Below are 111529 nucleotides of genomic sequence, written 5' to 3' on the forward strand. Positions count from 1 at the left end.
TCAAGTCAGATATCAAACACTTAGCGCCCCAAGGGGCGCTTTCTGCGTTCAGGGCCACTGCACAACTCAAAGCACTCTGGAAGCAACAGGGACGCAATTCACCCTGTGATGAATGCGCAACAGAGGCTGAACGAGCACCTGGGGCGGCACGAAAACAGGACACGTCCATTCCGACAGACAGGATATGTTGTTCCCCCAAGCATGCTTTGGAAACGCTTGATCCATCGCAAAGTCCCCAATCCTGCCAGGCACTAGACTGACCGTCGCATTCAACGATCTGGCAAAAGCTATGAAGAAGAGTTCGCCCATCTTTTTTGCTCTGGTAGTCATCGTGGTTGCTGGCGCGGTTGTTTACTCCGTCATCTCCCAAGACGGCGATCAATTGCCGAGTGGCTTCGTACAGGGTAATGGAAGGATTGAGGCAGAGCAGGTTGAAATTGCGCCAACGATCGCCGGGCGTGTTGCCAAAGTTCTGGCACCTGAAGGCGGCATGGTCGCCGCCGGTGATGTACTTGCCAGGATGGATATAGACGAATTGTCTGCAGCGCTGGACCGGGCAAAAGCCGAGGTCGCCTTGGCGCGCCAGACAAAAGCAGAAGCTGAAGCCTTGGTTCTGCAACGCCAAAGTGAGCAACGTCGGGCGGCGCAGGAACTTGAACGTGCTACAGCGCTACTGACCGGGAACAATATCTCTAAGACAGTTTTTGAGGAACGTGAAACCATCCACCAAGTTGCGTCTGCTGTGTTGGGTGCCGCCAAAGCCCGAGTTGCAACCGCAGAAAGCCGGATTGCCGCTGCAGAAGCCGAGGTGCGCAGGATTGAGGCGCAAATCGAAGACAGTTCCTTGCTGGCACCAATGCCGGGTCGCGTTCTTTATCGATTGGCCGAGCCGGGCGAGGTCGTCGGAGCGGGTGAACCGATCCTGACCCTTCTCAGTCTCGAGAACGTGTATATGGAAGTTTTCCTTCCTGCGCGGGAAGCCGGGCTGTTGCCGATTGGAGCCGAAGCTCGCATCGTGCTTGATGCTTTACCCGAATACGCCACACCTGCATATGTCAGCTTTGTTTCTCCCGAGGCGCAATTCACGCCCAAACAAGTCGAGACTCTGGATGAACGCGAGCAACTGGTCTTTCGTGTCCGCGTTCGTATCCCCCAGGACCTGGTTGAAAGCCGGATTGAACACGTAAAAACGGGCCTGCGCGGCATTGCCGTGATACGGATCGATCCCACCAGCGCATGGCCCGAGGCGCTTGAACAGCCCATCCCGCAAGAGCTGTTCGAATGAATGCCACAGTCGCCTCGTCAGAGTTTCGAATTGCCGGTGTTACACACAGGTATCGAAAACACATCGCGTTGAACTCTGTAACCTTGGACCTTCCAACCGGACAGCTTGTCGGCTTCATTGGCCCAGACGGGGTGGGCAAGTCCACATTGCTTGGGTTGATCACCGGTGCAAAAAAGCTTCAATCCGGATCAATCGACGTTCTGGGCGGAGCGATTGATGAGCCCACTCATCGTAGACGAATATGCCCTGCGATCGCATTCATGCCGCAAGGTTTGGGTCGGAATCTCTATTCAGAACTGTCGGTACGCGAAAATTTGGAGTTCTTCTCGGGCCTTTTCGGACAGGGACACGACGAGCGTGACGCCCGGATCACCGCATTGCTGACAGCGACCGCGCTTGCACCATTTGAGGATCGCCTGATGGGCAGGCTTTCTGGTGGAATGAAACAGAAGCTTGGCCTGTGCTGTGCGTTGATTCATGACCCCAAACTCCTGGTTCTGGATGAGCCAACAACCGGGGTTGATCCGTTGTCGCGTCGACAGTTTTGGGCATTGATCGACGCTATCCGAACGGAAAACCCCAAGCTCTCTGTCCTTGTGTCTACAGCCTATATGGAGGAGGCCGAAGGCTTTGACTGGATCGTCGCGATGGACGCAGGTCGCGTCATCTTTCAGGGTAAACCCGCCGAATTGAAGCGTGCCGATAAGGACTTCGAAACTGCGTACCGACGCTTGCGGGCAGACGAGGCATCTGGTTCAGCGCCGGGTCAATCAATCGTTCGACAGATCAAATCGGATCCCGTGATTACTGCACGCGGGCTGACACGGCGCTTTGGCGATTTCATCGCCGTGAATAACGTTGATTTCTCGATCAATCGCGGAGAGATTTTCGGGTTTCTGGGATCAAACGGATGCGGAAAATCCACGACGATGAAAATGCTGACCGGTTTGCTGCCTGCAAGCTCAGGCGAGGCATTGTTATTCGGCAAACCCGTTGACGCCAGGGATCGAAAGGTGCGCCGCGAGATTGGGTACATGAGTCAGGCGTTTTCATTGTACGGTGAATTGTCAGTGTATCAGAACCTTCAGTTGCACGCCCGGATTTTCGCAATCCCTGACCGCGACGCGCGCATTTCGGAACTGACGGAACGATTCGGACTCGGCACGCATCGTGATACCCTTGCGGCCGCCCTGCCCCTTGGGATCAAACAGCGCCTGTCGCTGGCGGTTGCGATCATCCATCGCCCGCGTGTGCTGATATTGGATGAGCCGACATCCGGAGTGGACCCAGAGGCGCGAGATACGTTTTGGGCCTTGCTCGTCGAGTTGTCCCGACAAGACGCGGTAACGATCTTTGTCTCCACCCATTTCATGGCAGAAGCAGAACGATGTGACCGTGTTTCGTTTATGCACGCAGGCCAGGTCTTGGCAGAAGGCACACCAGCCGAATTGATCGCCGCTGAAAGCGCCGACAGCCTTGAGGCTGCGTTCATCTCAATTCTGGAGGCGGCAGAAAGACCGGCGCCGGTTGAAGCACCGAGAGTTGATTTGGCCACCAATTCCAAACACGTCGGTGGCAGTGTCGGGCGCGCACTGGCCTATACGCGACGCGAGGCCGTCGAGGTGGCGCGCGATCCTGTGCGCCTTGCCTTTGCGTTTCTTGGGTCAGCCATTTTGATGTTGGTTTTCTGCTTTGGCATCACGCTTGACATTGATGAACTGGACTTTGCCGTTCTAGACCTTTCTCAGGGTCCTGAGAGCCGTGCCTATGCAACTGAGTTCGCGGGGTCGTCCTATTTCAAACCCACGCCGCCATTGGAAAGCGCTATGGAAGGCCACAACCGGCTCCAGGCAGGAGACGTTTCACTGGTCTTAGAGTTGCCACCGAACTTCGGTCGTAAGCTGCGCACAGGCGAGCCAACACAGGTCCTCGCGACAGTCGATGGTGCCATTCCGTTCAAAGGCGAGACCGTTGAAGGATATGTCGCGGGACTGCATCAGTCCTTTCTGGACGAACACGCCCGAAAGACGGGGCAACGGGACTTCGAGATTGCCCGGATAGAACCGCGATTTCGCTACAATCAGAGTTTTGAAAGCATTGCAGCAATGGCCCCGGCCATGCCGGCGATTTTGCTTATCATGTTGCCGGCCGTCTTGACGGCGGTCAGTGTCGCGCGTGAGCGTGAGCTGGGATCTGTGGTGAATTTCTACGTAACACCGACAACCCGGCTCGAATTCCTGATTGGTAAGCAAATTCCCTATATTGCAATTGCTTTTGCAAACTTTCTGTTGCTGGCAGCGATGACCATTCTCGTCTTCGGTGTGCCGCTCAAAGGCGATCCCATTCCGCTAGCGGTTGGTGCGTTTTTGTATATCTGGGCAACGACGTCCTATGGATTGCTGATTGCCACAATGACATCCAGCCAGGTGGCAGCGACATTTGCGACAGCCATCGCCTCGGTTGTGCCGACCATCCAGTTCTCGGGCCTGTTGCAGCCCGTTTCCACTTTGGAAGGGGGGGCTCAGTTCATCGGCTCGCTCTGGCCATCTTCCTATTTTCTGCACCTGAACGTCGGCGCGTTCACCAAGGGCTTGGGGTGGGAATCACTTGCCCCGGACATTCTTGCGCTTGCCTGTTTCGGTCCAGTGCTGACACTCGCCGCTGCCCTTTGCCTGCGCGCGCAGGAGAAGTGAATGCAGCGCCTTTTTTGCATATTCTGGCTGGGGTTGAAGGAAATGATGAGCCTGCGCCGCGATTGGGTGATGATGGCCTTGCTGGTCTGGTCATTCACGCTGGCTCCGATCATGGAAGCAACAGGCGTTGCAAGCTCGGTGAATAACGCCTCAATCGCATTTGCAGATGAGGATAACTCTCCATTATCCCGCACCCTTGCCACTGCGTTTTTCCCACCGGAGTTTCAACCGGTCGTGCAAATTGAACCGGGGACCGGCCCAGCGCACATGGATGCCGGGCGGTTTATCTTCATCGTTGCCATTCCTCCAGGTTTTGAAAAAGACCTGCGTGCCAGAAGCACACCAGAGATACAGGTTCTGATAGACGCCACGGCTATGGAGCAGGCAGGTATCGGCGCCAATTACATCACCAATATATTGAGCGCTGAAATCCATCGCTTTGCAGTTGGTGTCGACCTCGTAGATCCTCCCGCAATCAATGTCATTCTGAGAAGTGCCTTCAACCCAAACAGAGATACGGTGCGTTTTGCGGGCATCGTTGCGCTGATCGGTCAGATCATGTGGCTCACGACCATCCTGACCGGCGCTGCCATGATCCGGGAGAGAGAGCATGGAACAATTGAGCATCTGCTCGCCATGCCGCTAACTCCGCTCGACATTGCGATGGCCAAAATCTGGGCCAATGCGGCCGTTGTTCTGATCGCCGCGGGGTTATCGCTGACTTTTGTCATGCAGGGTTCGTTGGACATTCGTATTGCCGGATCAAAGACACTGTTCCTATTTGGAACCGCACTTTTTCTGTTTACAGCCACGGCGCTTGGGGTATTTCTGGCGACGATTGCGCGCTCAATGGCGCAATTTGCACTTCTGGTCATGCTGATTGTCCTGCCAATGCTGATGCTGTCCGGAGGGGAAACACCCGTCGAAGGGCAACCAGGCTGGTTGCAAGCCGGAACGCTGTTTCTGCCATCGCGCCACTATATGTCAGCCAGCCAAGCAATTGTTTTCAAAGGTGCTGGAATCGAAACGGTCTGGCCGGAATTCGTTTGGATGGCTGTGTTGGGTCTGGCCCTGTTGATGACAAGTCTGGTTATGTTCAGACGGTCAGTCGCCCAGATGAGTTGATATCAACCGACCGTGTATGTTGTGGACGGGCGTATTGTGAAACGACGGCGCGAATTACCCAGTGAATTTGATCTCGGTTAATGTGAGTGCACCTCTGGGTGTGGTAAAATAAATCACCGTCTTCTTTTCCAGGGAGAGTTCAAATGCCCACAAAATCAGCCGAAATCGAGACACAGGAAGCCCTTACCGACGTGTTGAAATCCATGCAGGGCATGATGTCCATGAACTCCGCGGTGACGCCGCAGATCGAGCAGTTTTGGAAAGCGCAGGACCACCTGCTGAGCGAGGCGGAGGAATACTCCCGCCTCTGGTTCAAGCGCCGCCATGAGGCTGCACGCACCGCGCTGCAAACTGCCCGGGAAGCTAAGTTTGGCGACAACCCAGATCCAAGCAAAACGATGCAAGCCGTCGCCGAATGGCAACGCCATTCCATGGAACGAATGGTGGAAGACGCACGTGAATGGTTCGAAATGGTGTCGCGCTGTGCAAAATACGTAAGCGAAACAGAAGCAGACATCATCGGCGAAAACATGGAAGCTGCCTCCAAGGTCGCAGGCAAAGCCAAAAGCTGAGACCGACTAAACCCGTTTGACGCAGCCTTTCTTCGACGGGCGCGGTGCGCTGTGACCCTCCACGTGTCGCTGGCCAAACCGAGTGGCCACGATTGCGGAAGCGCTCTGACAGTTTTTCGTGTGTGTCCAAACATGACTGAACATGCAAAGTTGGGACCAAGCGTTCGAGTTTGACGAAAATAAGTGCCCGGTGTTTCGGGCAATCTTTCGCCCCCCTTTCAGTTCCCACCTATCCCGCGCTGGGGTCTGGGAAAATTTGGGTCAACGGGACAAACAAGCGATAATCTGGTCCGTTTCCGGTCTCCTGCGGGTTCGTTGTGGCATTTGGATAACCAGAGATCGGTCGGTGCGGAACAATTTGGTGTGCGCAGCTGTCAGCTCGCCTGTGGCCAAGGCGTCTTCGATCAGGCACAGGTGTCCCATCAGTATTCCTGCGCCCGCCTTCGCCTCCTCTACGGCCAGACTGTAGAGGGAGAATTGAGCACCGCCCTTGGCACTATGCAGGTCATAGCCAGAGTGTTGGGCCCATTTGGTCCAATCTTCGTTCCACACCAGATCGTGCAGCAACGGTACGCCCAGAAAACCGTTTGCGCGGCAAACTTGGTCCTTAAGCGCCGGGGCGCAAACCGGCACGATCTCGTCCGGGCAAACGACCACCTGATTGGCCGTGTCGTCCGGTGGAGCGAAGAAGATTGACAGGTCGAACAGTTCGCGCCCCAGGCTCGGCGGCGCTTCCAGCGCAGTGACTGAAAAACTGATGTCAGGAAATTGAGATCGGATCTGGCGCAGCCTTTTGGGAAGCCAGAGCTGAGCAATGGCCGGTAAAGCAGCGATATGAAAATCTGCATTGGGTTTAAGGTTGCGCAGCGCACGGGCCGCGTCGGCCAATTGGTCAAAACCCCTGGTAAATTCAGCGACAAGCGACTGCCCCTCGGGCGTGAGTTCTACGCCTTGCGCGTTGCGCCGGAAAAGTGCTGCACCGGCCCAGCCTTCCAGCGTTTTGACGTGTTGCGAGATTGCACCCGGTGTGACGTTCAACTCTTCTGCCGCTGCGACAAAGCTGATGTGGCGCGCCGCCGCCTCGAAAGCGCGCATTGCGTTCAGTGGGGGCCCTTTGGGGCGCTTTGGGGAAACGCTCATCACCATAGCCTTAGTTTTTCTACGCCAAGAAATAACAAATCTGCTTTGCGAAGTCACGCAGCAGCAGTCACAGTGGAAGAAACAGGAGGATGTCAGATGACACTTGCACATAGAGACTGGGTGCCCGCCGCAAGCGAAACGCTGGTTCAGAATATCGCAACAAAGACAGCATCGGCCTCGTCTGGCGACTTATTGGGCCTGATCGCGCATCTGGCAGAGGAAAACCGCCGCATTCACGAGAAAGAATGTTTCAACCTCAACCCCGCGACTAATGTCATGAACCCCAAGGCCGAGGCGCTTTTGTCGTCGGGCATCGGGTCGCGGCCTTCGCTGGGCTATCCCGGTGACAAATATGAAATGGGGCTGGAAGCAATCGAAGAAATCGAAGTTATCGCGGCCGAGCTTTGTGCAGAGGTCTTTGATGCCCGATTTGCAGAGGTTCGCGTGCCGTCGGGCGCAATTGCAAATCTTTATGGCTTCATGGCGACCTGTAAGCCGGGGGATACAATCATTGCTCCGCCCGCAACGATCGGCGGCCACGTGACCCATCATACCGCGGGCTGTGCGGGACTGTTCGGCCTGCGCACGATCGAAGCCCCGGTTAACACAAATGGTTACACAGTCGATCTGGACCAGCTGCGCGATCTGGCGCGGGCTGAGCGCCCCAAGCTGATCACGATCGGTGGAAGTCTGAACCTTTTTGAACACCCTGTTGCCGAGGTGCGGGCCATTGCGGACGAAGTTGGTGCGAAAGTCATGTTCGATGCCGCGCATCAGTGCGGGATAATCGCGGGGCGTGCCTGGTCGAACCCGTTGAACGAGGGCGCGCATTTCATGACCATGAGCACCTATAAAAGCCTTGGTGGACCAGCAGGTGGATTGATCGTGTCGAATGATGTCGACATTGCCAAATCATTGGATGCTATTGCTTTTCCCGGGATGACAGCCAATTTCGATGCCGCCAAAACGGCCGCTCTTGCGGTTACCATGCTGGATTGGAAAGACTTTGGTCAGGCGTACGCGAACGAGATGATCGCACTGTCAAAAGCACTGGCCGCAGCGTTGGATGCGCAGGGTGTTCGCGTCTTTGAGGGTGCGGAAGGCTTCACCAATTCGCATCAGTTCGCGGTTCTGGCAGAGCCCTATGGCGGAGGGCAGGCGGCATCGAAGAAGCTTCGCGAAAGCGGGTTTCTTGCATGCGGCATCGGATTGCCTGTCAAGCCGGTTGAAGGGGACTTGAATGGGTTGCGGATTGGCACTCCTGAATTGGTTCGCTGGGGCATGACCTCTCGAGATGCTGATCGCCTCGCCGATTTGATCACGCGAGGACTGGACGACGCGCCTGTCGCTTCGGAAGTCTCTGCCTGGCGCAGTGAATTCGACACGCTGCATTTCGTGAACTAGGCGCAAGCGGCCACCACATCCGCCCGGTCTGGTGGCTGCTCTTAACTGTTTTCCTGAATTATCGCGTCAATCCTGGCCAATGTAGCAGTGTTGACGGCGACACCTTTTTGACCTGCGGCAAGGCGACATGCACGGCGCCCATCTCCGGGCAGGTGCGCGCCGTCCTGATCTCTGATCGACACGACCAGATCCGATATTGCGGTTGAAAACAGTCCATTTGACGAAACCGCAGGGTCAATAGCGATGAAGAACTGCCCGGTTTTCGGTGGACCCCCGACCGTTCCCGAGAACGGAGAGGCATGCAGCCCAAGAGTAGATCCTGTCAAAGCGGCCGCCATGATTTCAGTCAGCAAAGCGATACCCACACCTTTGTACCCGCCGGATGGGGCCATGCTTCCTTTCAGACCGACATTCGGGTCTGTTGTCGGGTTTCCGTCCGGGTCCAGTGCCCAGCCGACCGGGATGGCCTTGCCTTCTCTGGCGTGTTTCATCACTTCGCTTTTGGCGATGGTGCTGGCGCTCTGGTCAATCAGCAACGCGGGTTGCCCGTCTGGACCCGGTACCGCAACAGAGAACGGGTTGGTGCCGACAACGGGCTTCGATCCACCCGAAGGTGCAATGGATGCTGGTGCATTGGTGAATCCAAGACCAACCAGACCCGCCTGCGCCAGTCGATACGTGTGATAACCCAACACACCGCAATTGTAGCTGTTGGTGATCGCAAGGGCCGCGATGCCCTGTTCACGAGCCGCCGGGATCAATGCATCAAAGCCCATTTCAATGGCTGCATGTGCGAACCCGGTCGCAGCGTCTACGCGGATAAGGCCGGGGCGCGGCGTTTCCAGCGTCGGTACTGCCTGACCGTCAACCTTCCCGCATTGTACGTGTTCACAGTAGATCGGGATATAAGCCAGACCATGACTGGCCACCCCATCCGCTTCGGTTGCCGCAGTGGCCACGGCCAGAGGGCGCGCGCTTTCTTCACTTGTGCCAGCGGCAACCAACGCGGTGAAGGACAGCTTTTCGATTTCGGCAAGCGACAGGGTTTGGGTCTCGGTCATCTGATGATCCTTCAGTCATTGTCCGACAGGCCGGAACCAGCGCCAAGCAGTCGGGATTCTTCAGTTGCAGGGGCATATGTACGGTGCGCCATGGAGTTGAGGATCTGCCACGCCTCTGCATTTGGGGCGGCACGGCTTAGCAGGGGGCGACCGTATTGAATGTGGTCGCCCTCGGTTATCTCAACATGATCAGCGCGGTCCAAATTGCTGTCTGCACAGCTTAGATGAACACCATCAGTTGTCGCAAAATACCCGTCGAAGGTGACTTTTACTGTCTTTCCCAGCTTTTTGGCCCCCGCAGCGACAAAGGGCAGCAACAGCAGCGGTGCTGCGAGATTTGAAATCGCAATGGTGCCTTGGGACAGGACGGTCGGGGAATCCGATATCACAGCTCCGGTCATCAGGGGGCACAGGTCTTGTTCGCCAACCCATACTCCGTTCGGAAGCACAGGAATGTGGCGTTCCAGACAGGGCGCATATTCACGTTTGAGCAGTTGGGCCAGAATAGCGGGCCCGTCGAACCCTTGGGCGCTTAGCCAACGGGTGGCCTTCGCAGCCTCTTCCGCCACGCCCCAGGCATATCCGGCCCCGCGGGTTGCGCGTTTGGCGGTTGCTTCGACTTCGTTCAATGAAAAAGTCATTGTGCAACCTCCGGATAAACCCACAAATCTGCGTTGGCGGTATTTAGCTCATCAGGGTAGGGGGCGCCGGCATACATGCAGATGCGGACCCAGCGATCTGAACGAGGGTCGAAATGCGTCGCGCCAAAGAAGGACAGTTTTGCGCGCAACATATCGATGGGCATCACGTTCGCGCTGATTGTGTTGTCATGGATCTCACCATATGGCGCGACACGGCTGATTTGGGCGCGGCGCACGGTGTGGCGATGCTCGGGGTGGCGCAAAAGAAACTCTGCTATCGGCGCATCATCCGGCCACTCTTGCAGAGCCTTGAAAGCCATCGCCGCATCACGCGCGGGCGCGAGCGGTTGTTCATAGTCTGCAATTGGTTCTTCAAACCGTTCACCCAGTCGGGGCTCCAGCTTTTCTTCGGATACATACCACGCCCGCGCGCAGTTTTCTGGATCATTCCAATCAAGATCCAGCGCCCAGTCAAAACTGTTCCGGATCAAGGCACGCACGCCTGATACCGGCATTGTTCCATCAATAACCTGTGCAGCCGTGTTGGTGTCCGCCATGCAGTTGGACAGCCCATCCACGACATCTCCGTAAGGCTCAAGGATCAGAGAGGCCAGCAACTCCTGGCCTTCTTCGCTGAGCGCAGTTTCCGACCATCGGATTATGCGATCCCACGGATGGTCTTGTGTCAGGTCGTCCGTAGCCAGAAATGCGCCGATCGAATTCAGGTCGTCCTTTAGCGCAGCGAGTTTTTCAACCTGTATCGGATGTTCAGATTGCCACCACGCGATTGACTGTCTGCTGCGCGCGAAAACGTCGCGAAAGACACGCGCGTCTTTTTCGGTTGCTGTCTCAATTGACCGCACGCGCGAGATGGCCTCTTCCCGCGCCATGATCCAGTTGTTGAACAGAACGGGATGGTTCACGATGAACGGCGCCATTCCCAGTCCTGTGGAATTACCGATGCCCAGCCAGCGTGCGATTTCAGGATCAAGCGCGGAGGTCTGATCCCCGCCTTTCACCTGCGCCATATATTGCACCAGATCGCGTACAAAAACCCGGGTCAGATAGACTGACAGCATTTCGATCTGGAAGGGACCACTGACCTCATCCCGGTCCGCCGTTTTCTCACGATCCGCAGCGCCGAATTTGCCCGACCCATAAACGGCCGTGGTCCTCATCAGATAGCCGACCTGATAAATCTGTTCCAGGTCCGGTTGCTGGCCCGCAGCCAGACGATCCACCACATGAGTCCAGAGTCGCACGGACCGGTTGGCGCGTGACAGTGACAATTCGGTTTCGCTGACACGCCCTGCCTCTTGCAGCGGCACGTTCTGCGACAGGCGATCAATGTCTTCTGGCGTGGGGATGCCATCGAACAGTGCAAAGGTGGCGTCCCACGCTTCGGCGATAACCCGGTCTGACCGTTGATCGGCAGGCAGGTCATGGGCAAAGGCGACCAGCGAGTAGGCGCGATCGGGGCCTTGCGCGGTATAGACCGCATGGCCGACACCTTTGTCGTCAATTTCAAATGCAGGGCGCGAAAAGCTCCAGTTTTCATCGGCCATGCGGCGTGTCAGTTGCCGCATAAAGCTGAGCCGGCATTGATGCAGTGATCCCAGCCGTGACAACCGCATTACCGTTGCGGGGTCACGTCTGGCGATCTCTGTCTGCGCGTGTGGTTCCATTTGGTTACCTTTGTGGGACGAAGTTCTCGGCAAAGAACCGATACCAGTTCCTGCCCATGATCCCGGCCACTTCGTCATCGTTCAGGCCGGTCGCGCGTAACCCTTGTTCGATGTTTCCAAAGTCTCGGTTGTCCTGAAACCAGCCCGGCATTGGTGGAAACCCCGGGGCAGAGGCCGAGCCTTCGCCATAGTCGATTTCTTTTGTCCACCGCCCCACACGCATCCATTCAACGATGCTGTCAGGCTGATCCTGGCACAGGTCAGTGCCGATCCCCAGATGATCGGCCCCATATTTGTCCGCAGAGCGGGCGATCATCTCGCAAAAGCTTTCCAGCGTGCAATCTGACTTGTCCTTCAAGTGATGAGGGTAGACCGAAAAACCCAGCATCCCACCGTTTTCCGTCACGGCGCGGATAACATCATCTCGTTTGTTGCGCAGGGCCGGGGACCATTCGTGCGGATTGGCATGTGTGATTGCGATGGGCCGGTCTGAAATCTCAGCCGCCTCGATTGTGGACCGGTCAGCCGAATGGCTCATGTCCACCACAAGGCCGACGCGGTTCATCTCTTTGATCACCTGCTTGCCCATTCGGGTGATGCCGGTGTCTTCGGCCTCATAACAACCGGTCGCCAGCAGGGATTGGTTGTTGTAGGTCAGTTGCATGAACCGCGCGCCCAAATCGTGCAGGATTTCAACCAGCCCGATATCGTCTTCGATGGGCGAGGGGTTCTGGAACCCGAAGAACACGGCCGTCCGCCCGGTTTCGCGCGCGGTATCGATGTCGTTGGCCCACCGGCCCTTCATGATCAGATCAGGATATTGCTCGAACCAACGGTTCCATTTCTCGAAATTCAGAACCGTTTCGCGGAAATTCTCATGATAGGAGATGGTGACATGGATCGCGTCCACGCCCCCTTCGCGCAATTGGCGGAAGATCTTTTCCGACCAGTTGGCATATTGCAGGCCGTCGATCCGCATCAGACCGGGCCTGCGCTGATATAGGCGGTTTTGACCGTCGTATAGAATTCAGCCGCTGCCTTACCCTGTTCGCGTGGACCATACGAGCTGTCGCCCCGGCCACCGAATGGTACGTGGTAATCGGTGCCAGCGGTGGGCAGGTTGACCGTCACAACGCCGGTGCGCGCGTTGCGGCGGAAATGGGTGGCGCGGGCCAGCGATTTGGTCACGATGCCCGAGGTCAGGCCGAAATTGGTGTCGTTCACAACGCTCAGCGCCTCGTCATAGCTGCCGACCTTGATGACGGATGTCAGAGGCGCGAACATTTCTTCACGGTTGATGCGCATGTCGTTGGTGGTGTTCAGGAACACGCCCGGCGACATGTAGAAACCGTCATGAGGCATCTCCAGGCGCTGACCGCCACAGGCCAGTTCCGCCCCTTCGGATTTGCCCAGGTCGACATAGGCGAGGTTTTCACTCAACTGCTGCTGGCTGACGACGGGGCCCATCTGCACGCCTGCTTCCAGCGCGTGACCCACTTTCATTGCCTGCGCACCGGCAACCAGTTTCTCGACAAAGGCATCGTGGATGCCCGCGTGAACCACCAGACGCGACGAGGCGGTGCATTTTTGACCGGTGCCGCCAAAGGCCCCGCCCAGTGCCAGCGTCACTGCCAGATCCAGATCGGCGTCGTCCATCACCGCCAGCGCGTTTTTGGATCCCATTTCCATCTGAACCTTGGTCAGGTTCTGGATTGCTGCGGCGGCGATGCCTTTGCCCACGGGCACCGACCCGGTGAAGGAAATCGCATTGACCTTGGGGCTTTCCACCAGACGTTGCCCGACCGAACGGCCCGAGCCCATCACAAGGCTGAACAGACCTTTCGGAATATCCTGCCGTTCGATGATTTCAGTCAGGGCCACAGCCGAGGCGGGGGTGATGTTGGCGGGTTTCCACACAACCGCGTTGCCATAACACAGCGCCGGGGCAATCTTCCACGAGGCGGTTGCAGTGGGGAAGTTCCACGGGCTGATGATTGCGACAACGCCAACAGCTTCGCGGCGCACATCCACTTCGATATCGGGGCGCACGGAATCGGCGTTCTCACCGATCTGGCGCAGGCACTCGGCGGCGTAATATGTGAAGAACTGACCGGCCCGGTAAACCTCACCCTTGCCTTCGGCCAGCGGCTTGCCTTCTTCGCGGCTCAGCAATGTACCCAGCTCTTCGGCGCGGGCCATCAACTCGTTGCCGATGGCGTTCAGGGCGGCCTGTTTCCGCTCCAGCCCGTAGGCAGCCCATTCGGCCTGCGCGACGCGCGCCTGATCCAGCGTCGCCTCAAGCTGATCGGCGCTGGCCTGTGTGAACATGCCAACCAGATCGCTTAGATCCGAAGGATTGCGGTTTTCAATTTCGCTTTCGCCCGCCAGCCATTCGCCGGCAATCAGGTTCAGTTTGGTCACGTCAGGCCCCAAATTCGCAAATTTCGATTTGGGTCAGGATGGAACTTTCGGCTAACATCAGTCAAACTCAAATAACTTTAGGAAACTTCAGAAAGTTTGAAGTATGGCGATGAAAGTCGAGATGCTGCGGTGTTTTTGTACCGTGGCCCAAACCGGAAACCTTGCCGAGGCTGCCAGCCGTCTGGGTCGGACACAATCCGCCGTCTCAATGATGCTGAAGCAGTTTGAAGATCATCTGGGCAAGAAACTGTTTGAAGGTGAACGGAAAAATCACCTGTCGCCGCTGGGTCAGCAGGTTCTGGACCTTGCTCTCAAACAGGTGCGCGATTTTGATCAAACTGTTCAGAACATAGAAATGGCGGCGCAGGCGGAACATGGGTTGATCCGTATCGTATCCGTGCCGTCGGTGGGGGCCTTGGTCTTTCCCGCCTTGCTGGGACATATGACATCACGCTTTCCGGGGTTGAAGATCGAGTTGCGAGACGGGGATTCGCAACAGGTTCTGGACGCCGTCGCCGGGGACAAGGCGGATATCGGCATTGCATCTGGCCATCATCCCCTGAATGGGGTCAGTGCCGAGCCGCTTTTTCAGGATCGTTTTGGACTGGTTGCAGCATCCGATCATCCGCTTATGACACGGGCCAAACCGCCCGAAATCTGTGACCTGATGGCGGCACCCTTCGTGCGAAACGCCTTGTGCGACATTATTGAATCCTCCTCGTTCAAAAAGATTCTGGACCGGGCCGAGGTCACCATTCACAACACGCACTCGCTGATCACAACGGTCAGGGCAGGCGAGTGGATCACGGTCCTGCCGCAGACCGTCGCGCAATTCATCCCGGATGCGGTCGCCTTTCGCCCGATTTCAGATTTGCCAGACAAGCGAGAGGTATATCTTTACCGTCGGGAAAGAGCCCGCTTCCGCGAGATCACCCAGACGTGCTGTTCGTATATCCTGACGAGCGGTTTTGGAGATGCTGGCTTGGTGCAAGAACGAGTACCGGATTAACCCTGCTCAAAATCACAAATTAATTTGGTTTTAGCAGACTCGAAGCGGTGCACATGCTAGGTTCCAGGATGAAGCGGGGGACTTCAGAGGGGCAACATGTCTCAGGACCTGAGGGGCTGGCTGAGCGCAATTGGATTAAACGAGTACGCGCAGGCCTTCGCAGACAACAAAATCGATTTCTCCATCCTGCCTGATTTGACGGCCGAGGATTTGATCGAAATCGGGGTGTCGGCCGTCGGTGATCGGCGGCGGCTACTGCGCGCCATTGAACAGATTGATGCCAGCCAAACATCAGTAGAGCCTGAACCTGCCGCGCAGCTCGAGCCCGCGCGCCGACAGGTTACAGTGATGTTTGCCGATCTGACCGCATTCACGAAACTATCCAGCGAATTGGATGCAGAAGATCTGCATGCGCTGCTGAATCAATTCTTCAGCAAAGTGGACAATGTCGTCGAAAAGTATGGTGGTCGTATAGACAAGCATATCGGTGATGCGGTCATGGCCGTTTTCGGAGCGCCGATTTCACATACCAATGACACCGAAAGGGCGGCGCGTGCTGCTGCCGAGATACATGCAGTTCTACCGACCTTGTCGCCGCCGCTTTCCTGCCACATCGGTATTGCGTCAGGTCAGGTCATTGCCAGTACGACCGGAAGTCAGTCGCATACGGAATACACCGTTACAGGGGATGGGGTGAATCTGGCGTCCCGCCTTACGGATATTTCCGCTGGGGGTGAGACACTGGTTTCACATGACATTCAGCGCTCATTGGGGCCGCTTTTCGTGGGCGAATCCATTGGTGTGAAGGCCATCAAAGGGCTGAATGATCCCGTCGAAGTTTGGCGTCTGGATCGATTGGCCCGGAACATTCGCACACGGCGTCACAAATTCATCGGGCGCGAGCGGGAGCTGTCGGTGTTCTCGGCCACATTCGACCGATGCAAACGCCACGGCAAGGGTGAAGTCCATGTGATTCTGGGTGAGCCCGGGATCGGGAAAACCCATTTGTCCGAGCAGGTTGCTGAACTGGCATCCGGCGAGTCCTACACGATCCACAACGGCGTCGTGATGGATTTCGGCGCGCGCGAAGGGCATTCGGCCATTCAGATGGTCGCCCGCAGCATTCTGGGTCTTGGCCCGTCAGACGGCGCGGAAACGGGTGCCGCAGCGGCCAGGGAGACAATCGCCAGGGGCTGGGTCAGCCCTCCGAACGCCGCGCACCTCAATGCGCTGCTTGAACTGGAGCAGGATTCGGGACTGGCCGAGGTGTTTGCGGTGATGGACAACAAGACCCGCCTGCGCGGACGGCGGCAGGTCATTGAAGAGTTGCTGTCGGCCTGCAGCCAGGAAGCCCCCCTGCTGATCCAGATCGAGGACATCCACTGGGCTTCGCCCGAGACCCTGATGACCTGCTCTCATATTGCAGCGGCAACGCGGGATATCCCTTGCGTGTTGATGATGACCAGCCGGGCCGAAGGCGACCCGATTGACCGGGATTGGCAAATGGCAACCGATGGCGCGCTGGTATCCAAGATGGAACTGGCGCCGATGGGGGAAGAACAGGCCAGACTGTTGGTCGAAGAATTCACGGCCATCGACCCCGAGTTGCTAGACACCTGCGTCAAACGCGCCGGGGGCAATCCGCTGTTTCTTGAGCAGTTGTTGCGCAATACGGATGTGCTTACACAGCAAAGCGTGCCTGGCAGTATTCAGGGGATCGTTCAGTCCCGACTGGATGCACTGGATCGAACCAGCCGCTCCGCCATTCAGGCAGCATCGGTACTGGGGCAACGGTTCTCTGCAGAAGTGCTGAACTTTATTTTGGGTGAAGGGCATCTGGATACGACCAGCCTGATCCGATCCGCGCTGGTCCGAGAGGCGGGGCCTGACCTCATGTTTGCCCACGCGCTGATCAGGGATGGATCCTATGCAACGTTGGTCAAATCCGAGCGTGCGCGCCTGCATAGGCAGGCCGCCAAGTGGTTCGAGGATCGCGATGCGACCTTGTGCGCACAACATTTGGATCGGGCCGGGGCGAATAACGCTGCACAGGCGTATCTGGAAGCGGCGGACAAACTGATCCAGGCCTTCAGGTTCGACGATGCCAGCCCATTGATCGAACGTGCCCTGGAACTGCCGTCCCCTGCAGGTGTCCGGTTCGATCTGCTTTGCGCACGGGCTGAAACGCACAGGCTTCAGGGTCTGTCCGGCGACGCACTGCGTGAATTTCGGGAAGCTGCCCGTGTTGCCGAAACTGATGAGCAAATCAGCCGTGCGCATATCGGGCTGGCGCAGGCTGCGCGGCAAGCCAGCCTGTATCAGGACGCGCTGGAGGCGCTCGATCTGGCTGAATCCGCCGCCGAGCGTTGCGGGTCAGAGCGGGATGTCGCTCAGATCAACTACGTGCGCGGAAATGTCTATTTCCCTCTGGGCCGGGACAAGGAAGCGCAGAGCGCCAATGAACGCGCCCTGACGCTTGCCCGCAAACTTGGCTCTGCCCGCCTTGAGGTAGGGGCGCTAAGCGGATTTGGTGATGCAAACTTCATGAAAGCCACCATGAAGACAGCGACAGGCTTTTATACGCAGGCTGTTGAGCGGGCGCGCGAAAAAGGGCTGGTCCGCGATCTGGCTGCCAATCTGCACAATCTCAGCGTCGCGCGCAGTTACACCGGGGACGTCGCACAGGGCAAGGCGGACGCCATTGAGGCTATTGAAGTCTCGCAAAAGTACTTTGCCTTTGTTCCGGAATGCGTTGCACAGACGTGCTTGGGCGTGGCCGAGACCTTTCTGGGCGACCTTGATCAGGCGCTGGACGCGTTCAGTGTTTCAGCCGAAATTGCGGAACGCGTCGGGGCAAAACGTCTTGAGGCGCAGGCCCTTGAACACCTGGCGCGAACGCAGGTTTATGCCGGACAGTCAGACCGCGCGCGTACGACCGGGCGTCGCGCGGTTGAAATCGCGCTTGAACATGGGCGGAACTTTGTAGGGCCCAAAGCTCTGTCGGCTCTGGCAATGGCCGAGACCAACCCTGATGAGCAAACGCGCTTGTTGAACCTGGGGTCTGAAATCATTGCCGAGGGATGTGTGGGGCACAGTCACCTGCACTTTTACTCGGATGCCAGCGCCGTCATGCTGGCGCGCGGCGATTGGGACGCAGCAATTGAATATGCAGATGGGCTTGCAGCCTTCACCACCACCGAGCCTTTGCCGATGGTCGATCTGTCCATTCGCCAAACACAACTGCTGGCTGAAAGCGGACAGCAGAACACTCTGCCCAAACAGCACGCGGAATATGCTGACCTGAAAACGCAATTTGCAACGATGGGCATCACGCAATCCCTTCTGGGTTCAGTGGGGTTTCTGGCTGATTAGGTGACACGGCAGGAGGCTGAATGAGCGTTGAAAGAAAGGTGTGGCTGATTTCTGGCTTGTTGACCCTTGGGCTTGGGGGTCTCTTGCTCAAACTTTGGATCGAACTGAATCATTTTGAGGGTGATCCCACTCAACTTCCGGATCAGGCATCAGTGGACGCATATCTGGAAAAACTGGATGCCGTGCCGGATTACCGCGTTAAAACGGGGATCTTCTTAAAATCATTCAGCTTTCTTGGTGCCAGCGACGTGCAGGTCACCGGTTACGTCTGGCAGCGCTACATCACAGGTGTTCATGATGAGATCCGTCCGGCCGAGGGTGAGATCGGTTTTCTTCTGCCGGAAGCGGTCGATACAGCAAACGGCCTGATCGAAGAGGCCTATCGGCTACCGCAAAAGGATGGCCTGCTGATCGGGTGGTATTTTGAACAAACCCTTCGGCAGAGTTTTGACTACACCCGCTACCCCTTTGATCACAAAACGGTCTGGGTGCGCTTCTGGCCCGCATCTTTTGCCATCAATGTTGCGCTGGTTCCTGACTTTGAGGCTTATTCCGCGACCGGCCCGGATGATATTTTCGGCATCGACAGTCAGATCGTGATGGGCACGTGGGAACGCGAGAACACCTATTTCGACTATAAGTTGTCAAGCCTGGATACGACGTTGGGCATCGCTCAGAACGCCTATCAAACCAACATGCCCGAGCTGCATTATAACTTTGTCATCAAACGCAATTTCGCAAACGCGTTCATCGTGCACATGGTCCCGCTGCTTGTCGTGACAATGCTGCTGTTTGGGGCGCTGATGACCGTCACGCGCCGCGAGGGGCTGGCCGATCGGCATGACTTCAGCACGTCCAGTGTAATCGGAACCTGCTCGGTTCTGTTTTTCGTGATCCTGTTGGCCCATGTGCAGCTGCGTGAAGGGTTCGCAGGTTCTCCTGTGATCTATATGGAGTCGTTCTTTTTCCTGATGTACTTCATGCTGCTGGCAGTTTCGGTCAATACATACCTGTTTGCGTCCGACGTTGAGACGTCGTTGCGGATCATCCACTATCGGGACAACCTTATTCCCAAGGCCGGGTTCTGGCCGTTCGTGCTGCTTTGTATGGTGGTGATCACGGCCTATAATCTCAGTTCCAAGGAAAGCCCGAAACCTCCACCAGTCAGCACAGCGGAAAACTAGATAGCCGGCTCGAATCCGGGCTTGGGTTCACCCTGCGCCATATCCAGTGTGTAGTCGCTGATGACATCTGATTTTCCGTCACGCCAGTTTTGCATGTACTTTTCAGGATCGGCGATCACATAGGCGTAGGCGGGTTTCATCACCCCATCCAAGATCACGTTGATCTTCTTGCGGATATAGACGTTCTTGGACGAGCCCGGACCATGATAACCTTCCAGCTTGTCCAGCTCGTGCAGGCCCGATTCCGTCACCCGGTAAACCTCTCCGCTTACTTGTTTGCCCATGCCCTGCTGATCGACAAGGGTCGCCATTCGGTGCAGGAAGCCACAGTTCGGATTGTCGCAGTACGGTTCATTTGGAACGATCAGGGGCATTGGTTGCCGCGTGCGGGCAGGCCCGACGAAGTCATTCAAGACCCGGCTGTGTGCCTCATGGTTCGGGAACCCCTGTTTCAGGGAGCCGTATGTGAAATACAGATAGGTGGGTTCCTGGATGGCAACAAAGGTTTCGTCACGGCCCTGTTCCGCGTCTTTAATCTTAAGGTTGTGGTCCTGCGCCCAAGCATCCAGCATGCTTCGGATCTCGGGCGGGATATCCATGCCCTGAACAAATTCAATGCACGAGGTTGCATCCATGCCTTTGGCGCGCAACAGGATGTCGACCATCCTTGGGGCTTTGTTCATCACAGCCACATGCAATGCGGTGAAACCGTGATCGTTGACGATATTGACGTCGATATCGCGGTCGATCAAATCCTGCGCCGCTTCATAGTCGGGCTTGCCCAGATCGTGACCACCTTCGTTCAATTCGCCTTCGCCACCGGCCGCATAATGCAGCAATGAATCGCCGTGGGCTTCGTCCACGATATTGATGCCCACGACACCTTCATCGATGGCGCGGAACACACGTTTCCATTCATTGATATCGTCAGCGGCGGCAGCCTCTCGGGCCCATTTGCACACGCGGTATTTTTGGTCGTCCAGTTCTTCGAATGCCTCGCCCAGTGCCTCCATGATCTGGTCGGGAGTGGCCATCATTCCAATCCCCATCCGACCGTTTGACAGCCGGCCTTCCCGGGGACCTATGAAATCAATGCCCAGCGTCTTCAGTCTTGCGACATTGTTCTGGGTGGTGATGTTGTTCCACATATTCGTGTTACAGGCCGGGCAAAGGATCACGGGCTTCTTCTGGTACTGCCACGCCACAAAGACTGAGGTCAGAAGGTTATCGGCGATCCCGTTTGCCACTTTGCCCATGGTGTTGCAGGTGATAGGAGCGACGATCACGCAATCGGCCCAGTCGCATAGCGCCAGATGAGACGCTCGCACCGGCATGTCGAATTCCATGTAACGGAAGTTCCATTCATCATCGTCGCGGTAGTAGTCGTTATGGGTGATCTTGGCGTCGATCCGTTCAGCGCCGAAGTCCCGAAAGAACTTTTCGGCCGAAGTGGAAGGGATCAGTTTGACATTGTGTCCGGCGTCGACGATGCGCTCAACCAGTTCGGGGATCTTGTCTGCCGCTGATGATCCGCAGGCACAAAGCAGCACGTTGCGTTTGCCGCTGCTTACCTGGTTCATCACACCTTTGGGATAGCCGAACATGTTCTTGTTCAGGCTGGGCGTCTCTTCAAGCTTGGAAACGGGAAGACCCGCTTCGATCATGCGGTCCTGAAGGTGACCCGCCTTGATCATGTCCACAATGTCTTCCAGCTTTTCGCCTTTGCTGATGCATTGGCCTTGGAAAAACAGGTAGGGAACTTTGGGTTTTTCACCTAAAGATATCAGCTGACGTCGCATCTTTATCGCGTTGGGGTCGCGACCGCCCACATCTACCTGCTTTACGCTGGTCGCACCGATGTTCGAAAGAACACTTCTGAGCATGTAGGACCATGGGTCTTCATCTTCATAAAACAGAACCATGGGGTTGTTCCGGATAATGCTGGTGACATCTCCGGGGTCTTCGGGCGGCTCAACCGTTTCGATCACCAGCAACGCCGGGTTTTCCAGATCGCGCAGCCCGCGGAAGATGTTGCCGCGAGGGGCTTGCCAGACCTGTGACGTTGCGGGGCTCATGTCGACGATCGTCACAAGGTCGGTTGCTTCATCATATGCGATACACAGGCACCAGAATTCTTCGAGCAACGCGGTTTCCCGGTAAACGTTTACCGGTGGGCGGATGGCTTCGATCCCGGTTACCCGATTAAAGTCGATATTGATCATCAGGTGACGGTCCGTAATGGCGTCCAGGCCCTGAAGTTGCATCTTGAACCAGTCTTCGGGTGTATCGATCGATGTATCCTCGCGCGTTCCGAAACTGCGAAGTGAACTGCTCAGGTGCACGTTTTCGGACCCGTTCAGGTATTTCTGGGCCATGTCGTGCATGTCCGCGGCCGTGGCCACCCGTGAGACAACATCCGTGAAAGAGGCTTCGGTGGCCCGCAGCAGCTCGTCTTCGTCCACCTTGTCGTCGCCGTGAATGGCGAGGCTTTCCACCAAAACACCCAAGGAGTTCATGTTCGGAGTGGCGCGGCGGAACAGGTTGCGCCGTTTCTTGGGGTCTTTCGCCAGATAGAGTGTGCTGTCGACATAGTTGCATCGTTGCTTGAATGTCTTCAGATGCGTTTTGACTGCGGCACGCGCCGAGAAGCGTAAAATACCACGCGACCGCATCGAGGTTCCATCACGGTCCGACATCGCCTTCCAAAGCCGGTCTGCGGTTGTAACCCAAAGCTTGCCGTATTTCTCAGGATGTACGTCCATCATGTGCACCAGCCCAGTGCTTGGGTTGCACTTGGCGATGACGGCAAAATGCCCGCCCGGCATATTCGCTTTGCCATGGGCGACGCCGACCTGAAAATTCGCAACCAGAATATCGTTGTCACCACCCAGCCGGTTGGATTCGTCAATCGCATCCAGCAACAGCTGCACGTTTGTCGTGTCCTCGTCCATGAAATAGGCCTGAACCTGAACACTGTCCCGCAAGCCCTGCGAATGAATGTAGGTACAGGCGACGTCAAACAGCTCACCCAGTGAGATACCGTCATTGACGACGAAAGACGAAGGCAGCGCGCATTCACGGAAAATGTCGTTCACTTCGCAACTGAAGCCCAACGCGGACATGCTGAGGGCGGCAGCCGTTACGCTGCAACAATTGATCGGCTGCTGGAAGTTCTGCAATTGAACACTGACCAGATCGCCGAACATCGTGGCGAAGCAGGGTTGCCGGATTTCCTCTGGTATCTGACGCCAGTTCTCGCTGGACAGAAAAGCCAGCCGCGATCCGTCCAGCGCAAGCGCTTCGAGGCTGACGGGAATGTCTGATATCTGAAGGTGCTCTTCATAGAAATAGTCACCGACATCCGCGCTGGCCAAAGGGTTTCCATTCTGCCGCAGCTGAACCACACCGCGCAGAACTACATACATGCCGCTTGCCGGCAGAACCGTGTTGTCGGTCACCTCGATACATTCGAAATGAGGGTTAATGACAGATGGGTCGGCAATCTTGGCCTCGCCCGGCAGAACCTTGTATATCAGGTTCCAGTCTGCGTCGTTTGGGATATATGATCTGGACGTTTCAATTTGATCTATTAGCACAACTGTTCCCCCCGAAGTTGCGTTTCAAATGTCTAAGTGCGGCCAGCCGGGGCTTTCGGGTTTTGCGATGTGCAGATACCCGTCATTCTGAATAAAGGGCGGGTCTGTTTTTGCCTGTCACTGGCCAGGGCCGGCCTGCCAAAGAAAAAGTATAAGCAAATTGGCCCAATTGGCTGCACAGTATCCGATTTTTGAATAAAAATCACGATGGCAGTGATGTTGGGTTTAGGCCGTCCGCTCCGGCAGGCAAATATGCGGTGCACCCTATGCACCGAAGGGGGCCGGAAAGCTGTCGGATTTCTGGCTGATCTTCCGTTTAATCGGCGAACAGGTAGTCCAGCCGCATCACCGCGCTGGCCTTTTCTTCGTCCACCCCTAGAAATTCGGATATGACAGCTACGTTTTCGGCGCGCTGGGCGGTTTCCCGCAGTCGCAGGTAATTGTCCAAACCGGCGGCGCGGATTTGTTGGGACTCGTAACTCAGATCGTTGCGAAGTGTCGGCAGCAGATGGGAAACAGTCTCGACCGGGCTGTTGTCCCCCGCCAAGCCGACGCGGCGCGCATGTCCGATCAGGTATTCGTCCGAATATTCGCATTCGATCTCAAGCACATGGGTTTTGGCCTGATCACCGCTGAAATCCTGAACTACGTCCAGATTGGCCGGGTCGAGGCACAGAACCAACTGGTTTGATCCGAAACTTTCGAAAAGCATTCGTACAACGGCCCGCCGATGGCGCGAGCGCTTGGTCAGCGTCGTTTCAATACCGCCCAGATCAGGCAGTTGAGTTTCCTCTTCGTTAAACAGGTATTCGACGCAGGGGATATCTGTTTCAGACGCGATCTGATCGACCAGCCTTTTGGCGACATGCCACTTCTTGCACACGATCACAAACAGCTCTCGGTCGGGGCCCAGAACACTTCCGGCCTCCCAGAAACGTTGCCCGAACCGGCGCCCGATGCGCCCCCGGCCGGCCAGAAACGCATACAGACTGCGCCCCTCGTTCGAGATGGAAAAATCGATGCCCTCACTCGCGTAAAGTGAGCCGAGACGCTCTTTCAGCTCATGCGCCTCTGGGCTGATCTTGCGGGCAAACAAATAGTCCTGACCCAGAAGCATGTCATAGTGATCGTTGTAGAACGTGACGGGCATTCCATAATCCGAAAACATCAGAAATGTCGGTGTACGGTTTTCGATTTCGCCCTTCGGGATCAGGTGGCGTACCAGCGTTTGAAAGAAGGTTTCATCGGGTATCCAGGTGGTCGCAAAAAACCGGATCACGTCCCTGCGCTGTCGCAGGAAGTCCAGAATCATCTCGACCGTTCGGCGGCGCAGACACCACCACTGGCTGCCGATCATAACCTGAAGGTCTTCGGGAATTTGCCGCGTCAGCCCGAAACGCTTCTGCGTTTCATAGGCGGCGTAGAACAGTTTCGGCTGGGTGCGTTCATTGAAATAATGGCGATAGATCAACCGGTCTTCTTTCATGCCGGTCTTGATCCAGTCGCTTTCGAAAAAGTCGTGGCTTTCGATGAAATCCTTGTCGTGATCATCCAGAAACCGATGGGTGTATTCTGCCGTTTTGATCGCCATGCAATCACCGGACAGCATGTAAAAATGCGTGGCGCGGGGGAAGGTTTCGACGGCGGCCTGCAAGGCGTTCAGCGTGGCCTGCACCAGCGACCATTCTCCCCAGCCGCATTTGATACGCCTTTTGGCAAAGGTCACGTTCGAATTTTGACCCAGCGCGGAACGAATGCGCCCGTAGGCTTCGGCGCTGGCACGGGCGTCAAAGTGGATAGCCATGCAATCGCCCGCAGCGGTCAGCTGTTCAGCCTGTGCAATGATTGCATCAGGGTCCTTATGGCACAACAATATATAGGCAATCTTCGCCATCGAGGTTAGGTAATTTCCGTTTCTGCCCGGTTTCAACCGTGATACTGAGGATGAGCGATTGAATAAACAGAATAATTTTGGTTCCTTGTTATCAAAAGCTGGCATATCGGTTTGAGACCAGACCAGCGTAGGAGGCACAGCAGATGGGTTTTCCCGGTACCTGGATGACCGAGAGCGAAAGCATGGTGTACCGCGTCGTGCCCAAATGCGCCTGCTCGACCATTGGGCAGATCATGTATTATTCGGATCACGGCCAGTTCTTTGACGGTGACATCCATGACGCCAAGGATGGTATGCACAAATGGGCCTTTGATCAGAGCCAGGATCTGATTTCCAAAAATGTGCGCGATCATGCCTCGTATTCCTTTACCTGTGTGCGCAACCCATACACGCGTATTCTGAGCTCGTTTTTCGACAAGATCTGCGGGATTCAGCGCAACGGCAAACGGTATCGTGGCAATCTGGTGCCGACGCTGATCTACAATTACGGGATCGAGGTGGGCGGTGACGATGGCAAGGGAGAGTTTGACCAGATCGCCAGCTTTCGCCGGTTCCTGCTGTTTGCGCGGGATACCATCCGCTGGCGACGGCCGATGGACCCGGATATTCACTGGTCAGCCATGTCTGGTCACGTGTCGACCTTCATCGTGAATGGTGGTCGTTATGATCGGATCTTCTGGACCGAAGCGTTCAACGACGGGATGCAGGGGGTTCTGGATAATACCAAGCTGAAGCATTCAGTTTCGCTGTCCGAAATACCCCGGTTCAACGAATCCGAAGGCCATGGCCCCAAGCGCGCACATCCGGTTGAGGACTATTTCGACGACCTGTCGATGCATCTGGTCTATGAGATCTACAAGCAGGATTTCGAGTTGTTCAAATACGATTTCGAAAACCCGGCCAACAAGATGCCGATCGGCGAAATCGATCTGGACGAAATTCACGCCAAGCTGGGCGATTGATCTTAAGGCTGGATGCCTCGTCCTCTGTCAACGTTTCTTGCGAAACATCTGCTCTGGTTGGCCCGAGAGCGCCTGTGCATGATCGGCTTACCGGTCGGCCGCGTCAGCAGACCGGTAATGTGTCAGTTTAGACTTGGCGTACGGCACCTTTTGCCGCGCTGGTGGTCAGCTTGGCATAGGCCTTCAGCGCAGTAGACACCTTGCGTTTGCGCGGCGCAGCAGGCACCCAGCCTTTTACGTCCTGTGCTTCGCGCCGGGCGGCGAGCTCTTCATCTGAGACGGCCAGATGGATCGAGCGGTTGGGGATGTCGATTTCAATTGTGTCGCCATTCTGGACCAAACCAATCTCACCGCCTTCGGCCGCCTCGGGCGAGACATGGCCGATCGACAGGCCGGACGTGCCACCCGAAAACCGCCCGTCGGTCAGCAGGGCGCAGGCTTTGCCAAGCCCCTTCGATTTCAGGTAGGATGTCGGGTACAGCATTTCCTGCATCCCCGGACCGCCACGCGGGCCTTCATAGCGGATCACCACAACATCACCCTCTTTCACTTTGCCGGTCAGGATGTCGCTGACCGCCTGATCCTGGCTTTCGCATACATAGGCCGAGCCGGTGAATTGCAGGATATTGGCATCCACACCAGCGGTTTTCACGATACAGCCGTCGCGGGCGATGTTGCCGAACAGAACCGCCAGACCACCGTCCTGACTGAACGCGTGTTCCTTGGACCGGATCACGCCGCCCTTGCGATCGGTGTCGAGTTCCTTGAACCGGTTCGACTGGCTGAACGCCTGTGTGGTGCGCACACCGCCGGGGGCGGCCTTGAACAGCTCCTGTGCCTTGGGGTTGTTGGCAATGGTGATGTCCCAGTTGGCAATCGCCTCACCCATCGTGGCCGAATGCACCGTGCTGCATTCGTTGTGCAGCAGGCCCGCGCGGCTGAGCTCACCCAGGATCGAGAAGATACCACCGGCACGGTGGACGTCTTCCATATGCACATTCTCGGTGTTCGGTGCGACTTTGCAGAGGCAGGGAACGCGACGGCTGAGGCGGTCCATATCGGCCATGGTGAAGTCAACCTCGCCCTCATGTGCGATGGCCAGCAGGTGCAGCACCGTGTTGGTTGATCCACCCATGGCGATATCGAGGCTCATGGCATTTTCGAACGCATCAAAGGTGGCAATCTCACGGGGCAGAAAGCCTTTTTCGTCCAGATCGTAATGGCGCTTGGTAATCTCGACGATCCTGCGGCCGGCTTCAAGGAACAGTTCTTTGCGGTCTGCGTGCGTCGCCAGAGTCGAGCCGTTACCCGGCAGGGCCAGACCCAGCGCCTCGGCCAGACAATTCATCGAATTCGCGGTGAACATGCCCGAACATGAACCACATGTGGGGCAGGCGTTTTCTTCGATGTGCTGAACCTGTTCGTCGGTGAACTTGTCGTTCGCAGCGGCCACCATAGCGTCCACAAGGTCAATCTTCTTGGCTTCCAGATCGGCGATGTCGATCTTGCCCGCTTCCATCGGACCGCCTGAGACGAAAATGGCCGGGATGTTCAGACGCATGGCGGCCATCAGCATGCCGGGAGTGATCTTGTCGCAGTTCGAAATGCAGACCATAGCGTCCGCACAATGGGCGTTGACCATATATTCGACCGAATCCGCGATCACTTCGCGTGAGGGCAGCGAATACAGCATCCCGTCATGGCCCATGGCGATACCGTCATCCACGGCGATCGTGTTGAACTCTTTCGCCACGCCACCTGCGGCTTCGACCTCGCGCGCGACCATCTGGCCCAGGTCCTTCAGATGCACGTGACCCGGCACAAACTGGGTGAATGAGTTGACGATGGCGATGATCGGTTTGCCGAAATCGTCGTCACCCATACCTGTGGCCCGCCAAAGGCCACGTGCGCCAGCCATGTTGCGGCCATGGGTAGAGGTTCTGGATCGGTACATTGGCATGATGCTGTTTTCCCTGTTGCCTCGGGTTGCATAATTCGGGGTTCGTACGTTATAGCGCACGTAGCACATGTGCGTTATAACGTACAAGGTAAATCGCAGGGCGCGGGTATGGCTATGGACGACATTACGCTGAAATTACGGGATGTGCGGACAGCTTCGGGGTTGAGCCTGTCCAAAGTCGCCGAGATGACCGGGGTCAGCAAAGCCATGCTTGGCCAGATTGAGCGCGGCGAATCGAGCCCAACGATCGCCACGCTTTGGAAAATCGCCAAAGGCTTTCAGATACCGCTCAGCGGGTTGATCGACACAACGCTGGGCGATCCATCGGTCTTTCAGACTGTAACCTTTCCCGGCAGTATCGAGGTCAAGATCGTCTTTCCCTTCGATCCCGCACTGGGAGCCGAGACTTTTCACGTGAACCTTGCCGCGAACCAAAGCCACGAATCCCCGGCTCATGCCGCCGGGGTGACCGAGGAAGTATTTGTCCTCAGCGGTACTTTGGAAATTCTGCGTGGCGAGGAATGGGTGCCCTTACAGGCCGGGCAGGGGTTGCGCTTTGCTGCGGACCTGCCGCACGGGTATCGCGCCGGTTCGCAAGGAGCCGCGTTTCTAAACATGCATCACTATGCGCAACACACTGAATCTCCTGAAAATGGCACGGCCCAGATATGACGGCTATCTTTGACACACTTACCATCGTGGATGCCATCGGCTCATTCGGGGCGCTGATCGTGGTGGCGGCGTATTTCGCGACGCAGATGCGGATGATGAATTCCGATGACCTGGCCTTTCCGGTGATCAACCTGCTGGGGTCTGTCCTGATCGTCTTTTCGCTGCTTGAGAATTTCAATCTGGCCTCGATGCTGATCGAAGGGTTTTGGATTGTGATCAGTGTCATCGGCATCATCCAGCATTTCCGCCTGCGCAAGGCGCGATAATTCCTGAGGTCAACAAGCGCTAGCGCTATCCAGCCTTGAACGCCCATGCCACGGGGTATAGGGAAACCCCAAGCTCGCTTAGGGGAGGCTTTGATGCAGGACGATCCAAAAACCCTCGTATCCACCGAATGGCTGGCCGCGCATATGAAAGACCCGGATCTGCGGATTCTGGACGGGTCGTGGTATTTGCCCGCGCAAAACCGTGATGCCAAGGCCGAATATGATGCCGGGCATATCCCCGGAGCACGGTTCTTCGATATTGATGAGATATCAGATCACCGTTCCGACTTGCCTCATATGGCGCCACCGGTCGAAAAATTCATGTCACGCCTGCGGGCCATGGGTGTCGGTGATGGTCATCAGGTTGTGGTTTATGATGGTGCCGGGCTGATGTCCGCAGCGCGCGTTTGGTGGCTGTTCCGTCTTATGGGGCAGGAAAACATCGCGGTTCTGGATGGGGGTTTGCCAAAATGGCAGGCCGAGGGGCGCGAGATCGAGGATCTGCCTCCGGTCATTCGCGACCGCCACATGACCGTTCGCGTGCAAAACCAGCTTGTCCGGGACGTCACGCAAGTTTCCGCCGCCGCCAAGCTGGCGGATCACGAAATCATCGATGCCCGCTCGGCCGACCGATTTGCCGGAACCGCACCCGAGCCGCGCGAAGGGCTGCGTTCGGGCCATATTCCGGGCTCGCGCAATGTGCCCTTTGGGCAGTTGTTGAACGCCAACGGAACAATGAAGTCGCCCGAGGACTGCCGCGCCATATTCGAGGCTGCAGGCGTCGATCTGTCTAAGCCGGCGATCACCTCTTGCGGTTCGGGTGTCACGGCCGCCATTCTCAGCCTTGCGTTGGAACGCATGGGCAAGAAAGACCACTCGCTTTATGACGGCTCCTGGGCTGAATGGGGTGCCTTCCCGACCCTGCCCGTCGCAACCGGAGAGAACTGATGTTCGAGAACCTGAAACCGCAGCCCGCCGACAAGATTCTGGCGCTGATGCAGATGTACCGCGAAGACCCGCGTGATCAGAAGATCGATCTGGGTGTTGGTGTTTACAAGAATGCCGAAGGCGTGACGCCGGTGATGCGCGCGGTGAAAGCCGCCGAACAGCGCATCTGGGAAGAACAGGAAACCAAGGCCTATACCGGTCTGGCCGGTGATCCGGCCTATGCGGATGCGATGATCGGATTGATTTTGGGTACTTCGGTGCCGCGTGGCAACATCGCCGCAGTGGCGACACCCGGAGGCACCGGCGCCTGCCGTCAGGCGTTCGAGTTGATCCGGATGGCGAACCCTTCGGCACGTGTGTTTGTGTCGAACCCGACCTGGCCCAACCATCTGTCGATCCTGAATTACCTGGGGATGGAAACCGTTCAGTATCGTTACTTCGATGAAGAGACCCGGGGCGTCGATTTCGATGGGATGATCGCAGACCTGAAATCCGCCAAAGCGGGTGACGTGGTTTTGCTGCATGGCTGCTGCCACAATCCGACCGGTGCCAATCTGAACATGGTGCAATGGCAGGAGGTTGTGAACCTGATCAATGCGCTGGGCCTCGTTGCGATGATCGACATTGCCTATCAGGGTTTCGGTGACGGTCTGGAAGAGGATGCGCAAGGCGTGCGGCTGGTGGCCTCATCGGTAAAGGAATGTCTGATTGCGGCGTCATGTTCCAAAAACTTCGGCGTTTATCGCGAGCGCACCGGGTTGCTGATGGCCGTCAGTGACAACGCGGCTGAAACGGCGTTGAATCAGGCCACGCTGGCGTTTTTGAATCGCCAGAACTATTCCTTCCCGCCTGACCACGGCGCGCGCGTGGTGACGACCATTCTTATGGATGAGGCGTTGCGGGCAGACTGGGCAACTGAACTGGAAGAGGTTCGGCTGTCCATGCTGGGCCTGCGCCAGCAATTGGCTGACGAGTTGCAGCGTCTGGCCGGATCCGACCGGTTTGGGTTCATCGCCCAGCACCGCGGAATGTTCTCGCGTCTTGGGGCGGCACCGGAACTGGTCGAGAAACTGCGCGTTGAACACGGTATCTACATGGTCGGCGACAGTCGCCTGAACATTGCCGGGCTGAACGCAGCGACTGTGCCGATTTTGGCCAAAGCAATAGTGGATGTCGGGGTGTAGACGCAGACGCGACATTTGAAACGAAAACCCGGGCGCGAACGCCCGGGTTTTTTGTCAGGTGAAGGCAAGGCTTAGCCTTTCGAGAATTCGGGGTATGCTTCCATTCCCAGTTCAGCCATGTCGAGGCCGTTGATCTCATCCTCTTCGCTGACACGGATGCCGACGGTGGATTTCAGGATCGCCCACAGGATCAGTGCGCCGACAAAGGTGAAAACGCCGTATGCGACGATGCCCAGTAGCTGCGCGCCCAGGCTTGCGTCACCGTAGAAGACGACGGCGATGGTGCCCCAGATGCCACAGAACAGGTGGACCGGGATGGCACCGACAACATCATCGATCTTGAACTTGTCCAGCATCGGGACCGCGAAGACCACGATAATACCACCCACGGCACCGATCCACAGGGCACCGAACAGGGTTGGGGCCAGCGGTTCGGCCGTGATCGAGACCAGACCCGCCAGCGCGCCGTTCAGCACCATCGTCAGGTCGGGCTTCCTGTACAGAACCTGAGTCAGGATCAGCGCTGCAACCGAGCCCGAAGCAGCCGCCATGTTGGTGTTGGCAAAGATGCGTGACACGTCCGATACATCACCCACTGTTCCCATCGCCAGCTGCGAGCCGCCGTTGAATCCGAACCAACCCAGCCACAGGATGAACGTTCCCAGGGTCGCCAGCGCCAGGTTAGAGCCGGGCATCGGGTGAACTTTGCCATCTTTGTACTTGCCGATCCGCGGACCTAGGATAAGGGCCCCTGCCAGCGCAGCCCAGCCACCGACCGAGTGTACGATGGTCGAACCGGCAAAGTCCGAGAAGCCCTTGGCATCCAGCCAGCCGCCGCCCCATTTCCATGAACCGGAAATCGGGTACATGATGCCTGTCAGCACGATGACGAAGATCAGGAAGGGCCAAAGCTTGATCCGTTCCGCCACGGCGCCGGAAACGATGGATGCGGTCGCGGCCACGAACACAAGCTGGAAGAAGAAGTCTGAACCGACCGAAGCATAGTCCAGTGCCGCATCCGCCGGCGCAACACCAACCGCATCAAGCGTTGTGGTCGAGAAGAACGGGCCAAGCCAGCCCGTGATGGACCAGCCGTCGCCGGGATACATCAGGTTGAACCCGATCAGCCAGTACATGATTGCGGCAAATGAAAACAATGCCACGTTCTTGATCATCTGCATGGCAACGTTCTTGGATCGTACCAGACCGCCTTCCAGCATGGCGAAACCTGCGGCCATGAAGAAAACAAGAAAGCCCGCCATCAGAAACAGCAGCGTGGTAAAGATATACTGGGTGTGCAGTGCCGCTTCGCCGGTTGCGGCGGCCTCTTGCGCAAGACCCATCTGCGGCAGCGCAACAATGGCGGCGGCAGGGATGAGAGATTTCATCAGGTTCATTGTCAGTCCTCGAATGATTGTGAGTGGGCGCACTTACAGCGCGTCCTCGTTGGTTTCCCCGGTACGCACACGCATCGCCTGTTCGACATCGAGGACAAAAATCTTGCCGTCACCGATCTTGCCGGTTTTGGCGGTTTTGGTGATGGTCTCGACGATCTGGTCGGCCATTGTCGCAGGCACCACGATCTCAAGCTTGATCTTGGGCACGAAGTTCACCGCATATTCGGCACCACGATAGATTTCGGTGTGACCGGACTGTGAGCCGAAGCCCTTGATCTCGGTTACCATCATGCCGCGCACGCCAGCCTCGGTCAGTGCTTCGCGCACCTCCTCCAGCTTGAACGGCTTGATTGTCGCAATGATCAGTTTCACGTCTTTCCCCTCTGATTGTCCGGTGGGACCGGCTTGTTTGCACCTGCAGAAAAAAAGCGCGCCGCGGCGCAGTAAGAAACGCTTTCGGGGCCAAAACCTGTCGGAAAATAATGCGAAGTTGCACAATTTTTGCACAACACAGCCGTTGCGACTAATAATTGAGCACTATAGAGAGGGGAAATTCCGGAAATTCGGACCTCTACATACTGCGGTTGTCGAGGTATGGTGACCAAAAAGTATAACCGGGCAGAGTTTGAGCATGACTGAGTCCAAGCGCCGCAAGCCGACATTGGTCGCGGATAGACGGTACCCTTCAAAGGGCCGAAAACCGGCGGCGACCAAAAGCGCGGCGGGCAAGAAATCGACGGCGCGAAAAACGGCCACGCGCAAAACCACACGCAGGAAAACCCGCAAGTCATCAGGGGGCAAAGGCGGTGGTATCTTTCGCCGTTTGTTCCGGTGGATCTGGCGGCTGATCTGGGGCCTGACCTGGCGTGTCGGTGCGATTTCGGCCATGCTGCTCGCGCTGGCGGTGGGTATCGTCTACGCCACGTTGCCGGATGTGGATGCCTTGCTGGATGGGCGTGCGCGGGGGTCCGTGACCTTGCTGGATCGTGACGGCAAGGTCTTTGCCTGGCGTGGTGATCAGTTTGGTGGCGTGATCACGGCCGATACCGTGTCTCCGCATCTGAAAAACGCGGTTGTCGCAACCGAAGACAAACGATTTTACCGGCATTTCGGGGTCAGCCCGCGTGGTGTCGCCAGCGCGGTCAGCATCAACCTGAAAGAAGGCCGCGGGCCTTTGTCCGGGCATGGCGGATCGACGATCACGCAACAGACCGCGAAACTGCTGTGTCTGGGTGTTCCCTATGATCCCAGCGATTGGGATTCCGAGGCCGCGTATGAGGCCGACTGCCGTCAGGGTTCCTTGTGGCGCAAGGCCAAGGAGGCTGTCTATGCGCTGGCAATGGAGGTGAAATACTCCAAGGACGAGGTCCTGACGATCTACCTGAACCGCGCCTTTCTTGGCGCAGGCGCGCGTGGGTTCGAAGCCGCAAGCCAGCGCTACTTTGGAAAATCTGCCGCCGAGGTTTCGCCCGCAGAGGCCGCGATGCTGGCTGGTCTGCTGGTTGCGCCTACACGCTATGCGCCGACCAACAACCTGCAACGGTCTCAGGATCGGGCGCGGCTGGTTATCGGTCTGATGGAGGATCAGGGATATCTGACCGCCGCACAAGCCAGCGAAGCGCGTACGCGCCCGGCGCAACTGTCTGAAGCGGCTGCAGCCCGAGCGGGCGGCTATTTCGCAGATTGGGTTGTTTCGGAACTTCCCAGTTATTTTGGTGATAACACAACCGAAGATGTTGTGATCCAGACGACTTTGGATCAGCGGATTCAGCGATCGGCGGAAGAGGCTTTGCAATTCATCTTTCAGGAAAAGGTGCGCGAAGGCTCCAAGGCGCAGGCGGCCATCGTGGTCATGTCCGCGGACGGGGCGGTGAGAGCCATGGTCGGCGGCCGAGAAACACGGGTTGCCGGGGTGTTTAACCGGGCCACCATCGCCAAGCGCCAAACTGGTTCGTCCTTCAAACCTTTTGTCTACGCTACCGCGCTGGAACTCGGCTATTCGCCGCTGGATACGGTAATGGATGAACCTTACTGCGTGGACATTCCCGGGTCCGGTCAATGGTGCCCCAAGAACTATACCAACAAGTATTACGGGCGCGTGTCACTGGCGGATGCGCTGAAGAACTCGCTGAATATTCCGGCGGTGAAAGTTGCCGAGATTTCAGGCTTGGATAACGTCCGCACCGTGGCCAGTGGTTTTGGCATTGCCAGCGATCTGGCGCAAGGTCCGGCCTTGGCGCTGGGTGCGTCGGAAAGCACGCTGATTGAGATGACGGGGGCTTATGCAGGTATTCTGAACGGCGGCTCTGCCGTTGAACCTTATGGCCTGACCGAGCTGAAGCTGCTGGGGGATGAAGCACCTGTCATGGTTACGACAACCGGTATTGGTGAGAGGGTCGTTAATGAGACGGCAGCCAAACAGTTGACCTGGATGATGGAACGTGTGGTGTCCGAAGGCACAGGTGGACGGGCCAAGTTGCCCGGCTGGCAGGTGGCGGGCAAAACGGGCACAACCCAGGCGGCGCGGGATGCATGGTTCATCGGGTTTACTGCGGATTACGTAACCGGCGTTTGGATGGGCTACGACGACAACACGCCCCTATCTGGTGTGACCGGTGGAGGTTTGCCCGCGGAAATCTGGAGAGAAACCATGCTGCGAGTCACCGAAGGGATGACACCGACACCCTTGCCGATGATGGCACCAGCGCCGCCGGTTCAGGTCGCACAGCCACAACCGCGCCGAAAGCGCGGAGGCTTTGCCGATGATATCAACAATCTTCTGAAGAATATTTTCGGTGGAAACTAGAGCCTTCTCTGAGGGAAAAAACGAAAAAAGGCGGTGCATCGGGCACCGCCTTTTGTCATTTCGCTGTTTCGTGTTTCAGACGCTGGCATCCAAGGCCGCAAGGATCGCGTCGCCCATTTCAGTGGTTGATACGGGCTGAACGCCCTCATCTGCAAGCAGGTCGCCGGTGCGTACACCATCGGCCAGTACTTTCTCGATCGCGGCCTCCAGACGATCCGCTTCTTCGCCCTGATCAAAGCTGTAGCGCAGGGCCATAGCAAAGCTGAGGATACAGGCGATCGGGTTGGCTTTGCCCTGACCGGCGATATCCGGGGCCGAGCCATGGACGGGTTCATACATTGCCTTGGGCCGACCATTAGCCATCGGCGCGCCCAGAGAGGCCGAAGGCAACATGCCCAGCGACCCGGTCAGCATCGCGGCGCAGTCGGACAGGATGTCACCGAACAGGTTGTCGGTCAGGATCACATCAAACTGTTTCGGTGCGCGCACAAGCTGCATCGCGCCGTTGTCAGCGTACATATGGCTCAGCTCAACTTCGGGGTAGTCCGCTGCGACGCGGGTGACGACTTCGCGCCACAGGATGCCCGATTCCATGACGTTGGCTTTTTCCATCGAGCACAGCTTTTTGTTGCGGCGCATTGCCAGTTCAAAAGCCGAGCGCGCGGCGCGTTCGATCTCGGATTCGGTGTAACGCTGGGTGTTGATGCCGACGCGTTCGTTGCCTTCCTCGAAGATGCCTCGCGGCTCACCGAAATAGACGCCCGACGTCAGTTCGCGCACGATCATGATGTCGAGACCGGCAACGATGTCTTTCTTCAGCGAAGAGAAATCGGCAAGCGCGTCAAAACACTGCGCGGGGCGCAGGTTCGAATACAGGTCCATTTCCTTGCGCAGGCGCAGCAGGCCACGCTCGGGTTTCAGGCTGAAATCCAGATCGTCGTATTTCGGACCGCCGACGGCGCCCAGCAGAACCGCGTCAACCTCTTGCGCCTTTGCCATGGTCTCATCGGAAAGAGGCTTGCCGTGGGCGTCATAAGCGGCACCGCCCACCAGGTCCTCGCTCACGTCAAATTGAAGACCACGATTGGCACCGAACCAATCGATGATTCTGCGCACTTCGGCCATAACTTCTGGGCCAATTCCGTCTCCGGGCAGGATGAGGAGCGAGGGGTTGGGCATGAAGGGTCTCCTTGCGTTTTGTTGCACAGGCCCTAGCGTCTGCGCAGCATCGGGTCAATGAGACAGACCTGTCAAAACACAAGGAAAACACATGCTGACACCCGGAAATCTGGTTCCTGCGCTGAAAATTGAAACTGTCGCCCATGGCAGTTTCGACCTCGAGACCAACAAGGGCGAAAACGGAACGCTGGTGATTCAATATCGCGGATTGCATTGCCCGATCTGCATCAGGCAGATGACCGAGGCCGAGGCGGCGCTGGACGATTTCGCGGCGCTGGGTGTCGAGGTTATCATGATCACCACCGATACCGCCGAACGTGCCGCTGAAACCGCAGCAAAAGCCAATGTTTCCCGCCTGCGTGTAGGCCACAGCCTGCCCCTGTCTGAGGCACGGGAGGGTTGGGGGCTGAACATCTCGACCAGGCGCGAAGGCAGTGCCGAACCAGACCTGTTCGCAGAGCCCGGACATTTTTACATCGCACCTGACCGGACGCTTTATTTTGGGTGGCAGCAGACCACGCCTTTTGGACGTCCGTCGATGTCGGATATCGCAGGTGGTCTGAAGTTCACTTTGGGCAATAACTACCCGGCGCGCGGAACGTATACGGGCCCTCTTTGATCCTCAGAGGCTGGCCTTGAGCCCTTCTGCCAGCAAATCCCAGACCCTGCGGATACGTGGGGTCTGGCGCATGGCCTGCGGCGCAGCCAACCACACGGGCAGAACCGGGATTTCAACATCCAGCGGCAAGATTTCGACATCCGGGTCGGCTTCGGCCATCTGGACCTGACTGAAGCCAATGCCGCATCCCGCGCGGATCAGTTCCCAATAGGCGCTTTGCAGATCGCAGCGGGTCGCAAAACTGTTGCGGCTTGCGGGCCATCCTTTTTCGCGCATGGCCTTGATGATTTCCTGATTGGCGTCAAACCCCACAAGGTCGTGGGAAAAAAGTTCCTCGGGTGTCTTGGGGCGTCCCTTACGGTCGAGATAGGACCTGGCCGCGCAAAAGCATAACGGCACCTCACCCAGATAACGCGAAATGATATCCATTTGCGCGGGGCGATACATGCGAACGGCAATATCTGCCTCGCGGTACAACAGGTTTTCCGTGGTGTCGGTGGCGACCAGCTCAAGTTGAATGGCGGGTTCCTGCCTTCGGATATTCGCCAGAATCGGAGGCAGCAGATGATGCGAAGCGAAGACCGAAGCGGTGATGCGGACCGAGCCTTCAAGCTGCTGCGACTGCCCTGCGGCGGCAAGGCTGAAGGCAGTCATGGCGCTGTGCATTTGCTGCGCCATCGGCAAGAGCTGGGAACCTGCCACGCTTAGTTTCAGGCCGCGCGCGTGGCGGTCGAACAAGGATACGCCCAGTTCGGTCTCAAGGCTTTGTACTTGCCGCCCCAATGTGGGTTGGCTGCGATCAAGGTGCCGTGCAGCGGCAGACAGGGATCCTGTTTCGGCCACGGCCAGAAAGCTTTGGATCAGAGACCAATCCGCATGTGTCAGTGCTTTATCCATTCATAATTGAATACACATTCTACATTTCCCGGCAATTCCATACGTGCATTGAATGGGTAGATTGGTCTGAAACAGGAGGCATCAATGACACAAACTGCTCTGATACTCGGCGCGTCGGGCCGGTTTGGGCGTAATGCTGCAAAGGCGTTTCGGAATGCGGGTTGGACCGTGCAGACATTCCGTCGCGGGTCCGATTCTCTTTCCCAGGCGGCAAAAGGGGTGGATGTCATCGTAAACGGGTGGAACCCGCTCTATCCTGATTGGTCGCGTGAAATGCCCGACCTGACCAGACGTGTGATAGACGCCGCGTCCGAGACCGGAGCCACCGTACTGGTTCCCGGAAACGTCTATGTGTTTGGAGCGGACACGCAAGGCCCATGGTCCGGCCTTACACCGCACTTGGCCACCAATCCGCTTGGCCGTATCCGGATTGAAATGGAGGAGGCGTATCGCGCTTCAACCGTCAGAACGATCCTTCTGCGAGCAGGCGATTTCATTGACACTGAGGCATCTGGAAACTGGTTCGATCAGGTCATGATCAAGCATCTGTCGCGCAATCAATTCGTGTATCCCGGAGATCCGGAGGCCCCGCACGCCTGGGCCTATCTGCCTGATCTGGCCCAAGCTGCCGTCGCGCTATGTGAAATCCGAAAGGATCTGCCGCGGTTCTGCGATGTTCCTTTTGCTGGCTACACCCTGACCGGAGCTGAGATCGCGCAGTCTCTGAGGAGAGTGACCGGACGGGACATATCCGTGAAGCCTATGCAATGGTGGCCATTGCAGCTGGCGCGACCATTCTGGCGCATGTCTTCACACCTGATTGAAATGCGGTATCTGTGGCAGGTGCCACACCAGTTGGACGGATCGTACCTGACCGAGTTACTGGGTTCTGAGCATCAGACCGATCTGGATGATGCATTGCGTTCTGCAATCTCACCTAACCTGGTGACTTTGTCCTATGCGACCCCAGAGTCGATCATGCCTTAAGGCAGGGTGACGTCAACCCAGACCAATCGGTGCCTGCTGGCACGTAGGGCAGATTCGTAAAGCTTGTTGCCTTTTTCCGGCCACGTCACACCGGCATCCGAAATGCGCAGGTCGGCCGACGGCAACACATAATCCACGCGCATTTCACCCGTGGCCTTCCACGCGACCGTTGAGGTCGAACCTGACGGGTCTTTCGGCAGCGGGTCTTGCAAACGCGGATGGGCCAGAAGGGACTGAATGGCCTGTTTACGGCCCTCTCCACGCGTTGGGTCAAGGTTGGCATCGCCGGCGATTACGAAGGGACCTTCGGGAACTGGCCCCAGTTCACCGTTCAGTAAAACGGACCAGAGCCGGATCTCATCCTGGTTGCGCAATCCGTTTCGATCCTCGGGCCCATCGAAAACGGGTGGCGCCGCATGAAAGGTCATGAGATTGAGCCGCCCATAAGGGGTTTCGATCGGTACAACCCAATGTGCGGTCGAAGACAGGCGTTGTATCTGATGTGCCGCGTCAGACGGGAAGGGGTGCCCGTTTACGCCGGGCAGGGTGGCGCCCGGTAAACTCCGCCACAACAGCTCGGAATAATCCTGAACCTCAGCGGTGATGATTTCGTATCGCGACAACACCGCCAGCCCACCTTGACCTGTGAACTGCCCCCAGCCTTGGGCGTCGCCGGGGCCTTGGGTCTTGCCATCACCGTCCAGATCAAGCGAGGTTTCCAGCCCGGCATTGGGTTGTGCGGCAAGGTAATATCCGTAATCAAGCCCCGCGTTGCGCAGTTTCCTGGTCAGGGCGATTACAGCAGTATTGTTTAGGTCCCAGTCGATACCCTGAAGGGCGATTATGTCAGGGCGTGCCGATGCAATAACGTCAACAACGGCCAGAACCTGCGCGTCATCGCGTTGAATGTCGCGAAGCAGTAGGCCAGGACCTTTTTCGCTGAGCCCGGTATTATAGGTGGCGATACGCACGACCTCTGCCTGTGCCGCAAAGGGCAGCAATAGCAGACATAGGGTGCGGATCATGCGGCCTGTGTTGACTCGCTGGTCGAATAAGCGCGGCGTTTTTCCATGATCAAGCCCGCGATCCTAAGGGTCGCCATGCCGCGCATGATCATGCTGGCGGGCAGGAAGGCCCATGCGCTCATGGTCCAGATCAAGGTCTGTGGGTTCCCGAGAGAGATCGGGGCGATCACACTGCTCATCAACTTGATTATCGCCGGAATGAGGAATGGCAGCAGAATGCCGATACAGATGTTCAGGCGGCCATCCCGTTGAAGGCGCGTAACGACATCGCCCCCTTTGGTCGGGTCAAACAGCGGCAGGTTTGTCCAAACATTGAAGGCGCCATTTCCGGTTGGCCAACCCCGAACCCTGACCGCATAGGCAAAGCTGACAATCGTGACCAATGCCGCGACATAAGCTACGCTGGCCGTGATGCGGACAAGTTCAATCAAGGCGTGGCTGGCATCCGGGGGCAACATCAACACGATGAGGCGCACCGGAGAATAGGGGAAGTCCACCACATTTGCGACAGCCAAACCAACCGAATAAGAGAATGTGGTCAACTGCGTTGGTTCAAAGGCGTTTTTGCAGATCAGCGTCAGAAAGGTGACCATCGACATCAGGCCGACAAACCGAAGGCGATTGACCGGGGGCGCGTCGCGGAATTCGATAAAGCTGGGAAAGGCAGAATTGTATTCGGCAAAGGTCAGGATAAACGCGAGGATCGCGAGAAAGACCAGTATCTCGGTCCCGTTCGTAGATGAGACAGGCAGGTACAACGCAGGTGTCAGCACCATAAGTGCAACAAGTATACCGCGTATCGCCGCCCCTGTTGTGCGCGCAATCACTATCCGAACCCTTTTTCAAACCGGATCAGCCGATCTTTGTCGACTTGTTTCCAACTTGTGCCCGTCGCTTCGTCTGACGTTGACGGATGCCTCTTCAGCGTCAACATGAACGATAAGCGGCATTTTGCTCAAGCCGAGGTGCAGAAAACACGGGATTTCGGGCAAAAAGATGGCGCAACTGGTGCGGTATTGCATCATTTTCGACGCAAATCCGACGTGTATCTCAAATTGATATCCACATGTTGTGGTTTTCGAAAAATCAACCCCAAGAATGCGAGCGGGGCCGCCTTGGCGACCCCGTCAGGTTGAGTATCCACAGATTCGTCCCCAGAATCACACCCAGGGGCGGGCCTGACTGGCGTGATCCTCGAACTTGTCGATGTGATGATCTTTTTCCATCGTCAGCCCGATATCATCCAGACCATTCAGCAGGCAGTGCTTGCGGTGAGGATCGATTTCGAAATCGATCACGACGCCGTCCGATGTGGTGATCTGCTGGTCTTCCAGATGTACGGTCATGCGGGCGTTTTCGCCTTTATGCGCATCATCCATCAGGATCGCGTGGTGTTCTGCCCCGACAACAATCGGCAGAATGCCGTTCTTGAAACAGTTGTTGAAGAAGATGTCGGCAAAACTGGTCGAGATCACGACCTTGATGCCGAAATCCTTGATCGCCCAGGGCGCGTGTTCGCGTGAGGACCCACAGCCGAAGTTGTCGCCAGCAACCAGAATCTCGGCCTCGCGATAGGCGGGCTTGTTCAGGACGAATTCTTCATTCTCCTGACCGTCATCGTGATAACGCATCTCGTCGAACAGAACGACACCCAGGCCCGACCGTTTGATGGTTTTCAGGTGCACTTTAGGGATGATCATATCGGTGTCGATATTGATCAGCGGCATTGGGGCGGCCACCCCGTGGACTTTTTCAAACTTATCCATGTTCACACTCCTGCGGGAGAGGGCCGCGCCCAGACCCCGCGTTAAGCTTGTTTCGTTTCTTTTGGTGCGTCCTTGACGAAGAACGCCATGAAGACAAGGCCGAGCCCGTTAAAGATCATCTCGATCCCCAGCAGGATGCCCAGCAATTGCAGCAGCACTGAAGGGTCCATTGCAGCAAAGCGCCAGATCAGGATTGCAAGAACAATCGACATGATGCCCGAGACCAGCGTCGCCCAGAAATACTGTGTTCCACGCATCTGGAACGACAGGATCACGCGGGCAATGCCGCCAGCCATGAACAGGATCAGGCAGACGGTTGCCAGTGTCAGCGTTCCTTGCAGTGGGTGATCCAGAAAGGACCAGCCCAGAAACAGCATCACGACACCCATGATAAGTGACAGTATCTTGTTGCCGGTCCCTTCGACTGTGAAGCCGCCAACAACCTGCAATGCGCCCGAAATCAACAGCAATACACCTGTGAACACCGTCACGGTAATTGATGCCACGACCGGTGCGCCCAGCACAAAGATGCCGAACACGATGGACAGAAGTCCAAGCAATAGCCATTTTGTCCAGTCACTCATGTCTTCAATCCCTCAAATATCCAGTTATGAGGGTAGCTTACATCATTTCACGAACGTCTGTCAGCCGTCCTGTGATTGCCGCTGCGGCGGCCATTGCCGGGCTCAGCAGGTGGGTACGCCCGCCCCGGCCCTGACGGCCTTCGAAGTTGCGGTTTGAAGTCGCGGCGCAGCGTTCACCCGGTTGCAACTGGTCGGGATTCATCGCCAGACACATCGAACATCCTGCCAGACGCCACTCGAAACCGGCTTCTTTGAAGATATCCGCCAGACCTTCTTCTTCGGCCTGCGCGCGGACGAGGCCCGAGCCCGGAACGACCATGGCGCGCATGCCGTCCTTGATCTTTTTGCCTTTCAGAATCTCGGCGGCGGCTCGCAGGTCCTCGATCCTGCCGTTGGTGCACGAGCCGATAAAGACGGTGTCGATCTCAACTTCGCTCAGCTTCTGGCCGACTTTCAGTCCCATATACTCTATGGAGCGGCGGGCTGCATCGACTTTGCCGCCTTCGAAATCCTCGGGGTTCGGGACGGTTGCGGTGATCGGCAGAACGTCCTCGGGGCTGGTGCCCCAGGTCACGACCGGCGCGATGTCTTCGCCGCGCAGAGTGATGACCTTGTCGAAATGCGCGTCTTCGTCGGTGTAAAGCGTTTTCCACCATGTCAGAGCCGCTTCCCACTGCGCCCCTTTCGGCGCGTGCGGGCGGCCTTTGACATAGTCGAACGTTGTTTCATCCGGCGCGATCAGGCCGGCACGAGCCCCGCCTTCAATCGCCATGTTGCAGACGGTCATGCGACCTTCCATCGACAGATCACGGATCGCATCGCCGCAATACTCGATGACATAGCCGGTACCGCCAGCAGTGCCGGTCTCACCGATCACAGCCAGAGTGATGTCCTTGGCGGTCACGCCCGGTTGCAACTTGCCGGTGATTTCCACCTTCATGTTCTTGGACTTCTTCTGGATCAGCGTTTGCGTGGCCAGAACATGCTCAACCTCGGACGTACCGATGCCGTGGGCCAGCGCGCCGAATGCACCGTGGGTCGCTGTGTGGCTGTCGCCGCAGACAACGGTCATACCCGGCAGGGTCCAACCCTGTTCCGGGCCAACGATGTGGACAATGCCCTGGCGCACGTCATTCACCGGGTAGTAGTGAATGCCGAAATCCTTGGCGTTCTTGTCCAGCGCCTCGACCTGAATGCGTGATTCCGGGTTTTCGATCCCATTCACGCGGTCCGGTGTGGTCGGCACGTTGTGGTCCGGTACAGCGATGGTTTTTTCCGGCGCGCGCACTTTACGGCCTGCCATGCGCAGCCCTTCAAATGCCTGCGGGCTGGTGACTTCGTGCACCAAATGGCGGTCGATATAAAGCAGGCAGGTTCCATCATCGGCTTCGTGCGCGACATGGGCATCCCAGATCTTGTCATAGAGTGTCTTGGGGGACATCGGTCCTCTCCCGTATGTAATGAGAAATAGCTGGCGAGTTGGCTCAGGCGACGGATAGGCGCGCCAGAACCGTGCGGGCAGCGCCAAAGAACCGTTCACGCAAGCGCGCGCGATCTTCCAGATTCTGAAGTTGGGCCACATTGAGTCTCATGCGGTTCAGATATACCGCGCCCTTCCGGCAATCAAGGTTCAAAACCAGTGTCAGGCTTGCATCGCCCTGCATTGCTGTCCAAGCTGGCCCCGCAGGAGACGTGCATGAACCAAGACCTGATCCCAAGTACGCTGACCGACCTCTATAACAACATGGTTGCGGCTTTTTCCGCGCAATTCGAGAGGCTGCTTGATCTGATCGTCACGCCGGGCTGGCGACAATATCAATTGCTCATCATCCTGTTGCTGTGGGCGCTGGCTTTGCTGCTGAAATTCCTGACCCAGTCTAGATGGGATGCCTGGGCTCGTTCGCGCACGGGATGGCCGAAATGGCGGCTGCGGGTTCTGGTACAGCTGATGCGGCGGTTGGCGCTGGTCTACTTCATCCTGCTTTCGTGGGCATTGTATCTGACCATGCAGCAGCTCACCTGGCCATCGCGCAGCTATATTATCGGGGTGATAGCTACGTTGGCGGCGGCGTGGCTGGCGATAGCACTGGTCGCGAGACTGGTCCAAAACCGCACGCTTCGCCGGATTTTCAAGTGGGCAATGTGGATCTACGCAACGCTTGTCGCGCTGAATCTGACGGATGATGTCGCGGGTTTTCTTGACGGTGTCGCGATTTCCATTGGGGACCTGCATATTTCGGCTCTTGGGATTCTCAAGGCAACTTTGCTGATTGGCATCCTGCTGACACTGGCCCGTATCGGCACGCGCGCAGCCGAACGCGCATTGCAAAGCAATGACGACATAACCCCGTCCATGCAGGTGCTGCTGTCAAAAGGCATACAGGTTCTGCTTTACGGGGCAGTCTTTATAGCTGCGATCCGAACGTTGGGGTTCGATCTGACCGGCATCGCGCTTTTGTCTGGCGCCATCGGCGTGGGTATCGGGTTCGGTTTGCAAAAAGTGGTGTCGAACCTGATATCGGGGATCATCATCCTGATGGACCGCTCGATCAAGCCGGGCGATGTGATCTCGTTGGGGGATACGTTCGGTTGGATCAATGCGCTTGGCGCGCGATACGTGTCTGTCGTAACGCGGGACGGGCGCGAGTACCTGATACCAAACGAAGATCTGATTACCAACCAGGTGGTGAACTGGTCGCATTCCGACCGGTTCGTGAGATTGGATCTGGATTTTGGTACCAGCTATGACGACGATCCGCATAAAGTGCGCGCAACCGCAATCAGGGCGGTGAAGGCGGTTTCCCGGGTCCTGAGCGGCGGCAAACATGAACCGGTTTGCCACATCACCGGGTTTGGTGACAGCAGCGTGGACTATGTGCTGAGGTTCTGGATCAGCGACCCGACAAAGGGGCTGACCAATATCCGGGGCAATGTCTATCTGGCGCTTTGGGACGCATTCAAGGAAGATGGTATCTCGATCCCCTTCCCACAGCGCGAAATCCGGTTGCTGCCGGACGGCGCAACTGCGCAACAGATCATCACAGAGTAAGCGCCTGTGTGCGCCCTGCAGCGTGCATTCATTGAAATGTTGCATTCCCCTTGCTACCTTATTAGTACCCCGGCGCCGGGGTTTCGCGGCGCGCAGCAAAGGAGGACTATGTCCTGTCTCTACATACACAGGCGGGTTTGCCTGCCGATGATGGGGTCAACATAATGGCCCACTCTCAGTCAATCAGCGACAAGCTGCTTGAGCGTATCCTTTCCTCACTTTCCGATGACAAGGCCGAAGACGTCGTGCAGATCAACCTGCAGGGCAAATCATCGGTTGCGGATCACATGGTGATTGCCTCGGGTCGGTCGACCCGTCAGGTTTCCGCCATGGCGGAAAAGCTGACGGATCGCATCAAGCAGGAATTCGGTTTCACCTCGAAGGTCGAAGGCAAGGACACCGGCGACTGGGTGCTGATCGATACGGGCGACGTGATCGTCCATATCTTCCGCCCCGAAGTGCGTGAATTCTATCAGCTGGAAAAGATGTGGCTGCCTCAGGGCGGCAGCGCCTCAGCGAACTGAGGCGCCATCCCGGCCTGCATTAACAGGCCGGAGGCGAGAGAGATATGCGTATCAGCATAGTTGCGGTCGGGCGATTGCGCGCCGGACCCGAGAAGACACTGCTTGACGATTACCTGACCCGATTTGACCGGACCGGCCGTGCGCTGGGCCTTGGGCCTGCGCAGGTGATCGAGGTTGAAGACAAAAAAAACGCAGGGATGGCAGCTGAGGCCACGGTGCTGCGTAAGGCCCTGCCCAAAGGGGCAGTGTTGTGCACGCTGGATGAACGGGGGCGGGTCATGTCCTCGCCCAATTTCGCGAAGAAGCTGGGTGATTGGCGCGATGCCGGTCGGCAGGACCTGGCGTTTGTGATCGGTGGTGCGGACGGAATTGACCCAGTTCTGCGGACCGAGGCGGATTTTTCCATTTCATTCGGGTCGATGGTCTGGCCCCATATGCTGGTCCGTGTGATGCTGGCCGAGCAACTTTACCGGGCCGCGACAATTCTGTCAGGTGGCCCCTACCACCGGGTCTGACATGGCGCAGCTTCTGATCGTTTACCACTCGCGCACAGGCGGTGCCCGGCAGATGGCCGAAGCGGCGGCCGAAGCGGCGCGAGGTGAGGCTGACACAAAGCTTATGCCTGCCGATCAAGCCGGGCCGGAAGATCTGTTGGCTGCCGATGGCTACATCTTTTGCGCGCCTGAAAATCTGGCGGCAATTTCGGGTCTGATGAAGGAATTCTTCGACCGCTGCTACTACCCGGTGCTGGGAAAAATAGAAGGCCGACCCTATGCGCAGATGATTTGCGCAGGATCGGATGGCGAGAATGCCGCCCGTCAGATCGCACGAATAGCCACTGGTTGGCGATTGAAAGCTGTTCAGCCTCCGCTGATCATCTGTACTCATGCGCAAACGCCCGAGGCCATTTTGGCCGAAAAGACAATCCCGCAAGACCAGCTGGATCAATGCCGCGAGACAGGAGCCGCTTTGAGTGCCGGTCTGGCCATGGGAATTTTCTGAGGGTCAATCCAGTTTGACCACTGTGGTGCCTTCATTCCATCCATCGACGATGCACCGTGCCTGAATTTGCACCTGTGTCATGCCATCAGGAATGACCACCCCGCCCAGAGAGCGGGTAAAGGGTTGTTCGGTTTCGTGAGGATGGAGCAGGATGCGCATTCCCAACTCGTTTCCATCCATATCCAGAACACGCCAGCCGTCGGCGTAATGGTCCCAACCCGTATCGGGATGCCGGATCGTCACATCGAACCGCCATGTATCACCGTTTGCACTGGTGCGGACCTGTTCGATTGTTGGCGGGTCGGCAAGGGCGGGGCTCGCCAACATGGCGCAGAGAATCAAGTATCGCATCGCACCAGTGTAACCAGTGGGATAGCGCATCGGTATCACGTATCCGTGCTGGCGGCTCGGGCCATGAGTATTTCCCGGGAGTGTGAGGCGAACTCGCGCCGATACAAGACGCCAAACGTGACCGCTGTACCCAAAATGAGCGCGACAGGTCCAAGAAACCATGCCAACGACGCCAGTGCAAAATAAGTGGCGCGCAGACCACGGTTGAAGCTGCGCGCGGCGGTGACACAGATCTCAGCCGCCTGACCGGCGCGGGGATAGGTTTGCGGGTCTTCGGGGTCATTGGGAACTGCAGCCATCAACACGGCGCAATACCCGAAAAGGCGGTGCGCCCAGACATATTTCAGAAATGCGTTGGCCAGCAGCAATACGACGAAAAGGATTTTGATCTCCCAGACCATTGCCGGAGCACTGCCGATGGCGAGGTCGATTGCGACGCCTGCCAGTCTTTCGGTGTTGCCCAGCAGGGCCAGCCCACCCCCGATGGCAATCATCGTGGTCGACGCAAAAAATGTACTGCCCTGCCGCATGGCCGCCACGACCTGTGCGTCAAACATGCGCGGTTGGCGGGTCACCATCTCGCGCATCCAGTCGCGCCGATAATCGTCCATCATAAGGGCTACGGATTGCCTCTGCGGTGACGGATGTTCAATTTTCCTCCCGATCCACAGCCAAGCAACCAGCAGCAGAAGCAGCGATGCATAGTCCAGAGGGGCAAAAAGAGCGGCACGTTCGATCCAGGTCATGACCGCGACAGTAAGGCCGGGCATGGGAACTTGCCAGCGCGATAAATTGGTAATATTATTTTACCAAAAGGAGGAGCGCCATGGAGATGCCAAAGCCAAGTCCGGATGTTCTGAGCCGGAAATCTGCGCTTGTTGCGCGGCTGTCGCGGGTTCTGCCCGAAGAGGCGATCATCCACGACCCCGCCGAAACCCGCGCTTACGAGTGTGACGCCTTGACGGCTTATAGATGCCCGCCAATGCTGGCCGTGCTGCCGTCAAGCACACAGCAGGTTTCGGATGTTCTGCGCATTTGTCATGACGAAAACGTGCCTGTGGTGCCGCGCGGGGCGGGTACTTCGCTGGCCGGTGGAGCCTTGCCGACGGCCGATTGCGTCATTCTGGGCGTCGCACGTATGAATGAAGTGCTGGAAATCGATTATGACAACCGCTTCATCAGAGTACAGACGGGTCGCACCAATCTAAGCGTTACCGGCGCGGTCGAAGAAGAGGATTTCTTCTACGCCCCCGATCCGTCTTCGCAGCTGGCTTGTGCCATCGCGGGCAATATCGCGATGAATTCGGGCGGTGCGCATTGCCTTAAATATGGGGTGACAACAAACAACCTGTTGGGCGTGACCATGGTCATGATGGATGGCAGCGTTGTCGAAATTGGTGGTGCGCATCTGGATGCACCAGGTCTGGACCTGTTGGGTGTCATCTGTGGGTCTGAAGGCCAGCTGGGTGTGGTGACCGAGGCCACGTTGCGTATTCTTCGCAAGCCCGAGGGCGCGCGACCGGTCCTGATGGGTTTCAATGACAATGAGGTTGCAGGGCAGTGTGTCTCGGACATCATCAAATCGGGCATATTGCCGGTTGCGATCGAGTTCATGGATACATTGTGCATCAGGGCCTGCGAAAACTTTGCCCATGCCGGGTATCCCGATTGCAACGCGCTGCTGATCGTCGAAGTGGAGGGGGCTGACGCTGAAATAGATTTTCAGCTTTCGAAAATCATCGAGATAGCAAAACGCCATGACCCGGTTGAATTGCGCGAAAGCCAGTCGGCTGAGGAAAGCGCCAAGATCTGGTTGGGTCGGAAATCTGCATTCGGTGCCATGGGACAATTGAACGATTATATGTGTCTGGATGGCACGATCCCGGTGTCAGCCCTACCAACCGTTCTGCGTCGTATCGGAGAATTGAGCGAGGAGTTTGGGTTGCCGGTCGGAAATGTGTTCCACGCGGGCGACGGAAATATGCATCCGCTGATCTTGTTCGATGCCAACAAACCCGGCGATCTGGAAAAATGCGAAGCTTTTGGGGCAGAGATTCTGAAGCTGTGTGTTGACGAGGGCGGCTGTCTGACTGGGGAACATGGTGTGGGGATCGAAAAGCGGGATCTGATGTCTCATCAATATTCACCTGCCGACCTTGAGGCGCAGATGGCGGTTAAGGACGTTTTCGATCCCAAATGGCTGCTGAACGCGGCCAAAGTGTTTCCGCTCGACGTGTCGGAGCCGCGGCGTATGGCTGCAGAATAAGGGGGCGCTGCCCCCTTGCCCCCGGAGTATTTTGGAAAAGATGAAGCCAATGAGACCTGAGACTGAGGACGATCTGGCAAAGCTGGTGGCCGGGTTAGAAAAACCTGTACGCATTGTCGGAGGCGGGACGCGTGGAATTGCCAGCCCGTATGCGGAAATCGAAACCGGAGCTTTGCGCGGTATTACGCTATACGAACCCGGGGCGCTGACCCTTGTTGCACGGGCGGGGACGCCCTTGGCCGAGATCACGGCGACGCTGGAAGCAGAGGGCCAGCACCTCGCGTTTGAGCCGATGGATCATCGCGGATTGCTGGGGACACAAGGTGAACCGACCATTGGCGGCGTCGTCGCGGCCAATATTTCGGGCCCGCGACGGATTCAGGCCGGGGCCTGCCGGGATTTTCTGCTGGGGGTACGCTATGTCGATGGGCGCGGGCAGGTGATCAAGAACGGTGGCCGCGTCATGAAGAACGTCACCGGGTACGATCTGGTCAAATTGATGGGCGGGTCCTGGGGTACTTTAGGAGTTTTGACCGAAGTTTCGCTGAAGGTGCTTCCAAAACCGGAACGGGTGGCAACATTATCTGTTGGGGTCCGGGAAGCTGGAACTGCGGTTCGGGTTCTGTCCGCTGCGCTGAGATCGCCGTTCGAAGTAACGGGGGCCGCGTATGATCCCGACGCCGGGAAAGCCCTGCTTAGGGTCGAAGGCTTCACGGACGCGGTCGCATATCGCACAGGCAAGTTGGCGGCTGAACTGTCCCGGTTTGGAGAGATTTCAGAGGAAGCGGATGCAGACACGCTGTGGGCTGGTATCCGCGATGCTCATCCGTTTCAGGGGCAGGACGGGGATGTCTGGCGGCTTTCAGTAAAACCCGGAGATGCGGCCGAAGTTTCAGCGCGTGCCGAAGCGGATCAGTTGCTTTTCGACTGGGGCGGTGGGCTTGTCTGGCTGCGCGTCCCGAAAGGTACGGATCTGCGCGCGCGTCTAGGTGTGTTTTCTGGCCACGCGACACTTGTACGAGCGGATGCAGAAACAGTCGCGCGACTGGGGCGTTTTCAACCGGAAAACGTGGCCGTCTCGAGCCTGACAAAGGGGTTGCGCGCTAAGTTTGACCCACGTGAATTGTTTAATCCGGGGCTGATGGGATAGGTTTATGCAGACATCATTCTCAGAACGGCAGCTGCAAGACCCGGCAACCAAGCGCTCGAACGAAATTCTGCGCAATTGCGTCCATTGCGGATTCTGCACGGCGACTTGTCCGACCTATCAGGTTCTTGGCGACGAGTTGGACAGTCCGCGCGGGCGCATCTATCTGATCAAGGATATGCTCGAAAACGAGCGGCAGCCCGATGAAAAGACGGTCAAACATATCGATCGGTGCCTGTCCTGTCTGGCTTGCATGACCACTTGCCCATCAGGTGTGCACTATATGCATCTGGTCGATCACGCGCGGGAATATATCGAGGCGAATTACAAACGCCCTTTGGCGGATCGTATTTTGCGTTGGGTTCTGGCACAGATCCTGCCCTATCCGATGCGCTTTCGCTGGGCGCTGATCGGGGCGAAACTGGGTCGCCCGTTCCGGTTTTTGATGCCAGATGCCCGTTTGCGTGCCATGCTGGACATGGCGCCCAAGAACATTCCGCCGGTCAGCCGTAACGATGACCCTCAAAGCTTTGCGCCCGAAGGCGAGCGGAAAATGCGGGTGGCGCTGATGACGGGCTGCGCACAGAAAGCGCTGAATACTGACATTAATGACGCCACGATCCGTCTGCTGACCCGGCTGGGATGTGAGGTTGTGGTGGCTGAGGGTGCAGGATGTTGTGGAGCGCTGACCCATCACATGGGCAAGGTGAAAGACAGCCACGCAGCCGCAATCGCCAATATCAGGGCCTGGATTCGCGAGATGGACGGCGGCGGATTGGACGCCATCGTGATCAATACCTCAGGCTGTGGGACGACGGTCAAGGATTACGGGCATATGTTCCGGAACGACGCGCTCTCGGTCGATGCTGCGCGGGTCTCGGGTATCGCGATGGATATCAGTGAGCTGGTTATGAAGCTGAGTCTACCCGAAGGGCGTGATCAGGACCTCACAGTTGCGTATCACGCAGCGTGTTCGCTGCAGCATGGGCAGAAGATCAAGACCTATCCCAAAGACCTGCTGAAACGTGCCGGGTTCCAAGTGGTCGAGCCCGCCGACAGCCATTTGTGTTGCGGCAGCGCGGGGACTTACAACCTGATGCAGCCGGAAATCTCGGGTCAGTTGAAGCAGCGCAAAATCAAAACACTTGAGGCGAAGAAGCCCGATATCATCGCCGCAGGCAATATCGGTTGCATGATGCAAATCGGGTCCGGCACCCAAGTGCCAGTCGTTCATACGGTCGAGTTGCTGGATTGGGCAACAGGGGGGCCGAAACCACCCGCGTTGCAACGGGCAGGAGATTCTGTTCCTATTTTGCGATAAGCCACTCTGATGCCGCCCCGCATCATTTCCTCAGGAAATTCACCTGGACTCCGATCGCCCTATTTTTGCCCAACGTGACACGTAGGACAAAAGCCTCAGAGTGAGTCCCCGGAGACCCGAGTGCGCAACTGGATTAAGGCGATTGTTCTTTGTGCTTTGCCGATGACGGCTACAGCACAGGACACCAGGCTGGAAAGCCTGGAGACCTCGGATTCCGGGCGCGAATGGATGGCTGTCGGTCGTCTGGATATTGCCGGAAAAGGGTTCTGCACCGGAACGCTTGTGTCGCCGACCCTTGTGCTGACAGCGGCGCACTGCCTGTTCGACAAGGTGTCCGGGCAGCGGGTGAACCCGTCCGATATCGAATTTCTGGCCGGGTGGCGGCTGGGGCGTGCTTTGGCTTATCGAACGGCAAGACAAGCTGTAATTCACCCGGATTATCAATTCAGTGCTGAGTCGTCGACGGACCGTGTCGGCGCAGATGTCGCCCTGATCGAGCTTTGGCAGCCGATCCGCAACACATCGGTCATTCCGTTTGAATCAGGAGATCAGCCGCGCCGGGGTGCGGAAGTGGGCGTAGTGTCATATGCACATGACCGGTCAGAAGCGCCATCGTTGCAACAGGTTTGTTCGGTCATGAACCGGCAGGCAGGCGTTATGATCATGTCCTGCGACGTCGACTTCGGATCTTCAGGAGCACCGGTTTTTTCCTTTACAGGCGCGCGCCCTCAGATCGTGTCGGTTGTGGCGGCAAAGGCCAGCATGGATGGCCAGAGCGTTGCGATTGGAACTGCGGTTGAACATTCGCTGCAATTGCTGCGCGACGAGCTGTCTGCCGGGCACGGATTTGGATTGTCGACCTCCGGTTCAGGGACGGGCAAGAACGTCGGTGCAAGGTTTATCCGGCCATGACCAAGGTCTTTCTAAGTCTGCTTTTGGGCCTGAGTGTTCTGGCGACCGCATCCCACGCGCAAGCCAACAAACGCAAGCTGACAGACCGGGACGACCTTTATGGTTGGGAAGCAATCGGGCGGCTGGATGTGCGCGAAGAGTCCTATTGCACAGGTACTCTGATCGCGCAGGACATGGTGCTGACCGCTGCCCATTGTGCTGTCGACCGCCGTACCGGGGAAACATACGCGCCCGAAGACATCACGTTTCGTGCGGGTCTGAGCAACGGCAGCGCGTTGGCCGAGCGTCAGATTACGCAAATTGCCGTTCTGCCCGGCTACGCTTCAAATAACCCGCTTTCGCACGAAGGCGTTCGGATGGATGTCGCCCTGATGCGGCTGAATGAGCCCATCCCGTATTCGATTGCCGATCCTTTCGTGTTGCACAGCGGGCGAGTTTCGGGAAACGAGATCAGCATAGCCTCGTATGGGCGCGGACGATCCGAGGCGATCACGCGGGAAAGGTCGTGCCGCGTATTGGATCGCAGGCAGGGCCTGATCACTTTTGATTGCGACGTCACCTTCGGGTCTTCCGGATCCGCCATTCTGGCAAAAAACGGCTCGCGCTGGCAGGTTTTGTCCGTGGTTTCAGCGGTAGGCACGAACGGTCGCAGAAAGGTGGGGTTCGGCATGGAGCTTGACGAGGTCGTGGCCGAGCTCAAGTCCATCATGCGGCGCGATGCGCCAAAACCAACGGCTACGATCCGCCGGTTACAGGCTGGGTCCGGTGCGTCCGGGTCTGGCGCGAAATTCATCAGCTCCGGCGGGGGTTGAACTCGGTCAAATCGCTTCCCATGTCACTGATATCGGATCGCCATAACGGGGTCCGTTATCAACATTGGTCCGTCCAGCCGGAGGGCCAGATCGTGAATCGCTCAAGACTGAGGATATGACACATGCGTACATTTGATTTTGCACCGCTGCACCGCGCCACCATTGGCTTTGACCAGATCGCCGACATGATGGATCGCGTTCTGACCAATGATGTGGCACAGCCAAGCTATCCGCCTTACAACATCGAAAAAACCGATGTCGACACCTACCGTATCTCGGTGGCCGTTGCCGGTTTTTCGGAAAGCGACCTGTCCGTTGAAGTGAAAGAAAACTCGCTGGTTGTTGCCGGTAAGAAGGCATCCGAGGACAAGAGCCGCAGCTATTTGCATCGCGGCATCGCAACCCGCGCGTTCGAGCGTCGTTTTGCCCTGGCTGATCACGTCCGTGTCACCGGCGCAAGCCATGAAAACGGAATGCTGAACATCGACCTGAAGCGAGAAGTGCCCGAGGCCCTGAAACCGCGCCGGGTCGAAATTACCTCGGCCAAATCCATCGAAAAAGATGTGGTTGACGCCAAGGCCGTGAACTGAGGCTTTGAAAGCCTAGCGGCAGTCTCCTCCTCCCGGACTGCCGCAACACCCGCGCCCCGCGTTCCTCCAGACGCGGGGCGTTGTTCTTTGATGAAAGCGCCTTTTCACATCAAAGCGTCGGCCCGGTAAACTCGGCTACACTCGTCGTGAACCTGTGCTAGAACTTGCAGATGTCGACAGCATACACGCAGACCAGACCAGCTATTCCCCAATCGCTTGCGGTTGTTGGCGTACTTTTCGCATCAGTCTGTTTCGGGCTTGTTCCCTATTTCAGCAGGGGATTGACCGAGCAGGGCGTCGCACCTTTCGCCGTCGCATTCTACCGCTACATCGTTCCGGCGGTTTTGTTACTGCCAGTTCTCGTCGTACATCGAACAGCCTGGCGCGAGATTTGTTGGGGTCTTGCGGTCGGAGTGGTGATGGGGCTTGGCTGGATCGGATATGTCACAGCCCTAAAGACACTGCCCGCATCGACGGTGGGCGTGCTCTATATGACATATCCGGTTTTCACGTTGATCATTGCGTGGGTCTTGTTCGCCGATACTCCCACAAGGCGCGCGTTTCTTGCGTCTGGTCTCATCATTCTGGCTGCCATCATAGCAGGCTCGCCAGCATCCGTTCCGGTCGAGCACATTCCTACGCTTCTAATCTCTCTGGCGGCGCCATTTGGTTTTGGCTTCGGGATTTCTGTTCTGGTCCACAGGTTGTCACGAATTGCGCCACTTGCCCGTATCGCCTCGGTGTCTCTGGGATCGGTTCTTGGGCTTTTGCCTTTGATGATGAATGCAGAGGTTTCCACGCTGTTCCCTGAAGGTCAGTCCGATTGGGTTCTGATCATTGGAATTGGATTGGTCACGGCGCTTGTGCCGCAGCTTGTTTACACGATCTGTTCGCCGCTGATCGGAGCTTCTCAAACTGCGGTTGTCGGAAGCATTGAATTGCCCACGATGTTTGCAGTCGGGTTCTTCGCGTTTGGAGAAGCGATCACAACTGCGCAAGCCATAGCCTGTGCCTTGGTCATAGGGGCGATTGCAATCACCAGAAGTCGGGTGCCGCGCACCGTAACGACCGTGATAGCGAAAGACGAAATGACCTAAGTTTGGGATCGGATCGGGCCCTATACGAAAACTCCCCGCGAAGCTTGCCCGCAGGGAATTCATGCTTGGTGAAATAAGGTCATTGCCCAGCCGTCACCGGCCCGTTTGACCGGAACAACGCCTCGCCTGTGGGCAGAATGGCCACCGCCCCAAGGCGATGGCCGCCAAATCAGACCGACATGCAGACGTATTTCATCTCAAGATAGTCTTCCATGCCGTGGTGGCTGCCTTCGCGACCCAGACCGGATTGCTTGACGCCGCCGAACGGGCCTAGCTCAGTCGAGATGATGCCGGTGTTCACGCCGACAATGCCATATTCCAGCGCCTCGGCCACTTTGTAGACGCGGCTCAGGTCCTTTGCATAGAAATACGAGGCCAGTCCAAAGATCGTGTCATTCGCCATGGCGATCACGTCATCTTCATTCTCGAACTTGAACAGCGGTGCCAGCGGGCCAAAGGTTTCATCCTGCGCCACCATCATGTCCTGAGTCACGCCGGTCACAATGGTCGGCTGAAAGAACGTACCGCCCAGATCGTGAGGCAATCCGCCGGTCAGAACGGCGCCGCCCTTGTCCGTGACATCCTTGATATGCTCTTCCACCTTGGCGACCGCATCGGCATTGATCAGCGGGCCGGTTGTGGTGCCCTCGGTCAGACCGTCGCCGATTTTCAGGGCTTCAACTGCCGCTTTCAGTTTGGCAGCGAACGCGTCGTAAACACCGGCCTGTACATAGATGCGGTTGGCGCAGACACAGGTCTGGCCGTTATTGCGGAATTTGCACAGCATCGCGCCTTCGACGGCCGCATCCAGATCGGCGTCATCAAACACGATAAAGGGTGCATTGCCGCCCAGTTCCATCGAGCATTTCATGACCTGATCAGCAGCTTGCCGCAGCAGGATGCGCCCCACCTCGGTCGAGCCGGTAAAGGTCAGCTTGCGTACACCGGGGTTTTCGCAGAACTCCTTGCCGATCTCGCTGGCCTGGGAAGAAGGCACCACGTTGAACACACCAGCTGGCACGCCGGCTTGTTCCGCTAGAAGCGCCAGAACCAGCGCGGACAGTGGCGTTTCTGCCGCCGGGCGGGCAACAAAAGCACACCCCGCCGCCAGCGCAGGTCCTGCCTTGCGAGTGATCATGGCGTTGGGAAAGTTCCAGGGTGTGATCGAAGCCGCCACACCAATGGGCTGTTTCAGTACCATGATCCGTTTGTCGCGCTGATGCCCGGGGATGGTCTCGCCATACACCCGCTTGGCCTCTTCCCCGAAAAATTCGATGAAGGAGGCACCATAGCCGATTTCTCCGATGGCCTCAGCCAGTGGTTTGCCCTGCTCCGCGGTCAGGATCTTGCCCAAATCTTCGGCGTTCTCCATCATCAGGTCGAACCAGCGCCGCAGGATCACCGCTCGTTCCTTGCCGGTCAACTTGGCCCATTCCTTTTGCGCGGCTTCGGCCTGTGCAATTGCTCCGGCGACTTGCGCTCGGCTGACATCGGCCACTTTGGCCACCACATCGCCCCGGGCCGGGTTGGTCACGTCGAAAGTTCCGTTGTCACCGTCCACCCACTGACCACCGATATAGGCTTTGGTTACAAGCAAGTCAGGATTCTTCAGAATTGATTTCAGATCGGTCGTTGCGTCCAGCATGTCATTCTCCGCGCAGAAGTTGAGTTGCCGCACCCAATCAGGTGTTGAGGGCTTTGTCTATGTCCACCGATGCGGGTCGATCAGCCCAGATTTGATCAAATTATTTTCAGACCCAATCGTTGCAGCATAGTCGCAGCGTTGAGTTCTACGTCAGGTTGCGATCACGTGGCTTTCCTTTCCACCCCAAGTTTGCCAGAGTTTGCGTGATTTTTGGACTCAAGGGGATGTAAATGACCGTAACATTCCCTATCTTATTGGGTAATTAAAGAAAAAAAGGACAGCAGAGATGTCGAACCAGCAATTCGAAGCGCTTATCAAAGAAACGCAAACGAAAGTGCGCGAAAGCCAGTCGCAGATTGAGGGGCTGACCTCGCGGATCGAAGCGGCGCGGGCCAAGATTGGAACGGCCGAGGCCGATATCGACATCGAAAATGCCACGCTTGAGGATGTTCACGCCCATACTGAGGTGATGAACGCCAACATCGCCGAGCTGATCATGGGTCTGGACGATGTTACCAACGCGTTTTCCAAGGATTTCGACGAGATGCGCTCGAAAACCGGGTGGGAGTCGTTTGTCGGCATCTTTTCCAAGGGAAAATCCGAGTCGCTCCGGCAAGAGCGGATGCGAACGGCCAATATCGACGACAAATTGCAGGACCTGATCGCCAAATCCGATGTGATCGTGAAGCTGTTGCAAGGGCAGCTGACTGTGCTGGAAGAGCAACGCGTAAAGGTCGAGGATAACCTGACAGGCACGCTGGACGATCGCGAGGCAACCGTGGCCGAACTGGAAGCACTGCGGGCCGAGATCCAGGGCATGGACCCGGCGATTATCACGCTGGAAAACAAGATCAGTGTCGAACAGGACGCCGCCGCGCGCACCCAGCTGGAAACTCAGCTGGCCGAGCTGAACAAGCAATACAACGCCAAGGTTCAGGAAGAGCAGGTCAAGTTGGCCAAGTCTCAGACGCTGGAGCGTTATATCGAAAAGGGTAAGACCTGGGTCGATTCACTGCAGAACCAGGCGGCGACGCAGATGGTGCTGATCAACAAGCTGCAGACAGACACGCAGCAGCGCGTGGTGCTGTATGACGCCCTGACCAAATCGCTGAAAACAGCGCAGCAGCAGGACGTGGCCCACCGCATAAACGAGATCGGCGTGCAGACCGACCAGGAGGCGCAGACGGCAATGGCCGCCATCGGCACCGCGACCAACCAGAAAATGGCCGACATGCTTGAGGCGCATGAGGATCACATGGTCTTTGCCCGCGACGTGCTGGAGAAAAAGGCCAAGGCGGATGAACGCTTTGCCCGTCGGTTCGCCTCGATTGTCGAGAAGCATGATAAGAATTTGTATGGGGGTTAACCCCTGATGTGGAGCTGGAAAGTTTTTCGCAGATTTGGCCTTTTAGGCTTTCTGATCACGATTGCAGGGGGACTGGTCTCTTTTCTTTCTGCCAATGGTACTAACCTTGCGGAAATTGGTGCCGGCGCGCCCGTTCAAATTGTCAGTCAGGACAAATTAAATGGAATTTTGTTCTCGGGACTCTTTCTAGCGCTCCTTTTTACTTTGACGGGGTGTTTCGGAAATCTCGCCAGAGCGCTCTTTTCGATTACTGCTCACACCATCCGGTACCGCGAACCTCAGTTCTTCAATGCGCGCCAATCGGAGTCCAACATGGTCTTTAGTTTTCTTGAGCTTGACGCGTTTGGAAGAGTGCCTTCCGTAAAGGATAGAGACCATTGATTTCTGAAACTGAAATGCTGCCGAGAGCCGCGAAATGACTAACCCCACCCAAGACCATGTCGGCCTGACCGACACCTTCGCCTCGCGCCGCTATTTCCGCAAGTTCGAGGTGATCACCGTCCACCTGTTGCGCGTGGCGGCGACGATGGAGGCCGAGGGCGCGATCAGCAAGCAAGAGGTGCGGATCGTGTCGCGCTACCTTTCGGGGCTGCTCTACACCTTTCGCGCGCTCTCCATGAAATACCTGCTGGTCGGGCGCGATACGGGGCGGTTCTTTGGCAGTCTCGCCATGGACAAGCGCGACAGCGGGTTTCCGGTGGCGGCTGAGCTGTTGACCATGGCCAATGACGCGCAGCAGGCGCAGGTGCATCTGGCGAATATGCCCTCGGAAGATGACCTGAAAACCGACATGGTCCGCACGATCATTGGCGACCGGGAAATTCCAACCAAGCTGCAATTTGCGCTGTCGCAAAGGCTCTATTACGAGGAATTGTTGAAAGGTCAGCTGTTCTGGGCGCGCAACGATCCCGAATGTCACTGGATCGGGAATGAGGGCGAGCGGCGCAAGTTCATGATCCACTGGGCGGTCTATGACAGTCAGGTCAACCTGCCCGTCATCTATCTGATGCAGCTGGAGGACACAGGCAAAACCGCCCTGCCCAAGGACCAACGCCGCTGGCCCGAAGTGCAGGCACATCTGATGGCGCAATCCTTGGGTGGGCTGAAACTGGTGACGATCGCCAAGGGCTTTGATCAGGATTTCGACGACCTGCACCCCAAACACCTGCGTCGCATCCATGTGGGTCCGATGTATTCCTCGGCGTTTACCGAACAATCCGGCCCCTTGCGGCAAGTGCTGGAAGATGCGCAATCGCCTCAAGGACAGGATTGGGCGCTGGCCTGGACCACCGAAGAGCTGCACAGCGAAGAGGTCATCGAGGAGCGCGCGGGCTGGTTTTCAACTGTCGAGCGCGAGGTCTTTGCGCTGGATCCTTTCGGCGGGCAGGGGGCCGAGACCGGGGCCACCCGCATCCAACGCTCGATCATCCTGCCGCAGCGCCCGTTTCAGGTGCTGGCCGAACGTAACCCGCCGGGCTTTGCAGATGTGCGCAAGTTCGTCGTCAGCAATGCCGGGCAGGTATTGAGGTACTAATTTTCGCCTTCGGCGAGAGTATTTTTGAAAAGATGAAGCAAGGGCGGTTTTTTAGATGAGTTTGACGTCAGATCAGATGGAATTGCGCGAAGACGATATTCGCAAGCATTATCCGGCAGCGACCGCTTTGCTGAACGGGTTCGAACACGCGCCGCGGATCGCCAAAGCCGTGGAATCTACCGTTGAACGCTCACCAGGTGTTTCGACTGGTCGGCGGTTTCGCTCGACGACACCGGGGTTGGTGACACGCCGGACCGTGCGCGCAGACGGGGTGCATCTGGTTGAGAGGATCGAAGCCTCGGACGATGGTGACGCCTTGGTTTCGCCGCCGCAGGCAACTGCACAACAGGCGATCCGCCGCGCCATCGCAATCGCTTTGGCCGTGGCCGACACTTATGCGGAACAGACCCCGCTTGCGGATCTGAAACGCGCAAACCTTGCCGGGGATCTGCCCGCCGCGCGGAAGACCGAGTTTTCGGAGGTTCTGACAGCCGAAGCGCTGATCACGATGCACACGTTCGGCAATGCGCTGGCCTATCTGTTGTCCTCGCATCTGGGTGAGACCACGGTTGATATTGGTGAGATCGAAGAGGTCCTGACAGACAACGGCCAACTTGCCCTGCACGGCGCGTTGTGGGAACTGGACCAGACGCTGGCCAAATACGCCTCGGACGATGCCCACCTGATCGCCGCCACCAGTGCCTATGCCGAGCAACTGATGGAGAAGTCAGCCCTGCGCGCAGGATCCGCAGGTTACCTGGCCCCGTTCCAGAACGCAGCCTGGCATGTAGAAGCCGACGATCTGACGATCCGGGGGTTCGAGCCGGCCTCCAAGGCCAAATCCACCACCTTGACCATGACGTTCAAGAAGCCGAACGAAGTGGTCGGCAACCATATCGCCAAATATCAGGCGATGAAGCTTGCCAAGATGGTGATGGCCTATGATTTCGACCGCCGCCTGAACCCGTTTGCGGAACTTGGCGGGTTCATCTTTACCTTCATGGGTGACGGAAAGCCGGGCACCGGTAAGACCACGCTGATCCAGATGATGGCCGGGCTGATCAACGAGTATTGCCAGAACGCAGGCTATCCGTTCCGCTATCAGAACCTGAGCACCGACAATATCGACAGCTATCAGGGCAAATCCGGCCAGAACGCCAAGGCGTTTATCAACACGATCATCGACCCCTCGGTCATCGGCTTTGGCACCATCGACGATATCGACCAGCTGGCGGGTAAGCGCGGTGACCGGCAGTCGTCAGCCGGGCAGTTGGAGATCACCGCCGTTCTGATGGAGAGCTTTGCCGGTGCCAACACCGTCGTGCGCGGCAACTGCACCTTTGGTATGTTTTCGAACTACCCCGAGAATGTGGACGACGCCCTGCGCCAGCGGGCGGGCGCGCGGTTTCTGGTGGACGGGCCGCAAACGCGCGAGGATTACATCGACATCCTGCACCTGCTGATGGGTCGCAACCACGACATCCCGCTGGGCGAACACGAGGCTTACGCCGCGCAGGAAATCAAAAAGGCCGTCGCCGCCAGTTTCGAAAGCCATTCCCGCCCGCATGAGGACGCTTTGCTGCAGGTCTATGACCGGGTGTCTGGCAAGATCGGCGAAATGGACACGATCGCCAAGCTGGGCACATACCTCAAGGCGATCCAGCAGGCGGATGAGCGGTTCACCGGCCGCGCGATCAAGAACATCACCGACGCGGTCAAGGTCCGCGCGATGGATTTCGAACTGCCCGACGAATGGATGGAGAACCCCGACCTGTTCCTGTTCCGCGACTACGACACCAAGAAGGCCATGATCGAGGATCTGCGCCAGCCGATCACGGTCGAGATGGTTATGCAGGAAATCAACCGCTACGCCGACAGCGAGTTCCGCTATGCCGACAAGAGCGATGAGGTCGCAATCGAAAACGCCGTCCGCGAGATGGGCCGGATGGAAGAGGCCAAGCGGCGGTATCTGGAGGGGAAGGTGTGACCGGCGGTCTGGAAGTTTTTATGTTCGTCGTTTCCAGCATGGTGGTGTCCTGCCTTGTTGGCTGGTGGACAGGAAAAACAGGTTCAGAAAAACTAAATCGACTTAGGCTTCGCGCAGTATTGATTACTGTGGCTTTGTTTTTCACAATCATCCCTTTTGTCCCAGTAGTGGTATCAATCGTTTTGACGGGAGGTGTAGAGAGCTTAGACTACTTTCTAAGCATGTGGGCAGTTTCCATATTCATTGTTCTTGTTTCTATTATGTCCGGAATTGTTGGAGTGTGGGCAATACTGGTCTTGAGTCTCTTGTTTTGTCTGGCAACGCTTTCGATCAGCCGTCGACGTTCCGGCAATAGTGACATGTTTTCGAAACATAATTTGGTCCGAATGGCTCAACAGGAAGAATTTCTCTGGAACATCGAAGAAACGATTACCCAACAGAAAGAGCGCCAATGATCCGCCTTATCGAAAAAGGCCTGATGTTCGGCAACCTCGTCCACATCTCCAGCCCGGCCTTAGTCGAGCGGTATAACCGCGCGCTGCAGCATCTGGCGGGCAAGACCACACAGCTTTCGGATTTCCATGTCGATATCTCGGGTTATTCGCCGGAGGTGGGGATTGAGCTGGAGGACGAGCTCTACCTTAACCCCAACGGGGTCAACCGGCAGTTTATCCTGCTGACGACCGAGCAGAAACGCGCACCGTTGCTGAACGTCAAATTCTCGACCTCGCGCGATATCCTGCGCGAGTTTATCGAGATGAACGAGGCGCAGCTGTTTGCCCTGACCGCCACCGATGCCGTGGCCGGAGAGCTGGTGAATTCGGTCTTCAAGCTCAGCAGTCCCCGCGATCTGTTCAATCTGCGCAAGATCGAGATCGAGGCCGACACCGCAGGCGGCACCTTGCGCAAGGCGCAGCAATTGGCGGGTATGGTCGAACGCTTCAAAACCGCCGAGGACGCCTGGTTCGACGATGTGCTGATCGCCAGGATGATCGAGACCGCCAAAGAAACCGGCGACGTTACGCGCAACCCCGTCCATCTGCGCCACACGGATTTTGAGCAACGCAATTTCTGGACGGCGCATTTCGGCGGGCTGTACCTGTTCCCGGATCTGGACCACCCGGCGGCGATCTGCATGGGTGACAAGCCTGACGATTTGCCGATCAAATACGTTTTTGACCCGTCGCAGCGGAACCAGGTTGCAAAGTTTCTGGATTACAATGATCTGGTCGAACCCATCGTCAAGGCGCGCGGTGTAGACGCCGCCGCAATCCTGCAGCAGAAGATGGATTTCCTGACTGTCGATGCGGCGGCGGATGCGGATGTCGACCTGACCGGGCTGGACCGAAGCGATATGCGGCGGTTGGCGCGCAATCACTCGGATGGCTTGCCCGAAGCCTATCACGGCCTTGCGCAACTGTTGCGCTGGGCAAGCGACGGGGGGCCGTGGCCGCGTATCACGTCGGATCATCCGGCTTATTTCTACACTTTGCGCGCCGCTGACACGCCGAACCGTGATCTGGTGAACATGCTGCTGGCCGAACTGGCCCCGCTGGACCCGCGCCAGATGTTCATTTGCCACAAAGAGCTGTTCTATAGCACCTATTCCAGATGGCCCGAGAGCAAGAAAGCCTATGTTGCCGACTTCCTCGCGCGCGAGTATCAGGTGGACAAGCAAGGGGCCCGTGCCGCGCTGTTCGGCCATGAGCCGGATATGAGCGGAGAAGATCGGGTCAGCGATGACATAATCGCGCGGGTCGGTCCGTGGGGTTCGGTAAGGAAAGGCTGAAATGTTCGGGTTATTGCGCCTTTTGCTGATCTTGTTGGTGATCCAGACGATCGCCTATGCCGCGCTGTCTTTCTACTCGCGCGGGATACGCCGTCGCAAACTGGAAAGCTGGTGGGATGAGAAGGGCAAGACGGGCAACAAGGACGCTTTTGTCGAACGCGGATTGCATGTGTATGACAATTCGTTCCGGCGCAAACTGATCCTGGGTGTCTATATTGTGCCATGGGTGGCGATTGGCGCGCTGATCTACATCGTGAATTACATGTGAGGGTTTAGGCATGGCCTATGTGAAATGGGCGTTCATCATCATCTTCTGGGGAACGATCGCGGCGGTCCTGCAATACTCGCTGCCGCAACATGATGTTGTGCGTATCGTAAACACCTACGAAGAGCGGCAGGATCTGAACGACTGGACACGGATTTTCTGGTCCGAACCCGAAGACCAATCCACCAGCCTGTCCAACCGGGATGTGCAATTCATTCAGGCCGTGCGCGAAAATGGCAAGCCGATCGTGTACCGAAACGAAGACACCGGGTGGGGGTGGCCACCCTACTTCAAGTTCGACACGGCGAACCTTTACACCGAAGCCAATGATGCGAAATCGACCAAGGAAAACCCGAAATGGGTGGTCGTGACCCATTACGGATGGCGAAACGAGTTCATGTCGATCTTTCCCAACGCCATTTTCATCAAACATGTGGAAGGGCCGGATGTGCAGGTCATTCCCTGGTTCAACATCATTTTCCTGACAATTTTCGCCGCGCTGGTCTGGGCGGTTTGGGTGCGCTGGCGCAGGTTCCGAAAGGCCCGAATTGATCCGATGATCGAGAATGTGGAAGACGGCTTTTATGCGGCCGGTGACGCGATTGAAGAACGCCGAAACAGATTTCAGCGCTGGCTGGACAGCTGGAAATCGAAATAGGCCTTAACGTCACGGGCGTGTTTGTGGCACGCCCGTAGGACCAAAGATATCGGCTACCTGACAACAAATTCTGCGTGCAAGGCGCCCGCCGCTTTGATGGTTTTCAAGATATCGATCATATCCTGGGGCGATACCCCCAGCGCATTCAGGCCTGCGACAACCTCGGACAGGGTCGTAGCTTCGGGGATTTCGGCAAGGCCGGTTCCTTCTTCCTCTTCGATCCCTGCAATAGTGCGCGGAACGACCACTGTTTCGCCCCTGGCAAACGGATTGGGTTGCACGGCAATCGGTGCTTCCTGAACTGTCAGGGTCAGATTACCCTGAGAGACAGCCACACGCGATATCCGGACTTCCTGCCCCATTACGATGGTGCCAGAGCGCTGATCGACCACCACACGCGCCTTTGCTTCCGGCTCGACCAGAATATTCTCGATACGCCCAATGGCATGGGCCGTCGACACTGCCTGAGTTGCAGCAATGTTGAGTTCAACCGTGCCTGAATCGCGCATGATTGCCACAGCTCTGTTGAACTCGGTGTTTATGGCGAATTCGATACGCGCGGCCGTGGTGAAATCGGGTTCTCTCAACGCAAGGCGCATTTGGGTTAAAGTTGACAAGTCGAACTCAATTTCACGCTCAACACGCGCGCCGGACGGGATCACACCCGAGGTTGGTACCCCACGCACGATCGACGCAGCCTCTCCTTCAGCGGAAACGCCACCTGCAAGGATTGTGCCTTGTGCAACCGCATAGATTTGCCCGTCTGCTGCGTTTAGCGGGGTCATAACCAGTGTCCCACCCAACAGACTGTTTGAATCGCCTATCGCCGAAACCGTTACATCAATTTGGCCGCCGACTCTGGCGAAAGGCGGCAGACTGGCTGTCACCAAAACCGCTGCCACATTCTTGGGCCGGAAATCCTCGCCCGTTACGTTGACACCCAAACGCTCCAGGATGTTGGACATGATCTCTTCGGTGAAAGGAGAGTTGCGCAATCCGTCGCCGGTTCCGTTCAAACCGACAACCAGGCCATAACCCACAAGATCATTACCCCGTACACCGTCGAAATCGACAAGGTCCTTGAGGCGGATTGCCCCCGCCCAGGCTATACCGGGAACAAGAATCAGGAGAAGTATCAGCGCCCTCATCTCAGGAAATTCACCAGCGAAAGGTTCGCATTGCGAACGGTTACCGAATAGAGGCTTTCCAACTGAAATTGCACCGTTTGCAATTTCGCCGCTGTTTCATAAGGATCTGCTGCGATCAGCTCGTTCCGGCTGAATTCCAGACTGGTTCGGGCCATCGAATTTCGCGTGGCGGCCTGTTCGATGCGGCCCTCGGCGCTGCCGACCTGGGCCCGCAAGTTTACTGTGGCATCCTGTGCGTTCGCCAGATCGACACCCAGCTGGGTGAACAGGGCGGTGCGCTGGTCGGAAGAAAGAGCCAACGTATTGTCGGTGGCTAATGCCGCTGTTGCAACATCCCTTAGGGCCGCCTTGAATGCCGGGTCGGTTGCCGTGAGTGGCAGCGTAACGCTTTCATTTTCCGAGATCTGCATAGGAGAGAGTGTGGTGCTCGCACCCTGATAAATCATGGCGTCAAACCCGGCAGGGCTATTGAACCATGTGTCGGCAGCCAAGCGTATGTCGGCGACGGTCACAGCCCCCGTCAGTTGTGTCTTCAACGCAGCCAACAGCGTGTCAGTCGAGGGCAGTGGCGAGACATCCGTGGCTGTACCCGAAAACAGACTGCGCCCACCAACTCGCGTGTTGAGCGCCGATACCATCGTGTCGAGCTCATTCCTGGCATGATCTGACGCCTGCGCATGATTTACCGGCTGATTGGCCGTTCCGTAGGCCAACAGAGACGCGGTCATTTCGCCAACCGAATCTCCAAATGTCTTCAGGCTCAACTGCATGGCATCCGTGAACAGGGCCGCTTCGGCTGTGGCGATGCCAAAGGCGTCGAGCCTGGCAAGCGAGCGATCCAGATCCAGGATCTGAGAGTAATCTCCGCCAAGCCGACCAGATATATCCTGCACTTTGCCGGTGGACATCTCGTAAGAGAGGGTTTCAATCTGTGTTTTGATTTCAGTGGCGCGGGTGCGAAGGGTCATACCGCGCGCCAGATCGCCGATAGCAGTCAAGTTCATGCTCATAACCTCAGAAGCGTTTCCATAAGCTCATCGACGACCGAAATGACACGCGCGTTTGCTGCGTATGTCTGTTCGATCTGCATGAGGCGCTGTAATTCCTGATCCGTATCGACGCCTTGTTCGGCCTCAATCTGTGACATTTGTTGTTGGCTGTTGCTGGCAAAAACCTTCCGCTGCTCTGCAGCGTGGGATTGCGCCCCGGCTTTCGACATAAGCGCCTCGGTCAACTCGGCGGCGCGCATGTTTCCAGTGCCAAACAGCCCGCCAGGTACGGTGCGCGCATCATTCAGAATGGCACCGAAAGCACGCAGTTGCGACGCTTGTCCGGGATCGCCCGGCGTTGCGGCACCCAGCCCGGCGCGGAGCTTCCAGCTGTTCCCGCCGTTGTCGGGGTCCGCAACCGAATTCATCGAAATGCGCGATGACAGCCCGACAAAGGTTGTCGGGTCGAACCGATTTCCGTTGTCTGTGAACAGACCGGGATCTGTCGCAAGTGCCGTGGGATCCAAGCCCGGCGTTTCAAATCGTTCGATAAGATCGCGGGCAACGGTATCAAGCTGCAGCTGCGCCTCAACCGCCAATTCATCGCGAATTGAAAACTGGGCCATCAACGCGCCGCCACGGATTTGCGCAGTGTCCCCGCTGGTGCGTACCGGGTTGCCGTTCATAGCCAATCCGGACAGGAGACCATTTGCAACCGTCATGTGGGGTTTCGTCTCACCGGTCGTGGAAAAGGTGAACTCGGACGCCTTACCTTCAAGAAGTATCAACCCGCCGTCTGAATAGAGCGATACCTGATCGTTGGCACGTGGCACAACGTTGACCGGGATCAAAGTATTGACCTGATCGATCAGGACTTGCCGTTGATCCAGCAAGGCCCCGATATCGCCGCCGGAATTTTGAATGGCCGGAATCTTTGCGTTCAGAACTTCGATGTCTTTCAGAACCAGGTTCAGGCTTTCGATCTGATCGCCTATCTTGCGGTCCGCGTCCGAGCGTGCCTGTCGCACACCCTCAGAAGCCGCGTTAAGCTCTGCCGTAAGGTCGCGCGCCGCGCGCGCCACTTGATCAAGTCTTTCGATCGAGTCGGGTAGACTGGCTGCGGTGATGAAGCTGTTTTCCAAGGCAGACATACGGCTGGCAAGGGATGGCGTGCTGTCTGCTGTTCCTACAAGGTTTTCGAACCGTGAGCGGAAATCCGAAATGGAGGATTGAAAGGCAAGCTCGGCGTCTGACGACCGTCTGTTGGCCGTCAGAACCGGGTCCTGATGCCGGATTACCCCAACCGCACGCACGCCATTGCCAGATATGGGACTTGTCGCCAGTTCAAGGGACCTGCGCGCATAGCCCGGTGTCAGGGCATTCGCGATATTCCCCGAGACCACAGCCGCCCCGCGACTGGCCGCTGTCAGCCCACCCAATGCGTTATTGAGTGCCGTCGACATATTCATGAGGCCGCTCCTTTCCTTTGGTCAGCGCCTGGATCAGCGCTTCAAGTTGGTCGTTTCCTGAAGCATCTCGTCCACCGTCTGGATCACCGTGGCACTGGATGAATAGGCGCGTTGTGTCTGGATCAGAGATGTCAGCTCGGTTGCCACATCCGTGGTGGATTCTTCGCGTGCGAAGGAAACGATATCACCGGTTGGGCCTTCGCCCGCGTTCCACAGAAAGAACGTGCCGCTTTCGCGGGAAGGCGCGTAGGTTTGACTGTCCAGCGCTGTCAGGCCGTTGAGATTGGGAACATCGGCCAGCGGGATCTGGAACATTCGGCGGCTGACACCGGTATCGTAGAATGCATAGACATAGCCACTTTCATCGACCTGAACGCTGGTCATCGTACCAACGGCAGATCCATCGCGCGTGATTGAAACCGGAGCAAATGTATCGGATAGCTGAGTAATGCCATCGGAATCGCCGATCAGTCCGATATTGACCTCCATCGGGCCGCCAGCGACATTGACCATGACACTGCCGGTTGCCGGATCGTAAGCGCCACCGGATACAGGAGTGACGCTGGCCAGCGTACCACCAGCCGTTCGATTATCGGTAAAGGTCAAAGTGTACTCCCCGATAATCGCGCCGCCAGATGCCGAGTCGCGCAGAACCATGGTCCATTCATTGCTGCTGCCGGTTGCCGGAACGGTCGGGATCATTTGGATATCAATACTTTCGGATTTTCCGAGATTGTCGAAATACTCGACCGACAAAGGCTGTGTGTCACCTGGCGCACCCGCATCTGTTGCCGTCGCGGGAAGGTTCATACGCAGGTTCATCTTTGTCGTCGGGGCACCGGACAACTGATTGACGCTCAACTGAATTGGTTCAAGCGCAGCTGGCGTGTCGCGTGGAACGGGCGGGATGGACCCGTCTGCCGCAGCACGCCATCCCAATAGAACAAGGCCGGATTCAGTCACCAGGTATCCTTCGTCATTGGTCCGGAAGGACCCCGTGGTCGTCAGCAACATCTCGTTGGAATTTGCGCCGACCTGCGAGCTGGAGCGCACCGGCAACATGCCGCGTCCGCGCACTGCCAAATCGGTAGAGTTGCTGGTGGTCACCAGTGATCCGCGCTGGTCAATCATGCGCTGGCTGGTCGTGCGCACGCCCCCTGCCGAATAACTGCCACCCTGACCAGACGTGACCATCGAATGAAAGTCAGTTTCCACTCGTTTGTATCCGTAGGTCGAAGAGTTTGCGATGTTGTCGGAAATCGTGGCCAGCCTGTTGGCGTTGGCCTTCAACGCCGCCACACCGGCATTCAGCGAAGAGGAAATGGTCATTGGCGCGCCCTTCTGTTGCGTCAAGCTTCGATGCAACAGGTAACGCGCTGCCCCTTAACAGCGCGCTAACAGGTAAAATGCGTTCTATCCTTTAGGGTCGACGCAGAAATATCACTTCGGTTCTGTTGTTCCGAACCGCCATCGGATTGTCGGTGAAGAGTTTTCGGTCAGCATGACCTGTGATGCGATTCATACGGCTTGCTGCCACGCCTTTGTCCTGTAACAGCTGGCGGACTGATTGCGCCCGGGCAGTGGACAGATCCCATGCGGTATTGCGAACCTGCACAACAGGAGATGCGCTGACATGGCCTGTGACGGCAATCGGGTTGGTCACCAGATCCGAAGAACGCGCAATGATCAAAGCAAGCGCCCGCATGATCCCGGTTGGTTTCTCGGAACCGGACTCGAACAGTGGCTGGGTGTCCGTATCGAATAGCTCAACAACGAATCCTTCGTCGGTGACGCGTGTCACGATATGCCTGAGAAGCTTATCCGACACCTCGCTTTCACCGGTTCGCCCCAAAAGCTGAGATTCAAGCGTCGAGAAGTCTTCGGTGTCACCTTTGTCACCACCGTTGGCGTTCACACCGGTTGATCCGCGCGCCTGACGGGATTCAGTTGCGTGTTTGGTGCTTGCCCCGGCACCATCCCGCAGCAACGTCTTTTCCGACAACATACTGTCGCCGCCAAAGGCACCGTCTCCACCGCCAGATTCGGGGCTCAGAGGGATTGTCGGGGCGAAGTAATCCGCCAGCCCTTTGCGTTGCTGTTCAGTTGTCGCGTTCAGCAGCCACATCAACATGAAGAAGGCCATCATGGCCGTGACAAAGTCGGCATATGCAACTTTCCACGCCCCGCCGTGGTGACCATCACCACCCGATACACGCTTCTTCTTGATGATGATTGGCGCCGCATTGGTCTGCGCACCCATCTCCACCACCTATATTATCACCCTACTATCTGCCTAGCAGAGCAGGTCTTAAGGTGGCCTTAATACTTAAAACTGTTCAGAGTTCCGCCTAGCGTGGCAAGCTGATCGATGCACGGCGCAGAATCAATGACAGGCGATCAAAACTGTTTTCGATTCCCTCAGACTCTGGTTTGGCAAAAAAGGCGTCCAGTTCCTCATGGATGCGAACGGCCTGATCCAGCAGCGGGTCAGACCCTTCGGCATACAGCCCGGCCTTGATCATCACTTCGGATTGCTCGTAACTGCCCACGAGCTTTCGGGTTTCGGTGATCATCTGGTTCTCGGCCTCGGATGCGGCTCCCGGCAGGCTCCGCGACACAGATCTGCTGACGTCAATGGCCGGGAAACGCCCCCGTTCGGCGATGTCGCGGCTGAGTACAATGTGCCCGTCCAAAACGCCGCGCAGAATGTCAGCGATGGGTTCATCCATGTCCGAACCGGCCACCAAAACGCTGAATACCGCAGTAATATCCCCCTGTTCCTGCGTTCCGGGACCTGCGCGTTCGCAAAGACTGGCGATCAGGGGGGTGACAGAGGGTGGATATCCCCGCAAAGACGGGGATTCCCCCATAGAAACAGCGATTTCACGATGCGCCTCGGCGAAGCGGGTCACGGAATCAGCCAGAAAGAGAACGTTCAGACCCAGATCCCGCAGATACTCGGCTGTCGACATGGCCGACCAGGCACACCGCCTGCGCGCCAATGCCGACTGGTCAGAGGTGGCGGCGACCACGATTGTGCGTTTCATGGCTTCGGGGCCAATGGCCTGCGCGACAAATTCATTCACCTCGCGTCCGCGCTCGCCAATCAGAGCGACTACGACGACATCGGACTGCATGGACCGGGCCAGTGTGGAAAGCAGGGTCGATTTACCGACACCCGACCCGGCAAACAACCCCACTCGCTGCCCGCGTACGACGGGCAACACAGTGTTGAGAACCGACAAGCCGGTGGCCATCCTCTGCCCCAATGGTTTGCGTGCCACGGCTGGTGGAGGGGCCTGCATGATATCGCGCGTCTGCGATCCGCTCAGCAACGGTTTTCCATCCAAGGGCCTGCCAAAGGGGTCGATTACCCGTCCAAGCCAGTGCGATCCCGGTGCAAAATCCGGTGATGGGTCAAGGTAGACGCGATCCCCCAGGCTGACCCCATCGGGGGCCGCATTGGGGAGCATTTTGATATGGCCAGAACCGACATGAAGCACCTCGCCCGCAAGATCGGACCCGACGCGCCGCCGCAATGTCAGCAAATCCCCGACTCGGGCATGCGTGTTCAAACCACCGATTTCGATCAGACCCTGTGCGACGCCGGTAACCAGCCCCACGTGACGGACTGCGGTCATCCTGTCGAGTTCGTGTTTCAGAAGTACCGGGTCGAGATCAGACATCGTGGAGTCTCCAACTGAGTTCTGAAAACGGTTTCTAAAGGAATCAGGGTTAAGCCTTGATTGAAATTGATCGAGGGAGAAGCCCCGATGTTCTATGACCTGAACGTCTTTAAGACAGCGTACGCAATGGCAACCCATGCCGGGCAACGGCAAGCGGTCATTGCACGCAACATGGCCAATGCGGATACGCCGGGCTATCAGCCGCGCGATATCGAGGCCTTTCAGAAAGCTTTCGAAACCACCGGGCATGACGTGACCATGGACGCCACGCGGCCGGGCCATCTGCATGGCAGTATCGGTGCGCAAAACTGGGCTGAGGTTGAAGCTGTCCCATCAGGTGATCCCAATGGCAATGGTGTGTCGCTTGAGGAAGAGATGCTTAAATCGGTCGAGGTCAAACGACAGCACGACCGAGCGCTGGCGATCTACAAATCCTCAATGGACATTCTGCGCACCAGTTTGGGTCGCGGATAAGGGGCGGCAGGTATGAGCGATTTTTCCCATTCCCTTGTTGCGTCAGCCAGTGCTTTGCGCGCGCAATCCGCGCGGTTGCGGCATGTGTCCGAAAACATCTCGAACGCGGACACGCCCGGCTATCGACGCAAAACCGTACCGTTTGAAACCGTGCAGAAAAACGGTGGGGACATGGTGCAGGCTGGCCGTGTGACGCTTGACCAGCGTTCGCTGAGCCGCATCTACGACCCCGGTCATCCGTTGGCAGATGAAAGTGGTCACTACCAGGGCTCAAACGTCGATTTGATGATTGAAATCGCGGACGCCCGGGAAGCCCAGCGCAGTTATGAGGCCAACCTAAAGATGTTTGATCAGACGCGGCAGATGTCGTCGTCGCTGATGGAATTGCTCAGAAAATAAGGACTGCCAGAATGGATATCCGATCACTCAACGCCGCGCAGAATTATGCCGGCGCACGCTCTGCCACACAGGCCGATCCCGATCATGGCGGGGCGGCACAAGGATTGAGGGCGACCTTTCAGGACTTTGCAGCCACGCTCAGACACAGCGAACAGATGTCTCAGTCTGCGATGGTCGGTCAGGCTGATCCCCATGCACTGGTTCAGGCGCTGGCCCAGACCGAACTGGCGGTAGAAACCGCAGTGATCGTCCGCAACAAAGTGGTCGAAGCCTATCAGGAAATCCTGAGAATGCCGGTCTGACCCGATGCTCAGCGAAGGGCTTTTTTATGACATCGTTCGTCAGGCGTTGTGGGTTGCGGTCATTACATCCGTCCCGATCCTTGCCGTGGCTCTGGTTTCTGGCCTGATTGTCGGTCTGTTCCAGGCGCTGACCTCGATACAAGAGATGACCCTGACCTTCGTTCCCAAATTGATCGCCATTGTCATCGTGTTCTGGATTTCGATGGGGTTCATGACTCAGACCCTTGTTACGTTTTTTACCGGAACGCTTGTTCCCTTGATTGCAGGAGGCCGCTGATGGACACGGCTTACGTCACCCTGTCCCGCCAGTCCGGGCTAATGAATGAAATGCGACTGGTGGCGAATAACATCGCAAATGCCAACACGACCGGATATCGCCAGCAGGGGCTGGTGTTTTCGGAATACGTGCGGGACATTCCGAACAATCCGTCCCTCTCCATGAGTCGGGCCGAGGCGCGCAACACATCGTTGCAACAAGGTGTGCTTACGAAAACCGGAGGGCAGTTTGATTTCGCCATCGAAGGGGACGGGTTTTTCATGGTTGAAACCCCGGATGGCAACCGGCTGACGCGTGCGGGCAGTTTCTCGCCAAATGCCGAAGGCGATCTGGTTGCGATGGATGGTGCGCGTGTTCTGGATGCCAACGGTGCCCCGGTCTTTATCCCGCCCGATGCAGCTTCGATTGATGTCGGCAGTGATGGGACGTTGAGTGTCAACGGCCAGTTTCTGGGCCAGTTGGGCGTTTTCAATGTCGCTGATCCGCAGGAGCTGGTCCGCGAAGGAAATACGCGGTTTCGTGCCAATGGTGCGATAGACCCGGTTGATGAACCCGTTGTTTTGCATCGCTTTCTCGAAGGTTCGAACGTCAACGCTATGCAGCAGGTGACCCGCTTGGTGGAAATCCAGCGCGCCTATGAGCTGGGACAAAGCTTTCTTGACAGCGAAGACGAACGCGTGCGCGGGGCGCTCAAGGCGCTGATGCGCTGAACGGTAAAAGGAGAGTTTGACATGAGAGCCCTGAAAATTGCCGCCACCGGAATGACCGCGCAACAGATGCGGGTCGAAACGATTTCGAACAACCTGGCAAACATGAACACCACCGGCTACAACGCCCGCCGGGCCGAATTTGCCGATTTGCATTATCAACAGATGGCGCGCGCCGGAACCGTAAACGCCTCGGACGGAACAGTATTGCCGACGGGTATTCAACTTGGTCTGGGCGTGCGGCCCGCAGCTGTTACCGTGCAACTGGAACAAGGTGCTTTGTCAGCCACCGGCAGTGATCTGGACGTGGCGATCGAGGGGCGCGGATATCTGGAAGTCACGCTGCCCAGCGGTCAGTCGGCGTATACGCGTGACGGCAGCCTCAAGCGGTCGGCAGAGGGTCTGATTGTAACCTCCGATGGTTATGCGGTTTCGCCGGAACTCACCGTTCCCGACGACGCACGGTCAATTTCGATCAATGCCGCGGGTGAGGTCTATGCTTATTTCGACGACTCTCCCGAGGGGCAGTTGCTGGGTGAGTTTGTCCTTGCCAGCTTTTCGAACGCCAAGGGGCTGGAAGCCATTGGCAGCAATCTGTTCAAGGAGACCGAGGCGTCGGGTGCCCCGGTGCTGGGAACTCCGGGAAGTGATGGGCTGGGCACATTGCGGCAGGGTTATCTGGAAGACAGCTCGGTCGATGCAGTGCGCGAGGTAACCGAACTTATCGAGGCGCAGCGCGGCTATGAGATGAATGCCAAAGTCATCTCGGCTGTGGATCAAATGATGAGCGCGACAACGCAGGTGCGATGATGCGAGGGATCGGCATATGTTTGGCACTACTGGCTCCAATCACAGCACAGGCCGACATTGTGGTTCCAACCCGCACGATCCGGGCCAAGGAAATCATTTCTGCAACTGACTTGAAAACAAGCCCGACGGATGTCCTAGGTGCGGTGACTGACCCTGATTTTCTGATCGGGCAAGAGGCGCGGGTGGCACTGTATCCCGGCAGGCCGGTCCGAGAAGTTGATGTAGGCCCCCCCGCCATCGTTGACCGCAACGATCTGGTCGTCCTGATATTCGACCGCCAAGCCTTGTCGATAACCGCGGAAGGCCGCGCCTTGGGGCGTGGCGCTGCTGGGGATCGCATCCGGGTCATGAACCTGTCGTCCAGAACAACTGTAACCGGCCAAATCCGCGCGGATGGCCAAGTCGAGGTTAAGTAATGACCGGACTGTCGAAAACTCTCCTTCTCATAGCTTTGTCTTTGGCCGCGTGTGGTCGTCTGGATCATCTTGGCAAGCCCCCGAGCTTTACACCAAACGAAGAATCTCCCGAGCAGGTTGCCATGCTGTGGCCGGGTCTGCCCTTGCACACGCAACCACAACGCACCGTTGACCGCTCATCTCTTTGGAGCGGAGGGCAGCAATCCTTGCTGGGCGACCAGCGGGCGATCAAGAAAGGTGACATACTAACAGTTGTCATCGAGCTGGATGAAAAAGCTGAGATATCAAACAACACCAGACGGTCCAGATCAGGCTCGGAAAACCTTGAGGTTCCTGGCCTCTTTGGTTTGCCCCAGCGCGTGCAAAAACACTTACCTGACGGGGCATCGCTGGATGAAGCCGTGTCCATCGAAGCGGATTCCACAAGTTCCGGGCGGGGATCTGTGAGGCGAAACGAGAAACTAACCCTGCGTGTCGCCGCGACGGTTCTGGATGTTCTGCCGAACGGGGTTCTTTCGATTTCCGGCTCGCAGGAGTTGCGGGTCAATTTTGAGTTGCGCGAGCTTTTGGTGGCCGGGTATGTCCGCCCTCAGGATATCTCGCGACAAAACGAAGTCACCTACGACAAGATCGCCTCGGCGCGGGTGTCTTATGGTGGAAGAGGTCAGATTACAGATGTCCAGCAACCCCGATACGGCCAGCAAGTTCTTGATTCACTCTTGCCGTTCTGAGGTGCGACCGTGATTGCAAAACTGGTTCCAGTCGTTCTCCTGATTGTCGGCCTGGGTGCGGGTGTCGGTGCCGGGCTGTTTCTGTCACCTTCGGGCAAGCCCGACAAAACAGCCGCCGAAAAAGAAGTGGCAAAAGAAGAGAAGGCCGGTCACGAGAAGTCTGAAAAGTCCAAGGAAAAAAAGTCCGCCTATGGGTACTTAAAGTTGACCAAGCATTTTGTCGTTCCGGTGGTTGGGGATGACGAAATCGAAGCGATGGTCACTTTGTCCCTCAGCCTTGAGGCGAACACAGCAATTGAAGAAACTTTTTATTCCATTGAGCCCAAGTTGCGGGATGGCTTTCTTCAGGTTCTGTTTGATCACGCAAACACCGGGGGATTTGATGGGACGTTCACAGAATCCCGGAATCTCGATGTCTTGCGTAAGTCCTTGTTGGAAGTGGCGAAAAAAGAGCTGGGTGAAGATGTTTCAAAAGTGCTGATCATGAGCGTGAACCGTCAAGATACCTGACGAAGGTCGCTTCACGGTACGGATCCGGTCAGCATTAACGGGTTTGCTTTCGGGCAACGGCCTGCCGATGGCTTTTCAGCTGCTGCTCCCGCAGGGTTGCGACGGCTTGTTTGCGGCCAAACGCAATTCTGAGCGACTCCAGACCGGCCAGTTTCTGAGCGCGCGTTTGGGCAAGTCGCATGTTCAACGCGCGGCGCGTGGCAGATTCCCAGCCATTCCAAAGAATGTCGGCCCCGGATATCTGATATCCTTCTGTCCAACCGCTGGCTTTGCGCACCTGGTCAAGCTGATGATCCAGTTTCGCCAATTGGTTCTGAATTCTGGCCTCGGCCTCGAGGATTGGGCGGAGTGTCTGAAATTGCTTCTGGAAAGCGACGTCGGCTATTTTGTCCAGCCCGCTTAACTGAGTGTCCTTCATCGGATCTGCTCCTTTGCACGTTTCCGCATCGCTTCGGCGAACCTGATTGCAGCGGCAACGGGGCGAAAATGTTCTTCGGAGATCTCCTGCCCGATGTCGACAGTTGCGTGAAGCGCACGCGCCGTCGGAGGATCCGAGCGGATCGGAACGCCGGCCTGAGCCGCAGCAGAACGGATGGAAGCGGCTACTGCATCCACACCTTTGGCAACACAAACAGGTGCGCTGCCAGTAGCCCTGGTCCATTTCAGTGCAACGGCAAAATGGGTGGGGTTTACGATAACAACATCCGCGCCCGGAACATCTGCCATCATCTGGCTCGAGGCGATCTCCTGTGCACGTTGACGGCGGTGTTGCTTTACATACGGGTCGCCTTCGGCGTCCTTAGTTGCATCCTGGATCTCTTTGCGCGACATGCGGTTCTTGCGCATGTGCTCGGCGTATTGCCACAGAAAGTCGATAACGCCGATGCCGAGTGCGATGGCAACCACAATGAACAGGAAGCGAAACAACAGGTTCATCATCAGCAGTATGGATGACTTTGCCGGGGCCGCGCTGGCAGACAGAATTTCGGCCAGATTCGACTTGATGAAAAGTGCGAGGCACAGGCTGTAAATCGCCAGTTTGGTTGCACTCTTGGCGAACTCGAACAAGCCACCGCGCCCGAACTTGTTTTTGGCATTCGAAACAAGGGAAATCCGCGAAAGCTTTGGTTTCAGTTTGCTGGGGGCGAACACCAGCGTGCGTTGGGCAATCAGGTTTAGCAGAACGGCCACCGCGGGCAGGCAGAAAAGCACGGCAATGGATGGTAACGCGCCACTCAGAATTCCGGCAACCGTCGCTGTCGCAGGTCCCATGTTCAGAAGGTTCGCGATCTGGTCGGATTGGTCGATCAGGACCATCAACAGAGTTCCCAATTGCGCGACCGCGTACTGCCCCGCCGCCAACAATGCGATCAGCAGTCCGGTATATGCCGCAACAACCGACAAGTCGTTGGACTTGGGAACTTCACCCTTTTCACGGGCTTTCTGGAGCTTTTGCGGCGTCGGCTCGTATGACTTGTCGCTGTCGTCATCGGCACCGCTCATCGCTGGCCTCCGATCGGGTTCATGAAGAAGGCAATCAGCGCGTCAGACCAAACAGAGAGGATCAATGGTGCGCCCGCAAACAGCAGAAACAGCCCGGCAAACGTTATTGCTGGCGCGCCCACGAAGGCGACCATCAATTGCGGCATGGCCCGGTTGATAACCCCAAGTGCAAGATTGTAGATCAACGAGGCGATGACGAATGGCGTTGCCAGCGAGAAGGCCAACCCAAAGCTGCGTGAGATTTGTCGCACTCCCCAATGGGACAAATCTGCCGAGCTTGGCACCAACCCCATGGGGAATAGGGCATAACTCTGGATCAGGAATTGCGCGGCCCGTACGTGCAAGCCCATGATGACGGCAAGCGTTAGCCCCGCGATCGTTAGCAGGTATCCCATTGCCGGAACAGGATCAGTGGCCGCCGCACCCAGCAATTGCGACAATGACGTGGATTGCGCGGCAATGGATCCGGCGGTTTGCAGCGCCAAAACAAACAGCCGCAGCCCGGTTCCAAGCGCCAGCCCAATCAGGATTTCTGTCCCAACCAACCGCCCCAGCGTCCACAGGTTGAGAGACAGGTCCAAAGGTTGGGTTGCCGGAAAAATGATCAGGGTAAAGGCGACGGATATCCCCAGTTTCATCCGTGTTGGAATGCTGCGCTCGCCGAAAGCAGGCAGCAGCGAAACCAAAGCAGAGACGCGCAGAAAAACCGCGAAGGCCTGCCAGAGCGGTTCGACCAGCTGCGTCAACAATTCTGGCGGCAGAGCGATCACGCGGGAACAGTTCCTACCAGCGCGGGTTTGGCTTCCAACCCGATTTCCTCAAAAGAAAGGACCGGGTTTGGAACACCGCGCGCATGCATGATCGTACGCAACAACCGGCGTCGCCGGGTCGAGGTCACGACAGCAGGAAACAAACCGTTATCAGCAGATCTGGCGATACTGCTGACCATGCCGTCGGCCAGCTTGTTAAACAGGTTCGGCGGTAGCGCGACATCCAGTCCGGCGCTGGGCGCGTCGACCTGATAGGTGGTGAACGTTTCCTCCCACTCGGGGGCCAGTTGGATCAGCGGGATCGAGCCATCCTCACGCTTCATATCGGCGACCAGTTGAAATCCGAGACGCTGGCGTACCAATTCGCAGATGCCTTCAGGCTGGGTGGTTGTCAGCCGTGCTTCGGCAACGCTTTCAAGGATCAGGGCCATGTTCCGGATCGAAACCCGTTCCTCCAGAAGCAGTCGCAGAACGGCGTGCAATGTGTCCATTGGCACTTTGTCGGGGATCAATTCATCCAGCAACTTGCGGTTTGCCTCAGCCCGAACTGGGTCGCTCAGGCGGGTCATTTCGGTCAGCAGGCGGCGCAGGGATTTCAACGTCAGCAAGCGCGAGAAGTTCTGCTTGATAATCTCTAGCAGATGCGTGGCCAGGATCTCGGGCGGTGAGACGATAGTGGCCCCGTTCAGCGCTGCGTCCTCCTGATGTTTGGGCAGGATCCAGCGGGCAGGCGCGCCGTAAACCGGCTCGGTCACGTCATTGCCTTCGGGCAACAGATCGAACCCGTCCTGAACCAGAGCCAGAACCAGATCGGGGTTCAGAACGCCGCGCGCCTGTTCGACCCCCTGAACCTTGATCACATAGGTTCCGGTTGGCAGGTCGGCTCGATCAGTCAGGCGAATTTCGGGCAGGATCAATCCGAAGGTAGACGCCACGTAGTTGCGCATATTGGCGATGCGGGCATCCAACCCGGTTCCGGGATTCAAAACCAAGCTTACCAGATCGGGTGCGAATTCAAGGTGCACGTCATCCAGGTCCAGAATATCACCAATAGCCTGCGAGACCGACACCTCGGTTTCGGTCGCCTGCGAATGCAATGACGGGTCTGTTTCTTTCTGCTTTTTCCGAATTCTGTAGGCCGCATAACCAAGTACAGCTGCACCGAGGATGAACGGCAGGAAAGGCAGGCCGGGCACCAGCGCAAACAGGACCATAAGAACCGCCACGGTAGACAGCGCAGCCGGATGCCGCCCGAGCTGGGAGAAAATGGCATTGTCGGTGGCACCCTGTGTTCCGCCGCGCGCCAGCAGCAATGCAGAGGCAATCGAGATGATAACCGCGGGGATCTGCGAGACCAGACCATCACCGACGGTCAGGATTGCATATGTCTCGAACGCCGAAGCCACCGGCATTCCGTGCACGATCACCCCCATGACCAAACCCATAACAAGGTTCAAAAGAGTGATCAGAAGGCCAGCAACGGCATCACCTTTGACAAATTTCGACGCACCGTCGAGCGAGCCGAAGAATGTCGTTTCCTGCTGTTCGCGTTCCCGCCGTTCCTTGGCTTGCTGATGGTCGATGGCCCCGGCTGACATGTCGCTGTCGATGGCAAGCTGCTTACCCGGCATCCCGTCCAAGGCAAAGCGCGCGCCGACCTCGGCCATACGGGCGGCCCCTTTGGTGATGACCATGAAATTCACGATCAGCAGCACGCCGAAAACCACAAGGCCCAGAAAGATGCTGCCGCCCATGACGAAATTGGCGAACCCTTCAATCACGTCACCAGCTGCGTTGGGCCCAGTATGCCCCTGACCGATGATCAGTTTGGTCGACGAGACGTTCAGCGACAGGCGCAGCATCAGCGATGCCAGCAGGATCGTTGGGAAGGACGAGAAATCCAGCGGACGTTCGATGAACAGCGTCAGAGTGAAAATCAGGATGGCCAGCGCGAAAGAAGCGGCTAGCCCGACGTCCAGCACCCAGGCGGGCATGGGCAGGATCATCATGACGATGACGGTCATCAGCGCCAGCGCCAGCAGGACAGTGGGTGAAAACAGGGACCGGATGTCAAACTGGGGCACGAAGGTTTCCTAATTGAAAGGGATGAAGGCAGTAACTGTGTCGTTGGTCGGCACCAGAGAGCCCAGGGCAGTGGTGGCGGGTGCGGCCACTAGCATCGGAATCAAGGGCGTTCCGGCCCTTGTGAACGGATCGGGTGACTTGCCAGAAAACCCGTGCGAGGGCGGGTTGTCCAATTGAGCCATCACTGTCTGGAACCGACCACGATAAGCTTCGGCCAGAGCATTCGTTCGGGAATGATACGCCCCGGCCGCAGCCGGCCACGAACCAAGCTCGAAATAAAGGTCTTTCAGGAAGCGGGCGGCGTAGGTTGCGTTCTCATCCGGATCAAACATCGCATCGATCGAGCGGAAGGCCTTGCCATGCCAGCGATAATTGACCTGGAAACACCCGACGTCAAAGCTGCGAGAGCCTGCTTTTAAAATTTTGAAAACATAGGCCTTGGCCTCGGCCTCGGACTTGAACCAATACCCCTGACCTTCGGCATTTATGGCCCAAGGCCAGGGCTGCAACTGCCCGTCTATCTGTCGGCCGGTTTCGACGCGGGTTATGGCGCGCAACACGTCCAACGGAACATCTTCGGACAGTGCCGCACGGCGCGCCGCCTGATCACAAAGCCCGCCTGTTTGTGCTGCGTGCATGGCGGAACCCGCCTGCGCCAACAGCACATGCAGCATCATGAAAGCAATCGGTATTCTGTGAATTGGCATTCTGCGGGTCCGGGATTCTGGTGTTCCCGGCCAAGCTAGACACCGATCGGTTTACAGAGGGTTATCGCAGCCTCAGTTTCGGTCGATCCTGCGCCCGAAAACAACGCTTGTATTGGTGCGCAGGACGCCGGGGATCTTCGCCAGATCGTCCACCAGAATGTCCAGATCCTCCAGCCTCGGGGCATCTGCGGTCAGCATCAGATCGAATTCGCCGTTGATCGATAGGCACAGTTTGACCTCGGGATATGCCTCGAGCCGTTTAAGGATCCGGTTGGTTTCCTTCTGCTGCACTTCCAGCATGACGATGACCTGCACTTTGGGCGTGTCTTCTGTGGACCCAAGGCGCACGGTGTATCCCGTGATTACGCCGCGATGTTCCAGACGACTGATCCGTTCATGCACGGTCGTGCGGGCCACACCCAGCGAGGCCGCGATCTGCGTGGTCGAGGCACGCGCATTGGCTTGCAGGGCGGCGATGATACGGCGGTCTAGCTGGTCCATTGGGGCTCCGGTTTGCGCAAGTCCGGGTTTAGATCAGATGGACATCCTTTCTCAAGGCTCACGCGGCATGCGCGGGTGCAGGTCGTCGATAATAATCGGGTGCGCGTGCGGGCCCGCCCCGGCCAGATGCGGATGATCTGCTGGTAGATCGGGGTGATTGTGAACAACCGGTTCCTGATCGTCACGCGGCCAAAGGCTGACTGCCACAATTACGCCTGCCATGGACAGAATAGACATACTGCCGAGCGCGACAGTCGGCCCATAAACGGTCATTATCCACCCAGCCAGCGGATACAGCACCAACCAGCAACCGTGTGACAGAGTAAACTGTGCGGCAAAGACAGCTGGGCGGTCTTCGGGATGGGCCGAACGGGTCAACAAACGACCCGAAGGCGTAAGGGTTGTAGAATACCCAAAGCCAGTAAAAGCCCAAAAAACGGCAAGGACACCCAGCGTAAGCGGGATCGTCGCGGTCAGAACCGAGGCGACGGCCATAGCGCCCGACGCAAGAATGGCTCCGGACAGCATAACCTTGCGATCCTCGATCCGATCCAGCAGTCGGGGCAGAGTAAACGCCGCCAGCATCGACCCGCCGCCAAATCCGGCCAGTGCAATGGCCACGGCGCTTTCTGACAGGCCAAGGGTGGCCCGCACGATGACCACTGTGTTGACGATTACCATCGAACTCAGCGCTGCGGCGCTCCAGTTAAGCGCAAGCAGCCCCCTCAGCCGGGGCGTTTTCAGATAGATGCGAATTCCGCGTGTCGTGCGGTCATAGATTCCGCGTGGTTTGCTGGGCTTGGGCGAGGGCAGGACGACCGAGACCACCAGCAATGCCGAAGCAACAAATCCCAGCGCTGTGCCCCAGAACAGGCTGTTGAAGCTGACCAGCAACAGAAGAGCCGCGGCAAACATCGGGCTCAGCAGGCTTTCCATGTCGTAGGCAAGACGTGACAGTGACAAAGCGCGGGTATATTCGTTTTCGTCCGGCAACACGTCCGGGATCGTTGCCTGAAAGGCGGGCGTAAAGCCCGCCGAGGCGGATTGTAGCACGAAGATCAGCACATAGATTTGCCAGACCTCGGTCACGAAAGGCAGGCATACAGCGACCGCGGCGCGGATCAGGTCCAGAAGAACCAGCATTTTCCGACGGTCCAGCCGCTCGGCAAATGCAGCGGCCAGGGGGGCCACGGTGACATAGGCCACCATCTTGATCGTTAGCGCGGTGCCCAGCACAAGGCCAGCAGCGTCTCCGGCCAGATCAAAGGCCAGCAGCCCAAGCGCGACTGTGGCCAGCCCGGTTCCGGTCAGGGCGACGATCTGGGCAGCAAACAGGTGGCGGTAGGTCCGGTTTGTTAGAATGCTCAGCATGGTTCAGAGGTATTTCGTAATGGCTTTGAAATCCTCGATCCCGCCGCTATCGCCATCGGAAGACAGGCAATGGTCGATGTGATCATGGATCAAGGCGCGCTTGGCGTTGGTGACCGCTTTTTCAACGGCAAACAGCTGTTGGGCGATGTCAGAACAGGGCGCCTGACCTTCAAGCATGGCAATGACCTTTGCCAGATGCCCGTGGGCCCGTTTCAGCCTTGCCGTGATATGCGGATGCGACTCGCGGGGTACATTTGTCATGATGTATCCCTATCCCCCCCATGAGGATATTGTCAATCTTGTTGCGGGGATTTGCCCGTGACTTTTGGACGGCGTTGAGTTTATGGACCAAACCGCCTATCTCGGAGGCGATACCGCACAAAGGAATAGTCGGGTGGCGAACCATTTGTACAAAAACGACCTGCCGGACGGGCTGGATCTGGGCCCTGTTGTGGCCATTGACTGTGAAACCATGGGTCTGAACCCACATCGGGACCGCTTGTGCGTGATTCAGATGTCGGGTGGTGACGGCAACAGCCATATCGTGCAGGTGGAAAAAGGCCAGACTGAGGCGCCGAACCTATGTGCCATGCTGGAAAACCCTGACATTCTGAAGCTGTTCCATTTCGGGCGCTTCGACATCGCCGCCATGTACCATACATTTGGTGCTCTGGCCGCGCCGGTCTATTGCACCAAGATTGCCAGCCGCCTGGTGCGGACCTATACCGACCGGCATGGGCTCAAGAACCTGTGTCAGGAACTCATCGGTGTCGATATTTCCAAACAGCAACAAATGAGCGACTGGGGCGCAACCTCATTAACGGACGCTCAATTGGATTATGCTGCGTCTGACGTTCTTTATCTGCATCAGCTGCGCGATGCGCTAAACATTCGGCTGGCTCGCGAGGACCGGACTGAAATGGCGCAGGCCTGTTTTGACTTCCTGCCGATGCGTGCGAAACTGGACCTCGCCGGTTGGCCCGAAACGGATATCTTTGCGCACTCATGACCGATACCGAAGCATTCCTGAAAACCGCCCGTCAGGTGGTGACTGACGAAGCCCGCGCGCTGGACGTACTTGCCGACAGTCTGGACGCGCATTTTGCTGAAGCCGTGCAGCTGATCCTTCAGGCCACCGGGCGCATCATAATCAGCGGTATCGGCAAGTCAGGCCACATAGGTCACAAGATTGCGGCCACGCTGGCCAGCACCGGAACGCCTGCCTATTTCGTGCATCCGGCCGAGGCCAGCCATGGTGATCTTGGCATGGTCTCCAAGGGTGATGTGGTTTTGGCGATTTCGAATTCGGGCGAGGCACCGGAACTTGCCAATCTGCTGGCCTTTACGCGCCGCTTTGGCATTCCGCTGATTGGATTGTCCAGCAAACCTGACAGCACATTGATGAAACAGGCCGACGTACATCTTCTGATCCCGTCGATGGGCGAGGCCTGCGGTTTTGGTATGGTGCCGTCGATCTCCACAACGCTGACCCTTGCCATGGGGGATGCACTGGCGATTGCCCTCATGAAATACCGCGATTTCCGGCCCGAGGATTTCCGTGCCTTCCATCCCGGTGGCAAACTGGGTGCGCAGTTGAGTACAGTACAGGATCTGATGCATGTCGGAGAGGCCCTTCCTCTGGTTGCGGCACATACTCCGATGAGCGATGCGCTGATCGAAATCAGCCAGAAGGGGTTTGGTGTTGCTGGCGTAACAGACCCGCAGGGTCAATTGGCAGGGATCATTACAGACGGTGACTTGCGGCGCCACATGGATGGGCTGCTGAACAAAACGACCGAGCAGGTCATGACCCCCAACCCCACAACCATATCCCCGGGTGCGTTGGCGGAAGAAGCGGTAGCAATCATGAATGATCGTAAGATCACCTCGCTCTTCGTGGTTGACGAGACGACATCAGGTCAGGCTTTGGGGCTGCTTCATATCCACGACTGCCTGCGCGTCGGTCTGGGCTGAGGGAGGCTGAAGTGGACAGATATTCCCGCATGGTGCAGTTCCTGAAGGTGCTGTTGCCGCTTGCGGCTATTGTGATGTTGTCCACGGTATTCCTGCTGTCCCGCAGCATCGAAACAAACGTTTCCGTGCCTTTCGCGCAGAAAGACATTGATGAGAGACTGGCACAACAGGTGGTAACGCGGCCGGATTACCGTGGAACGACCCGCAAGGGAGAGACCGTGCATATCGAGGCGGTGCAAGCCACGCAGGGCACCGAGGCGTCGGTTCCGACCGCGTCCGAGTTTCGCGGCCGATTTGGGCTGCTCAATGGCGGCACAATTACGCTGGATTCGAATTCCGGCCTGATCCGTCCGGATAGTGGAACAGCAACCTTTGTTGGTGACGTGGTCATCACCACGGCGGATGGGCTCAAGGTCACGACGGATCTGCTCAATACCTCGTTGGACGAAGTCCGGGGCGATACGCCGGGGCAGGTGAACGGAACCGGTCCGATCGGTAACTTTTCCGCGGGGCGTATGACCTTTGGCACTGAAAAAACGGACGGGCCGGTCCATATTGTTTTTACAGATGGTGTGAAGCTGGTATACGAGCCTGAAAAAGCAGAAAGATAACTTGTGTTCGATTTTCGATTTGTTCCTTTGTGCCTCGCCTTGATCGCGGGCGCCGCGCCCGTGACTGCGCAAGAGGCGCAGGTGGCTTTTGGGTCCGCGAATGCCGATCCGAGCCTGCCGGTCGAGGTGACATCGGAAACCCTGAACGTCAATCAAGAGGACGGATCGGCCGAGTTCATCGGGAATGTCATCGTCGTACAGGGTGAAATGCGACTGACAGCCGAACGCGTGCTGGTTATCTACAATCAGGAACGCTCGGCGATCGAGCGAATGGAGGCCACCGAGAATGTGGTTCTGGTCAGCCCGCCGGATGCAGCGGAAGGCGACTGGGCTGAATACAAGATCGGCTCGGGTGAGATTGTCATGAAGGGCAATGTCCTTCTGACACAGGGCCCCAGCATCATCAGTGGCGATCAGATGAACGCCAACCTGACATCGGGCACTGCGACAATGACCGGGCGGGTCAAAACGATCTTGCAGCAGGGAAACAACTGATGGCGCGTCCCGATCTGAAACTGACCGAGGGCAGTTCCGGGCTGCGCATCGAGAAGCTGCGGAAGTCCTACAAAAAAAAGACGGTGATCCGCGATGTTTCGATGACGTTGGGTCGGTCCGAAGTGGTGGCGCTGCTGGGGCCGAACGGGTCTGGTAAAACCACAACGTTCTATTCAGTTGCGGGCCTTGTGTTCCCAGAGGCGGGAAAAGTCACGATCGACGGCCAGAATGTGACTACTTTGCCGATGTACCGGCGGGCACGGATGGGGATCGGCTATTTGCCGCAGGAGATGTCGATCTTTCGCGGCATGAGCGTCGAGGACAACATTGCTGCCGTTCTGGATATCACGGTCTCTCATGCACATAAGCGCAAAGAGCGTTTGGAAGAGCTGTTGTCTGACTTCTCGATCGAACACTTGCGCCGGGCCCCGGCTCTGGCGTTGTCAGGCGGCGAGCGCCGCCGTGTTGAGATCGCGCGCTGTTTGGCCGCAGACCCCAAATACCTGCTGCTGGATGAACCGTTTGCAGGCGTTGACCCGATTAGTGTCGGGGATATTCGCCATCTGGTCGCGGATTTGAAAAAACGCGGTATTGGTGTGCTGATCACCGATCACAACGTCCGGGAAACGCTGGAAATTGTCGACCGGGCCTATATCCTGCATGACGGTCAGGTTTTGATGTCCGGTACACCTGATGAGGTTGTCGAAAACGAGAATGTGCGCCGCGTCTATCTGGGCGAGAATTTCCGCATTTCATAACCTTGCGCGGAGTTGTGCCAATTGCATGGCGGAAATCGCGTATATACACATCTGTTTTGATTGACTCTTCCCTCGTCTCTTGCCTCAATTGGCTTATGGCATTTACCCGGTTCCAGTCTGGATCTCGATGTCCCTTCTTCGAAGGGCTGGAAACAAGGCAACCGCGGAAAATGTCTCTACCCCCCACCCGATAAAAACAAGCTCGTCGCGTTTGCGGCGTCAGAATGGGTGTGAATTGTGAAGGAGATCACATGCGTTACCAAATCAGCGGAAAACAGATCGACATCGGTGCGGCGTTGCAGACACACGTGCAGACCGAACTGAATGAGGTCGTGGGCAAGTATGCGCAGCGGCCTACGGATGCCAACGTCGTCTTTTCCCGTTCGGCGCATGAATATGTATGCGAAACAACGGTGCACCTGTCCACTGGCCTGACGGCGCAGGCCAAGGCCCATGCAACCGAGATCTACGCGGCATTTGAGGCATGCTGTGATAAAATGGAAAAACAGTTGCGTCGTTACAAGCGCCGCCTGAAGGACCACCACAAGGATCGGGCCGAACCGGTTGAACTCTTTGGGGCGTCCTCTTATATCCTCGCTTCTAATGAATCGGAGTCGGTCGAAGAACCCGAATCGCTTCAGCCAATGATTGTGGCTGAGATGGAAACAAAAATCCCATCTTTGAGCGTTGGAGAGGCCGTTATGCAAATGGAACTTGCCGGTGCGCCAGTACTGGTGTTCAGAAATGAAAACAAGGACGGATTGAATGTCGTTTATCGTCGCGAAGACGGTAATATCGGCTGGATTGATCCGTAACAGGCAAGGATACGGGGCTGCACCCGCTGATGCGGGTGCGTGCCATGGAGCGTGATCATGGAGCTTTCGAGCATACTGAAGCCCGAAGCGGTGCGTGTATTGTCCGCGGCTTCCAGCAAGAAGCGGCTGTTTCAGGAAATCGGTGACGTCGCCGCGGCGACGCTGGGCATCGATCCTCAGGAAGCGGTTGATTTCCTGCTGGAGCGGGAAAGCCTTGGACCGACCGGTGTCGGCCATGGTGTGGCGCTGCCGCATGCGCGCCTGCCCGATCTTGATTCGGTTTCAGGTGTTTTTGTCATGCTTGAGAAGCCCATCGATTTCGGTTCGGTTGATCGCCAGCCTGTGGACATTGCCTTCGCGCTGTTTGCACCGGAAGAGGCGGGTGTTGATCACCTCAAAGCTCTGGCGCTGGTGTCTCGCACATTGCGGGATACTTCGGTTTGCACCAAGCTCCGGGCGAACCCTGATCCGGTAAAGCTCTATGCGATCCTGACCGAGGCGCAGTCTATGCAAGCCGCCTGATTAACAAAAAAAAGCCCCCGAAAACCGGGGGCTTTTTTTTTATTTGACCGGATCAACCACCGGTTCCCATTTCCAGCGTCCACCAGATTTTACCACCGCCTTCCTGATGCCAGGCGAATCCCATTTGGGTGGCTTTGGCGTCCATGATGACAGACCTTGGTCCAGGTTCCTGCATCCATGCGGCAAGTGTTTCCGTCTCGGTCTCGTAGGTTTCGGAAATGGCTTCCCCCAGGAACGTTCCGAAATAGCCGACACGCGCTGCCCGGTCGATTGGTGATGAACCGTCTGACCCAAAATGCCAGGGCCGGTTCTGCCGCGACATATCCTTCGAATGTGTCGCTGCCGCTGCGTTCAGCTGCGCGTTCAGCTGTACGGGCTGCAACCCCTGAGCCTGACGCAAAGCATTGACCGAATCAAGCATGCGGAACTGCAGCTTGTCCGGATTGCCGCGGATCTTGTACACGGTCGGCAATGGGCGACCATCAGATCCCAGAGTGGTTGAGCCAGTGTTGGTACATGCCGCAAGTGCGACAAAGCAAATCAACAGTAAAGAAACGATGCGCGTCATGTTCGACCTGATTATTGTATCACAACAGGGCATAGCGCGCCTGCTTGTTCTGAGCAAACGCGCAATGGCCACAACTTGCGTGATTCTGCCGGTTTGGTTTGCGACTGAAGCATTCTGGCAATAGAATGCCTCTGATTTCAGACCTCACCTAAACACAGGACCCGTCGTCATGGTCAAAAAGCGCATTCATTCGCCCACCCGCAGGGGGTTTCTGGCAGGGGCTACCGCCACTCTGGCTACACCGGCACTGGCGCAATATATCCCGGGTGACCCGCTGCGCCCTGCACCCGAAACCGAACCGGCAGTTCGACGCAACGTATCCGGGTTCCGGGCATTGGATTGGCAACCGTATTTCTCGAACACCAGAAATGGCGCCATACTGGTCGACACCGTCTCAAGAGCGCTGCATTACTGGTCGGATGACCAAACAGTCTATAAATTGTACCCGTCGTCGGTTCCGCTGACCGAAGAACTCACCCGGCGCGGGCGCACCAGTGTGATCCGCAAGGTCGAAGGCCCAAGCTGGTCTCCGACGCCGTCGATGAAGAAGAGAAATCCGGAATGGCCGGACTACATTCCTCCGGGTCCTGATAACCCATTGGGAACACACGCTTTATACCTAAGCTGGAAGTATTATCGCATTCACGGGACGCACGATACACGCAAAATCGGCCGAAGATCTTCGAACGGCTGCATCGGCCTTTTCAACGAAGACATCGCCGAGCTGTTTTCGATGGCGAAGGTTGGCACGCAAGTGTTGCTAATTTGACGACATTTTCGTGTACGAACCCGCTCACCGGTCAAGTTGCAATTGCATTCCCGCTCTAATGCTGATTAGAAAAAACTACGAGGTAAGTCTTAGATGTGCGGCTCCGGATATTGGAACCGTGCAAATTCTGGAGGTTAATATGAAGAAACTCGTTCTCGCCGCAGCTCTGACTGCAGCAGCTTCGACTGCATATGCTGGCAACCTGGAAGAGCCGGTTGTTGAAGCACCAGTTGTTGTTGAAGAAACTCAGGGTTCGTCGCAGGGCATTCTGCTGCCGCTGATCCTGCTGGTCGTTGTTGCTGCTGCTGTTGCTGCAAGCTAATCCGACACGGAATTCATGAAAAAGGCGGTGGAGCAATCCACCGCCTTTTTTAATTCCAACAGGTCTTCAAGCCTGTTGCGCGCCGGGGGGATACTGACAGGCCAGTATCAAGCCGAGCTTGACGTTCTCATAGGAAATGCGGGTTGCGTTCTAGAAACGCTTTACGCCAGCCACCCGCACAAATTATCTTCGATCACCTTTCCAAGTGCCGCGATATGGGCGTCGTCATCGTTAAGGCATGGAATATAGGTAAACGTCTCCCCGCCTGCTTCTTCGAAGCTTTCTTTTATTTCTTCGTTAATCTCTTCAAGCGTTTCGATGCAGTCCGCAGAAAACGCCGGGGCAATAACTGCAATGTTCTTTTTGCCTTGCTTCGCCAGGTCGGCCACGTGATCCACCGTGTAAGGTTTCAACCATTCTTCGGGGCCGAAGCGCGACTGGAAGGTCGATACCAATTGATCATCTGTCCAGCCCAGCCGCTCCTTTAACAGCCTCGTCGTTTTAGCGCATTGGCAGTGATAGGGATCGCCCTGCTGAAGATACCGCTCGGGCATCCCGTGATATGAGCAGACAAGAATGTCGGGCTTTGTCTCCATAGCCTCGTATGCGCGTTCAACAGACTGTGCCAGCGCATCGATATAGACGGGTTCATCGAAATAGGCCGGAACGGTTCGCGTCGCGGGCTGCCAGGCTTCGTCCATCAGTGCGCGAAAGAACTGGTCGTTGGCGGTGGCCGTCGTTGCGCCAGCGTATTGAGGGTAAAGCGGAAAAAACAAGATGCGATCGCACCCTGCCGCTACCATCGCGCGCACTTTGGATTTGGTCGACGGGTTGCCGTAACGCATACAGAAATCGACCATGACCTGATCACCGTATCGTGCGTGCATCGTCTGGCTTAGCTTGGCGGTCTGGTCCTTGGTGATGGTCATCAGCGGGCTTTCGCCCTTTTCCTGGTTCCAGATCGATTTGTAAGCCTCGCCGGAACTGAAAGGTCGCTTGGTCAGGATGATCGCCTGTAGAATCGGTTGCCATTTCCACTTTGGATAATCGATGACACGCTGGTCCGACAAAAACTCATTCAGATATCGGCGCATCGGCCAATATGTGTAGTCGTCCGGCGTGCCCAGATTGGCCAGCAATATGCCGACGCGCCCCATCCTGATCTTGGGGTGATCCGTAGGAGCGTGAGCGGGTCGCGTGGCATCAAACATATGAGGCTTCCTGAATTTCTTGCGTTAGGGCCTGAAATAAGGGGATTTGGTCGCGCGTCAATCGGGCAGTTTGCCCTCGTCCGTGCGCAAGGCGTCAGCCAAACGTGCTTGCGCCGACCCAGGACGCAGTGGTTTGGGTTGACTGTCGTGGGGGGACCATCCGGTCAGGCAGATCAGTTCGAACGTGGCTGCCAGACGTCCCGATACTGTGGTGAAATGAGACGCGTAGATGTTTTGCGCGGCCTCAAATACTGCGCGTTTGGTCGGGTGTTTCAGTCGCCCGGATAACGCATTGGCCTCACCCATATGCCGCAGATCGTGCATCAGGTGCCAGATGTCACGGTACTCAGCCGTGAGCGGCACCGAGTCTGCGACTGGCAAGGCCAGACCTGCCCGCTGCAACAAACCGCCCATGTCTCGCAACCCGGCCATCGGGGCGATGCGGGGGCTGAGGCCACCGGTAACGTCAATCTCGGCCTGACCCAACGCCGCGCGCAATTCGTGCAGCGTTTCGCCGCCCAGACAAACAACCAGCAACAACCCGTCGGGTTTCAGCGCGCGGTGGCATTGGATCAACTGGCCCACCGGATCGTTTGCGCAGTGCAGTGTCATGGCGTGGATAACAAGGTCATGGGCGCCGGGTTGCAGTGCCAGCACGTCGTCATCCGCAATGATCGAGGCTTCGGGAAACGCGTCCGTCCAAAGCTGCGGGTATGCGGTCACGATCGCTGCCGCCGTAAAGGTTTTGTTAACCATGGAGAGCCGATCCTGAACCTCGTCCATCGCGGCGCGGTGCAGAAAAAGGGCGTCATCCTGCACGCGGCTGCGATGACGCAGAATGGCGGCACGGTCAAAAAGTGAGGGTGCAGTGGGTTCGGGCAGTTTCATAGCTGGCAAGTATCGCATCGCGCAACGGATTCAAACCGCACTTGCGCTGATTTATCCACCACGTTGCATGGGGTGCGGCGACCTGACCGAGTCCGATTTTGGCCTGTGTGGCCCATGCTGGCGGGAAACGCCATTCATTGGCGGCACGGTCTGTGAAAGTTGCGGTCTGCCCCTGATCGGGGGGCAGGACGAGTTTCGGACCGAGTGCGATGATTGCCTGAAGACCGCGCGCCCCTGGAGGGCAGGCCGCGCGGCGCTTTTGTATGACGGCAAGGCGCGGTCACTGATCCTGGCGCTGAAACATGGTGATCGGCCTGAACTGGCCCGCCCTGCCGCACAGTGGATGGCGCAGGCAGGGCGCCCATTGCTGCGACCGGATATGGTGATTGCTCCGGTTCCTCTGCATTGGTCGCGCTTGCTCAAAAGGCGATACAATCAGTCAGCTCTGTTGGCGCAGAACCTGGGGCGTGAGACAGGATTGGAATGCGTGCCCGATTTGTTGATTCGCAAAAAGAAGACGCAGGTATTGGATGGCAAAACAGCAGCCGAGCGGGCACAGATTTTGGAAGACGCAATATGCCTTCACCCCCGAAATGCCCGACACCTTATTGGCCGGGACATTTTGCTGGTGGACGATGTGATGACGTCCGGGGCGACGCTGGCCGCATGCACTCGGGTCTGTCAGGCGGCGGGAGCAAATCATATTTTCGTGTTGGCTCTGGCGCGCGTTGCCAAGGATGCCTAATTCGCCCAAGATTGCGCGAAATCCAAAGGGAACGGAAAATGAAGTCGGTAGAGATCTATACATCGCCACTGTGCGGCTTTTGTCATGCGGCCAAACGCCTGCTGAAGCAGAAAGGTGTCGAGTTCAAGGAGATCGACGTGTTGATGCACCCCAAACGCAAACCTGAAATGATTCAACGTGCCGGGGGTAAACGCACGGTCCCGCAGATTTTCATCGGCGCTACGCATGTCGGCGGTTGCGATGATTTGTACGAGTTGGAGCGTCAGGGCAAGCTTGACCCTCTGCTTGCGGCCTGATGAAAACCGCGCTGCTGCAAATCACCTCGTCGGACGATCCGGCTGAAAACCTCGGGATGGTACGAGGCATGATGGCCGAAGCGGCAGAACAGGGCGCCCGCTTTGTTCTGACACCAGAGGTTACGAATTGCGTTTCGACCAGCACCACACGGCAGCGCGCGGTTTTACAACATGAAGAAGATGACATCACCTTGGCGGGCCTGCGCGAACAGGCTGCTGATCTGGGTGTGTGGCTTCTGATCGGCTCGTTGGGGCTCAAGACCCATGAGAGTGACGGTCGCTTTGCCAATCGTTGCTTTATGATCGGACCGCAAGGTCAGATCGTGGCGCGGTATGACAAAATCCATATGTTCGATGTGCAGGTCACCGAGACCGAGACGTTCCGCGAATCAAAGAATTACCGCCCAGGCGAAAAAGCGGTTATCGCAGATACGGATTTCGGCAAGGTTGGTCTGACCATCTGTTACGATATCCGCTTTCCATATTTGCACGCGGCACTGGCGCAGGCGGGCGCGCGCATTCTGACCGTCCCGGCCGCGTTCTCGCCGGTCACAGGTGCCGCGCATTGGGAAGCCTTGCTGCGCGCACGTGCAATCGAAACCGGGTGCTGGGTGCTGGCCCCGGCCCAAACAGGGGAACATCCAAAAACCGGCGGTAAAACACGCTATACTCACGGTCACAGCATGGTCGTCGACCCGTGGGGAAAGGTGCTGATCGACGCAGGGACCGATCCAGGCATTCACATTTTCGATTTGGATGATAGTTCTGTGACTGAGGCACGGCGACGTGTCCCTTCACTGCACCACCGCCGTTCCTTCGACGGACCCTGACAGAACGGAACAATGACAGACGACACCAATGCCCTTGCGGTCACGCTGTTCAGCGAGATCCTGACCGCCGACCAGCTATTGCGGAACCGGCTTAGCCGGGTGCTGCCCAAGGGCATGGAAATCTCGCATTTCTCGGTTCTGAACCACTTGGCTTTTGTCGCGGATGAGCGTAGCCCGGCGCAGCTGGCCAACACGTTCCACGTGACCCGAGGGGCGATGACCAACACCTTGGCCAAGCTGGAATGGGCCGGATACATCCACATCCGCCCCGACTGGGACGATGCCCGCCGCAAGATGGTCGCGATCAGCCCCGCCGGTAAACGCGCGCGGGATCAGGCGATTTCCTCGATTGCTCCGTTGATCAACCGCGTGGTCGGAGAGTTGGGGGACGACCGTGTTCGGTCGACACTGCCAGTGCTGCGCGATCTGAGAAAACAGCTGGAAGGGGAATAACCCTCAGCCCGGCTTCACACTCGCCGTCACATAGTTCACGCTTAGATCCCGGTCCGAGATCGACCAACTCCAGAGGATCGGGTTGAAGACGAACCCCTTGCGGTCCACCGGGTCCATCCCCGCCTGACGCAGCAGGTCGAACAACTCATCAGGGGTGATGAACTTGTTCCACTCATGCGTGCCGCGCGGCAGCCAGCGCATGACGACCTCGGCCCCGAAAATGGCCATGGCATAGGATTTCGGGTTGCGGTTGATGGTTGAGCAGATCAGCAGCCCACCCGGCTTGAGCAATTGTTGCGAGGCGGTCAGGAAACCCTGTGGGTCGGCCACATGCTCGACCACTTCCATGTTCAGGACCACGTCGAACTGCTCACCTGCGGCGGCCATGTCTTCGGCTGTGGTGTGGCGATAGTCGATCTCCAAACCGGATTGCTCGGCATGGATACGCGCAACAGGCAGGTTGCCTCCGGCGGCATCGGCCCCGACGACCTCGGCCCCCAGACGTGCCATGGGTTCGCTTAGCAGACCACCGCCACAACCGATATCCAGCAGGCGCAGCCCTTCGAACGGATTTCGCGCTTTCAGATCACGGTCGAATTCACCGGCAATCTGCTGTGTGATATAATCCAAACGGCAAGGATTCAGCATGTGCAACGGTTTGAATTTCCCATGAGGATCCCACCATTCCGCCGCCATCGCTTCGAATTTTGCGATCTCGGATGGATCCACCGTGTTCGGATGCGCTTGCATTCCTGTCTCCGTATGCTCTTTTACGCTTAAGGACTATATAGGGCCATAATGGACAAGTACCCGGACCAAAAGCGCGCAGTTCAATATCTGTACCCGCCGATCGATCCGTTCGACCAGCGTATGGTCGATATGGGCGACGGGCACCGTATCTATGTGGAACAATGCGGTAACCCCGAAGGCATACCGGTGGTGATCCTGCATGGCGGCCCAGGCGGTGGCTGCAGCCCCGCAATGCGGCGTTATTTTGATCCACAGGCCTACAGGGTGATTCTATTTGATCAGCGTGGGTGTGGCCGGTCTCGCCCCACGGCTTCGGTTGAAAACAACACGACATGGCATTTGGTGGCCGATATTGAACGGTTGCGCGACCTGTTCGAGATTGATGAATGGATTGTTTTTGGCGGCAGCTGGGGCGCGACCCTTGCGTTGATCTACGCGCAGTCGCATCCAGACCGGGTCAGCCGATTGGTGCTGCGCGGTGTGTTCCTGGCAACTGACGCTGAACTTGACTGGTTTTATGGCGGCGGAGCGGGACGTTTCTGGCCGGAACAGTGGCAGAAATTTACCTCACTGTTGCCCGAGGTGGAGCTGAAGGACACCATCACCGCCTACAATAAACGCCTGTTCTCGGGGGACCGCGCGACCGAGACCCTGTATGCGCGGGCATGGTCGCACTGGGAAAATGCGCTGGCGTCGATCCACACGAACGGATCAGTGGGCGAAAGCCCCGGCGAATACGCCCGTACATTTGCCCGGCTCGAGAATCACTATTTCTACAATAAGGCGTTCCTGGAAACGGATGGGCAGATTCTAGATCAAATGGACCGGATTGCTCATATCCCGGGTCACATCGTGCAGGGGCGATACGACATGATTTGCCCGCCGCAGGCCGCCTGGTCGCTGAGCGAACGCTGGCCGAATGCCGAGATTAAGATGGTGCGTCAGGCCGGTCATGCGCTTTCTGAACCAGGGATCAGCGCAGAACTGATCCGGATCATGGATCGCGTGGCGGAGGGTTTGGCATGACACGCATCGACCGGCGTGCCTTGTTTGCCTCGGGTGCCGCAGCCGCGCTGCTTGCCGCGACTGGCGCATCCCTGGCGGACAGACCCGAGAAAGGCGGCACGCTGCGATTGGCCGTACCGCGCGACGACAGTCTTGAGCAGGTGGCACGCGGTGCGGTTTTCGACACGCTGACCGAGATCGCCCCGGATGGCACTTTGCGGGGCGAGCTTGCGACGGGCTGGCAAACCAACGCCGATGCGAAGGTCTGGAGCTTTGATCTGCGCAATGATGCGGTGTTCCACGACGGCGCGCCTTTGGACATCTCAGACGTTGCGACCGTATTGGCCGAAGTCGGGTATACCGAGGCATTGACCGCCAACCGTTTGCGGCTGGAACTGGCCGAGGCAAATCCGGGCCTTCCATTCCTTTTGGCGGAAAGTCGTTTTGTCATTGCCCGCTATGGCGAAGGCGTCACGCCGCTACACAGGGCCAACGGTACGGGTTGCTACCGTGTCGAGCGCGCCGAAGACGGGCGACATTTCCTGGGTCGCCGTGTTTCGGGACATTACAAGGACGGTCAGGCCGGTTGGGTCGATGCATTCGAAGTGATCGTTATTCCCGATGCCCGTGTCCGCGCCGAGGCATTGCGCGATGGCTACGTCGATATTGCGGCTTTCCCAGATCCGTCCGAGATCCGCAGTACGCGCGGTTTTCGCTTCCATCCTTCCGAGACCGATATGGCACTGGCCGTTTCAGGGGCAGTGGGATTGCCGCGGCAGATTGCCGGACGCACGGTTCTGGACGACGGTCGTATCGCTGAACGGTGGTGGATCGCGTAATTCCGGGTGATACTTCTGTCGGGGGTTGCAGACTCGGATCATCCTGCGTATATGCAGTTTCAACAGCGGCGCGTTGGACTTCCGGTCCAAGGCTCCACCGGAAAATTCGACGGGCCGCGCGCCCGTTTTTTTGTGCCCGATTGACAGGGTAGAGAACCTGATGACAAACGACCTGATAGCCAAAGCTGCCATCGACCGGCGACTTGCCGAGATCATCACCCCGGTGATCGAAGACCTGGGGTATGAGCTGGTCCGTGTCCGGCTGATGAGTGGCAAGCAGACCACGCTGCAAATCATGGCTGACAAACCCGAAGGCGGCATCGAAGTGGATGACTGCGCCGAGATTTCGAATGCGGTCAGCGCCACCCTGGATGTGGAGGACCCGATCCTCGACGCCTATACGCTTGAGGTGTCCAGCCCCGGTATCGACCGCCCCCTGACGCGCCTCAAGGATTTTGAGACTTTTGAGGGGTATGAGGCCAAGATCGAAACCTCTGAACTGATCGATGGCCGCCGCCGGTTCAAAGGGGAACTGGCCGGGATCGAAGGAGAAGAGGTTCTGATCAATATTCCCGAAGGGTCCGAGACGATCACAATCGGCCTGCAATTCGACTGGCTGAGTGATGCCAAGCTGGTCCTGACCGATGATCTGATCAAAGAAATGCTGCGCCAGCGCAAAGATGCGGGCGCCCTGAACGAAAAAGCTTTCGACGAGATTGAGACCGAAGGGTCCGAAGAGGAGACGAACTGATGGCAATTACCTCAGCCAACCAGCTGGAGCTGCTGCAGACTGCCGAGGCCGTGGCCCGCGAAAAGATGATCGACCCTGGTCTGGTTGTCGAAGCGATGGAGGAATCGCTCGCCCGCGCCGCCAAGAGTCGCTACGGCGCCGAGATGGACATCCGCGTGTCGATCGACCGCAAGACCGGCAAGGCGACATTCACCCGTGTGCGCACCGTGGTCGAGGATGACGAGCTTGAGAACTATCAGGCCGAATTCACCGTCGAACAAGCCAAACAGTACATGGAAGACCCGCAGGTCGGTGACGTTTTTGTTGAAGAAGTGCCGCCGGTCGAAATGGGCCGGATTGCGGCGCAGTCCGCCAAGCAAGTGATCCTGCAAAAGGTCCGCGAAGCCGAGCGTGATCGTCAGTATGAGGAATTCAAGGATCGTGCGGGCACCATCATCAACGGTGCCGTCAAGCGCGAAGAATTCGGCAATGTCATCGTCGATCTCGGCGGTGCCGAGGCTGTTCTGCGCCGCAATGACAAGATCGGTCGCGAAAGCTATCGCCCGAATGATCGTGTGCGCGCGTATATCAAGGAAGTCCGCCGCGAAGTGCGTGGCCACCAGATCTTCCTGTCGCGTACCGCGCCAGAGTTCATGGCCGAGCTGTTCAAGATGGAAGTGCCGGAAATCTATGACGGTATCATCGAGGTCAAGGCCGTGGCCCGTGACCCCGGTTCTCGCGCCAAAATCGCCGTGATCTCGTATGACGGCTCGATCGACCCTGTTGGCGCCTGCGTTGGTATGCGCGGCAGCCGCGTGCAGGCCGTTGTGAACGAACTGCAGGGTGAGAAGATTGACATCATCCCGTGGAACGAAGACCAACCGACCTTCCTGGTGAACGCGCTGCAACCTGCCGAGGTTTCGAAGGTTGTTCTGGACGAAGAAGCAGGCAAGATCGAGGTTGTCGTTCCGGAAGAGCAGTTGTCTCTTGCAATCGGTCGTCGCGGTCAGAACGTGCGTCTGGCAAGCCAGCTGACCGGGCTGGATATCGACATCATGACCGAAGCTGAAGAATCGGCGCGTTGTCAGAAGGAATTCGAATCTCGTACCAAACTGTTCATGGACAGTCTGGATCTGGACGAGTTCTTTGCGCAACTGCTGGTTTCCGAAGGCTTCACCAACCTCGAAGAAGTTGCCTATGTCGAGATTGATGAACTTCTGGTCATTGACGGCGTCGACGAAGGCACTGCGCAGGAACTTCAGACCCGGGCGCGCGAGTTCCTGGAAGCCCAGGCCAAAGCCGCTCTGGATGCGGCGCGCGCACTGGGTGCCGAGGACAGCCTCATTGAATTCGAAGGCCTGACCCCCCAGATGGTAGAGGCGCTGGCCAAGGACGATGTGAAGACGCTGGAAGATTTCGCAACCTGTGCAGACTGGGAACTGGCCGGTGGCTGGACCACGGTCGACGGTGAACGCGTCAAGGATGATGGCGTGCTGGAGCCCTTTGGCGTCACGCTCGAAGAAGCACAAGACATGGTCATGACTGCGCGTATCCTGTTGGGTTGGGTTGATCCGGCCGAGTTGGAGCAGGCGGAAGAAGACATCGACGGCGACGCAGCAGACGAGGAGGTCGAGGCCTGATCTCAGGTCTCGGGTGGCGCGTATGGGTCGCGGTGGCGTCCATAAGGATCGGTCTGACGGACCCGAACGCAAGTGCATCGCCACAGGCGAGGTTCAGCCTAAATATGGCTTGATCCGCTTTGTGACGGGCCCGGACGGTCAGGTCTTTCCGGATGTCGCGGCAAAGTTGCCGGGACGGGGCGTTTATGTGGCGGCGGATCGTGCTGCGCTGGACAAGGCCATTGGTAAGAAACTGTTTGCGCGGGGGTTCAAGGCACAGGTGACTGTGCCTCAGAACCTCGCGACAGAAGTTGAAAAGCAGATCGCGCGCCGTGTGATTGAGTTGCTCAGTCTGGCGCGCAAGTCCGGCGACGCGGTTGCCGGGTATGAAAAGGTCAAGTCGTGGCTGGACCGGGAAGAGGCTCAGGTGCTGATTCAGGCCACTGATGGATCGGGGCGCGGCAAGTCGAAGCTCAGTACGCCGCACTTCGGAAAATACATCGGTTGGCTGACGGCAGACGAATTAGGGCAGGCATTTGGGCGCCAAACGGTGATTCATGCGGCCTTGGCCTCTGGCGGACTCGCCAAACGTGTTGTAGAGGAAGCGCAGCGCCTGCGTGGCTTGCGCGAAACGGATGACGGCGGCAAGGGCCGCGCGGAAGGGTAAGAAGCTTTATGAGCGATAGTGACGGCAAAAAGACATTGGGTCTTCGTGGCGGGGCACGCCCCGGAAATGTGAAACAGAGTTTCAGCCACGGACGCACCAAGAATGTCGTGGTGGAAACCAAACGCAAGCGCGTGGTGGTCCCCAAGCCGGGCGCGGCAAAGCCGGGTGGCGGTGCCGCACCTTCGGGTGATCCGTCGCGTCGCCCCGCAGGTATTTCCGACGCGGAAATGGCGCGCCGTATGAAGGCTTTGCAGGCTGCAAAAGCCCGCGAGGTCGAAGAGGCCGCTGAACGCGAAGCCGCTGAAAAGGCGCGCGAAGAAGAGCGTGTGCGCCGCCGTGCGGAACAGGAAGCGAAAGAGCGCGAGCAGCGTGAAGCCGAAGAGCGCGCGCGTCAGAAAGCCGAAGACGAAGAGCGCAAGCGCTTGGAGGCTGAAGAAGAAGCCAAGCGTGCTGCTGTTGCTGCTGCGGCGCCAGCTCCGGAAGAAGCCAAAGCTTCGCGCAACCCGGCCAGCAAACCTGCGCCTGCTGCCGCGCCTCGCAAGCAGGATCGCGAACGCGAACAGCGCGGTCGTGGCAAGGGTCGCGAAGACAACCGTCGTTCCGGCAAGCTGACATTGGGTCAGGCCACCGGCGACGAAGGCAGCCGCCAACGGTCGATGGCAGCGATGAAGCGCAAGCAGGAACGCGCTCGTCAGAAAGCCATGGGCGGTTCGGTCGAGCGGGAAAAGGTGATCCGCGACGTACAACTGCCTGAGGCAATCATGGTCTCGGAACTGGCCAACCGTATGGCCGAGCGTGTGGCTGACGTGGTCAAATCGCTGATGCAGATGGGTATGATGGTCACGCAGAACCAGACCATCGATGCCGATACTGCCGAGCTTATCATTGAAGAATTCGGCCATAAGGTCACGCGCGTCTCTGATTCGGATGTCGAAGACGTCATCAAAGAGATCGAAGACAGCGAGGACGATCTGAAGCCACGTCCACCCGTCATCACCATCATGGGTCACGTCGACCACGGGAAAACTTCGCTGCTGGATGCAATCCGTGATGCCCGAGTTGTGGCTGGTGAGGCCGGTGGCATCACCCAGCATATCGGCGCCTATCAGGTGAAAACGGATGGTGGCTCGACGCTGACCTTCCTGGATACACCCGGCCACGCGGCGTTCACCTCGATGCGCTCGCGTGGTGCCCAGGTGACGGATATCGTGGTTCTGGTTGTCGCTGCCGATGACGCGGTCATGCCGCAGACAATTGAGGCGATCAATCACGCGAAGGCAGCCAAGGTGCCGATGATCGTTGCGATCAACAAGATCGACAAGCATGATGCAAATCCGGACAAGGTGCGCACCGATCTGCTGCAACACGAAGTGATCGTCGAGAAAATGTCGGGTGAGGTTCAGGACGTAGAAGTGTCCGCCATCACCGGTCAGGGTCTGGACGAGCTGCTGGAAGCCATCGCATTGCAGGCCGAGATTCTGGAACTGAAAGCCAACCCTGATCGCGCTGCCCAAGGTGCCGTGATCGAGGCACAGCTGGACGTGGGCCGCGGCCCGGTCGCAACGGTTCTGGTTCAGAACGGTACATTGCGTCAGGGCGATATCTTTGTCGTGGGTGAGCAGTATGGTAAAGTCCGCGCGCTGATCAACGACAAGGGTGAGCGCGTCAAGGAGGCTGGCCCGTCGGTTCCCGTTGAGGTTCTTGGTCTGAATGGTACGCCTGAAGCAGGCGATGTTCTGAACGTGACCGAAACCGAAGCACAGGCCCGTGAGATCGCCGCCTACCGTGAACAGGCCGCTAAGGACAAACGCGCCGCCGCCGGTGCCGCAACGACCCTTGAGCAGTTGATGCAGAAGGCCAAGGAAGACGAAAACGTCACCGAGCTGCCTATTCTGATGAAAGCAGATGTTCAGGGTTCGGCGGAAGCCATCGTTCAGGCGATGGAGAAGATCGGCAACGAAGAAGTACGCGTGCGCGTTCTGCATTCGGGTGTTGGTGCCATTACCGAAACGGATGTCGGTCTGGCCGAAGCGTCTGGAGCTCCGATCTTTGGCTTCAACGTTCGGGCAAATGCCTCGGCACGGAATACCGCAAACCAGAAGGGCGTCGAGATTCGCTATTACTCGGTGATCTATGACCTCGTAGACGACGTGAAAGCAGCCGCATCCGGCCTGTTGAGCGCCGAAATTCGCGAGAAGTTCATCGGCTACGCCGAGATTCGCGAAGTCTTCAAGGTTACAGGCGTTGGCAAGGTTGCTGGCTGTCTGGTCACCGAAGGCGTGGCGCGTCGTTCTGCCGGTGTGCGCTTGCTGCGCGACAACGTGGTGATTCACGAAGGCACGCTAAAGACGCTGAAGCGTTTCAAGGACGAAGTGGCCGAGGTTCAGTCGGGTCAGGAATGCGGTATGGCGTTCGAAAACTACGACGATATCCGCGCAGGCGACGTGATCGAAATCTTCGAGCGCGAAGAAGTCACCCGCACGTTGGACTAACCCGGCAAAGGATGAAACGAAAAACAGCGGCCCCCATAGGCCGCTGTTTTCTTTTACCGAAGCGCTTATTTTGTCTGGGGCAGAAACGTATCTGAATGCATGATGATATCGAAATGATGCATTCCTTGCGCGAGCATAAAGCTGACAGAGTGTCCGGCCTTTCGCAGTCTTTCAGCATAGTCGCGGCTTTGGCGAATGAACTCACCTGTATCCCGTTCGGCTACCGAAACATGGTATCGAGGACCGGGCCGGGGCAGATTGCGGATGGGTGACAGATCGTTGACCTCGACCGGTGTCAATTGCAGCGGATCGTTCACCGACATCAGGCTGATCGGTTCCAGGTCGTATATTCCGCTGATCAGAATCACATCCCGCACCCGGAGCCCCGCTTTGGCAAGGGCATCTGATGAGGTTGCCATCACCATCGCCGCCAGATGCGCGCCTGCACTGTGACCTGACAGGGTGATCCGCGACGGATCGAATCCCAGCTCCTCCGCCTGGGCCGCCAGCCAAAGCAACGCGTCACGGCATTCATCGATCATGCCACCAATCCGGACATCGGGTGCCAGCGTATAGTTCACAGTCGCAAAAGCTTGCCCGTGTTCTACCAGACCCGGTGCCATCAGAGACGATTCATTCTGGCTGAGCGCCTGCCAGTACCCGCCGTGAATGAAGACGTGCAGAGGTGCCTTGTCATCGCGAGCGGGAAAGAAATCCAGAACTTGTACGGGGCTATCACCATAAGCCAGATTTTCCCGTACCGGAAAGTCGGCCCGCGCCTGAGCGCTCAGTGCTTCATAACTGGCAAGATAAGGGCTCAGGTCGCCACCGATCATTGTGCTGGGGGAATACTCCCGCTCCAGCTCGGATTGCGAAAATCCTCGATACAACATGTCTTAGGTCTGCCCGCTGTACATCAATTCGGTGCGCACGTCGTAAAGGTCGTGGAAAAACCGCAGCTCTAGCGCCTTTCGCAAAAAGGCCACGCCGCTTGAACCACCGGTGCCGGGTTGCATCCCGATCACGCGCTCAACTGCGGTGGCATGATCAAAGCGCCAGCGTTGAAACAGGCTTTCCACATCCATCAGTTTTTCGGCCAAAGCATAAAGATCCCAGTATTTTTCAGTGTTGCGAAATACCTCGACCCAGATTTTTACCACGCGCGAATCGCCGGAATAGGGTTGGGCGTAATCGCGTTCAATCAGATCTTTGGGCACATCGAATCCTTGGCGGGCCAACATGTGCAACACTTCGTCATAAAGTGACGGTTTGGTCAGTGCGGCATTCAGCATCTCCATCACCTCTGGGTCATGCGCATGGACCTTCAGTGTTGAGGCATCCTTGTTGCCAAGGATGAATTCGATTTGCCGGTAGCCGTAGCTCTGAAACCCTGACGAGTTGCCGAGAGCCTGCCGGAACGTCATATAGTCGGCAGGTGTCATTGTCAGCAGGGTTTCCCAAGCCGCAATCAACTGCCGTTGAATGGCCTTGATGCGGTCGAGGTTTTTCATGGCTGGGCCAAACTCGTCCTGTTGCAGAAAACGGCGCACCTCGACCAGTTGGTGGTGCATCAGTTTCAGCCACAGTTCGCTGACCTGATGGATGATAATGAACAGCATCTCGTCTGGCTGCGCGGGGTCCTGAAAAGTCTTTTGCAGATTCAGCAGTGTTTTGAGTTGCAGAAAATCTCCATAGCTTTTGCGATGTGTCTCGGCGAAATCAGTGACCAGAGTGTCTTCGACACCTCTTTGCAATAGACGATCGTCTTTGTTCTCGCCCATCTCATGCCTCCCTTGTGCGATCCTTGCACCTGTCTAGGCGTTGAGTTCGTAACTTTCCAGCGGGTTAGGTCCAGTCAAGGACAACCTTGCCAGAGAGGCCGGATTTCATCGCGGCAAATCCATCCGCAAAATCATCAACCTCAAAGCGATGCGTGATCACGCGGGACACATCCAAACCGTTTTGCAGCATGGCGATCATCTTGTACCAGGTCTCGAACATCTCGCGACCATAGACACCCTTGATTGTGATCGCCTTGAAAACGATACGCGACCAGTCGACCGGAGATTTCCCCGGCGGTATCCCCAGCAGGGCGATTTTCCCACCCATCACAAGCGCCTCGACCATCTGGTCAAGCGCGGCTTGTGAGCCGGACATTTCAAGCCCCACATCAAAGCCTTCTTTCATTCCAAGCTGTGCGATGACATCGTGCAAATCTTGTTTGGAAACATCAACGGTCCGCACCGATGGCACCACATGTTCCGCCAGTTTCAACCGTTCGGCGTTAATGTCTGTGATCACAACATTGCGGGCGCCTGCATGGCGGGCAACGGCGGCGGCCATGATGCCGATGGGTCCTGCGCCGGTGATCAGGACGTCCTCGCCCAGAAGGTCAAAGCTTAGCGCGGTGTGTACAGCATTGCCCAGCGGATCAAGGATTGCCCCGATCTCATCCGGGATATCGTCCGGCAGGGGAACAACGTTGAAGGCAGGCAATTTCAGGTATTGCGCAAACGCGCCCTGTTCATTCACCCCGATCCCGCGCGTGCCGGGGTCGAGGTGAAATTTGCCTGCGCGGCTTTGACGGCTTTCAGTGCCGATCAGATGCCCTTCGCCGGAACAGCGCTGCCCAACGTCCAGGCCGGTGACGTTACGCCCAATCTCAACGATTTCCCCGGCGAACTCATGACCAGTGATCATCGGAACCGGAACGGTGTGAGAGGCCCATTCATCCCAGTTCCAGATGTGAATGTCGGTACCGCAAATTCCGGTCTTGTTGATCTTGATCAGCACCTCATCAGGCCCGATTTCAGGAACCGGGGCCCGCACCATCCACAACCCTTCTTCTGGTTTCGACTTTTCCAGCGCTTTCATTGTATTGGGTCGCATCAGATCACCCCCAGTTCCTTGCCGACCTTGCCAAAGGCCGCCAGCGCGCGGTCCAGTTCGTCCCGCGTCAGGGCAGCGTTCATCTGCGTTCTGATCCGCGCCTGTCCGCGGGGAACAACAGGAAAGAAGAAGCCCGAGACATACACACCCTCGTCAAACAGCTTGGCGGCCATCTCTTGTGCCAGCGTTGCATCGCCCAGCATGACAGGGATGATCGGATGTTCACCGGGCAAAAGGTCAAAGCCAAGCTTTTCCAGACCGGCACGCCAGTACTTTGCGTTTCCGAATAACTGCGCGCGTAGAATGTCGCCTTCTTCGACCAGACGGATCGCCTCAAGCCCTGCGGCGACGATGGATGGCGGCAGCGAGTTCGAGAACAGATAGGGCCGCGCCCGCTGCCGCAGCAGGTCGATCACTGGCTGCGGCCCGGCGATGTAGCCGCCGATTGCCCCCCCAAGTGCCTTGCCCAAAGTTCCTGTCAGAATGTCGACATCAACACCAAAGTGATCCGGTGTTCCGGCGCCGCGCGGCCCCATGAAGCCTGTTGCATGGCAATCATCGACCATGACGATGGCATCGTATTTATCAGCCAGTTCGCGAATTTTCGGCAAGTTGGCCAAATAGCCATCCATCGAGAACACGCCATCGGTTGCGATCATGATATGACGCGCGCCATCCTCGCGCGCCTGCTTCAGCCACGCTTCAAGGTCATTCATGTCATTGTTCAGATAGCGATAGCGCTTGGCTTTGCACAGCCGCACCCCGTCAATGATAGAGGCGTGGTTCAGACTGTCCGAAATGATGGCATCTTCAGGCCCCAGCAACGGTTCGAACAGCCCGCCATTGGCATCAAAACAGGCCGCGAACAGGATCGCATCGTCCTTGTTCAGGAACTTGGCCAACCGCTGTTCCAGTTCACGGTGAATATCCTGCGTCCCGCAAATGAACCGGACCGAGGCCATGCCGAAACCCTTCGGACCCATCGCATTGGTTGCGGCCTCGATCAGCGCGGGGTGATCCGCAAGACCCAGATAGTTGTTGGCGCACAGGTTGATCACCCGTTTTCCGCCCACCGTAATCTCACCGCCCTGAGGCGAGGTGATCATTCGTTCGCGCTTGTACAGCCCTTCGGATTCGATCTGCGCGAGTGTGTCCGTGATGTGGGACAGGAATGCATCTGCCATGGCGACCTCCGTTCAACTGAGTCGCACATCTAACATAGCGGATGAATTTCCCAAATAGGGGAATTTCAATATACAGGAAAAATTTCCGTGAAGGCGGAAAGTTGCTGATGTCAGGCGTTCTTTACGATCAAAAACACCCGCGCTGATTCTTTGGCCGAGATGGAATGCACGATATCCGCGGCATAGCGGGCGGTGTCCCCTTGGCTCAGTTCCGAAACGGCACTGCCCGATGTAACCTTGACGGTGCCTTCCAGCACTGTCAGCTGTTCGTGCGCGCCACGCGCATGGGGCTGACTGTTCAAGGCCCCGCCTGTGTCGAACTCGATATCATAAACCTCATGACCTCCGGCCTCTTCCGGTGGGGACAGGATGCGAATGCGACAGTTCTGCCCCATATTGTCGATGCTGGGCACCTCGGACGCGCGCAGCACCTCGATTTGATCGCTGGCTTTTGAACCTTCCAGAAGACCGGCAAAATCCACCTGTAGCGCACGTGTCAGGTTCCAGAGGGTCGAGATCGTTGGGCTGCTTTCCCCGCGTTCGATCTGGCTAACCATGGATCTGGATACGCCACTGAGGTTTGCGACTGCTTCCAGCGACAGTCCTTTGGCCCGGCGTGCTTCTTTCAGGCGGGCGGGCAAAAGGTTCAGGATATCGTCTGTGTTCTCCGTCATGACGGAATCCATGCGTATTGGGACCCCGCTTGTCAATTCCATCCGTGACGGCACGTCCTATAGGACAGAATAATGCTGCGTGTGCATACTGACGACGATTCCAAGAGGAGAAAGACATGACAGACATCGTATTGCTGGATGGTGCGCGCACCGCGATTGGAACTTTCGGTGGCGCACTTGCGTCAACCGCGCCCATTGATCTGGCGACGGTGGTCACCGAAGCCGCCTTGGAGCGGTCTGGGGTAGAAGGTGCTCAGATCGGGCATGTTGTATTTGGCCATGTCATCAACACCGAACCTCGGGACATGTACCTGTCGCGCGTGGCCGCGATGCAGGCCGGAATTCCGAACGGCACCCCTGCGATGAATGTAAATCGGCTGTGCGGTTCGGGGGCACAGGCGATCGTGTCAGCAGTGCAATCCTTGATGCTTGGCGATGCCGATTTCGCCGTGGCAGGTGGCGCAGAAAGCATGTCGCGCAGCCCTTACATTGTTCCACAGGCACGCTGGGGCGCGAAAATGGGTGATGTCACATCGCTGGACATGATGCTGGGTGCATTGAACTGCCCCTTTGGCACGGGGCACATGGGCGTGACGGCCGAGAACGTTGCCGATGAACACCAGATCAGTCGTGAACAGATGGACGACTTCGCCCTGACTAGCCAGACCCGCGCGGCAGCTGCAATTGAAGCCGGATATTTCGAAAGCCAGATCGTGCCCGTTCAGGTGAAGGTCAAGCGTGACATGGTGGATTTCAAAGTTGATGAGCATCCAAAGGCGACGACAGCCGATGCGCTGGCCGGGTTGCGACCGGTGTTCAAAAAAGATGGGCGTGTGACGGCGGGCAATGCCTCGGGCATCAACGACGGCGCGGCGGCGATGGTTCTGGCAACGGCGGACGCGGCGGAAAAGGCCGGATTGAAGCCAAAAGCGCGCGTGATCGGATATGCACATGCTGGCGTGCGCCCCGAAGTCATGGGTATTGGCCCGGTACCGGCCGTGCAAAACCTGCTCAGGAAGACGGGTCTTTCGGCGGAAGATTTCGAAGTGATCGAAAGCAACGAAGCATTTGCCGCGCAGGCGCTGGCCGTCAACCAGGAGCTTGGGTTGGATGCAGCGAAAGTGAACCCGAATGGAGGCGCGATAGCGCTGGGGCACCCTGTAGGCGCGACGGGCGCCATCATTACCATGAAGACGCTTTATGAGTTGGAGCGCACAGGCGGATCAAAAGGGTTGATCACCATGTGTATCGGTGGCGGTCAGGGGATCGCCATTGCCATCGAGCGGCTCTGATCCGGGTCTGGGCAAGGGGGGCTGTCTGCCCCCCATCGCGCAAGGCGCGATTCCCCCCGAGGATATTTTTAGCCAGATGAACCTGCGGATCACGATCAGCCGAGTGTAGTGATCAACAGAACTATGGCTGCGCCGGCAACCGCACCGAGAGCGGCGGGTAGGATTTTTGGCAACAGACCCGAGTTTTCCGGTTCTTCTTTGTGCGTCTGTGCAATCAACGCGTTTTCGACCAATGTCGGCAGGCGCGGACCAAAGCGTGCCAGAACCATAGCGGTTTTGGCAAAGTCACGAAGCGCGGCGCGCGGGCCGATGGATTGTTTGATGTAATCTTCGACCACGGGGCGGGCAACTTCCCAGATATTGATGTGGTCGTCCAGTGACCGGGCAACGCCTTCAACCACGACCATCGTGCGCTGTAGAAGGATCAGCTCGGTTCGGGTTTCCATGCCAAAACGCTCTGTCACTTCGAACAGATAGCTTAGCAAACGGCCCATCGAAATATGCGAGGCATCCATACCGAAGATGGGCTCACCAACCGCACGCAGGGCGCGGGCGAATTCATCGACGTCCTGGTGTGCAGGAACGTAACCGGCTTCGAAATGCACTTCGGCTACGCGCTTGTAGTCGCGGCGGATGAAACCGAACAGAATCTCGGCGTAGACCCGGCGCGTGTATTCGTCGATATGGCCCATGATACCGTAATCATAAGCGATGATATCACCGTTGGCGGCGACCTTGAGGTTGCCCTGATGCATATCGGCGTGGAAATAGCCGTCGCGCAGGGCGTGAAGAAGGAACAGGCGCAGCACACGTTCAGCCAGATCGCGGCGATCGTGGCCAGCGGCGTCCAGTGCGTCATTTTCACCCAATGGAACACCGTCGGCCCAGCTGAGTGTCATCACGCGTCGTGCCGACAGTGACCACAATACGGGCGGCAGCCAGAACCCTGTGTCGTCTTTTGTGTTGGCCGCGTATTCCGAGGCAGCAGCGCTTTCCAGACGCAGGTCCAGTTCACCCCGTACAACGCCATCGAAATGTTCAATGACCTCCATCGGGCGCAATCGGCGGGCTCCGGGCGCAAACAAATCGACGATGCGGGCGGCGAAGTAGAACGCATCTACATCCTTGCGAAAGGCGCGTTCGATATTGGGACGCAGGACTTTGACGGCCACGTTTTCTCCGGTGCTCGCAAGCTTGGCCTTGTGGACCTGTGCGATCGAGGCGGCAGCTATGGGTTCACTGAATTCGCTGAATATCTCGGCAACAGGTTGCCCCAGTTCCCTTTCTACTTCGGCCAAAGCCTCGGCTTTTGAGAACGGCGGCAGTTTGTCTTGCAAAACACGAAGCTGCACAGCCAGTTCATCGCCTACAACATCTGGGCGTGTCGAAAGCACCTGACCAAATTTGATGTAGGCCGGGCCCAGGGCGGTGAGCGCACGTGTTGCAGGCGGCATCTTTGGGTCGCCCTTGTAACCCAGCCACCAAAACGGTTTGCCTAGAGCGTGGGCAAGAAATCGAATAGCCCGTGGCGCCTCGAACGCGTCGAGGACCACATTCATGGCACCGGTGCGCTCAAGCGTGGCGCCCGTTCGGATCAGGCGGATGATGTTGTGGGGACCGCGCATGCGTCAGATCTTCCAGCCGGAATGCAGCGCGGCGATACCCATGCTGAGATTGCGGAATTTCGCGTTTTCGAAGCCAGCGGTTCGGACCATGTTCAGGAAGGTTTCCTGATCGGGGAACTTGCGGATCGACTCCACCAGATACTGATAGCTGTCGTAATCATTCGCGATCAGCTTTCCCATGCGCGGGATGACGTTGAAGCTATAAAGGTCATAGAGCTTTTGCAGCCCTTCATTGGGCAGTTGGCTGAATTCAAGCACCATCAGGCGGCCACCGGGTTTCAGCACGCGAAAGGCTTCGTTCAGGGCCTCTTGCGGGCGGGTCACGTTCCGGATGCCGAACGAGATCGTGTAGACATCAAAGGTGTTGTCCTCGAACGGCAGGGCCATAGCGTCGCCCACCACCCAGTTCAGGCTGTCGGCCATCTGGTCGGCTTCGGCGCGTTGCCGTCCTTCGACCAGCATGGGTTCTGTCAGGTCCAGAACCGTGGCATGGCCATAGCCTGCGCGTTTCAGAAAGCGAAAGGAAATGTCACCGGTTCCGCCTGCAACATCCAGCAAACGCTGACCGGGGCGTGGTGCCAGCCAGTCCATCATCGCGTCTTTCCAGACCCGGTGGATACCCATCGACATGACATCGTTCATCACGTCATATTTCGAGGCGACCGAGTTGAACACGCCCTGCACGCGCCCGGCCTTGTCAGCCTCGCGTACGGTTTCGAACCCGAAATGAGTGGTGTTGTCGCTGTTGTCGGACATAAGCCTTGCCGTTTGTCGAATTTCGCTTCTGTTATAGGGCTCTGGAAGCGGGGCACAATGCGGCCCTTTGGAATAGGAGCCCTGTAATGCCAGAATTGCCCGAGGTCGAGACAGTAAGACGGGGTCTTGCTCCCGCGATGGAGGGCATGGTGATAGAACGCGCCGATGTGAACCGCCCGGATCTTCGCTGGCCATTTCCCGAACGCATGGCAGAAAGACTGACCGGGCAGCGGGTGGATCGGTTAA

113 protein-coding genes (1 of these 113 cut by a window edge) are annotated in these 111529 nt (G+C 57.3%); 66 read left to right on the forward strand and 47 right to left on the reverse strand.

All coding sequences use genetic code 11. The annotated features are described in order from the left end of the window. The first annotated feature begins 289 nt into the window (after nt 1-289). The 4 genes from ACR0CE_RS12895 to ACR0CE_RS12910 all read left to right on the forward strand — a co-directional run bounded on the left by ACR0CE_RS12895 (nt 290) and on the right by ACR0CE_RS12910 (nt 5675). Nucleotides 290-1285 carry an HlyD family secretion protein gene (locus ACR0CE_RS12895; protein ID WP_480483857.1) on the forward strand — a complete coding sequence of 332 codons (996 nt, stop codon included), beginning with the start codon at nt 290-292 and terminating at the stop codon, nt 1283-1285. Further along, nucleotides 1282-3978 (forward strand): ribosome-associated ATPase/putative transporter RbbA, encoded by a 2697-nt coding sequence (gene rbbA, locus ACR0CE_RS12900; RefSeq protein WP_480832793.1) that lies wholly within the window; start codon nt 1282-1284, stop codon nt 3976-3978. The genes ACR0CE_RS12895 and rbbA overlap by 4 nt, the downstream gene beginning before the upstream one ends. Next, on the forward strand, nt 3979-5103 hold the full coding sequence (locus tag ACR0CE_RS12905; protein ID WP_480559506.1) for an ABC transporter permease: 1125 nt from the start codon (nt 3979-3981) through the stop codon (nt 5101-5103). A 143-nt stretch (nt 5104-5246) separates the two neighbouring features. Further along, nucleotides 5247-5675: a phasin family protein gene (locus ACR0CE_RS12910; RefSeq protein WP_480832795.1), complete on the forward strand. Its 429-nt coding sequence runs from the start codon at nt 5247-5249 to the stop codon at nt 5673-5675. Nucleotides 5676-5936: 261 nt separating this feature from the next. Here ACR0CE_RS12910 and ACR0CE_RS12915 read toward each other — a convergent pair whose 3' ends face one another. Continuing rightward, nucleotides 5937-6815 (reverse strand): LysR family transcriptional regulator, encoded by an 879-nt coding sequence (locus tag ACR0CE_RS12915; RefSeq protein WP_480832797.1) that lies wholly within the window; start codon nt 6813-6815, stop codon nt 5937-5939. A gap of 96 nt (nt 6816-6911) precedes the next feature. Here ACR0CE_RS12915 and ACR0CE_RS12920 point away from each other — a divergent pair, with 96 nt between their 5' ends. After that, nucleotides 6912-8219, forward strand: coding sequence for an aminotransferase class I/II-fold pyridoxal phosphate-dependent enzyme (locus ACR0CE_RS12920; protein ID WP_480773939.1), 1308 nt, complete (start codon nt 6912-6914; stop codon nt 8217-8219). 41 nt (nt 8220-8260) lie between these two features. Here ACR0CE_RS12920 and ACR0CE_RS12925 read toward each other — a convergent pair whose 3' ends face one another. Genes ACR0CE_RS12925 through ACR0CE_RS12945 form a run of 5 tightly spaced genes read right to left on the reverse strand, consistent with a single transcriptional unit; the run spans nt 8261 to nt 14027 of the window. Then, on the reverse strand, nt 8261-9280 hold the full coding sequence (locus tag ACR0CE_RS12925; protein ID WP_480483863.1) for an Ldh family oxidoreductase: 1020 nt from the start codon (nt 9278-9280) through the stop codon (nt 8261-8263). 11 nt (nt 9281-9291) lie between these two features. Beyond that, entirely contained in the window at nt 9292-9921 is a 630-nt protein-coding gene (locus ACR0CE_RS12930; RefSeq protein WP_480832799.1) for a DUF3726 domain-containing protein, read from the reverse strand. Beyond that, complete coding sequence (locus ACR0CE_RS12935; protein WP_480832801.1) at nt 9918-11606, reverse strand: hypothetical protein; 1689 nt, start codon at nt 11604-11606, stop codon at nt 9918-9920. The genes ACR0CE_RS12930 and ACR0CE_RS12935 overlap by 4 nt, the downstream gene beginning before the upstream one ends. A gap of 4 nt (nt 11607-11610) precedes the next feature. Continuing rightward, the gene (locus ACR0CE_RS12940; RefSeq protein WP_209507263.1) at nt 11611-12585 is read right to left on the reverse strand and encodes a membrane dipeptidase; all 975 of its coding nucleotides are present in this window, start codon (nt 12583-12585) and stop codon (nt 11611-11613) included. After that, the gene (locus tag ACR0CE_RS12945; protein WP_480832803.1) at nt 12585-14027 is read right to left on the reverse strand and encodes an aldehyde dehydrogenase family protein; all 1443 of its coding nucleotides are present in this window, start codon (nt 14025-14027) and stop codon (nt 12585-12587) included. The genes ACR0CE_RS12940 and ACR0CE_RS12945 overlap by 1 nt, the downstream gene beginning before the upstream one ends. A 103-nt stretch (nt 14028-14130) precedes the next feature. On the opposite strand from ACR0CE_RS12945, the gene ACR0CE_RS12950 reads away from it, so the two are divergent. The 3 genes from ACR0CE_RS12950 (at nt 14131) to ACR0CE_RS12960 (ending at nt 19592) form a co-directional block, all read left to right on the forward strand. After that, entirely contained in the window at nt 14131-15036 is a 906-nt protein-coding gene (locus ACR0CE_RS12950) for a LysR family transcriptional regulator (RefSeq protein ID WP_480832805.1), read from the forward strand. Between the two features lie 96 nt (nt 15037-15132). Then, the gene (locus tag ACR0CE_RS12955; protein WP_480832807.1) at nt 15133-18408 is read left to right on the forward strand and encodes an ATP-binding protein; all 3276 of its coding nucleotides are present in this window, start codon (nt 15133-15135) and stop codon (nt 18406-18408) included. A 20-nt stretch (nt 18409-18428) separates the two neighbouring features. Further along, entirely contained in the window at nt 18429-19592 is a 1164-nt protein-coding gene (locus ACR0CE_RS12960; RefSeq protein ID WP_480832809.1) for a hypothetical protein, read from the forward strand. On the opposite strand, the gene ACR0CE_RS12965 is transcribed toward ACR0CE_RS12960, so the two are convergent. After that, nucleotides 19589-23188: a flavoprotein gene (locus ACR0CE_RS12965; protein WP_480832811.1), complete on the reverse strand. Its 3600-nt coding sequence runs from the start codon at nt 23186-23188 to the stop codon at nt 19589-19591. The genes ACR0CE_RS12960 and ACR0CE_RS12965 overlap by 4 nt on opposite strands. Before the next feature lie 316 nt (nt 23189-23504). After that, the gene (locus ACR0CE_RS12970; protein WP_480832813.1) at nt 23505-25082 is read right to left on the reverse strand and encodes a DUF5928 domain-containing protein; all 1578 of its coding nucleotides are present in this window, start codon (nt 25080-25082) and stop codon (nt 23505-23507) included. Between the two features lie 143 nt (nt 25083-25225). On the opposite strand from ACR0CE_RS12970, the gene ACR0CE_RS12975 reads away from it, so the two are divergent. Further along, a complete protein-coding gene (locus ACR0CE_RS12975) occupies nt 25226-26044 on the forward strand; it encodes a sulfotransferase family protein (protein ID WP_209599235.1) in 819 nt (272 codons plus the stop codon). A gap of 127 nt (nt 26045-26171) precedes the next feature. Here ACR0CE_RS12975 and ilvD read toward each other — a convergent pair whose 3' ends face one another. Beyond that, a complete protein-coding gene (gene ilvD / locus ACR0CE_RS12980; RefSeq protein WP_480483874.1) occupies nt 26172-28004 on the reverse strand; it encodes a dihydroxy-acid dehydratase in 1833 nt (610 codons plus the stop codon). 108 nt (nt 28005-28112) lie between these two features. Between ilvD and ACR0CE_RS12985 the strand changes: the two genes are divergently transcribed. The 4 genes from ACR0CE_RS12985 (at nt 28113) to ACR0CE_RS13000 (ending at nt 31074) form a co-directional block, all read left to right on the forward strand. After that, nucleotides 28113-28676 (forward strand): helix-turn-helix domain-containing protein, encoded by a 564-nt coding sequence (locus ACR0CE_RS12985; protein WP_480483875.1) that lies wholly within the window; start codon nt 28113-28115, stop codon nt 28674-28676. After that, a complete protein-coding gene (locus ACR0CE_RS12990; protein ID WP_480483876.1) occupies nt 28673-28942 on the forward strand; it encodes a CBU_0592 family membrane protein in 270 nt (89 codons plus the stop codon). The genes ACR0CE_RS12985 and ACR0CE_RS12990 overlap by 4 nt, the downstream gene beginning before the upstream one ends. A gap of 93 nt (nt 28943-29035) precedes the next feature. Next, entirely contained in the window at nt 29036-29890 is an 855-nt protein-coding gene (sseA, locus tag ACR0CE_RS12995; protein ID WP_480488175.1) for a 3-mercaptopyruvate sulfurtransferase, read from the forward strand. After that, entirely contained in the window at nt 29890-31074 is a 1185-nt protein-coding gene (locus tag ACR0CE_RS13000) for an amino acid aminotransferase (protein WP_480488174.1), read from the forward strand. The genes sseA and ACR0CE_RS13000 overlap by 1 nt, the downstream gene beginning before the upstream one ends. 71 nt (nt 31075-31145) lie before the next feature. Here the strand turns inward: ACR0CE_RS13000 and ACR0CE_RS13005 are convergent, their stop codons facing one another. Together ACR0CE_RS13005 and ACR0CE_RS13010 are read right to left on the reverse strand one after the other, a co-directional pair. Beyond that, nucleotides 31146-32471, reverse strand: coding sequence for an ammonium transporter (locus tag ACR0CE_RS13005; RefSeq protein ID WP_480832816.1), 1326 nt, complete (start codon nt 32469-32471; stop codon nt 31146-31148). 33 nt (nt 32472-32504) lie between these two features. After that, the gene (locus ACR0CE_RS13010) at nt 32505-32843 is read right to left on the reverse strand and encodes a P-II family nitrogen regulator (RefSeq protein WP_209507249.1); all 339 of its coding nucleotides are present in this window, start codon (nt 32841-32843) and stop codon (nt 32505-32507) included. A gap of 259 nt (nt 32844-33102) precedes the next feature. On the opposite strand from ACR0CE_RS13010, the gene ACR0CE_RS13015 reads away from it, so the two are divergent. Then, complete coding sequence (locus tag ACR0CE_RS13015; protein ID WP_480832818.1) at nt 33103-35277, forward strand: transglycosylase domain-containing protein; 2175 nt, start codon at nt 33103-33105, stop codon at nt 35275-35277. A 75-nt stretch (nt 35278-35352) separates the two neighbouring features. Here the strand turns inward: ACR0CE_RS13015 and leuB are convergent, their stop codons facing one another. Further along, complete coding sequence (leuB, locus tag ACR0CE_RS13020) at nt 35353-36456, reverse strand: 3-isopropylmalate dehydrogenase (RefSeq protein ID WP_209507247.1); 1104 nt, start codon at nt 36454-36456, stop codon at nt 35353-35355. A gap of 91 nt (nt 36457-36547) precedes the next feature. Here leuB and ACR0CE_RS13025 point away from each other — a divergent pair, with 91 nt between their 5' ends. Next, nucleotides 36548-37075 (forward strand): redoxin domain-containing protein, encoded by a 528-nt coding sequence (locus tag ACR0CE_RS13025; protein ID WP_267364240.1) that lies wholly within the window; start codon nt 36548-36550, stop codon nt 37073-37075. A gap of 3 nt (nt 37076-37078) precedes the next feature. Here ACR0CE_RS13025 and ACR0CE_RS13030 read toward each other — a convergent pair whose 3' ends face one another. Continuing rightward, nucleotides 37079-37972, reverse strand: a complete 894-nt coding sequence (locus ACR0CE_RS13030; RefSeq protein WP_209599231.1) for a LysR family transcriptional regulator — start codon at nt 37970-37972, stop codon at nt 37079-37081. Nucleotides 37973-38056: 84 nt separating this feature from the next. Here ACR0CE_RS13030 and ACR0CE_RS13035 point away from each other — a divergent pair, with 84 nt between their 5' ends. Further along, nucleotides 38057-38959, forward strand: a complete 903-nt coding sequence (locus ACR0CE_RS13035; RefSeq protein WP_480832819.1) for a Rossmann-fold NAD(P)-binding domain-containing protein — start codon at nt 38057-38059, stop codon at nt 38957-38959. Here ACR0CE_RS13035 and ACR0CE_RS13040 read toward each other — a convergent pair. Beyond that, nucleotides 38956-39984 (reverse strand): endonuclease/exonuclease/phosphatase family protein, encoded by a 1029-nt coding sequence (locus tag ACR0CE_RS13040; RefSeq protein ID WP_480832821.1) that lies wholly within the window; start codon nt 39982-39984, stop codon nt 38956-38958. The two genes, ACR0CE_RS13035 and ACR0CE_RS13040, sit on opposite strands and share 4 nt — an antisense overlap. After that, nucleotides 39981-40811, reverse strand: a complete 831-nt coding sequence (locus ACR0CE_RS13045) for a hypothetical protein (protein WP_480483884.1) — start codon at nt 40809-40811, stop codon at nt 39981-39983. Before ACR0CE_RS13045 ends, ACR0CE_RS13040 begins: the two co-directional genes overlap by 4 nt. A gap of 105 nt (nt 40812-40916) precedes the next feature. On the opposite strand from ACR0CE_RS13045, the gene ACR0CE_RS13050 reads away from it, so the two are divergent. Then, nucleotides 40917-41120: a hypothetical protein gene (locus ACR0CE_RS13050; protein WP_480492785.1), complete on the forward strand. Its 204-nt coding sequence runs from the start codon at nt 40917-40919 to the stop codon at nt 41118-41120. A 24-nt stretch (nt 41121-41144) separates the two neighbouring features. On the opposite strand, the gene leuD is transcribed toward ACR0CE_RS13050, so the two are convergent. From leuD to ACR0CE_RS13070, 4 genes are read right to left on the reverse strand one after another with little or no spacing between them, the layout of a single operon-like run. After that, nucleotides 41145-41750, reverse strand: a complete 606-nt coding sequence (gene leuD / locus ACR0CE_RS13055; protein ID WP_480483885.1) for a 3-isopropylmalate dehydratase small subunit — start codon at nt 41748-41750, stop codon at nt 41145-41147. Nucleotides 41751-41791: 41 nt separating this feature from the next. Then, entirely contained in the window at nt 41792-42334 is a 543-nt protein-coding gene (locus ACR0CE_RS13060; RefSeq protein ID WP_480483886.1) for an HdeD family acid-resistance protein, read from the reverse strand. 37 nt (nt 42335-42371) lie between these two features. After that, entirely contained in the window at nt 42372-43775 is a 1404-nt protein-coding gene (gene leuC / locus ACR0CE_RS13065; RefSeq protein ID WP_480832823.1) for a 3-isopropylmalate dehydratase large subunit, read from the reverse strand. A 43-nt stretch (nt 43776-43818) separates the two neighbouring features. Then, nucleotides 43819-43926: an isopropylmalate isomerase gene (locus tag ACR0CE_RS13070; RefSeq protein ID WP_209507277.1), complete on the reverse strand. Its 108-nt coding sequence runs from the start codon at nt 43924-43926 to the stop codon at nt 43819-43821. A gap of 104 nt (nt 43927-44030) precedes the next feature. Here ACR0CE_RS13070 and ACR0CE_RS13075 point away from each other — a divergent pair, with 104 nt between their 5' ends. The 4 genes from ACR0CE_RS13075 to ACR0CE_RS13090 all read left to right on the forward strand — a co-directional run bounded on the left by ACR0CE_RS13075 (nt 44031) and on the right by ACR0CE_RS13090 (nt 46909). Continuing rightward, nucleotides 44031-45383 carry a mechanosensitive ion channel family protein gene (locus ACR0CE_RS13075; RefSeq protein ID WP_480832826.1) on the forward strand — a complete coding sequence of 451 codons (1353 nt, stop codon included), beginning with the start codon at nt 44031-44033 and terminating at the stop codon, nt 45381-45383. Nucleotides 45384-45547: 164 nt separating this feature from the next. After that, nucleotides 45548-45907 carry a ribosome silencing factor gene (gene rsfS / locus ACR0CE_RS13080; protein WP_209599225.1) on the forward strand — a complete coding sequence of 120 codons (360 nt, stop codon included), beginning with the start codon at nt 45548-45550 and terminating at the stop codon, nt 45905-45907. Between the two features lie 44 nt (nt 45908-45951). After that, nucleotides 45952-46422 (forward strand): 23S rRNA (pseudouridine(1915)-N(3))-methyltransferase RlmH, encoded by a 471-nt coding sequence (rlmH, locus tag ACR0CE_RS13085; RefSeq protein WP_480832828.1) that lies wholly within the window; start codon nt 45952-45954, stop codon nt 46420-46422. Between the two features lies 1 nt (nt 46423). Beyond that, nucleotides 46424-46909 carry a flavodoxin family protein gene (locus ACR0CE_RS13090; RefSeq protein ID WP_480507153.1) on the forward strand — a complete coding sequence of 162 codons (486 nt, stop codon included), beginning with the start codon at nt 46424-46426 and terminating at the stop codon, nt 46907-46909. Between the two features lie 3 nt (nt 46910-46912). Here ACR0CE_RS13090 and ACR0CE_RS13095 read toward each other — a convergent pair whose 3' ends face one another. Beyond that, nucleotides 46913-47260 (reverse strand): hypothetical protein, encoded by a 348-nt coding sequence (locus ACR0CE_RS13095; protein ID WP_480832919.1) that lies wholly within the window; start codon nt 47258-47260, stop codon nt 46913-46915. A 35-nt stretch (nt 47261-47295) separates the two neighbouring features. Beyond that, nucleotides 47296-48006, reverse strand: a complete 711-nt coding sequence (locus ACR0CE_RS13100; RefSeq protein ID WP_480832830.1) for a DUF599 domain-containing protein — start codon at nt 48004-48006, stop codon at nt 47296-47298. Nucleotides 48007-48086: 80 nt separating this feature from the next. Here ACR0CE_RS13100 and ACR0CE_RS13105 point away from each other — a divergent pair, with 80 nt between their 5' ends. The 7 genes from ACR0CE_RS13105 to ACR0CE_RS13135 all read left to right on the forward strand — a co-directional run bounded on the left by ACR0CE_RS13105 (nt 48087) and on the right by ACR0CE_RS13135 (nt 55405). Beyond that, nucleotides 48087-49526 carry an FAD-linked oxidase C-terminal domain-containing protein gene (locus tag ACR0CE_RS13105; RefSeq protein ID WP_480832832.1) on the forward strand — a complete coding sequence of 480 codons (1440 nt, stop codon included), beginning with the start codon at nt 48087-48089 and terminating at the stop codon, nt 49524-49526. A 49-nt stretch (nt 49527-49575) separates the two neighbouring features. Beyond that, on the forward strand, nt 49576-50676 hold the full coding sequence (locus ACR0CE_RS13110) for an FAD-binding protein (RefSeq protein WP_480832834.1): 1101 nt from the start codon (nt 49576-49578) through the stop codon (nt 50674-50676). A gap of 4 nt (nt 50677-50680) precedes the next feature. Next, nucleotides 50681-51994 carry a glycolate oxidase subunit GlcF gene (glcF, locus tag ACR0CE_RS13115; protein ID WP_480832836.1) on the forward strand — a complete coding sequence of 438 codons (1314 nt, stop codon included), beginning with the start codon at nt 50681-50683 and terminating at the stop codon, nt 51992-51994. Nucleotides 51995-52114: 120 nt separating this feature from the next. Then, a complete protein-coding gene (locus tag ACR0CE_RS13120) occupies nt 52115-52906 on the forward strand; it encodes a trypsin-like serine peptidase (RefSeq protein ID WP_480773967.1) in 792 nt (263 codons plus the stop codon). Beyond that, the gene (locus tag ACR0CE_RS13125; RefSeq protein WP_480832838.1) at nt 52903-53718 is read left to right on the forward strand and encodes a trypsin-like serine peptidase; all 816 of its coding nucleotides are present in this window, start codon (nt 52903-52905) and stop codon (nt 53716-53718) included. The genes ACR0CE_RS13120 and ACR0CE_RS13125 overlap by 4 nt, the downstream gene beginning before the upstream one ends. Before the next feature lie 122 nt (nt 53719-53840). Next, the gene (locus ACR0CE_RS13130; protein ID WP_480832840.1) at nt 53841-54308 is read left to right on the forward strand and encodes an Hsp20 family protein; all 468 of its coding nucleotides are present in this window, start codon (nt 53841-53843) and stop codon (nt 54306-54308) included. Between the two features lie 170 nt (nt 54309-54478). Then, entirely contained in the window at nt 54479-55405 is a 927-nt protein-coding gene (locus ACR0CE_RS13135) for a DMT family transporter (protein ID WP_480832842.1), read from the forward strand. Between the two features lie 169 nt (nt 55406-55574). Here ACR0CE_RS13135 and ACR0CE_RS13140 read toward each other — a convergent pair whose 3' ends face one another. Next, a complete protein-coding gene (locus tag ACR0CE_RS13140; RefSeq protein ID WP_480507159.1) occupies nt 55575-57050 on the reverse strand; it encodes an NAD-dependent succinate-semialdehyde dehydrogenase in 1476 nt (491 codons plus the stop codon). 286 nt (nt 57051-57336) lie between these two features. Here ACR0CE_RS13140 and ACR0CE_RS13145 point away from each other — a divergent pair, with 286 nt between their 5' ends. Genes ACR0CE_RS13145 through ACR0CE_RS13180 form a run of 8 tightly spaced genes read left to right on the forward strand, consistent with a single transcriptional unit; the run spans nt 57337 to nt 64649 of the window. After that, nucleotides 57337-58416 (forward strand): coiled-coil domain-containing protein, encoded by a 1080-nt coding sequence (locus ACR0CE_RS13145; protein ID WP_267365200.1) that lies wholly within the window; start codon nt 57337-57339, stop codon nt 58414-58416. Nucleotides 58417-58422: 6 nt separating this feature from the next. Further along, nucleotides 58423-58797, forward strand: a complete 375-nt coding sequence (locus ACR0CE_RS13150) for a hypothetical protein (RefSeq protein WP_480832844.1) — start codon at nt 58423-58425, stop codon at nt 58795-58797. Between the two features lie 34 nt (nt 58798-58831). Further along, nucleotides 58832-59950, forward strand: coding sequence for a hypothetical protein (locus ACR0CE_RS13155; protein WP_480832846.1), 1119 nt, complete (start codon nt 58832-58834; stop codon nt 59948-59950). 55 nt (nt 59951-60005) lie between these two features. Further along, the gene (locus ACR0CE_RS13160; RefSeq protein WP_480832849.1) at nt 60006-61937 is read left to right on the forward strand and encodes an AAA family ATPase; all 1932 of its coding nucleotides are present in this window, start codon (nt 60006-60008) and stop codon (nt 61935-61937) included. After that, entirely contained in the window at nt 61934-62392 is a 459-nt protein-coding gene (locus ACR0CE_RS13165) for a hypothetical protein (protein WP_480488156.1), read from the forward strand. Before ACR0CE_RS13160 ends, ACR0CE_RS13165 begins: the two co-directional genes overlap by 4 nt. Then, complete coding sequence (locus ACR0CE_RS13170) at nt 62389-63726, forward strand: DUF6638 family protein (RefSeq protein ID WP_480832851.1); 1338 nt, start codon at nt 62389-62391, stop codon at nt 63724-63726. Before ACR0CE_RS13165 ends, ACR0CE_RS13170 begins: the two co-directional genes overlap by 4 nt. Before the next feature lies 1 nt (nt 63727). Then, entirely contained in the window at nt 63728-63994 is a 267-nt protein-coding gene (locus tag ACR0CE_RS13175) for a hypothetical protein (RefSeq protein WP_480488153.1), read from the forward strand. A 10-nt stretch (nt 63995-64004) separates the two neighbouring features. Continuing rightward, a complete protein-coding gene (locus ACR0CE_RS13180) occupies nt 64005-64649 on the forward strand; it encodes a DUF1523 family protein (protein WP_480488151.1) in 645 nt (214 codons plus the stop codon). 53 nt (nt 64650-64702) lie between these two features. On the opposite strand, the gene ACR0CE_RS13185 is transcribed toward ACR0CE_RS13180, so the two are convergent. The 6 genes from ACR0CE_RS13185 to ACR0CE_RS13210 form a co-directional block, all read right to left on the reverse strand. Continuing rightward, on the reverse strand, nt 64703-65797 hold the full coding sequence (locus ACR0CE_RS13185) for a flagellar basal body P-ring protein FlgI (protein ID WP_480488149.1): 1095 nt from the start codon (nt 65795-65797) through the stop codon (nt 64703-64705). After that, the gene (locus ACR0CE_RS13190; protein WP_480832854.1) at nt 65794-66801 is read right to left on the reverse strand and encodes a flagellin; all 1008 of its coding nucleotides are present in this window, start codon (nt 66799-66801) and stop codon (nt 65794-65796) included. Before ACR0CE_RS13190 ends, ACR0CE_RS13185 begins: the two co-directional genes overlap by 4 nt. Nucleotides 66802-66803: 2 nt before the next feature. Beyond that, the gene (gene flgK, locus ACR0CE_RS13195; protein ID WP_480483907.1) at nt 66804-68255 is read right to left on the reverse strand and encodes a flagellar hook-associated protein FlgK; all 1452 of its coding nucleotides are present in this window, start codon (nt 68253-68255) and stop codon (nt 66804-66806) included. Nucleotides 68256-68288: 33 nt separating this feature from the next. Further along, nucleotides 68289-69584 carry a flagellar hook protein FlgE gene (locus ACR0CE_RS13200; protein WP_480832856.1) on the reverse strand — a complete coding sequence of 432 codons (1296 nt, stop codon included), beginning with the start codon at nt 69582-69584 and terminating at the stop codon, nt 68289-68291. Nucleotides 69585-69675: 91 nt separating this feature from the next. Next, nucleotides 69676-70515 carry an OmpA/MotB family protein gene (locus ACR0CE_RS13205; protein WP_480832858.1) on the reverse strand — a complete coding sequence of 280 codons (840 nt, stop codon included), beginning with the start codon at nt 70513-70515 and terminating at the stop codon, nt 69676-69678. An 88-nt stretch (nt 70516-70603) separates the two neighbouring features. Continuing rightward, nucleotides 70604-71941 (reverse strand): FliI/YscN family ATPase, encoded by a 1338-nt coding sequence (locus ACR0CE_RS13210; RefSeq protein ID WP_480832860.1) that lies wholly within the window; start codon nt 71939-71941, stop codon nt 70604-70606. Nucleotides 71942-72028: 87 nt separating this feature from the next. On the opposite strand from ACR0CE_RS13210, the gene ACR0CE_RS13215 reads away from it, so the two are divergent. The 9 genes from ACR0CE_RS13215 to ACR0CE_RS13255 are packed head-to-tail and all read left to right on the forward strand — an operon-like array spanning nt 72029 to nt 76567. Beyond that, a complete protein-coding gene (locus ACR0CE_RS13215; protein WP_480488145.1) occupies nt 72029-72415 on the forward strand; it encodes a FlgB family protein in 387 nt (128 codons plus the stop codon). 12 nt (nt 72416-72427) lie between these two features. Beyond that, nucleotides 72428-72814 (forward strand): flagellar basal body rod protein FlgC, encoded by a 387-nt coding sequence (flgC, locus tag ACR0CE_RS13220; RefSeq protein WP_480483911.1) that lies wholly within the window; start codon nt 72428-72430, stop codon nt 72812-72814. An 11-nt stretch (nt 72815-72825) separates the two neighbouring features. Further along, complete coding sequence (gene fliE / locus ACR0CE_RS13225; protein WP_480483912.1) at nt 72826-73116, forward strand: flagellar hook-basal body complex protein FliE; 291 nt, start codon at nt 72826-72828, stop codon at nt 73114-73116. A gap of 4 nt (nt 73117-73120) precedes the next feature. Next, nucleotides 73121-73393 carry a flagellar biosynthetic protein FliQ gene (locus ACR0CE_RS13230; protein WP_480488141.1) on the forward strand — a complete coding sequence of 91 codons (273 nt, stop codon included), beginning with the start codon at nt 73121-73123 and terminating at the stop codon, nt 73391-73393. After that, on the forward strand, nt 73393-74103 hold the full coding sequence (locus tag ACR0CE_RS13235; RefSeq protein ID WP_480483914.1) for a flagellar hook-basal body complex protein: 711 nt from the start codon (nt 73393-73395) through the stop codon (nt 74101-74103). The genes ACR0CE_RS13230 and ACR0CE_RS13235 overlap by 1 nt, the downstream gene beginning before the upstream one ends. Nucleotides 74104-74124: 21 nt before the next feature. Next, nucleotides 74125-74910 carry a flagellar basal-body rod protein FlgG gene (gene flgG / locus ACR0CE_RS13240; protein ID WP_480483915.1) on the forward strand — a complete coding sequence of 262 codons (786 nt, stop codon included), beginning with the start codon at nt 74125-74127 and terminating at the stop codon, nt 74908-74910. Next, nucleotides 74910-75326, forward strand: coding sequence for a flagellar basal body P-ring formation chaperone FlgA (flgA, locus tag ACR0CE_RS13245; protein ID WP_480483964.1), 417 nt, complete (start codon nt 74910-74912; stop codon nt 75324-75326). Before flgG ends, flgA begins: the two co-directional genes overlap by 1 nt. Then, the gene (gene flgH, locus ACR0CE_RS13250) at nt 75326-76057 is read left to right on the forward strand and encodes a flagellar basal body L-ring protein FlgH (protein WP_480483916.1); all 732 of its coding nucleotides are present in this window, start codon (nt 75326-75328) and stop codon (nt 76055-76057) included. The genes flgA and flgH overlap by 1 nt, the downstream gene beginning before the upstream one ends. Nucleotides 76058-76066: 9 nt before the next feature. Continuing rightward, nucleotides 76067-76567 (forward strand): flagellar basal body-associated protein FliL, encoded by a 501-nt coding sequence (locus tag ACR0CE_RS13255; RefSeq protein WP_480832863.1) that lies wholly within the window; start codon nt 76067-76069, stop codon nt 76565-76567. A 34-nt stretch (nt 76568-76601) separates the two neighbouring features. Here ACR0CE_RS13255 and ACR0CE_RS13260 read toward each other — a convergent pair whose 3' ends face one another. The 8 genes from ACR0CE_RS13260 to ACR0CE_RS13295 all read right to left on the reverse strand — a co-directional run bounded on the left by ACR0CE_RS13260 (nt 76602) and on the right by ACR0CE_RS13295 (nt 83765). Further along, nucleotides 76602-76985 carry a hypothetical protein gene (locus tag ACR0CE_RS13260; protein ID WP_480539419.1) on the reverse strand — a complete coding sequence of 128 codons (384 nt, stop codon included), beginning with the start codon at nt 76983-76985 and terminating at the stop codon, nt 76602-76604. Continuing rightward, nucleotides 76982-78070: an EscU/YscU/HrcU family type III secretion system export apparatus switch protein gene (locus ACR0CE_RS13265; RefSeq protein WP_480832865.1), complete on the reverse strand. Its 1089-nt coding sequence runs from the start codon at nt 78068-78070 to the stop codon at nt 76982-76984. The genes ACR0CE_RS13260 and ACR0CE_RS13265 overlap by 4 nt, the downstream gene beginning before the upstream one ends. Continuing rightward, the gene (locus ACR0CE_RS13270; RefSeq protein ID WP_480832867.1) at nt 78067-78840 is read right to left on the reverse strand and encodes a flagellar biosynthetic protein FliR; all 774 of its coding nucleotides are present in this window, start codon (nt 78838-78840) and stop codon (nt 78067-78069) included. The genes ACR0CE_RS13265 and ACR0CE_RS13270 overlap by 4 nt, the downstream gene beginning before the upstream one ends. Beyond that, entirely contained in the window at nt 78837-80864 is a 2028-nt protein-coding gene (gene flhA, locus ACR0CE_RS13275; RefSeq protein WP_480832920.1) for a flagellar biosynthesis protein FlhA, read from the reverse strand. The genes ACR0CE_RS13270 and flhA overlap by 4 nt, the downstream gene beginning before the upstream one ends. A 69-nt stretch (nt 80865-80933) precedes the next feature. Beyond that, nucleotides 80934-81632: a transglycosylase SLT domain-containing protein gene (locus ACR0CE_RS13280; RefSeq protein WP_480832869.1), complete on the reverse strand. Its 699-nt coding sequence runs from the start codon at nt 81630-81632 to the stop codon at nt 80934-80936. 72 nt (nt 81633-81704) lie between these two features. After that, nucleotides 81705-82133 (reverse strand): Lrp/AsnC family transcriptional regulator, encoded by a 429-nt coding sequence (locus tag ACR0CE_RS13285; RefSeq protein ID WP_480474766.1) that lies wholly within the window; start codon nt 82131-82133, stop codon nt 81705-81707. A gap of 51 nt (nt 82134-82184) precedes the next feature. After that, nucleotides 82185-83504, reverse strand: a complete 1320-nt coding sequence (locus ACR0CE_RS13290; protein ID WP_480832871.1) for an MFS transporter — start codon at nt 83502-83504, stop codon at nt 82185-82187. Nucleotides 83505-83507: 3 nt separating this feature from the next. Next, nucleotides 83508-83765 carry a metal-sensing transcriptional repressor gene (locus tag ACR0CE_RS13295; protein WP_480546232.1) on the reverse strand — a complete coding sequence of 86 codons (258 nt, stop codon included), beginning with the start codon at nt 83763-83765 and terminating at the stop codon, nt 83508-83510. Nucleotides 83766-83898: 133 nt separating this feature from the next. Here ACR0CE_RS13295 and ACR0CE_RS13300 point away from each other — a divergent pair, with 133 nt between their 5' ends. From ACR0CE_RS13300 to ACR0CE_RS13330, 7 genes are all read left to right on the forward strand, one after another. Beyond that, nucleotides 83899-84513: a ribonuclease D gene (locus tag ACR0CE_RS13300; protein ID WP_480832873.1), complete on the forward strand. Its 615-nt coding sequence runs from the start codon at nt 83899-83901 to the stop codon at nt 84511-84513. Then, nucleotides 84510-85478, forward strand: coding sequence for a KpsF/GutQ family sugar-phosphate isomerase (locus tag ACR0CE_RS13305; RefSeq protein WP_480832875.1), 969 nt, complete (start codon nt 84510-84512; stop codon nt 85476-85478). Before ACR0CE_RS13300 ends, ACR0CE_RS13305 begins: the two co-directional genes overlap by 4 nt. Before the next feature lie 11 nt (nt 85479-85489). Continuing rightward, complete coding sequence (gene lptC, locus ACR0CE_RS13310; RefSeq protein WP_267363092.1) at nt 85490-86089, forward strand: LPS export ABC transporter periplasmic protein LptC; 600 nt, start codon at nt 85490-85492, stop codon at nt 86087-86089. Between the two features lie 3 nt (nt 86090-86092). After that, entirely contained in the window at nt 86093-86584 is a 492-nt protein-coding gene (locus tag ACR0CE_RS13315) for an LptA/OstA family protein (protein ID WP_480483925.1), read from the forward strand. Beyond that, entirely contained in the window at nt 86584-87342 is a 759-nt protein-coding gene (gene lptB, locus ACR0CE_RS13320) for an LPS export ABC transporter ATP-binding protein (RefSeq protein ID WP_480474775.1), read from the forward strand. Before ACR0CE_RS13315 ends, lptB begins: the two co-directional genes overlap by 1 nt. A gap of 251 nt (nt 87343-87593) precedes the next feature. Next, complete coding sequence (hpf, locus tag ACR0CE_RS13325; protein ID WP_480483926.1) at nt 87594-88157, forward strand: ribosome hibernation-promoting factor, HPF/YfiA family; 564 nt, start codon at nt 87594-87596, stop codon at nt 88155-88157. A 57-nt stretch (nt 88158-88214) separates the two neighbouring features. Next, complete coding sequence (locus ACR0CE_RS13330) at nt 88215-88679, forward strand: PTS sugar transporter subunit IIA (protein ID WP_267363095.1); 465 nt, start codon at nt 88215-88217, stop codon at nt 88677-88679. A gap of 52 nt (nt 88680-88731) precedes the next feature. Here the strand turns inward: ACR0CE_RS13330 and dalA are convergent, their stop codons facing one another. After that, nucleotides 88732-89247 carry a divisome-associated lipoprotein DalA gene (gene dalA, locus ACR0CE_RS13335; RefSeq protein ID WP_480832877.1) on the reverse strand — a complete coding sequence of 172 codons (516 nt, stop codon included), beginning with the start codon at nt 89245-89247 and terminating at the stop codon, nt 88732-88734. A gap of 169 nt (nt 89248-89416) precedes the next feature. Between dalA and ACR0CE_RS13340 the strand changes: the two genes are divergently transcribed. Further along, a complete protein-coding gene (locus tag ACR0CE_RS13340) occupies nt 89417-90016 on the forward strand; it encodes a L,D-transpeptidase (RefSeq protein WP_267363097.1) in 600 nt (199 codons plus the stop codon). 139 nt (nt 90017-90155) lie between these two features. Beyond that, nucleotides 90156-90338: a hypothetical protein gene (locus tag ACR0CE_RS13345; protein WP_117870963.1), complete on the forward strand. Its 183-nt coding sequence runs from the start codon at nt 90156-90158 to the stop codon at nt 90336-90338. A gap of 161 nt (nt 90339-90499) precedes the next feature. On the opposite strand, the gene hemH is transcribed toward ACR0CE_RS13345, so the two are convergent. Together hemH and ACR0CE_RS13355 are read right to left on the reverse strand one after the other, a co-directional pair. Next, nucleotides 90500-91549 (reverse strand): ferrochelatase, encoded by a 1050-nt coding sequence (gene hemH, locus ACR0CE_RS13350; protein WP_480832879.1) that lies wholly within the window; start codon nt 91547-91549, stop codon nt 90500-90502. 57 nt (nt 91550-91606) lie between these two features. Then, nucleotides 91607-92437, reverse strand: a complete 831-nt coding sequence (locus ACR0CE_RS13355) for a methyltransferase domain-containing protein (RefSeq protein WP_480832880.1) — start codon at nt 92435-92437, stop codon at nt 91607-91609. Between ACR0CE_RS13355 and ACR0CE_RS13360 the strand changes: the two genes are divergently transcribed. Genes ACR0CE_RS13360 through ACR0CE_RS13375 form a run of 4 tightly spaced genes read left to right on the forward strand, consistent with a single transcriptional unit; the run spans nt 92418 to nt 94761 of the window. Beyond that, nucleotides 92418-93182 (forward strand): double zinc ribbon domain-containing protein, encoded by a 765-nt coding sequence (locus tag ACR0CE_RS13360; protein ID WP_480832882.1) that lies wholly within the window; start codon nt 92418-92420, stop codon nt 93180-93182. The genes ACR0CE_RS13355 and ACR0CE_RS13360 overlap by 20 nt on opposite strands. 38 nt (nt 93183-93220) lie before the next feature. After that, nucleotides 93221-93478, forward strand: coding sequence for a glutaredoxin 3 (gene grxC / locus ACR0CE_RS13365; protein ID WP_209507200.1), 258 nt, complete (start codon nt 93221-93223; stop codon nt 93476-93478). After that, complete coding sequence (locus ACR0CE_RS13370; RefSeq protein ID WP_480559425.1) at nt 93478-94308, forward strand: carbon-nitrogen hydrolase family protein; 831 nt, start codon at nt 93478-93480, stop codon at nt 94306-94308. The genes grxC and ACR0CE_RS13370 overlap by 1 nt, the downstream gene beginning before the upstream one ends. Before the next feature lie 12 nt (nt 94309-94320). Beyond that, nucleotides 94321-94761: a MarR family winged helix-turn-helix transcriptional regulator gene (locus ACR0CE_RS13375; protein WP_267363106.1), complete on the forward strand. Its 441-nt coding sequence runs from the start codon at nt 94321-94323 to the stop codon at nt 94759-94761. 3 nt (nt 94762-94764) lie between these two features. On the opposite strand, the gene ubiG is transcribed toward ACR0CE_RS13375, so the two are convergent. Further along, the gene (gene ubiG / locus ACR0CE_RS13380; RefSeq protein WP_480832885.1) at nt 94765-95511 is read right to left on the reverse strand and encodes a bifunctional 2-polyprenyl-6-hydroxyphenol methylase/3-demethylubiquinol 3-O-methyltransferase UbiG; all 747 of its coding nucleotides are present in this window, start codon (nt 95509-95511) and stop codon (nt 94765-94767) included. Nucleotides 95512-95559: 48 nt separating this feature from the next. On the opposite strand from ubiG, the gene pip reads away from it, so the two are divergent. The 6 genes from pip (at nt 95560) to infB (ending at nt 102863) form a co-directional block, all read left to right on the forward strand. Further along, the gene (gene pip / locus ACR0CE_RS13385; RefSeq protein WP_480832887.1) at nt 95560-96537 is read left to right on the forward strand and encodes a prolyl aminopeptidase; all 978 of its coding nucleotides are present in this window, start codon (nt 95560-95562) and stop codon (nt 96535-96537) included. Continuing rightward, a complete protein-coding gene (locus tag ACR0CE_RS13390) occupies nt 96534-97355 on the forward strand; it encodes an ABC transporter substrate-binding protein (RefSeq protein ID WP_480832889.1) in 822 nt (273 codons plus the stop codon). The genes pip and ACR0CE_RS13390 overlap by 4 nt, the downstream gene beginning before the upstream one ends. 160 nt (nt 97356-97515) lie before the next feature. Then, nucleotides 97516-98106, forward strand: a complete 591-nt coding sequence (gene rimP / locus ACR0CE_RS13395) for a ribosome maturation factor RimP (RefSeq protein WP_480474795.1) — start codon at nt 97516-97518, stop codon at nt 98104-98106. Beyond that, nucleotides 98106-99725: a transcription termination factor NusA gene (gene nusA / locus ACR0CE_RS13400; protein ID WP_480832891.1), complete on the forward strand. Its 1620-nt coding sequence runs from the start codon at nt 98106-98108 to the stop codon at nt 99723-99725. The genes rimP and nusA overlap by 1 nt, the downstream gene beginning before the upstream one ends. Before the next feature lie 22 nt (nt 99726-99747). Further along, a complete protein-coding gene (locus ACR0CE_RS13405; RefSeq protein WP_480488113.1) occupies nt 99748-100371 on the forward strand; it encodes an RNA-binding protein in 624 nt (207 codons plus the stop codon). Nucleotides 100372-100379: 8 nt separating this feature from the next. Then, the gene (infB, locus tag ACR0CE_RS13410) at nt 100380-102863 is read left to right on the forward strand and encodes a translation initiation factor IF-2 (RefSeq protein ID WP_209507191.1); all 2484 of its coding nucleotides are present in this window, start codon (nt 100380-100382) and stop codon (nt 102861-102863) included. Nucleotides 102864-102928: 65 nt separating this feature from the next. Here the strand turns inward: infB and ACR0CE_RS13415 are convergent, their stop codons facing one another. The 5 genes from ACR0CE_RS13415 to ACR0CE_RS13435 all read right to left on the reverse strand — a co-directional run bounded on the left by ACR0CE_RS13415 (nt 102929) and on the right by ACR0CE_RS13435 (nt 107610). Next, nucleotides 102929-103756 (reverse strand): alpha/beta hydrolase, encoded by an 828-nt coding sequence (locus ACR0CE_RS13415; protein WP_480559416.1) that lies wholly within the window; start codon nt 103754-103756, stop codon nt 102929-102931. A gap of 3 nt (nt 103757-103759) precedes the next feature. Next, a complete protein-coding gene (locus ACR0CE_RS13420) occupies nt 103760-104644 on the reverse strand; it encodes a tryptophan 2,3-dioxygenase (RefSeq protein ID WP_480832894.1) in 885 nt (294 codons plus the stop codon). 64 nt (nt 104645-104708) lie between these two features. Next, nucleotides 104709-105737, reverse strand: coding sequence for an L-threonine 3-dehydrogenase (gene tdh / locus ACR0CE_RS13425; protein ID WP_480832922.1), 1029 nt, complete (start codon nt 105735-105737; stop codon nt 104709-104711). A gap of 14 nt (nt 105738-105751) precedes the next feature. After that, nucleotides 105752-106936 carry a glycine C-acetyltransferase gene (locus tag ACR0CE_RS13430; protein ID WP_480832896.1) on the reverse strand — a complete coding sequence of 395 codons (1185 nt, stop codon included), beginning with the start codon at nt 106934-106936 and terminating at the stop codon, nt 105752-105754. A 110-nt stretch (nt 106937-107046) separates the two neighbouring features. Then, the gene (locus ACR0CE_RS13435; RefSeq protein ID WP_480507233.1) at nt 107047-107610 is read right to left on the reverse strand and encodes a helix-turn-helix domain-containing protein; all 564 of its coding nucleotides are present in this window, start codon (nt 107608-107610) and stop codon (nt 107047-107049) included. Between the two features lie 116 nt (nt 107611-107726). Between ACR0CE_RS13435 and ACR0CE_RS13440 the strand changes: the two genes are divergently transcribed. Continuing rightward, nucleotides 107727-108902, forward strand: coding sequence for an acetyl-CoA C-acyltransferase family protein (locus ACR0CE_RS13440; protein ID WP_480832898.1), 1176 nt, complete (start codon nt 107727-107729; stop codon nt 108900-108902). Nucleotides 108903-108997: 95 nt separating this feature from the next. On the opposite strand, the gene ubiB is transcribed toward ACR0CE_RS13440, so the two are convergent. Then, a complete protein-coding gene (gene ubiB / locus ACR0CE_RS13445; RefSeq protein ID WP_480832900.1) occupies nt 108998-110527 on the reverse strand; it encodes a 2-polyprenylphenol 6-hydroxylase in 1530 nt (509 codons plus the stop codon). Nucleotides 110528-110530: 3 nt separating this feature from the next. Further along, nucleotides 110531-111283 carry a bifunctional demethylmenaquinone methyltransferase/2-methoxy-6-polyprenyl-1,4-benzoquinol methylase UbiE gene (ubiE, locus tag ACR0CE_RS13450; RefSeq protein ID WP_480773994.1) on the reverse strand — a complete coding sequence of 251 codons (753 nt, stop codon included), beginning with the start codon at nt 111281-111283 and terminating at the stop codon, nt 110531-110533. Nucleotides 111284-111369: 86 nt separating this feature from the next. On the opposite strand from ubiE, the gene mutM reads away from it, so the two are divergent. After that, nucleotides 111370-111529, forward strand: the 5' end (the start) of a protein-coding gene (mutM, locus tag ACR0CE_RS13455) for a bifunctional DNA-formamidopyrimidine glycosylase/DNA-(apurinic or apyrimidinic site) lyase (RefSeq protein WP_480832902.1). 692 nt of this gene lie beyond the right edge of the window; the window shows 160 of its 852 coding nt (coding positions 1-160); its start codon is at nt 111370-111372; its stop codon lies off the right edge, out of view.

It is taken from the genome of Ruegeria sp. L11, assembly GCF_056531755.1.

Excerpts from the sequence above, each read along its gene's own strand:
- ACR0CE_RS12895 (WP_480483857.1), top strand. The coding sequence starts at position 290 with ATGAAGAAGAGTTCGCCCATCTTTTTTGCTCTGGTAGTCATCGTGGTT.
- rbbA (WP_480832793.1), top strand. The coding sequence starts at position 1,282 with ATGAATGCCACAGTCGCCTCGTCAGAGTTTCGAATTGCCGGTGTTACA.
- ACR0CE_RS12905 (WP_480559506.1), top strand. The coding sequence starts at position 3,979 with ATGCAGCGCCTTTTTTGCATATTCTGGCTGGGGTTGAAGGAAATGATG.
- ACR0CE_RS12910 (WP_480832795.1), top strand. The coding sequence starts at position 5,247 with ATGCCCACAAAATCAGCCGAAATCGAGACACAGGAAGCCCTTACCGAC.
- ACR0CE_RS12915 (WP_480832797.1), bottom strand. The coding sequence starts at position 6,815 with ATGAGCGTTTCCCCAAAGCGCCCCAAAGGGCCCCCACTGAACGCAATG.
- ACR0CE_RS12920 (WP_480773939.1), top strand. The coding sequence starts at position 6,912 with ATGACACTTGCACATAGAGACTGGGTGCCCGCCGCAAGCGAAACGCTG.
- ACR0CE_RS12925 (WP_480483863.1), bottom strand. The coding sequence starts at position 9,280 with ATGACCGAGACCCAAACCCTGTCGCTTGCCGAAATCGAAAAGCTGTCC.
- ACR0CE_RS12930 (WP_480832799.1), bottom strand. The coding sequence starts at position 9,921 with ATGACTTTTTCATTGAACGAAGTCGAAGCAACCGCCAAACGCGCAACC.
- ACR0CE_RS12935 (WP_480832801.1), bottom strand. The coding sequence starts at position 11,606 with ATGGAACCACACGCGCAGACAGAGATCGCCAGACGTGACCCCGCAACG.
- ACR0CE_RS12940 (WP_209507263.1), bottom strand. The coding sequence starts at position 12,585 with ATGCGGATCGACGGCCTGCAATATGCCAACTGGTCGGAAAAGATCTTC.
- ACR0CE_RS12950 (WP_480832805.1), top strand. The coding sequence starts at position 14,131 with ATGGCGATGAAAGTCGAGATGCTGCGGTGTTTTTGTACCGTGGCCCAA.
- ACR0CE_RS12955 (WP_480832807.1), top strand. The coding sequence starts at position 15,133 with ATGTCTCAGGACCTGAGGGGCTGGCTGAGCGCAATTGGATTAAACGAG.
- ACR0CE_RS12960 (WP_480832809.1), top strand. The coding sequence starts at position 18,429 with ATGAGCGTTGAAAGAAAGGTGTGGCTGATTTCTGGCTTGTTGACCCTT.
- ACR0CE_RS12970 (WP_480832813.1), bottom strand. The coding sequence starts at position 25,082 with ATGGCGAAGATTGCCTATATATTGTTGTGCCATAAGGACCCTGATGCA.
- ACR0CE_RS12975 (WP_209599235.1), top strand. The coding sequence starts at position 25,226 with ATGGGTTTTCCCGGTACCTGGATGACCGAGAGCGAAAGCATGGTGTAC.
- ilvD (WP_480483874.1), bottom strand. The coding sequence starts at position 28,004 with ATGCCAATGTACCGATCCAGAACCTCTACCCATGGCCGCAACATGGCT.
- ACR0CE_RS12985 (WP_480483875.1), top strand. The coding sequence starts at position 28,113 with ATGGCTATGGACGACATTACGCTGAAATTACGGGATGTGCGGACAGCT.
- ACR0CE_RS12990 (WP_480483876.1), top strand. The coding sequence starts at position 28,673 with ATGACGGCTATCTTTGACACACTTACCATCGTGGATGCCATCGGCTCA.
- sseA (WP_480488175.1), top strand. The coding sequence starts at position 29,036 with ATGCAGGACGATCCAAAAACCCTCGTATCCACCGAATGGCTGGCCGCG.
- ACR0CE_RS13000 (WP_480488174.1), top strand. The coding sequence starts at position 29,890 with ATGTTCGAGAACCTGAAACCGCAGCCCGCCGACAAGATTCTGGCGCTG.
- ACR0CE_RS13005 (WP_480832816.1), bottom strand. The coding sequence starts at position 32,471 with ATGAACCTGATGAAATCTCTCATCCCTGCCGCCGCCATTGTTGCGCTG.
- ACR0CE_RS13015 (WP_480832818.1), top strand. The coding sequence starts at position 33,103 with ATGACTGAGTCCAAGCGCCGCAAGCCGACATTGGTCGCGGATAGACGG.
- leuB (WP_209507247.1), bottom strand. The coding sequence starts at position 36,456 with ATGCCCAACCCCTCGCTCCTCATCCTGCCCGGAGACGGAATTGGCCCA.
- ACR0CE_RS13025 (WP_267364240.1), top strand. The coding sequence starts at position 36,548 with ATGCTGACACCCGGAAATCTGGTTCCTGCGCTGAAAATTGAAACTGTC.
- ACR0CE_RS13030 (WP_209599231.1), bottom strand. The coding sequence starts at position 37,972 with ATGGATAAAGCACTGACACATGCGGATTGGTCTCTGATCCAAAGCTTT.
- ACR0CE_RS13035 (WP_480832819.1), top strand. The coding sequence starts at position 38,057 with ATGACACAAACTGCTCTGATACTCGGCGCGTCGGGCCGGTTTGGGCGT.
- ACR0CE_RS13040 (WP_480832821.1), bottom strand. The coding sequence starts at position 39,984 with ATGATCCGCACCCTATGTCTGCTATTGCTGCCCTTTGCGGCACAGGCA.
- ACR0CE_RS13050 (WP_480492785.1), top strand. The coding sequence starts at position 40,917 with ATGAACGATAAGCGGCATTTTGCTCAAGCCGAGGTGCAGAAAACACGG.
- leuD (WP_480483885.1), bottom strand. The coding sequence starts at position 41,750 with ATGGATAAGTTTGAAAAAGTCCACGGGGTGGCCGCCCCAATGCCGCTG.
- ACR0CE_RS13060 (WP_480483886.1), bottom strand. The coding sequence starts at position 42,334 with ATGAGTGACTGGACAAAATGGCTATTGCTTGGACTTCTGTCCATCGTG.
- leuC (WP_480832823.1), bottom strand. The coding sequence starts at position 43,775 with ATGTCCCCCAAGACACTCTATGACAAGATCTGGGATGCCCATGTCGCG.
- ACR0CE_RS13070 (WP_209507277.1), bottom strand. The coding sequence starts at position 43,926 with ATGAGACTCAATGTGGCCCAACTTCAGAATCTGGAAGATCGCGCGCGC.
- ACR0CE_RS13075 (WP_480832826.1), top strand. The coding sequence starts at position 44,031 with ATGAACCAAGACCTGATCCCAAGTACGCTGACCGACCTCTATAACAAC.
- rsfS (WP_209599225.1), top strand. The coding sequence starts at position 45,548 with ATGGCCCACTCTCAGTCAATCAGCGACAAGCTGCTTGAGCGTATCCTT.
- rlmH (WP_480832828.1), top strand. The coding sequence starts at position 45,952 with ATGCGTATCAGCATAGTTGCGGTCGGGCGATTGCGCGCCGGACCCGAG.
- ACR0CE_RS13090 (WP_480507153.1), top strand. The coding sequence starts at position 46,424 with ATGGCGCAGCTTCTGATCGTTTACCACTCGCGCACAGGCGGTGCCCGG.
- ACR0CE_RS13095 (WP_480832919.1), bottom strand. The coding sequence starts at position 47,260 with ATGCGATACTTGATTCTCTGCGCCATGTTGGCGAGCCCCGCCCTTGCC.
- ACR0CE_RS13100 (WP_480832830.1), bottom strand. The coding sequence starts at position 48,006 with ATGACCTGGATCGAACGTGCCGCTCTTTTTGCCCCTCTGGACTATGCA.
- ACR0CE_RS13105 (WP_480832832.1), top strand. The coding sequence starts at position 48,087 with ATGGAGATGCCAAAGCCAAGTCCGGATGTTCTGAGCCGGAAATCTGCG.
- ACR0CE_RS13110 (WP_480832834.1), top strand. The coding sequence starts at position 49,576 with ATGAGACCTGAGACTGAGGACGATCTGGCAAAGCTGGTGGCCGGGTTA.
- glcF (WP_480832836.1), top strand. The coding sequence starts at position 50,681 with ATGCAGACATCATTCTCAGAACGGCAGCTGCAAGACCCGGCAACCAAG.
- ACR0CE_RS13125 (WP_480832838.1), top strand. The coding sequence starts at position 52,903 with ATGACCAAGGTCTTTCTAAGTCTGCTTTTGGGCCTGAGTGTTCTGGCG.
- ACR0CE_RS13130 (WP_480832840.1), top strand. The coding sequence starts at position 53,841 with ATGCGTACATTTGATTTTGCACCGCTGCACCGCGCCACCATTGGCTTT.
- ACR0CE_RS13135 (WP_480832842.1), top strand. The coding sequence starts at position 54,479 with ATGTCGACAGCATACACGCAGACCAGACCAGCTATTCCCCAATCGCTT.
- ACR0CE_RS13140 (WP_480507159.1), bottom strand. The coding sequence starts at position 57,050 with ATGCTGGACGCAACGACCGATCTGAAATCAATTCTGAAGAATCCTGAC.
- ACR0CE_RS13145 (WP_267365200.1), top strand. The coding sequence starts at position 57,337 with ATGTCGAACCAGCAATTCGAAGCGCTTATCAAAGAAACGCAAACGAAA.
- ACR0CE_RS13150 (WP_480832844.1), top strand. The coding sequence starts at position 58,423 with ATGTGGAGCTGGAAAGTTTTTCGCAGATTTGGCCTTTTAGGCTTTCTG.
- ACR0CE_RS13155 (WP_480832846.1), top strand. The coding sequence starts at position 58,832 with ATGACTAACCCCACCCAAGACCATGTCGGCCTGACCGACACCTTCGCC.
- ACR0CE_RS13160 (WP_480832849.1), top strand. The coding sequence starts at position 60,006 with ATGAGTTTGACGTCAGATCAGATGGAATTGCGCGAAGACGATATTCGC.
- ACR0CE_RS13170 (WP_480832851.1), top strand. The coding sequence starts at position 62,389 with ATGATCCGCCTTATCGAAAAAGGCCTGATGTTCGGCAACCTCGTCCAC.
- ACR0CE_RS13175 (WP_480488153.1), top strand. The coding sequence starts at position 63,728 with ATGTTCGGGTTATTGCGCCTTTTGCTGATCTTGTTGGTGATCCAGACG.
- ACR0CE_RS13180 (WP_480488151.1), top strand. The coding sequence starts at position 64,005 with ATGGCCTATGTGAAATGGGCGTTCATCATCATCTTCTGGGGAACGATC.
- ACR0CE_RS13185 (WP_480488149.1), bottom strand. The coding sequence starts at position 65,797 with ATGAGGGCGCTGATACTTCTCCTGATTCTTGTTCCCGGTATAGCCTGG.
- ACR0CE_RS13190 (WP_480832854.1), bottom strand. The coding sequence starts at position 66,801 with ATGAACTTGACTGCTATCGGCGATCTGGCGCGCGGTATGACCCTTCGC.
- flgK (WP_480483907.1), bottom strand. The coding sequence starts at position 68,255 with ATGAATATGTCGACGGCACTCAATAACGCATTGGGTGGGCTGACAGCG.
- ACR0CE_RS13200 (WP_480832856.1), bottom strand. The coding sequence starts at position 69,584 with ATGACCATTTCCTCTTCGCTGAATGCCGGTGTGGCGGCGTTGAAGGCC.
- ACR0CE_RS13205 (WP_480832858.1), bottom strand. The coding sequence starts at position 70,515 with ATGGGTGCGCAGACCAATGCGGCGCCAATCATCATCAAGAAGAAGCGT.
- ACR0CE_RS13210 (WP_480832860.1), bottom strand. The coding sequence starts at position 71,941 with ATGTCTGATCTCGACCCGGTACTTCTGAAACACGAACTCGACAGGATG.
- ACR0CE_RS13215 (WP_480488145.1), top strand. The coding sequence starts at position 72,029 with ATGTTCTATGACCTGAACGTCTTTAAGACAGCGTACGCAATGGCAACC.
- flgC (WP_480483911.1), top strand. The coding sequence starts at position 72,428 with ATGAGCGATTTTTCCCATTCCCTTGTTGCGTCAGCCAGTGCTTTGCGC.
- fliE (WP_480483912.1), top strand. The coding sequence starts at position 72,826 with ATGGATATCCGATCACTCAACGCCGCGCAGAATTATGCCGGCGCACGC.
- ACR0CE_RS13230 (WP_480488141.1), top strand. The coding sequence starts at position 73,121 with ATGCTCAGCGAAGGGCTTTTTTATGACATCGTTCGTCAGGCGTTGTGG.
- ACR0CE_RS13235 (WP_480483914.1), top strand. The coding sequence starts at position 73,393 with ATGGACACGGCTTACGTCACCCTGTCCCGCCAGTCCGGGCTAATGAAT.
- flgG (WP_480483915.1), top strand. The coding sequence starts at position 74,125 with ATGAGAGCCCTGAAAATTGCCGCCACCGGAATGACCGCGCAACAGATG.
- flgA (WP_480483964.1), top strand. The coding sequence starts at position 74,910 with ATGCGAGGGATCGGCATATGTTTGGCACTACTGGCTCCAATCACAGCA.
- flgH (WP_480483916.1), top strand. The coding sequence starts at position 75,326 with ATGACCGGACTGTCGAAAACTCTCCTTCTCATAGCTTTGTCTTTGGCC.
- ACR0CE_RS13260 (WP_480539419.1), bottom strand. The coding sequence starts at position 76,985 with ATGAAGGACACTCAGTTAAGCGGGCTGGACAAAATAGCCGACGTCGCT.
- ACR0CE_RS13265 (WP_480832865.1), bottom strand. The coding sequence starts at position 78,070 with ATGAGCGGTGCCGATGACGACAGCGACAAGTCATACGAGCCGACGCCG.
- flhA (WP_480832920.1), bottom strand. The coding sequence starts at position 80,864 with ATGACCGTCATCGTCATGATGATCCTGCCCATGCCCGCCTGGGTGCTG.
- ACR0CE_RS13280 (WP_480832869.1), bottom strand. The coding sequence starts at position 81,632 with ATGCCAATTCACAGAATACCGATTGCTTTCATGATGCTGCATGTGCTG.
- ACR0CE_RS13285 (WP_480474766.1), bottom strand. The coding sequence starts at position 82,133 with ATGGACCAGCTAGACCGCCGTATCATCGCCGCCCTGCAAGCCAATGCG.
- ACR0CE_RS13290 (WP_480832871.1), bottom strand. The coding sequence starts at position 83,504 with ATGCTGAGCATTCTAACAAACCGGACCTACCGCCACCTGTTTGCTGCC.
- ACR0CE_RS13295 (WP_480546232.1), bottom strand. The coding sequence starts at position 83,765 with ATGACAAATGTACCCCGCGAGTCGCATCCGCATATCACGGCAAGGCTG.
- ACR0CE_RS13305 (WP_480832875.1), top strand. The coding sequence starts at position 84,510 with ATGACCGATACCGAAGCATTCCTGAAAACCGCCCGTCAGGTGGTGACT.
- lptB (WP_480474775.1), top strand. The coding sequence starts at position 86,584 with ATGGCGCGTCCCGATCTGAAACTGACCGAGGGCAGTTCCGGGCTGCGC.
- hpf (WP_480483926.1), top strand. The coding sequence starts at position 87,594 with ATGCGTTACCAAATCAGCGGAAAACAGATCGACATCGGTGCGGCGTTG.
- ACR0CE_RS13330 (WP_267363095.1), top strand. The coding sequence starts at position 88,215 with ATGGAGCTTTCGAGCATACTGAAGCCCGAAGCGGTGCGTGTATTGTCC.
- dalA (WP_480832877.1), bottom strand. The coding sequence starts at position 89,247 with ATGACGCGCATCGTTTCTTTACTGTTGATTTGCTTTGTCGCACTTGCG.
- ACR0CE_RS13340 (WP_267363097.1), top strand. The coding sequence starts at position 89,417 with ATGGTCAAAAAGCGCATTCATTCGCCCACCCGCAGGGGGTTTCTGGCA.
- ACR0CE_RS13345 (WP_117870963.1), top strand. The coding sequence starts at position 90,156 with ATGAAGAAACTCGTTCTCGCCGCAGCTCTGACTGCAGCAGCTTCGACT.
- hemH (WP_480832879.1), bottom strand. The coding sequence starts at position 91,549 with ATGTTTGATGCCACGCGACCCGCTCACGCTCCTACGGATCACCCCAAG.
- ACR0CE_RS13355 (WP_480832880.1), bottom strand. The coding sequence starts at position 92,437 with ATGAAACTGCCCGAACCCACTGCACCCTCACTTTTTGACCGTGCCGCC.
- grxC (WP_209507200.1), top strand. The coding sequence starts at position 93,221 with ATGAAGTCGGTAGAGATCTATACATCGCCACTGTGCGGCTTTTGTCAT.
- ACR0CE_RS13370 (WP_480559425.1), top strand. The coding sequence starts at position 93,478 with ATGAAAACCGCGCTGCTGCAAATCACCTCGTCGGACGATCCGGCTGAA.
- ACR0CE_RS13375 (WP_267363106.1), top strand. The coding sequence starts at position 94,321 with ATGACAGACGACACCAATGCCCTTGCGGTCACGCTGTTCAGCGAGATC.
- ubiG (WP_480832885.1), bottom strand. The coding sequence starts at position 95,511 with ATGCAAGCGCATCCGAACACGGTGGATCCATCCGAGATCGCAAAATTC.
- pip (WP_480832887.1), top strand. The coding sequence starts at position 95,560 with ATGGACAAGTACCCGGACCAAAAGCGCGCAGTTCAATATCTGTACCCG.
- ACR0CE_RS13390 (WP_480832889.1), top strand. The coding sequence starts at position 96,534 with ATGACACGCATCGACCGGCGTGCCTTGTTTGCCTCGGGTGCCGCAGCC.
- rimP (WP_480474795.1), top strand. The coding sequence starts at position 97,516 with ATGACAAACGACCTGATAGCCAAAGCTGCCATCGACCGGCGACTTGCC.
- nusA (WP_480832891.1), top strand. The coding sequence starts at position 98,106 with ATGGCAATTACCTCAGCCAACCAGCTGGAGCTGCTGCAGACTGCCGAG.
- ACR0CE_RS13405 (WP_480488113.1), top strand. The coding sequence starts at position 99,748 with ATGGGTCGCGGTGGCGTCCATAAGGATCGGTCTGACGGACCCGAACGC.
- infB (WP_209507191.1), top strand. The coding sequence starts at position 100,380 with ATGAGCGATAGTGACGGCAAAAAGACATTGGGTCTTCGTGGCGGGGCA.
- ACR0CE_RS13415 (WP_480559416.1), bottom strand. The coding sequence starts at position 103,756 with ATGTTGTATCGAGGATTTTCGCAATCCGAGCTGGAGCGGGAGTATTCC.
- ACR0CE_RS13420 (WP_480832894.1), bottom strand. The coding sequence starts at position 104,644 with ATGGGCGAGAACAAAGACGATCGTCTATTGCAAAGAGGTGTCGAAGAC.
- tdh (WP_480832922.1), bottom strand. The coding sequence starts at position 105,737 with ATGAAAGCGCTGGAAAAGTCGAAACCAGAAGAAGGGTTGTGGATGGTG.
- ACR0CE_RS13430 (WP_480832896.1), bottom strand. The coding sequence starts at position 106,936 with ATGGCAGATGCATTCCTGTCCCACATCACGGACACACTCGCGCAGATC.
- ACR0CE_RS13435 (WP_480507233.1), bottom strand. The coding sequence starts at position 107,610 with ATGACGGAGAACACAGACGATATCCTGAACCTTTTGCCCGCCCGCCTG.
- ACR0CE_RS13440 (WP_480832898.1), top strand. The coding sequence starts at position 107,727 with ATGACAGACATCGTATTGCTGGATGGTGCGCGCACCGCGATTGGAACT.
- ubiB (WP_480832900.1), bottom strand. The coding sequence starts at position 110,527 with ATGCGCGGTCCCCACAACATCATCCGCCTGATCCGAACGGGCGCCACG.
- ubiE (WP_480773994.1), bottom strand. The coding sequence starts at position 111,283 with ATGTCCGACAACAGCGACAACACCACTCATTTCGGGTTCGAAACCGTA.